This is a genomic window from Pyxidicoccus caerfyrddinensis (assembly GCF_010894405.1).
In the GTDB taxonomy this organism is placed as follows: Bacteria; Myxococcota; Myxococcia; order Myxococcales; family Myxococcaceae; genus Myxococcus; species Myxococcus caerfyrddinensis.
This window is the reverse complement of sequence record NZ_JAAIYA010000008.1, coordinates 1-115,343: the sequence shown is the minus strand read 5'-3', so window position 1 is coordinate 115,343 and position 115,343 is coordinate 1. Positions and strand designations below refer to the sequence as shown.

Below are 115,343 nucleotides of genomic sequence, written 5' to 3'. Positions count from 1 at the left end.
CTCCGCGTCGAGGGCCACCTGCGCATCGTCGGCACCCTGCTCGTGCTGGGGGATGCCGAAGTCACCGGGCTCGTCCGGGACTGTGACCCGGACTCCCGGGTCGCCATCGCCGGGGCGCTGCGGTGTGGAAGCCTCGTCACGGACGGGGCCTTCTTCGTCGGCGGGGACCTCGTCGCGAAGGACCTCATCCACGGCTTCCGCAATGACAAGTCATTGATGGTCTCCGGCGGCATCCGCGCGCGACTCTTCCTCGGCGAGGACCACGACATCCGCTTCGGCGGCGACCTGGAGACCGAGCTGGGCTCCGACGAGGACTTCTTCCGGAACGACGAACTCCTCGACCGCGTGCGGCTGTGGCTCGTGGACGAGGTCGTCGACGCAAACGGGCTCCGCCGCGACGCGCTCATCGCGTGCCTCCGCGAGGGCCGCTCCATCTTCCGGAGAAAGTAGCCGTCCGACGGCGCCGCGCAGGTGTGCAGCGAGCTGCCGCGGGAGCCAGCGTCTTCTACCCAGCCCACCCGGAGCTGACGCTTCTTTCCGGGCACATGCGGGCCGTGTTGGGGGCACTCCCAGCATGCCCCCTCCACGATGGAGGTGCGTCGGCCGCCGCCATGGGTTAGAGCAGGGCTCCCAATCCGGAGACCCTCCATGACGATTTCCATGTCCTCGGCCAGCGTGCCGATTTTCGTGACGATGCTCGGCAACCTCTCGAAGTGTCTGGGCAAGGCCCGGGCCCACGCGGACGCGAAGAAGTTCGACCCCAACGTGCTGGTGACGGTGCGGCTCGCGCCCGACATGTTGCCCTTCAAGACCCAGGTGCAGATTGCCTGTGACTCGGCGAAGTTCTGCGTGGCACGCCTGTCCGGGACGGACGCGCCGAGCTACGAGGACAACGAGGCCACGCTGACCGAGCTCGAGGAGCGCATCGCGAAGACCGTCGCCTACCTGGAGTCGGTGCCCCGCGAGAAGCTGGACGGCACCGAGGAGAAGCAGGTCAGCGTGCCGAGGCGCGGCCGCGACCCGCTGCTGTTCACCGGGGAGCAGTACCTGAAGAGCTACGCCCTGCCGAACTTCTTCTTCCACGTGACGACCGCCTACGCGCTGCTGCGCCACAACGGCGTGGATCTGGGCAAGGCGGACTTTCTCGGCGCGCGCTGAGCCTCGACACCGGGGACAATGCCGAGTCCAGGGAGTAGCGTGGCTCCGTGCTCAAACTGCACCACCTCGCGAACTCCCGCTCGCAGCGCATCCTCTGGCTCCTGGAGGAGCTGGGGCTCGACTACGAGCTCGTCATCTACCCGCGCGACCCGAAGACGAAGCTCGCGCCTCCCGAGCTCAAGGCCATCCATCCGCTCGGCAAGTCCCCGGTCCTCGAGGACGATGGCCGGGTGCTCGCCGAGTCCGGAGCCATCATCGACTCCGTCGTGCGCCGCCATGGCCAGGGGCGGCTCGCGCCCGCGCCGGACTCGCCCGAGTACGACACCTACGTGCACTGGCTGCACCATGCCGAGGGCTCGGCCATGCTGCCCTTCATGCTCAGCCTGTACGTGGGACGTCTGGGCGAGGCGGGTGCGCCGCTCATGCCTCGCATCTCCAGCGAGGTGAAGAACCACCTCGGCTACATCTCGGGTGCGCTCGGCGAGCGGGACTACCTGGTCGGCAACAGCTTCAGCGCCGCCGACATCCAGATGAGCTTCGTGCTGGAAGCGGCGCGGCCCACGGGGGCCCTGGAGTCCGGTCAATCCTTTTCCAACCTCGGCGCCTATCTCGAGCGGTTGCAAGCGCGCCCCGCCTACCAGCGCGCCACCCAGCGTGGCGGGCCCCTCGACATGAGCGGGATGCGCAAGCGGTGACGGCTCACGCGCGCCCCTGAAGACACACCCGAACCCGCTCAGCGCGTGAAGCCGTCGTCACGCCTTCGCGAGGCCTTCGAGCACCCTGGACCAGTGCTCGCGCATCGCCTCGCGGGCCTTCGCGTCCGGCAGCTTCTCCATGTGCACGTGGAAGGAGACGCCTCGCGTCTTCGGCACCAGCGTGAGCTGCAGCGTCGCGGGCTTCTTCCAGCCGTCCGGCTGCCAGGTCATGCGGATGCGCTGTCCGGGCTTCACCACCCGGACCTCACCGCGGACGCCGGGGGCTCCACGGCGCTTGGGAACCTCGTAGCCCGCTCCCGGCTCGAGCGTCAGCGTCGCGCCGGCGCCGAGCCATGTCTCCGCCTGGGTCGCAACCCGCTCCCACGCCTCGGGGGCACTCATCGGCAGCGTGCGCACCACGCCCACCTGGAAGCCGGTGGCCGCCGTCTCGCCGACGACGCGCTTGCCGCGGGCCTGCTCGTACGCCACGGCGATGGACTGCTGCCACCACCCGGACTCCACCTCCCGGGCCAGGTGCGCGACGAGCTGCTTGTGTTTCAGCGCGCCCGCCTCCGCCGCGTCCAGCACGCGCATCCACCCCTTCCAGTCCCGCCCGGTGGCCTCCTTCACGGCGCTGTCGGTGACGCGGTCGGTGATGAGCGCCTTCTTCGAGGCCGCCTTCTTCTTCGCGGCCGAGGGCTTCTTCCCGCTCGCGGCAATCTCCGCGAGCCGTGCCTGCACCAGCGTCTTCACCAGCTTCGCCGGAAGCGGCTTGTCGGGCGGGAAGGTGATGCCGCTCTTCGACGTGGTGTAGCCGTCCAGCTGCGCCTTCAGCGCCGGCACCACGCTGCCGCTGAAGGGGTAGTAGCCGCAGTGGGTCTTGAAGAAGGCGAAGCCGGCCACGGCGTTCCCGTCGACCTTGAAGGTGGGCATCCGGTAGCTGAGGGTCTCCACCGCCCCGGGAAGCAGCTTGCGGAGCTGCAGGCGCAGCGCCCCCAGCGTCTTCTTCGCCGCCGGGTCCTTCAGCCCCGCCAGGTATGCGTCGATGGGCTGCAGCCCTCTCGGATTCGTCGCCATGGTCTTCGGGCCCCCTATGGTTTTCTCGGAAACCGGAGCGCACCTGCACTCCGGCGCACGCGGACATTACCGGTCCTTGGGCCCCGCGGGGCCGCGCCGCGGAAGGGCCCTGTCCAGTGGGAGCGGACCGGACGCCCGGGTAGAGCGGGAGGGCAGGGTGGAGCGCCCGAAGTAGGAGGGGGCCGCACTCCCGCTCGCTTCCTCCGTCACTGCCCGGGGGGGCACCTCATCGCGGGCGTGGCCAAGGCGGTCTATTGTTGGATTACGCTGCCTGCCGACCTCTTCACCTCTACCGTCCGTCCTGCCGCGCGCGGGTTGTTCCTCGGCCCGGGCACCTCTGAATAGAACACACGCCATGACTGTCGCCCCCTTTCGCCTGGGCATGCTCATCCCAGAGTTCCCCACGCAGACCCACGCCTTCTTCTGGCGGGAAATCACCGCCCTGCGCGCCGCTGGCGTCGAGGTGCACGTCTTCTCCACGCGGCGCCCGGTGGAGGACTGCCCGCATGAATGGGCCGAGCGTGCGGCCTCGGAGACCACGTACCTCTACCCGCCTCGACTCTCGTCGGCGCTGCTTTCGCCGCGGGACTTCCCGGGCGTGGCACAGGCCCTCGCGTATGTCGCCAGGCTCTCGGTGGACGTGAAGCAGAAGGCGCGAGCCCTGGGCATGCTGGCGTGCGCGGTGGACCTCCTCCACTACGCGCGCGAGCGGAAGTTGGACCACATCCATGGCCATTCCGCCGCGGACGCCGCGCACGTGCTCGCGCTCTGCAGGATTCTCGGCGGCCCGCGCTATAGCTTCCACCTCCACGGCGACCTGCCGGTGTACGGCACGGACCACGCCGCCAAGGCCTGGGACGCCACGTTCGTGGCGGCCGCTGCACGCCCCATGCAGCGCCAGCTCATCGAGGACGCGGGACTGCCTCCGGAGCGCACCTACACCCTGTGGATGGGCGTGGACACCGACCGCTTCCACCCTCCGGCGCAGCGCGCGGAGGACCCCCGCGGCCTCCACCTCGTCTCCATTGGACGGCTGCACCTCTGCAAGGGGCACGTCCATACCTTCGCCGGGCTTCGCAAGGCGCTGGACCGGGGACTGAAGGCCCACATGACGGTGGGGGGCAGGGGTCCCCACGAGCAGGAAATCCGCGAGTCCATTGCCCGCTTCGGGCTGGAGTCGCACGTGGACATGGTGGGGCCGCTCGGAGAAGCGGCGGTGATGGAGCTGCTGCACCGGGCAGATGCCTTCGTGCTCTCCAGCGTGGGCCTCGGCGAGGCCTCTCCCGTCGCCGTCATGGAAGCCATGGCGTGTGGCGTCCCCCCGGTCTGCTCCATCATCGGTGGCACGCCGGACATGATTTCAGACGGGACGGATGGACTGCTGGTGGCCCAGGGGGATGAAGAGGGGTTGGCAAACGCCTTCCTCCGGCTCGGGCAGGACGCTGCGCTGCGCGAGCAGATGGCGCGCGCCGCACGCGAACGTGCCGTGCGCTCCTTCGACTACCGCGAGACGAGTCGTCGACTGCTGGATGCCATCCAGGAGTCTCGCGCGCCTCAGCGTCAGGCCGCCTGAAGTCGAAGTCGAATGGCCTGCTCAGCCGCGCTGAGCAGGCCACTCGCGGCGGACCCGGCACGCCATCAACTGAGTGGCCAGGGACGTGGCGTGCGCGGAAGGTCGGGCTGGCGGAGCTCGCCGGCCAGCGTCAATCCTGCGTCAGGGTCCGGAACACGGCTGGCAGCTCCTGGGTACCCAGTCCCGCGCTGACGGCTCGCTTGTAGTTGTCGAGCAGCTCCTTCGGGAAGCGCGCGCTGATGCGGGCGTCCTTGCTCAGCCGGACGATGTGTTCGATTGCCGCGACGTGGGTATTGAGGCTGCACTGGTCGCCAGTGAAGTCGTTGTTCTCAATCATGCCCTGCGCGGCGTCGGCGGTGACGGAGAGCAACCCGAGGAAGGAGTTCTTCTGCGCGAAGAAGGCCTTCGGGTCGAGACCTTCCGCCTTGCACATGGCCGCGGCATGGAGGAACGCCAGGGAGCCCCCGTAGTAGGCTTCGAGAATCGCGCAGTCGAGCGTCGCGGCGGAGCCAATCTTCTCGTCGACGTAGGTGGAATTCTTGGCAATCGCCCGGAGCGTTTCGAGGTGCCGGTCGAAGACCGCTCGCGACCCGGCGTAGAAGACCGTCGCGTAGTCGGTGGCGACGAAGCTCGGGTAGGCGAGTATCGCGGCGTCCAGGTAGTCCACGCCGTTTGCCATTGCCCACTCCAGCCCCGAGCGAGCGTCCGCGGGTGAGCCGCTGGTGAGCTGGACGAGCGTCTTTCCGGCAAGTGCCGCCGCGACGCCCTTCGCGGACAGCAGCTCGAAGGAGGCGACGTAGTTGGACACGGAGACGACGACGAGCTCCCGTCCCTGTACGGCCTCGAGCAGGTTCTCGAACGCGGTGGTGCCACCTCCAACGGCCTTTGCCTTGCCAGGAGTCCGATTCCAGACCGCGACGTCATGCCCCGCTGCCGCGAAGGCTCGCGCCAGTGCGCTGCCCATGAGACCAGCGCCAATCACCACCATCTTTGCAGGACTGCCGGGGGCCATCTTCATCTCCTGGAATGGATATCGCGCGGTGGTTGTAGCCCACGCCCGCTGCGCCGACAGCCCCCTCTTGCATCGCGGGCAGCCAGAAAGGGATCCTGCAGTCAAGCTCGGGGCCTACCCCTGGAGGGTGAGGGACAGACTTTCAGCTCGTGCCTATGGAATGGCCGAACGTCGGTATGGACTCACGGGGTGGTCTGCTCAGGGAGGACGGATGCTCGCGTCGATGAACCTCAGCTCGCATGAATGGGTACTCAGGGACAGGGTCATCGAGGCCCTCAACAGCCACTTGTCCCTCCCCAAGGCCCTCGAATCCGCCCGGGCGCCCCTCCTCGAACTGATGCCCGCAGACTACATGGGGCTGTGCCTCATCACCCTCGGACCGCTCGTGGAGTTCAAGTGGCTGGTGCCAGGCCACCGCCTCGCGTTGCTGGATGAGTATTCCAAGTGGGTTGATTCCGACTTCATCCGGGCCCCCATCTTCGCCCGGCCCAACGTGGCCCTCCGGGACTCGGAAATGCTTTCCCGGAAGGAGCTGGAGCGCAGCCCGCTGTACCAGCGCAGCCGGGAGCTGGACCTGAGCCTGGAGCACGTCATGGCGGTCCTCCTGCCCGTGCCGCCGGGGCTGTGCGGCGCCTTCACGCTGTATCGGGATCGCCGGCTCCCCTTCTCAGAGCAGGACGCCAGCCTCCTGACCAGCCTCACGCGCCACCTGGTGAACGCGGTGCGCAACTGCCGTGACGTGCAGGCCGCAACGACGGGCGCGCACCTCCTGGAAGAGCTCTACCGCCGGCCCGACTCCGCCTACCTCGTGGTGGCGCCCCCCTCGCACGAGGTGCTGCGCTCGCAACGTGCCGCCGCGCTGCTGGAGAAGTGGTTCGTCCCCTCCGACCTCCATGCCTCGGGAATCCCGCGCGTGCTGCAGGAGCGCCTGGAGGCGTTGACCCGCATGGATGCGGACGCGCGCCTCGACGCCAGCCTCTGGGTCTCGCTTCATGGCGACGCATACCGGGTCGTGAGGTTCATCGAGCTGCCCGAAACGGAGGGTCCCCGCTCGTGGGCCCTCGTCCTGAACGAGGTTCCCGTGTCGATTCCCCTCCCCGAGACAATGAGACGCGTGCTCACGCCGCGGCAGGCCGACATCGCCAGGGGCATGCTCCGGAACTGGTCCAACAAGGACATCGCCAGCGAGTTCGCCCTCTCCGAGGAGACGGTGAAGGTGCACGTGAAGGCCGTCTTCGAACGGCTGGGGGTCGACAGCCGGGCCGACTTCCTCTACCAGGCGGCCCACCTCAACAAGCCCATCTGAAGGGGCACGAGCGGGCTCGCCGCTTTGCTTGCTCCGAGCCCGCCCGTGTCACCGGACCCTCGCGCGCGCCTTCAGAATCGCGGCAGCTCGAGCAGGTTGTCCGTGAGGATGCCGTTCGCCTTCGCCCGCAGATAGGGCGAAGTGGCGTCGACGACCTCGACCTTCACATTCCCGGGCCGGGCCTCCACCCGCGCATCCCCGCCATTCCTGACCCACTGGACCATCTCCGCCCGGCTGGCCTCGCCTGTCAGGGCGTTCGCCTTCCAGCGAAGGCGGGTGATGTGCTCGTGAAGTGCCCCTCCCTCGAGATGGATGTGGGTGATGTAGCGCATGAAGACGCCTCCGGTCCGAATGCCACGGTTTGAACCGGAGAATCACCTTCGCGGCAGGAACTGTCTCTACCCCCGGCGGGGTATGACGGCCCTCAGGCCTCGCGGAAGATGCCGGGGTAGACCACTCGAGTGGTGCGTGCCGAGAGAATCACGGCCGCCTGCTCCTCCGGGTCCGTCAGCGTTCGCAGCACCGAGGCCATCTCCGCCACATGGCCCTCATCCAGGGCGCCGTGGCTGCGCAGGAACGTCACGGACTTGTGGATGTTCGGGATGGCGTCCAGCTGGAGCATGCGCTCCACCGCCCCGCTCGCGCGCGTCTGGGACAGGTACTCCAGCACGTACGCCGTGCCCAGGACCGCGGTGGGGACGCCCGACCTGGAGGTGAAGAAGTTCCAGCCCGTGTACGCGTCGACCGCCGGAGTCCGCGCCGCGGCTTCGACCTGCGCTTCCGAACACCCCAGGTTCTTCAGGTCCGAGAGCAACCACCGCTCGTGTCCCCGCTCCTCGCCCGCCTTCTGCAGCAGCAGGTCCGCCAGCGGGGGATGCCAGCCCAGCCGCTTCAGCCGCTTCCCCGCCTCCGCCAGCATGGGCGTGCTCCAGCGGGCGTAGTGATACGTCTGGATGAGATAGTGGATGTAGCCTTCCGCGTCGATGGTGCCGTCGAAGAGGCGCCTGGCGTCGGGATGCGCATCCAGCGCTCCCACGAGCGCATGCGCCTCCTGGTCCAGCATTGCCACCCAATCCGTCTTCACCTGGCGCTCTGTCTGCGTCTGCACGTGTGTCTCCCATCCGGGTGCGTGTCGTTCCCGGCGGCTGCGAGTTGGAAGCAGGTCCGGCGTTTCGCCGTCCTCGTCCTTCCTTTCGGTGCCAGGGAGCCGAGTGCGAGCGCCGCCATTCAGGAAGATACGAATGGCTGCGGCGCGGCACGGAGACAGGGCCACGTCTTCGGACCCGATGCTCATGCTTCGTTGCCGCCCGGGCGGTGTTGCCGCCCGGGCCGCGCTGGGGAAGGAGCGGCAGGTGGCTTCCTCCCCAGGTCAGTTACAGCTCAGGAGCCGTCGCCGTGGTGCCCGCCGAGCAGGTCTGCGGGAACACCTCGCAGGCGCTGGCGTAGCTGCAGCGCAGGACCTGGCGGTAGGTGCCGCAGTGGCCAAAGTCCGTCGTGCCCGCGGGTGCCGAGTGATAGCAGGTGTAGACGGCGGGGTCGCAGGGCGGGGTGGGCCAGACGTCGTACGCGTCCCCGTCGGTGAGCGCGAGCTCCGTCACGCGCGCGACCAGGCGGGCCGTCTTCTCCATCTCCACGCCGTTGTCGGCGCCAGCGGAGAAGTTGAGCGGGACGGTGTGCGGGTCGATGGCCTGATAGATGCCCGGGTAGCCCCAGTCGAGGCGGTAGTTGGGCCGGCCGTTGACGGAGGGGATGCCGTCGGGCGCGGTGACGGTGAGCCAGTCGGAGTTCGCGCTGGCGCGGCCGCGGTAGAGGAGGTTGGTGTTGCCCTGGACGACGTAGAGGGGATTGACCTCCTCCTGGATCCAGATGCCGGTGGAGCCGCGGAAGTCGAAGAACCGCGGGGCAATCACGATGCGCGCGGTGTACGAGCGAGGCGTTCCGGTGTTGGTGTGGACGGAGACGAAGAGGGGCAGGCCGGAGAGCACGGTGTTGAGCTCGTAGCCCTCCGCGAGGGCAATCTCGAACCGGCGCTCGCTGATGATGCTCGCGGTCCCGAAGATGTCGTCGGGAACGAAGCTGTAGACGTCCGACAGGTAGCGGTTGGCGGTGGCGCGGATGATGAGCGAGCGGACGCCGTTGCGCACCTCGAAGGTGCCGAGCGTCTCGAAGCTCAGCTCGTTGTCACCGACGGTGGCGTAGAGGCGGTTGGTCACCGCCTCGGACGTGACCTCTCCGGTCTCCTCCGTCGGCTCGGAAGGGGTGGGGGAACAGGCCGCCAGCGCCGCGAGGCAGGCGAATGCGAGGGTGCGAAGTTTCATGGGGAGTCTCCAGGTGGAGGCGTCTGGATACCACAGGAGCGTGACACCCCGATGATGCGGGCGGCCGGCGGGGCTTGCCGCGGCGCATGGTGAGCCGATGTCTCGAGGGCGACCTGTTTCCGGATTGTGACGTTCTCGTGTTTCAGACGAAGTGAAAACAGACGGAGCTCCGGCCTCCACACAGGGGGCGCACGTCACTTCTTGGAGGACTGTCCCCTGGCGGGCGCCTTCTGGGATTTGGCGGCGCAGCGCCCCGTCTTCGCCTTCGCGCCCGAGCTCCAGAAGTGGTCCAACGGCCGCGCCTTCGTGCCGATGACCCGCGACGAGTACCAGTAGTGGTTGCGGATGATTTGCGACACGTAGTCGCGCGTCTCCCTCACGGGGATGGACTCGACGAAGTCGATGAGGTCCGTCCCCAGCAGCCCCTGCTTCTTCCAGCCGTTCACCCGCCCCATCCCCGCGTTGTAGCTGGCGAGTGCGAGAGCGCGGTTGCCGCAGAAGTAGTCGAGGAGATAGCGCAGGTACTTCGCTCCGACGCGGATGTTGGGCTCCACCTGGAGGAGCTGCCCGCCCGCGCCCTTCTCCAGCCCCTCCGCGGTGCCAGGCAAGAGCTGCATCAGCCCGAGCGCGCCCTGCCCGGACTCGGCGTTGATGCGAAAGGAGGACTCCTGCTTCATCACGCTCAGCACCAGGGCGGGCTCCAGTCCGTGCTCGGCCGCGTACTTCTGGACCAGCTCCAGGTGCCTGGGCGGGAAGAGCAGCCGGAGGGCGAACGGCGTGAGCGCGTCGGGATGCTTCCTCCTCAGCAGCTCGCTGACCGCCTGGAACGCGGACGGGTCGTCCCCGGCCTCCGAGTGCAGCATCGCGACGTACAGCAGGAAGGGCGCGCCGAGCCGCGCGGGCTCTCGCGTCGCCAGCCCCTGGAGCTCCTCCGCCGCGAGCGGGGCCATGCCCTCCGCCAGGAAGTGCTCGGCCCGCGCCACGCGCTGCTGCTCGCACGGGACGAGCGCCGCGTCTCGCGCCGCCGCCTTCGCCGGGGTGCGAGAAATCCTCGCCTGGAGGTCCACCCCCGAAGCCCCCGCCGCGAGCAGGCCGTACCAGGTGAGGGGCGCGTCCTCCACGAGCGCCTTGAACACGGCCCTGGACTCCTTGAGCTTCTTGCCCTGGCCGAACGCACGTCCCCTCCAGTAGCGAGCACGGAGGACATGGGCCGACGTGGGGTACGTCTCCGCCAGGGCCTGGAACGCGGCGGCGGCGTCCCCGAACTTCCGCGCCCGGTAGAGTGCCATCGCGTCGGTGAATGCCTGGGTGTCCGGGGCCACGGTGAGCGCGGCGGGTGTCCGGGGCTCCGCGGGTGGGAAGGGGCCGAGCGACTCGAGGGGGACGTGCTTCGCGATGGCCAGTGTCTTGGGGGCGCCTCGCTCCTCCAACTGGACGAAGCGGCGGAGCCACTCCACGCAGGTGGGGGAGACCGACGGCTTCGCCTGCCGCGCGCAGGACTCCGCGTAGCGGCCGAGCGTCTCCGGCAGGAAGCTCGTCAGCAGCCCGGCGGTGGCGAAGTGCGCGAAGGCGCTCTCGTAGAGTTGCTGGGCCTCCGCCCACTTCTGCTGCCCGTGCCAGGCCTCGCCCGCCAGGGCCTCGGTCCGCCCGAGCTCCTCCGGCAGCTTCCTCTCCGCGACAGGCGACGGGCAGCTCTCCGCGACGCGCTGGTAGAGCGCGATGGCCTTCTTCGCCGCCTCCAGCGCCTCCGCGCGCTTGCCCCCGGCGAGAAGCTCCCTCGCCATGGTGCGTGAGCTCGCGGCCTCCAACTGGAGGCCGTAGGAGAGGAAGAGCGGGTCCTCCTGCAGGAGTGCCGCGACGCGCAGTGTCTCCGCGGGCTGGCGCGGGACGGCTTCGAGGGCGAGCCGCAGGTGCCGCGCGGCCGGTGAGCGGCGTGTCTGGACCGCGTCGCGCAATGGCTCGACGGCACGCTCGGTGGTGAGGGCGTCGACGCCACCGTCGCTGGCGGGCGGAAGTTGCCAGGCCCCGGCGGGCGGCGGCGCACCCCAGGGGCCCAAACCTCCGAGGAGGATGAGACATGCGACCCACCCCACGAGCTTCCCCCCGCGCATCCCGCCTCCGTTCAGAGCACCGCGAGTCACCAGCTTCGCATCCACCCGATTTTTCCTCCGAGGGCCCGGACAACATGCCGTAAACGCGGAATTGTGCGTTGAATTAGAAATTAGCGCCGATGTCCCCTTTAAACCTACATCACTGGGAGCACTAGTCTGTCCAGCAGGTGACAGCCCGTCACCCGGGAGTCACCTGCATGCGACCTGGCGTTCCGGCGATGGGGCTGGGACACGCTCACGGGTCTTGAGGTGGCGCCCTCCCGCCGTCGCAAACAGGGAGCTTCCCCACGTGAGAAGGTTGGTTGCCACGCTGTCTGGCCTGTCGCTGGTGTTGTCTGGAACCGGCGCCGCCGCCCGGACACTGCCGAACTACGATGCATTGCAGGACGCGAAGCCCGCGGCTCGAGTCTCCGCGGGTTTCAAGCCCGTGGACTTCAAGGGGCCCCGCGTCGCTCATCGTGATGAGCGCACCGGTTCTCCTACGTTCCTCTGGGCGCGGAAGGGCGCGGAGTCGTCGTCGAAGCTGCGCGCTTCCCCCTTCGCGAGCATGGCGCCCGAGCAGGCCGCGCTGGTGCAAATCGCGGACGCCGCCCCGCTCTACGGAGTGGGCTCCTTCGAGGCCGCGGGCGCGCGGGTCGTCAACATCAGCCAGAACGGCCAGGGCGTGAAGGTCGTCACGCTGGCCCAGGAGGCGGGCGGTATCGAGGTCTTCCGGCACTCGCTCAACCTCCTGCTCAACCGGAGCAACGAGCTGGTGGCCGTCTCCGGCAGCCTCTCCAGTCACGTCTCCAGCGCTCCGCCGCGCGTCCGGTTCCAGCTCACGGCGAGCGCCGCCGTGTCCGCGGCCTACCAGGACCTCACCGGCACCGCGCTGGACGCGAGCCTGCTCACGAGCGTGAAGACGCAGAAGGCCGACAAGTACACGCACTTCGACGTGGCCAGCTATTCCCGCCCGCTGGAGGAAGGGTTCATCATCCCGGCGCGCGCGAAGCAGGTGCTCTTCTCGCTGCCCACCTCACTGGTGCCCGCGTACTACGTGGAGCTCAACACCGGGCGCCGGGACAGCTCGGACTCGGATTACTACTCGTACGTCATCTCCGCGGTGGACGGCCGCATCCTGCTGCGCAACAACCTGACCGCGGACGCGGAGTTCAGCTACCGCGTGTTCGCGGACACCACGCCGCCCTACACCCCGCACGACGGTCCCGCCGGCACCAACGCCACCCCGCACCCCACCGGCACGACGCCCAGCGGCTTCCTGCCCGCGTACGTGGCGCCCTCGCTGGTCACCCTGCAGAACGTGCCCTTCAGCCAGAATGACCCCTGGCTGGCGGACAACGCCACGGTGACGAGCGGCAACAACGTGGACGCGTTCGCCAACCTCACCGCGCCGGACGGCTACAACGCAGGCGACCTGCGCCCCACCGTCACCGCGCCCGGTGTGTTCGACCGCACCATGCTGTTCAACCTCCAGCCGAACGCGAACGCGCAGCAGATTGCCGCGGCGACGACGAGCCTGTTCTTCGTGAACAACTGGCTCCACGACTGGTTCTACGACGCCGGCTTCGACGAGGCGTCCGGCAACGCCCAGGTCGACAACTACGGCCGCGGCGGCATTGGCAACGACGCCATCCGCGCCCAGGCCCAGGACTACAGCGGCACCAACAACGCCAACATGCAGGCGCCGGCGGACGGTGCGTCCCCGCGCATGCGCATGTACCTGTTCTCCGGCCCGCGCAACTCGCGCGTGACGGCGAACGCACCCGCGAGCGTCGCGGGTGACTACCAGACGGGCATCGCGGCGGGCTTCGGTCCCCAGCTGTTCAACGTCACCGGCGACGTGGTCATCGGCCAGGACGCGGCGGACGCCGCCGGTCCGTCCACCACCGACGGCTGCTCGGCGCTCACCAATGCGGCGGCGGTGGCGGGCAGGATTGCCTTCATGGACCGCGGCACGTGCACCTTCACCGTGAAGGTTGCCAACGCGCAGAGCGCGGGCGCCATCGGCGTCATCATCGCCGACAATGCGCCCGGCTTCGTCGCGGACCTTGGCGGCACGGCCACCGGCATCACCATCCCCTCGGTGCGCGTCACCCTGGCGGACGGCAACACGCTGCGCGCGGCCTCCGGCCTCAACGCGCGGCTGTTCCGCGGCCCTGTCACCAACCTCGACGGCACGGTGGACAACACCATCGTGGCCCACGAGTGGGGGCACTACATCAGCAACCGCCTCATCCAGAACTCCTCCGGTCTGACCAACAACCAGGGTCGGTCCATGGGCGAGGGCTGGGGTGACTTCACCGGCCTGCTCATGATTACGCGCCCCGAGGACATCAACGTCGCGAGCAACGCGAACTGGAATGGTGCCTACGGCGCGGCCGAGTACGCCACCCGCGGCACCTCTCCGGACTCCGCGTTCTTCGGCATCCGCCGTGTGACGTACTCGTCGGACATGGCGAAGAACGCGCTGACGTTCAAGCACATCACCGACGGTGAGGCGCTGCCCACCAGCGCCCCCATCGCCCCGAGCGGCAACAACGCGGAGGTCCACAACTCCGGCGAAATCTGGGCCACGATGCTGTGGGAGTGCTACACGGCCCTGCTGCGCGCGCATCCGTTCGCGGAGGCGCAGAACCGCATGAAGAGCTACCTGGTCAACGGGTACAAGCTCACGCCCGCGGCGCCGACCTTCCTGGAGGCGCGTGACGCCGTCATCGCGGCGGCCTACGCCAACGACCCGGCCGACGGCCGGCTCTTCTGGGCGGCCTTCGCCAGGCGCGGCGCTGGCGTGGGCGCTGTGGCTCCCGACCGCAACTCCCTCACCCACGAGGGCGTGGTGGAGAGCTACTCCACGGGCGTCGACGTGCAGGTGGTCGAGGCCTACTTCGAGGACGATGCCAGCTTCCCGGGTGACGGGGACGGCGTCCTCGACAACGGCGAGACCGGCCGGCTGACCTTCACCGTCTACAACGGGGGTGCCGAGCCTGCCAGCCACACCAGTGTCACCGTCGTGTCGAACACCGCGGGCGTGTCGGTGGGCAATCAGGGCACCGCCAACTTCCCCGTCATCATGGAAGGCGATGTCGGCACCGTGTCCGTGCCCGTCACGCTGAACGGCGCGGGGAACTCCCAGCGGATCGACTTCTCCTATTCCATCCGCGATGACCGCCAGATCTCCGTGGGAGACACGGTCGAAACGCTGTCGTTCAAGGCCAACTACGACCAGGTCCCCGAGTCCACCGCCACGGAGACCGTGGAGGGCACGCCCGCCAACCTCCCGTGGAGCACGCCGTACAACCCGGACCCGAACCTGTTCCCGGCCAACTTCACCGTCGTGCAGTTCAGCAGCAACCTCAACCGCGCCTTCTTCGGCGTGGACCTGGGCTCTCCGGCTGACTTCAGCCTGGTCTCCCCGCCGCTGAACGTCAGCGCCACGGCGCCGTTCATCGTGAGCTTCAATCACGCCTACGACTTCGAGGCCGATGTCAGCGGCAACTACGACGGCGCCGTCATCGAGCTGACCGAGAACGGAGGCCAGACGTGGGTGGACATCGCGGACTCGCTGTATACGGGCACGCTGATCCAGTACGCCGGCAACTTCAATCCCCTGGCGGGCCGCCGCGCCTTCGTCGGCACCACCGCGAACTTCCCGACGTTCAACACCGCCACGCTGAACCTGGGGACCACGTACGCGGGCAAGACGGTGCAGATCCGCTTCCGCATTGGCACCGACAACGGCGTCGGCAACACCGGCTGGGTGCTTGACGACATTGCCTTCTCCGGCATCACCCACCTGCCGTTCATCGGCATCGTCGCGGAGAGCAATGCGGCCCCGACGGTCTCCGCGGGTCCCGACGTGACGGTCAACGAGCGCACGCCCGTGTCCCTCCACGGCACCGCGGTCGACGCGGACAGCCAGGCGCTCAACCTCGCGTGGACCCGCGTGTCCGGCCCGGCGGTGACCCTCACCGGCGCCAACACGCTCACGCCGTCCTTCACGGCTCCCGACGTCACCGAGGACACCACCCTGGTGCTGCGGCTGACCGCGACGGACGGGCAGGTGACGTCCGCCGACACGGTGAATGTCCGCATCCAGCAGGTCAACCGCCTGCCCACGGTCAACGCGGGCCTCGACGCCACCGCGAACGAGCGCACCACCGTCACGCTCTCCGGCTCCGCCAGCGACGCGGACAACGAGAGCCTGCGCTACCTGTGGACGCAGACGGCCGGCACCCCGGTCGCGCTGCAGGGCTACGACACCGCGAGCGTGAGCTTCATGACGCCCGAGGTGACGACCGGCGAGACCCTGACCTTCCGCCTGATGGTCAGCGACGGCCACGCCAGCGTCAGCGACTCGGTGGACGTGGTCATCGGCAACGTGAACCGCGCGCCGATGGTGACGGCCTCCTCCGCCACGGTCGACGAGCGCAGCACGGCGACGCTCACGGCCTCTGCGTCCGACCCGGACGGTGATGCCCTGACGTACAGCTGGGTGCAGACGGGCGGGACTCCGGTGGTGCTCTCGGGCGCCAACACCGCGAGCATCTCCTTCGCCACCGGCAACGTGTCCTCCGATTCCGTCCTCACCTTCACGGTGACGGTGAGCGACGGCACTGCCACGGCCTCCCACAACGTGGTGGTGAACGTGCGTGAGGTGAACCTTGCTCCGACGGTGAACGCGGGCCTCGACGGCACCGCCAACGCGCACACCCTCGTCACGCTCTCCGGCTCGGCGAGCGACGTGGACGGCCAGGCGCTGACCTACCTCTGGACGCAGACGGCCGGTGCCCCGGTGGCGCTGCAGGGCTACAACACCGCCACGGCGACCTTCACCGCGCCGGACGTGGCCTCGGGCACGACGCTCACCTTCCGCCTGACGGTCAGCGACGGCATGCTCACCGCGAGCGACACGGTGAACGTGGTCATTGGCAACGTGAACCTCGCGCCGACGGTGACGGCCTCGTCCGCCACGGTGGACGAGCGCAGCACGGCGACGCTCACGGCCTCGGCGTCCGACCCGGACGGTGATGCCCTGACGTACAGCTGGGTGCAGACGGGTGGGGCTCCGGTGGTGCTCTCGGGTGCCAACACCGCGAGCATCTCCTTCGCCACCGGCGAGGTGTCCTCCGACTCCGTCTTCAGCTTCACGGTGACGGTGAGCGACGGCATTGCCACGGCTTCCCACAACGTGGTGGTGAACGTGCGTAACGTGAACCGCGCTCCGACGGCGAACGCGGGCCTCGATGCCACCGCCAACGAGCGCGCCACCGTCACGCTCTCCGGCTCCGCCAGCGACGTGGACGGCCAGGCGCTGACCTACCTCTGGACGCAGACGGCCGGTGCCCCGGTGGCGCTGCAGGGCTACAACACCGCCACGGCGACCTTCATCGCGCCGGAGGTTGCCACGGGCGAGACGCTGACCTTCCGCCTGACGGTGAGCGACGGCACGCTCACCGCGAGCGACACGGTGAACGTGGCCATCGGCAACGTGAACCGCGCGCCGACGGTGACGGCCTCGTCCGCCACGGTGAACGAGCGCAGCACGGCGACGCTCACGGCCTCGGCGTCCGACCCGGACGGTGATGCCCTGACGTACAGCTGGGTGCAGACGGGTGGGGCTCCGGTGGTGCTCTCGGGCGCCAACACCGCGAGCATCTCCTTCGCCACGGGTGACGTGTCCTCCGACTCCGTCTTCACCTTCACGGTGACGGTGAGCGACGGCACTGCCACGGCTTCCCAGAGCGTGGTGGTGAACGTGCGTGAGGTGAACCGCGCTCCGACGGTGAACGCGGGCCTCGACGCCACCGCCAACGAGCGCGCCACCGTCACGCTCTCCGGCTCGGCGAGCGATGTGGACGGCCAAGCGCTGACCTACCTCTGGACGCAGACGGCCGGTACTCCGGTGGCGCTGAGCGGTGCAAACAGCGCGACGGCGACCTTCACCGCGCCGGACGTGGCCGCGGTCGAGACGCTCACCTTCCGCCTGACGGTGAGCGACGGCATGCTCACCGTGAGCGACACGGTGAACGTGGTCATCGGCAACGTGAATCGCGCGCCGACGGTGACGGCCTCGCCCGTCACGGTGGACGAGCGCAGCACGGCGACGCTCACGGCCTCGGCGTCCGACCCGGACGGTGATGCCCTGACGTACAGCTGGGTGCAGACGGGCGGGGCTCCGGTGGTGCTCTCGGGTGCCAACACCGCGAGCATCTCCTTCGCCACGGGCGACGTGTCCTCCGACTCCGTCTTCACCTTCACGGTGACGGCGAGCGACGGCACTGCCACGGCTTCTCAGAGCGTGGTGGTGAACGTGCGTGAGGTGAACCGCGCTCCGACGGTGAACGCGGGCCTCGACGCCACCGCCAACGAGCGCGCCACCGTCACGCTCTCCGGCTCGGCGAGCGATGTGGACGGCCAGACGCTGACCTATGTCTGGACGCAGACGGCCGGTACCCCGGTGGCGCTGAGCGGCGCCCACGGCGCGACGGCGACCTTCACCGCGCCGGACGTGGCCGCGGTCGAGACGCTCACCTTCCGCCTGACGGTGAGCGACGGCACTCTCACCGTGAGCGACACGGTGGACGTGGTCATCGGCAACGTGAACCGCGCGCCGACGGTGACGGCCTCGTCCGCCACGGTGGACGAGCGCAGCACGGCGACGCTCACGGCCTCGGCGTCCGACCCGGACGGTGATGCCCTGACGTACAGCTGGGTGCAGACGGACGGGGCTCCGGTGGTGCTCTCGGGCGCCAACACCGCGAGCATCTCCTTCGCCACGGGTGATGTGTCCTCCGACTCCATCCTCACCTTCACGGTGACGACGAGCGACGGCACTGCCACGGCTTCCCAGAGCGTGGTGGTGAACGTGCGTGACGTGAACCGCGCTCCGACGGTGAACGCGGGTGTGGACGTGTCCGTGGACGAGCGTGGGACGGCGACGCTGAGCGGTTCCGCGAGCGATGCGGACGGCGACGCGCTGAGCTACCTCTGGGTGCAGGTGTCCGGCACCCCGGTGGCGCTGTCCAACGCCAACACGGCGGTGGCCAGCTTCACGGCGCCGGAGACGGTCGACGGGGAGACGCTCTCCTTCGTCCTGACGGCGAGCGACGGCAAGTTGGCGACCCGCGACACCATCGACGTGCACGTCGGCGAGGTCAACCGCGCCCCGGCCGTGACGGCCTCCGCCGTGGTGGTGGACGAGCGCAGCACCGCGACCCTGTCCGCCTCCGCCGCGGATCCGGACAGCGACAGCCTGACCTACGCCTGGACGCAGGTGTCCGGTACCGCGGTCACCCTCACGGGGGCTGACTCCGCGACGGCCACCTTCTCCACGGGCGAAGTGACGGCCAACACCGAGCTCACCTTCCGCGTGACGGTGAGCGACGGCCATGCCACGGCCAGCCACGACGTGGTGGTGACGGTGCGCCAGGTCAACCGCGCGCCCGTGGCCGACGCGGGCGAGGCGGCTTCCGCCAAGAGCAAGACCGCGGTCACCCTCGACGGCAGCGCCAGCGCTGACGCCGAGGGCTCCACGGTGACGTACCAGTGGACGCAGGTGGGTGGCCCGTGGGTGACGCTGACGGGGGCCAACACGGCCAGACCGTCCTTCACCGCGCCGGACGTGAAGGCGAACACGGAGCTGACCTTCCGCCTGGTGGTGAGCGACGGCTCGCTCACCAGCGATGCGGACACGGTGACGGTGACTGTCACTCAGGCCGACAACATCGTCCCGGTGGCGAAGGCGCGCATCCTCCTGTCTGGCGACCAGACGTCGATGACCCTCGACGGCTCGGCCTCCAGCGACCCGGATGGTGACGCCATCACCTACAAGTGGGAGCAGACGGGCGGCCCGGCCGTCACGCTGAGCAACCCCAACGAAGCGGTGCTCAGCGCCAACGTCCCCGAGCTCGACGGCGACAGCGCCACGTTCAGCTTCAAGCTGACCGTGACGGATGCTCGCGGCGGGACGCACACCGCCACCGTGGAGGCCACTGCCACGCCGGACACCGGTGGTGGCTGCTCCTCCACGGGCGCGGGCGCCCCGGCCGGCATGCTCGGCCTGGCGCTCCTCAGCCTGCTGCGCCGTCGGCGCAACACGCTGGCCTGAGTCGCGACGGTGCCGCCAGGCCCGGGCGGCTGAGAGGCCCGGGTCCGGCGGTTCTCCGCTGAAGCCTTGAAGTCATCATCCGGCGGCCGGTTCTCCTCTCGAGGAGGCCGGCCGCCGGTCTTTTCATGAGGGCCGCGTCACAGGCTGCACGTGCTCCGCACGTTCCGCGAGCCGTCCAGGACGCCCTCGGGGCGCGTGAGGCCCTCACGCCCACCAGCAGGCAGGCAGGCAGGCGCTCGACATGCTGACGCGGCGGCGACGGCACCACCGCCGCCCTCGCAACCTGCAACGCCCCCCATGGCGTTCCGCCGCGTCCGCGGCGCATCATGCGCGGGTCGGTAGAGTGGTCACGATGGCGGCACACGCTTCGCATCCAACACCTCCCGAACAGGGGAGGTCCGCATGTCACGCCACATCGCACTTGCGCTCATCGCCACGGGACTGACGCTCGTGGCGGTGCCCTTCGCCCTGGTCCGCGGCGTCGGCGCGAGAGCACTTTCGAAGCAGGTCTCGGGCCTGGGCGCGCTGTCCCTGGACCTCGTCCGAGGTGACTCCAAGCTGCCGCGGCACCTCGAATATGTGCGGCTCGACAGCCGCGCCCTCGACGGAAATCTGTTGGGCGATTCGCGGACGCGGGAGCTGGGCGTGCTGCTTCCGCCGTCGTATTTCAGCGCCCCCGAGCGCAGGTACCCCGTGGTGTACCTGCTCCATGGCCTGGGGCCGCGCAAGGACGGGCACCTGGGCGCCGTGGGCGTGCAGCGCGCCGCGTTTCGCCAGATGGAGGAGGGCGCGCTGCCCGAGCTCATCCTCGTCGCGGTGGATGGGACGACCTCCCTGGGCGGGAGCTACTACGCGCGCTCGCCGGCGATTGGGGACTTCGAGACCTACGTGGTGCGTGAAATCGTGGGTGCGGTGGATGCGCGGTACCGGACGCGCGCCGAGGCGACGTGGCGCGCGATTGCCGGCTTTTCGATGGGCGGGCACGGTGCCCTCAAGCTGGCCATGAAGTACCCGGGCGTGTTCTCCAGCGTCGGTACCTTGAGTGCGAGCCCGCTGGCCATGGACGAGCGCCGGTCGCTGTACCGGAACGCACTGGCGCACAAGCCCGTGGCGCGGAACGCCGGAGAGCTGGCGGAGCTGTACCCGTTCGAGGACGCCTGGACGGTGGCGTCCATCTACGCCAAGGCCGCTGCATTCTCGTCCAACCCGACGCGGCCCCCGCTCTTCCTCGAGCTGCCGTTCCAGAGCGGGCGCGACGACGACCCGGTGTGGCGGCGCTGGCTGGAAGAGGACCCGCTCACGCTGCTGTCCAGGCGCCATGCCGCGCTGGGTACACTCGACACGCTGTACATGGACCGGGGCAGCAAGGAGACCCTCCTCGGAGCGGAGGCGTTCGACCGCGCGCTCGAGACCTACGGGCTTCCCTTCCGGCACCAGGTGTTCGAAGGCGGGCACACGGACGACTTCCAGGAGCGGCACCTGCGCATGTTGCGCTTCCTGGCGATGCGCTGGACTCCGGGCGCGTAGCGCGGCGAGGGCCGCGCACGGAGCCCGCGTCAGCGCCCGTCCGGAAGCTGCGTGTAGTCGTGGAAGTTGCCGTACAGCCGCTCGTCCGGAGCGCCCTCCGTGACGGCCTGGACCAGCAGCGGCCCGCCCACGAAGCAGCCCTTCCACGAGCCGCCAATGCCGCCAAACACTTCTTCCCGGTCCCCGCGCGAGCGCTGCACGTTGTGCCCCACCTTGAAGGCCCGCAGCTCGCCGGCGATGCGGCGGCACGTCTCCGGCTCGTCGCAGGCGAGGGAGGACACCAGCGAGCCGTTGGACACGTTCATCTCGGCGACGAGCTCCTCCTCGCTGTCCACGACCACCAGCGTGTCCACGGGGCCGAAGGGCTCGCCATGGTAGAGCTTGCAGTTGCGCGGCACGTGCAGCAGCGCGTGCGGGGCCAGGTACGCGGACACGTCCTGCTCCGGCAGGAAGCGCTCCGGCTCCAGGCGCCCGGCGAAGAGGGGCACGGCGCCGTGCGCCTCCGCCTCGCTCATCATCCCGTGCAGCTCCTCCACCTTCTGACTGTTGATGAGCGGTCCGAAGTCGAGCGCGGGAGGCGCTCCATCGGGCGACTCCGCCAGCAGCGGATGGCCCACTTTCAGGGCGGAGACGACGGGCAGGTACGTCTCCAGGAAGCGCGGCATCAGGCTGCGCTCCACCACGAAGCGCGGGTAGGCCGTGCAGCGCTGCTTGCCGTACTCGAAGCCCTTCTTGAGCTGCTTCGCCAGGGCTTCCCAGTCGCTGAAGTGCCAGATGCCGTAGGCGTTCACCCCCTCCATCTCCAGCATGTAGCGCTTGTTCCGGTCATAGAGGCTGGCGGCGATGTCCCGCCCGTTCGCCTTGCCACCCACGAAGGACAGGCAGGCGATGTCCGGATTGCGCACCAGCGCGTCGCTGAGCTGCCCGCCGGAGCCGCTGATGAGCGAGACGGGCAGCCCGCAGCGGCGCGCGAGCGCCATGCAGAGCGTCAGCGAATAGAGGCCCCCATCCGTGGGCGTCTTCGCGATGGCGCTGTTGCCCGCGAGGACCTGGACCAGCACGGCATGGACCAGCACGGACAGCGGGTAGTTCCAGGAGGCGATGTTGGAGATGAGCCCCAGCGGCCGGCGGCCCTCCAGCATCGGCTCGATTTGGGAGACGTACCACTCCACGCCGCTGATACAGCGGTCCACGCTGACGCGCGCCTGTGGCACGGGCTTGCCTATCTCCCAGGCCAGGATGAGGGGCAGTAGCTCGCGCTGCTCACGCAGCAGGGCCAGGCACTGCGAGACGCGCTCCCGGCGGACGTCGAGGTCCTCCCGGGCCCAGGCCCGGGCCTCCGCGGCGGCGGCGCTCACGGCGGTCCGCGCGGTGTTGGCATCCACCATGGGCAGGCGCCCCAGCACCGTGCCGTCCACCGGAGACAGGTAGGGCTTGCCCTTGCCTGGATGTCCCCAGGTGCCTCCAACGAGGTTGAGCACCTGTCCCGAAGGGGAGAAGGCCTCGGGGACGAGCGCGCGAATCCGACGCTCCAGATTGAACCACTCCGCGTAGGCAGGCACCGCACTCGCCATGGTCACGCCCTCCCGCAAGAACGCCAGGCCGGCAGTCCACCTCCGCACCGGCTCATGGCGGCAACCTGGGTGCCAGCGCGGCGCGAGGCAACCGCCGCTTCCAGGTCAGACCCGGCGTCGCCTTTCATGCGGTGCGCTCGTCCCGGGGCGCCGTCCCGCTTCAGCCGCTCAGGGATACCAGCGCGGGCCGCCATACCAGCCGCCGGTGGAGGTGCCCACCGTCACTCCGCCCCAGGGCGCGGGCACCGCGACGCCGAAGCCCACGCCCACCTGGGCATTCGTACAGCCGGAGGTCATCAGGGCGCCGCCGAGCAGCACGAGCCACGCGGCGAGACGGAAGGACTTGCGCGGGGACATGGGACGTTCTCCTCGAAAGGCAATCATTTGGAGGCCGCCGGGGCCCCGGTGTCCTCGAACGGGAAGCGCTGCAGGGCGAGCACCGCCCCGCTCGGGTCGGCGATGAGCGCCAGCGAGCCTCCCCGCACGTCGGGCCGGGGCGCCATCACCACGCGGCCACCGAGCTCCTCCGCCCGCGCGGCGACCGACGCCGGGTCATCCACCCGGACGTAGGTGAGCCAGCTGGGCTTCACGCGCTCCACGGGCTTGCGCAGGATGCCGGCGCGGGGGTGCTCACCCTCCTTGAGGACGTAGTAGAGGCCGCCGCCCTGGTTCCGCTCCTCCACCGCGTAGCCGAGCAGTCCCTTGTAGAAGTCCACGGCCGCGACGGGGTCATCGGCCAGGTACTCCATCCACAGAATCTGCCCGGGATGGGGCAGGCCCGTGTCGGCCGGGTCCCCGGGCTCCGAGCGCACGAAGCCCACCGGAGCCCCCTGCGGGTCTGTCACCACCGCGGCCCGGCCGATGTTCTGCACGTCCTCCGGCCCCACCAGGGCCTTGCCGCCGCCCGCGCTGACCTGGCCCACCGCGCGGTCCACGTCGGGCACGGAGAGGTAGCCGAGCCACTGCGAGTACCCGCCCTTGCCGACGCCGGTGGGCTGGACGATGCCGCCGATGAAGCGCCCCTCCGCCTTGATGAGCCAGTAGGGACGCTTGCTGTTCTTCACGTCCTGGAACTCCCAGCCGAGCAGCTGGCTGTAGAAGCGTTTGACGGCGGCGGGGTTCTCCGTGACGAGGTCATGCCAGACGAACTTCCCGTAGAGCGGCTTCGGGGAGAGCACGAGGCCGCCCTCCCTGGAGGCAGGTGCGGAGGCGGGTGCGGCCGTGACGGTGGTGACACAGCCGGCCACGGCGGCGAGGACACCGCCCAGCGCGCACAGTCCCAGCACCAGCACCACTCCACCGTGAAGCCGGGCCTTGCCTGGCGATTCCATCATTGCTCCTCACTCCGCGGCCCGAGTCACTCGAGGCGGGCAGCCGGCGGGGCTCACGAGGTGGGGGGGCGGGATGCGGCCGGACAGTCCCCAAGGTATGGGGCGAGGGGGCTCGCGTGGCAAGTCACGCACCCTTCGGTACGAGCACCACGTCCGCGGCGGACGCCCGGGGCCCGCCGGGCGTCCGCTTCCCACCGCTCGCATGACTTCAGTAGCGGATGCCGAAGTTGACCGGGATGTACTGGCCGTCGGCATTGCGCGAGCTGCCGTCCGGCAGGGTGAAGCTCGGGCCGAAGATGTAGTGGTAGCGGCCCTCCAGGTAGAGGCGGAGGTCCCCATAGATTTTCAGGGTGACGCCGATGCCACCGCCGACACCGAAGTCCGTGCTGCTGCGCGAGCCCAGAATCTCCGTCACCGGCACCACGTCCGTGGCGCAGTAGTACAGCCACGGGTCGCAGTATGGGATTGCCGCGACGCCCGCCAGCTGGGTCAGCTCCACCTTGCGGTAGTACAGGCCCGGCCCGGCGATGAGGTAGAAGCCGAAGGGGCTGCGGGGCATCACATTCCAGACGGCGTTGAGGGAGCCGTACTGCATGTAGTGGTTGCCGTCGACGCCAGTCCCGGTGAGCACGTCGGCCTGGATGTCATGGGCGCTGAAGAAGTACTCGGCCATGACGCCGAGGTTCCTCTTGAACTGGAAGCCGGCGCCCACCTGGAAGCCGCCGCCCGTCTTGAAGCGGTCCCCCGCGTCGGAGATGGGGAAGGAGGCGCCGCCGCCCACGTTGAACATGAAGTGCCGCTCGGGGCCCTCACTCGCCTGCGTTTCGAAGCCCACCATGGCCGCGTCCGAGCCAGACGTCGTCTGGGCAGACGCACCCCGAGGCACGGTGAGCGCCAGCAGGGCGAGGGGAAGCAAAGTATGCAACCGCATGAAAACCTCCTTGTGACACCGGACTGCGTGGTGCCGGGAGCGTGGGGACGGGCCGCCTGTCCGCACACCGCCCCTCCAGGGAGGGCCGGGCAGGGGGGCGTGAGTCCATCCCCGGCCCGGCGTCTGTTGTCATGTCATTGCATCTGCATTTCCGTAGCGAAGGCGTCAGGAGCGCAACGCGCCCGCCGGCCACCGGGGAGGGGCGGGCGCGCGCTCACTTCTCGGCCTTGGGCGGGAAGCGCGACAGCATCTCGTCCACGGCCTCTCCGATGCGCTTCTGGGTGGTTGACGCGGACGGGTTCTCGTTCACCTCCGCCTGGGCCGTGCCTCGCCAGACGAGCTTGTTCGCCTTCGCGTCCACCATGTCGAGGATGATGGTGCCCTCCTCGTACTCGTACACGTGGGTGTACGGCATCCCGACGCCCCCGTAGTAGGGGTTCCAATACGGGTCCCAGCCGTAGCCGTAGTAGGAGTTCACCGTCGAGACGTCCACCTTCGAGTCGATGGCGCCCTGCCACCCGATGCGGAAGTCTGGATTGGCGTTCGCCTCCACCTGCTTGTAGCCGCGCCCCTGCAGCTCCTGGTCCACCGCCTGCCGGATGTAGGAGTCGATGATGTCGTTGTAGACGCGTGGGTCCTTGCCCTCCGGCTGCGGCAACCATGCGTAGGTGCGGAAGCTCTCGAGCTGCGGCACGGCCTTGGGGTCGTAGTGGGTGTTGACCTCGATGCCCGCGCAGGCGGCGAGCATCAGGCCCAGCAGGAACGGAGCGATACGAAGCGGCAGCCGCATGGGCGTCTCCTATGGGGTTGGCGCCGAGGCGCGCGCCGTCGGCCTCCTGACATTGCGCGCGGCACGGCAGGGGTGCCGAGTCCCGCCCGCCCGTCGGCCCCCGACGTAGGTCCGGGGGAAGGCAGCCTCCGTGCGTCCGCTTCACGCGCCCCGCGGGCCGGCTGGGGCGGCTCGAAAGAAGAAGAGGGCCCGGACCCCGCTGGCGCGGCGTCCGGGCCCTCGGTCCGCGCGGCCGTCACCCGGCCTCGGACGCGTGACTCGTCAGGCGAGCGGAGGCGTGGCGGAGCCGTTCTTCAGCTCCTTGCGCACCGCCTCGCTGACGCGCTCGCGGACCACGTCCGCCATGCGCTCGCGAATCTCCTCGCCCACGCGCTCGCGCACGGCGGCCACGATGCTCTCGGTGTCGACCTGCCCGGCGCCCTGCGCCTGGAAGCCGCCCAGGGACGGCTCACCGAACCCGCCGCGCGTGGTGCCCACCGCCTCGCGGATGGAGTCGGCCAGCCGCTCCCTCAGCACCTCCTGCAGGTTCTCCCGCAGGGTGTTGGACAGCCGCTCGTGGAGGGCGTCCACCAGGCGCCCGCGGATGGCGTCGGCGATGCGCTCGGGGTCGAACTGGCCGACGCCCTGCTGCTGGAAGCCCATGCCCATGCTCCGCTCGCCCAGCCGGATGCGAAGCTCGTCCCCCAGCCGCTCCTTCAGCGTCTCGCGCACGCGCTCCCGCAGGCCGGAGTGGACGCGCTCGCGGATGCCCTCCGCGACGCGCTCGCGGATGGCGTCGGCGATGCGCTCGGGGTCGAACTGGCCGAAGCCCTGCATCCTGCGCTCGGACAGCGCGGAGCGCAGCGCCTCCCCCAGCCGCTCCTTCAGCGCCTCGCGGGCGCGCTCGCGCACGACGGTGTTGAGCCGCTCGTACAGGTGGTCGGCGAGTCGGGTGCGGATGGCGTCCGCGAGCTGCTCGGGGTTGACCTGGCCGAAGCCCTCCATGCCCATCCTCCGCTCGGCCATCGCGGCGCGCAGCGCCTCTCCCAGCCGCTCCCGCAGCGCCTCGCGGACGCGCTCGCGCACCACGTAGCCGAGCCGGTCCCTGAGGGAGTCCTCGAGCCTGTTGCGCACCCGCTCCGCGATGCGCCCGGTGTCGAACTGACCGGGGCCCTGCTGGATGCTCATCCAGTTCTCGGCCAGGGCGGTGCGCAGCGTCTCCCCCAGCCGCTCCCGCAGCACCTCGCGCGCGCGCTCGTGCACCCCGGTGCTGACGCGCTCACGGATGACGTCCGTGAGACGGGTGTGGACGGCTTCGGCGAGGTGCTCCGCGTCGAGCGGCGCGACGTCGCCCTGCTGCATGCCCGTCCACCGCTCGCTCAATGCGGTGCGCACCGCCTCGCCGACACGCTCGCGAATCTCCGTGCCGAGCCGCTCCTCGATACCCGACACGACGCGCTCGCGCACCGCATCGGTGATGCGGGCCTTCAGGGCCTCGCCAAACATCGGGTGCCCCTGCATGGAGAACTGTTCCTGGCTCATTGAGCTGCCTCTCTCTGGTTCCACGGGTAGAACGGCAAGTCCGGAAGTCGCGTCTTGCCGCGCGGGCAGAGAAATAGAGCGTGGGCCCCGCACCGGATACGGCGCCCGGGTCGGAGGCTGCTGTCGGCGTGGGGACCGTGCGCGTGCACTTCCGAGGTGCGCTTGCAGGGCCGGCAGGGCATGTGTGAGCTTGAACCCGCGGACAGAGGTCCCCAGCTTTGGGGCATGCTCCCACCCCTCTCGCTTGCGGATGCCCACTGGAGCTCGGCGCTCGTGGCTCCGAAGGTCGTGCCGGTGCTCGACCCGCTGTTCCGTCCGTCCGCGCTCGCCTGGCGTGCCTGGCAGCAGCGTGCGAGAGAGACGGGGCACCCGGTGCGGGTGCGCTTCGCCCTCGAGCAGAAGGATGGCGCGGCTTCACACTTCACGGCGGACCTGCTCCCGGAGGGTGATGCCCTCGCCACCGCGAACTCCAGGATGCTCGAGCGACTGGTCAAGCTCACGCTCTGGGCGCGCGGCGGCTTTCGCCTCCACCTCGACGCGCCCGCCCCACTGGTCGCGGAACTTCGCGCGCACTTCCGCGAGAGCCCGACCGGCCGCTTCGACTCGCGCATCGTCGGCGAGAGCGTCTACGGCCATCCCATCGAAGTGGTGGCGGCGCGCGAGTTGCCGCCGGAGCGCTCGGGCAGCGCCTCGTTGGGAGGCCACCTCGACGGCTGCCGCATCGGCTTCGACCTGGGAGGCAGCGACCGCAAGGTGGCCGCCATCATCGACGGCGTCGTGGTCTGGAGCGAGGAGGTGGAGTGGGACCCGTACCACCAGCCGGACCCCCAGTACCATTGGGACGGCATCATGGACTCGCTGCGCCGCGCGGCGGAGCACCTTCCCCGGGTCGACGCCATCGGCGGCAGTGCCGCGGGCGTCTACGTCGACAACCAGGTGCGCTTCTCCTCGCTGTTCCGGGGCATCCCTCCCGAGCTCTTCGAGCAGCGGGTGAGGAACATCTTCCGCGACCTCCGGCACGCCTGGAACGACGTCCCGTTCGACGTCGTCAACGACGGGGACGTCGCCGCGCTGCTCGGCTCCATGTCCATCGACGACGGTGGCGGCGTGCTGGGAATCGCGCTCGGCACCAGCACCGCGGGCGGTTACGTCACGGGTGAGAAGTGCGTCACCCCCTGGCTCAACGAGATTGCCTTCGTCCCCATCGACTACCGCGCCGGCGCCCCGCGCGACGAGTGGTCCGGCGACGAGGGCTGCTGCGTGCAGTACCTCTCGCAGCAGGCCGTGGGAAGGCTGCTCGGTCCGGCCGGCATCACCGTCCCCGGCGAGCTGCCGCTTCCCGCGCGGCTGAGGCAGTTGCAGGAACTGATGCTGAAGGGCGACGAGCGGGCCGTGGACGTCTACCTCACGCTCGGCGCCTATCTCGGGTATGCGCTGGCCCACCTCGCGACTGTCTATGACTTCCGCCACGTGCTCGTCCTCGGGCGCGTCACGTCCGGGCAGGGCGGCGCCGTCATGCTCGACACGGCGCGCGAGGTGCTGCGCGTCGAGTTCCCGGAGCTCGCCGCCCGCGTGGACCTGCGGATGCCGGGCGAGAAGGACAAGCGCCACGGGCAGGCCATTGCCGCGGCCAGCCTGCCCGCGCGGCCGAAGCCGTAGGACGTCCCCACCGACTCGAGCGCGGGCAGGGAAGGGGAGCGGGAGCCCGGCGCAGGCTGTGCACGCCTGCCCGACCCGCCCGCGAACCGTGACGCGCGTGCGTGCGCGGGACCGCTCCGTCGCGGGCAGGCGCACGGCCGCGCCACCGTCCCCAGGGCTATTCAATCCCTTCACCCACATGCACAGCGTGTGGCGCATGACCTCCAAGACATCGGTACGCCCCGCAGGGACCCCCTATCCTCCCATCTCCGACTACGCCTTCCTGAGCGACTGCCACTCGCTGGGCATGGTTGCACGCGATGGGACGCTGGAATGGATGTGCTTCCATCGCTTCGACAACAACCCCGTCTTCGCCTGCATGCTGGACCGCGAGAAGGGCGGCTTCTTCCGCATTGCTCCCGTGGCCCCCTCCACCATCACCCGGCGCTACCTGCCGGATACGAATGTCCTGGAGACGCGCTTCACCACCGACACGGGCGTCATCACCGTCACCGACTGCCTGCCCTGCTGGGAGGACGAGCGCGAGTCCGGGAAGCTCGCCGTCACCCAGCCCCGGCACCTCTTCATCCGCCTGGTCCGGTGCGAGAAGGGCGAGGTCGAGGTGGCCGTCACCTTCTCCCCGCGCTTCGACTTCGGCCGCACCACGCCCTACCTCCATCCCGTCGCGGATGACCTCGCCGTCGTGTTCGGCGGCGCGGACTCGCTGCTCCTGCAGTGCAACCTCGGCCGCATCAGCTCCGACGCGAAGGGCGGCTGCGACGCCCGCGAGGTGCTACGGGCCGGTGACACGCGCGAGATTGCCCTCCAGTGGGAGCGCCCGCACCGCATGAAGCCGGAGCGGCTGGAGCCGGCGGACCTGCGCACGCGCGTGGAGCGCACGGAGTCCTGGTGGCGCTCCTGGGCCGGCCGGTGCACGTATGCGGGGCCCCACCGCGACCTGGTGGTGCGCAGCCTGCTCGTCCTCAAGGGGCTCACCTACGCGGACACGGGCGCCATCATCGCCGCGGCCACCACGTCCCTGCCCGAGGAGGTGGGCGGCGTGCGCAACTGGGACTACCGGTTCAGCTGGCTGCGGGACTCCTCGGTGCTCATCGCGGCGCTGGGCATGTTCGGCTACCGGCAGGAGGCGCGCCAGTTCGGCCGCTACCTCCTCGCCACCACGGCGGGCCGCACGGACGAGCTGCAGATTCTCTACGGCATCGGCGGCGAGCGCTTCCTCCAGGAGACGGACCTGAACTTCCTGGACGGGTACCGGGGCAGCCGGCCGGTGCGCACCGGCAACGGCGCGTTCGACCAGTTCCAGATGGACACCTACGGTGAGCTCATCGGGGTGATGTACGGCCTCATCCGCAACCTGGGCATCAACTACGAGGCGCAGATGGCGGACCCCCGCAGCCGCTTCTGGATGGACTTCATCCGGCAGGTGGCGGACACAGCGGCGAACCGGTGGAAGGAGCCCGATGACGGCATCTGGGAGACGCGCGGCGGCCGGCAGCACTTCGTGTTCTCCAAGCTGATGGCGTGGGTGGCGCTGGACCGCGCCATCACCCTCTTCGAGCCCCTCCCCGACCTGAAGCCGGATCTCGACGGCTGGCGGCGCGCGCGGGACGAGCTGCGGCAGGTCATCGAGACGCAGGGCGTGGACCCGGACACCGGCGCTTTCGTGCAGGCCTTCGGACAGAAGGCGCTGGACGCCACGGGCCTCCAAGTGCTGCTCAGCGGCTTCCTGCCCCCGGACGACCCGCGCGTGACGGCGACGGTGGAGCGCATCGACAAGGAGCTGACGCGCAATGGCCACGTCTACCGCTACATCGAGCGCAAGGACGGGCTCCCCGGCGAGGAGGGCACGTTCGCCTTCTGCACGCTCTGGCTGACCACGTGCTTCGCGGTCCGCGGCGACGTGGAGCGGGCCGAGGAGCGGCTCGGACAGGTGCTGGAGTACGTGAATGACCTGGGCCTGCTCGCCGAGGAGATAGACCCCGTGAAGCACGAGGCCCTGGGAAACGTGCCCCAGGCCTTCAGCCATGCGGGGCTCATCCAGGCCATCGTCAACATCGAGAACGCCCGGGCGGCCCGGAGAGAGGGCCGCGCCCCCGCGGTCATCGCGGGCCCCGCGCCCCGCGAGGCGAACGAGCGCGCCACCGTCCCGGCCTCGGAGCCGTCGTCTCCAACCTGAGCGGACCCGCCCGCTGCCCGCCTGCGCCTGGGGGCGCGGAGGGCAGCAGGCGTCGGGTGCGGCTTCCTCCGGGTGGTTGATTCTGGACGGACCGCACCTCAGGTTTCACACAGCCCGCGAGTCCGGAGCCCTGCCACCCAGGGCTCCGTGGACCGCGGCCGGAGGCAGAGATGGGAAAACCAATGCCATGCGGACGAAGCCTTTCAACCGTCACACGCTCGCGGCGGTGGGTGTGTTCCATTGCGGTGCTCGCCACACTTGCCGGCGGAATCGCCGGGGCCGCGCCTCCTGAGGCAGAGAAAGCCCAGAAGCCTGTCGTCGACCCCAAGGCTCGCGCGCTGGTGGAGAAGATGAGCGACTTCCTCGCCGGCCAGCAGCGGTTCAGCGTCCAGACGGATGGCTCGATGGAGTTCGTGCTCAAGACGGGAGAGAAGCAGGAGTACGACTTCTCGAGCACCGTCCGGCTCCAGCGGCCCGACAAGCTCCGGAGCGACCGGCGCGGAGAGGTGGCGGACCTCTCGTTCTTCTACGACGGGCGCACCTTCACCCTGTTCGGCAAGAAGACCCGTTACTACGCGACCGCCGACGCCCCGCCAAACATCGACGAGGCCATCGATGCGGCGCGCGAGAAGCTGGACATCGAGGCGCCAGGGGCGGACCTGCTCTACAGCAACCCCGCCAAGATTCTGATGGAGGACGTCGTCTCGGGGAGCAACCTGGGACCGAGCGTCGTCCGCGGCGTTCCCTGCCAACACCTGGCGTTTCGCGGAAACGAGACGGACTGGCAGTTGTGGATTGAAGACGGGCCCGTGCCCGTGCCGCGCAAGCTCGTGATTGTCTCGAAGAAGGTCGAGGGCCTGCCCGAGTTCGTCGTCGAGCTCTCGGAGTGGGACTTCTCGCCTCGCTTCGGCAACGACGTGTTCCGCTTCTCGCCGCCCGGCGACGCCGAACGCATCGACTTCCTCGAGGTGTCGTCCCGCAAGGGGACGCAAGGAGATACGAAATGAAACGCGCCCATTTCTCCGCTCTCACACTGACACTCGTGCTCGCCGCGGGCGAGGTCCTGGCCGTGGTGGGCAGGCCGCTGACGCCCGTGAGCGTCGCGGGTGTGGCCCGCCGCACCACGCGTCGGGCCGTCTATGGAGGAGCCGCCGTCGCCGGCGCGGCGGTCGTGGGGACCGCCGCCGTGGTCGGAACCGCCGCGGTCGGAACCGCCGCGGTGCTGTCCACGCTGCCCGCCAGCTGCGTCAACGTCGTCCAGGCGGGCGTCACCTACCACCAGTGCGGCAGCACGTATTACAGGCCTTCCTACCAGGGCACCAACCTCGTGTACGTCCCGACGTCCATGTGAGGTCCGGGCCTGCGGCGCGAGGCGCCCGGGCCCCGTCACACCCCGCTCACCTGCTGCCTGGAGCCCGCGGACCGGGCTCCAGGCTTGTTGCGCTCAGCACGCGCCGGGTGTGGTGGGCAATCATCGCCTCTTCATCCGTGGGAATCACCCAGCCGGAGACGCGGCTGCCAGGCCGGGTGATGCAGGGCCCGCCGCGAGCATTGGCCGCTTCATCCAGCTCCAGTCCGAGCCAGCCCGCGGCGCGACAGACGCGCTCGCGAATCGGCGCGGCGTGCTCGCCAATGCCGCCCGTGAAGACGACGGCGTCCAGGCCGTGCAGTGCCGCCGCGAGCGAGCCGAGCTCGCGATGGATGCGGTAGACGAACAACTCCAGCGCCTCGGCGGCGGCGGCACTGGTGCTGTCGAGCAGCTCCCGCATGTCGCTGGACTCGCCGGAGACGCCCAGCAGGCCGGATTGCTGGTAGAGGAGCCGCTCCAGCGCGCGCGAGTCCATGCCGTGCCGGTCCATCAGGTACAGCAGGGCCCCGGGGTCGATGGCACCACACCGGGTACCCATCATGAGCCCGTCCAGGGCGGTGAGGCCCATGGTGGTCGCCACACTGCGTCCCCGGAGCAGGGCGCACATGCTCGCGCCGTTCCCGAGGTGCGCGACCACCGTGCGTCCCTCGGCGGCCGCGGGCGCCGTGCGCGGCAGCGTGGAGGCGATGTACTCGTAGGAAAGCCCATGGAACCCGTAGCGGCGGATGCCCTCCTCGGCATAGCGACGGGGCAGGGCGAAGGCCTGGGCCACGGGCGGCTGGGTGCGGTGGAACGCGGTGTCGAAGCAGGCGACCTGCGGCACCGATGGCGCCGTCCGCATGACGGCGCGAATCGCTTCCACGCAGTGGGGCTGGTGCAACGGCGCCAGCGGAATCAGCGCTTCCAGCTCCGCCAGGGTCGCCGCGTCGATGAGGGCGGGCCCGGAAAAATGCATGCCGCCATGGACCACGCGATGTCCGACGGCCGCGATCCGGTGCCCGCCGAGGACGCCCCCTCGACCCCAGGTGAAGAGGAAGTCGGTGGCGCCCTCGTACCCGAGCCGCGTTCCGGCGGCCCAGTCCCTCTCACCGATGACGGCACCATCCGCGTGCGCGACGAACCGCGGATGGGTCGACAGCTCCTCGAACTCCCCTCGGAGGAGGAGCCGCAGGGGCTCCTCCTCGAGGAAGACGGAGAACTTCAGGCTCGAGGAACCGGCGTTGAGCACGAGCAGCGCGTCCGGCACGTCTCCCGTTTCGAACGGTCGCTGCTCCATGTGTGAGCCCCTCTCTCAGTCCGGCCAGGTCCAATCCGCGATTTCAGGCCGGTCCCTGCCGTGCTCGTGCGCGTAGGCCAGGTTGGAGATGATGGCGTTCTTCATCTCTTCCTTGAGGTGCCCTGCCTTCGCATGCATCCCCGGCACGCGGTCGATGACGTCGATGACCAGGTCGAAGCGAGACGTCTCGTTCAGGATGGCCAGCTCGAAAGGCGTGTTGATGTTGCCTTTCTCCTTGTAGCCATGCACGTGCAGGTCTTCGTGGTCGATGAAGCGATAGGCCAGCTTGTGGATGAGCGAGGCATAGCCATGGAAGCTGAAGATGATCGGCTTGCCCGGTGGGAACAGGCTCTCTATCTCGCGTCGGCTGGACCCGTGCGGATGGTCCGCCTCCGACTGCAGCTTGAACAGGTCGACGATGTTGACGAAGCGCAGCTTCAGGTTCGGTGCGCGCGCGCGCAGGATGGAGGCGGCGGCCAGGGCCTCCTGCGTCGCGACGTCGCCGCAGCTGGCCATGATGACATCCGGCTCCGCGTCCTGGTCCGTGCTGGCCCTCGCCCAGATGCCCATCCCCTTGGCGCAGTGGGCAATGGCCTCGTCGATGCTGGTGAACTGCAGGTGCTTCTGCTTGTCCGCGACGATGACGTTGACGCAGTCGGTGCTGCGCAGGCACTGGTCCGCCACCACCAGCAGCGTGTTGGCGTCCGGAGGCAGGTAGATGCGGGTGACGGAGCCGGACTTGTTGGTCACCAGGTCGATGAATCCGGGGTCCTGATGGGAGAACCCGTTGTGGTCCTGTCGCCACACCGTCGAGGACAGGAGGATGTTCTCCGAGGCGACGGGCGCCCGCCATTTCACGTAGTTCTTGCTGATGTCCAACCACTTGGCGTGCTGGTTGAACATGGAGTCGATGACGTGGGCGAACGCCTCATACGTGTGGAAGAAGCCGTGGCGCCCGGTGAGCAGATACCCCTCGAGCCAGCCGAGCAGCGTGTGCTCCGACAGCATCTCCATGACGCGGCCGTCGCGCGCGAGCTCGCCCCCGTCGGCGTCCTCCGGCAACAGGTCCGCCATCCAGGTCTTCTTGCTCACCTCGTAGATGGCCTGGAGCCGGTTCGAGGCGGTCTCGTCCGGGCCGAAGACGCGGAAGCTCGTCATGTTGTTACGCATGACGTCCCGCAGGAACTCGCCGAGCGGCTTCGTGTTCTCATGCAGCTTGGTGCCGCGCGTGCCGACCTTGACCGCATAGTCGCGGAAGTCGGGCAGGTTGAGCGCCTTGCGAAGCAGGCCGCCGTTGGCGTGCGGGTTCGCGCTCATCCGCCGGATGCCCTTGGGCGCAAGCGACCGGAGCTCCGGAACCAGCCGTCCCTGCTCGTCGAACAGCTCCTGGGGCCGGTAGCTGCGCATCCAGTCCTCGAGCGCCTTCAGGTGCGCCGGGTTGGCCCGCACGTCGCCGAAGGGGACCTGGTGTGAGCGCCAGTGGCCCTCCAGCTTGTGCCCCTCCAGCTCCTTCGGTCCGGTCCACCCCTTGGGCGAGCGCAGGACGATCATGGGCCAGCGAGGACGCGTCGGGGTGTCCGTCTGCCGTGCCGTCTTCTGCAGGGCCCGGATCTCCTCGACGGCGCGCTCCAGGGTCTCCGCCATCTTCTGGTGCATCTGGGCCGGGTCGCTGCCCTCGACGAAGTAGGGCTTGTAGCCGTAGCCGACGAACAGGGCCTCGAGCTCTTCCTGGCTGATGCGGGCGAGGATGGTCGGGTTGGCGATCTTGTACCCGTTGAGGTTCAGGATGGGCAGCACGGCGCCGTCCCGCACGGGGTTGAGGAACTTGTTCGAGTGCCAGGCCGTCGCGAGCGGCCCGGTCTCCGCTTCGCCGTCACCCACGACGCAGGCGACGATGACGTCGGGATTGTCGTAGGCCATGCCGTACGCGTGGGAGAGGCTGTAGCCGAGCTCGCCGCCTTCATGGATGGAGCCCGGCGTCTCCGGGGTGACGTGGCTGCCGATGTGACCGGGGAAGGAGAACTGCTTGAAGAACTTCCGCATCCCCTCCGCGTCCATGCTCTTGTCCGGATAGACTTCCGAGTAGGTGCCCTCGAGGTACGCCGGCCCGAGCACGCCCGGGGCGCCGTGGCCCGGTCCGGCCACGAAGATGACGTCGAGGTCCTGCTCGACGATGAGCCGGTTCAGATGGATCCAGGTGAACGAGAGCGCCGGGCTCGCGCCCCAGTGGCCGAGCAGCCGATGCTTCACGTCCTCCGGCACCAGGGGCCTCTGCAGCAGCGGGTTGTCCTGGAGGTAGATCATCCCCACCGAGAGGTAGTTGCACGCCCGCCAGTACGCGTTCATCAACTCCACTTCCCGGGCGGTCAGCGGTCCACCCCCCCGGGTCCGGTCCTTGCCGGGTGCGGAGGGCCCCTGGCCCTGCTCCCTCGCCGTCAGCGGCGGCGCGTACTCCGATTCTCCCGTCCCTACCGGGTGTGCCATGACATGCCTCCCATCCGTGTTGCGTGTGGAGCGTTGAGTCGGGTTGGCGCTAGATGGAGGGGGGCGCCTCTGCCCCGGCGAAGCCCGCTTCGCCCTCCATGTCGCTGCTGTACCTGCCCTGGGCCGCCGCGCTGTCGCACCGGGCGCGGTGCTGGAACGCCTGCTGGCCGGCAGGCACGTTCTCCCGCCGGCCCTGCCAGGCCGCGAGCGCCTCGTCCTGCAGCGCGCGTCCGTAGGAGAAGGTCAGCTTCCAGGGCTTCGGACTGTCCAGTTCATTGATGGCGTTGAGGTGCTCGGTGGCCAGGACAGAATCCTGTCCACCGGACAGGAAGACGATGCCGGGGACCGCGGGCGGCACATGGCGCGTCAGGGTGCGCAACGTCGCCTCCGCCACCTGCTTCACCGTGGCCTGCCGGGCGAAACCCTGGCCCGCGGTGATCATGTTCGGCTTGAGCAACATCCCTTCCAGGGACACCTGCGCGTCGAAGAGCTCGTCGAAGACCGCTTGCAGCACGCGCCCCGTCACGTCCTCACACCGCTCGAGCCCGTGCGCCCCCTCCATCAGGACTTCAGGCTCCACGATGGGCACCAGGCCCTGCTCCTGGCAGAGGGCGGCGTAACGCGCGAGCGCGTGCGCATTCGCGTGGATGCACTTGGGGGTCGGCAGTCCGTCGCGGATGATGAAGACCGCGCGCCACTTGGCGAAGCGCGCACCCAGCTCGCGGTACTCCTCGAACCGCTCGCGGAGCCCGTCGAGTCCTTCCGTGACGAACTCTCCCGGCGCGCCAGCCAGGGGGTGGACGCCGGCGTCCACCTTGATGCCGGGGATGATGCCGCGGCCGGCCAGCAGCTCCACCAGCGGGATGCTCGTCGAGCTGTCCTGCCGGATGGTCTCGTCCTGCAGGATGACACCGCCGATGAACGGGGCGATGTCGGGCGTACTGAAGAGCATCTCGCGGTAGTTACGGCGGCTCTCCGCGGTCGACTCGATTTCGCGCGCGGTCAGGCGCTTCGTAATCGTGGAGACCGTCTCGTCCGCGGCCAGGATGCCCTTTCCGTCAGCAACGATTGCTCGCGCGGTTTCACCAAGCCCTGGCCTCGTCGGCATGTGTACCTCCCATTCGTCGGAAGAGAACCTGTGTGCCTGCTGAAACGCCGGCAACCAGCGGAGGGGCGGTCGACAACGAGCCTGCCCCGGAGGAATGGGCAGGATGGTGTTGCCTGGGTTGCGATGCCATCTTGGTTCTGGACCCAGTCTTGACTGGCAACGCCCGGCGCGCGGTGGCAGCAGCGAACGGGCGGGTGCTGGAGACAGCCATGACCATCAAGTTGCTCATCGCGGACGTCGACGGGACCATGGTGACGCGGGACAAGGTCCTCACCGCACGGACCTGCGAGGCAGTCGACCGGCTGCGTGCCAGCGGCGTCATGTTCACCATCACGAGCGGGCGGCCGCCGCGCGGGATGGCAGGGCTGGTGGCAGCGCTGAAGCTCACCGCCCCCCTGGCCGCTTTCAACGGCGGCGTGTACGTCAAACCCGACCTCACGACGGTGCTGGAGCAGCGGACGATTCCTCCCGACATTGCCAGGCAGGCCGTCGACTACATGCTCCAGGCGGGCCTGGACGTCTGGGTATACCAGGGGGCCGACTGGTTCCTCCGTGACCCCGAGGCGTTCCGCGCGCCGCGCGAGCGGAACAACGTCGGGTTCGACCCGGTCGTCATCGCGGACCTGCACCGCGTGCTCGACGCCCCCATCAAGCTCGTCGGCGTGAGCGAGGACACGGCGCTGGTCGCGCGCTGCGAGGCCGAGCTCTCCATGCGACTGGGCACCGAAGCGTCGGCGGCACGTTCGACGCCCTACTATCTCGACGTCACCCACCCCGAAGCGAACAAGGGAATGGTCGTGCGTGAAGCCTCGCGCCTGCTCCGGCTTCCGCTCGAGCAGATCGCCGCCATCGGGGACATGTCCAACGACCTGCCCATGCTGACCACCGCCGGCCTGGGCATCGCCATGGGCAACGCCAGTCCCGAAGTCCAACGGTTCGCGCGCCACGTCACGCGCTCCAACGACGAGGACGGGTTCGCCTACGCGGTCGACTCCTTCATCCTGGGCCAGCCGCCCCTCGTACGGACGCGGCTGGGGCTTCCGCCCCGCACGCGCGCCTGCCTCTTCGGCCTCGATGGCGTCCTCACCCAGACCTCCAGCTTCCACGCCCGGGCCTGGAAGCAGTTGTGCGACTACTACCTGCGGCAGCGTGCGAGAGCCTCGGGGCAGCCCTTCATTCCCTTCGACCTGGTGCGCGACTACAGCCGCTACTTCGACGGCAAGCCGCCCCTGGAGGACCTCCGCGCGTTCCTCGACTCCCGCGACATCATGCTGCCGGAGAGCACGCTTCGCGCGCTGAACGACCGCAAGGCGGCGGTCCTGGCGGAGCTGCTCCGGCAGGAGCGGGCGGAGACGTATGAGGGAGCGATCCGCTACGTCCAGGCGGCGCGCGCGGCCGGCCTTCGGACCGCGGTCGTCTCCCCGAGCAGGCACTGCGGCGAGATGCTCCGGTCGGCCGGCATCGCGGACCTCTTCGACGCACGGCTCGACGCCACGCCGCCCCCCGAGCTCTACCTCGCGGCCGCCCGGGCCCTCGACGTCGGCTCCGAGGAAGCGGTCGTCTTCGAGGACACGCCCGCCGGCGTCGCGGCCGCACGGGCGGCCCACTTCGCCTATGTCATCGGCGTCGACCGGCCAGGCCGGCCCGCCGAGCTGCACCGCCACGGCGCGGACATCGTGGTGACCGACCCGGCCGCCCTCCTCGAGCAGGAAGCCACCCCGCACCTCGCGCTGGAGGAAGCGCACTGAGGACGCACCGCGTCCCGTCGCGGGCGGACGCTCAGAACCTGTCGGGGACGAAGTTCTTCCCCTCGAGCGGGGCGGCGTCGTCGTAGGCGCCACGCATGGAACGACGGGGCAGCTTCACCTTGGGACGCTTCACCCGCTTGTGGGGAATCTTGTCCAGCAGGAAGTGGATGCAGTTGAGCCGCGCCTTCTTCTTGTCGTCGGAACGCAGGATGTACCAAGGCGCATGCGGCGTGTCCGTCGCGGCCAGCATCTGGTCCCGCGCCTGGGAGTAGTCGTACCAGCGCGTCCAGGACTTGATGTCCATCGGGCTCAGCTTCCACTGCCGGAGGGGGTCGCCAATCCGCGCTTCGAACCGCCGCTGCTGCTCCTCCTTGCCGACCTCGAGCCAGATCTTCAGCAGGAGGATTCCGCTATCGACCATGTACTTCTCGAAGACGGGACAGCCTACGAGGAAGCGCTCATGCTCTTCGGGAGTACAGAAGCCCATCACCGGTTCGACCCCGGCCCGGTTGTACCAACTGCGGTCGAAAATCACGATTTCGCCCGCCGCGGGAAAATGCGGCACGTACCGCTGCAGGTACATCTGGGACTTCTCCCGGCTCGAAGGCGCCGGGAGGGCCACCACTCGAAACACCCGGGGACTCACCCGCTCGGTGATGGCGCGAATCGTGCCACCCTTTCCCGCGGCGTCCCGACCTTCGAAGACCACGACGACGCGCATTCCCTCCTGCTTGACCCAATCCTGGAGCAGGCAGAGCCGGGCCTGGAGCTTGCGAAGCTCCTTTTCATAGGTCTTGCGCGTCAGGGGCTCTGCGGGAGTGACGTGTGCCATGACCTGATGGTGATGCGGTCCCACGATGCGCGCAATCCGTGCCTCCGAGGACGAGCCAGACCGTCGGGAAAGCCAGACGCGAGACGCAAACGCCGTCCGAACGAAGACACCCATGTCGCCCCCCGGTCGGTGTCAGTCCTGGGGAACGGACATCCAATACTGCCCCGCGGGGCAGTCGGGCAACTCGTACTTCCGCGTGCTCCCCGAAGTGCAGATCATCCCCACCTACCGAGGTGTCGCGAATGCGGGGGATGGACAGCACCAGGCAGGGGAGGCATCCAGGGCTTGCACCCTTCGTCGGCGCATTGCCGTTGCTCGGCGTGCTCTCGACGCTCTCCGGGTGCATGGTAGGTCCCAACTTCACGAAGCCCGAGGCCGCGGTTCCCCAGGAGTGGCGCACCCATGGCGACCCGCGACTCTCGAAGCAGGGCGAGGTCGACACCCAATGGTGGAAGTCATTCGGCGATCCGACGCTCGACCGCCTCGTCGAGCTCTCCTACCGGCAGAACCTGCCGCTGCAGATAGCAGGTCTGAGAATCGTGGAGGCACGCGCCCAGTTGGGCATCCTCACCGGCCAGCAGTATCCGCAGGTCCAGGTGGCCACCGCCAGCGCGACCGCGGTGGGACTCAGTGAGAACTCAGCCAACGTGGCCGATCTCGGCGTGCTCGACCGCGACTATCTGGATTACCAACTGGGTTTCGACGCGGTCTGGGAATTGGATTTCTGGGGCAAGTACCGGCGAGGAGTGGAGGCGGGAACCGCCGGCCTGCTCGGGACCGTGGCGGACTACCAGTCCGCGCTCGTATCGCTCAATGCGGAGGTGGCGCGCACCTACGTCGTGGTCAGGACGTTCGAGGTGCTCATCGCGCAGGCCCAGGAGAACGTCAGGATTCAGGAGGAAGGCTTCCGGATCGCCGACTCACGCTTCCGCAACGGTGCCACCTCCGAGCTCGACGTGACGCAGGCGTCGACCCTGCTGGAGAGCACCCGGGCCACCATCCCCCAACTGGAGAGCGGGCTGGAGATGGCTCGCAACGCCCTGAGCACGCTCCTGGGCCAGCCCGTGGGAGACGTGGAGGCCCTGCTGGCGGGCCCCAAGCAGATTCCGATGGCGCCCGCGGCGGTGGCCGTCGGCATGCCGGCCGAGATACTGCGGCGGCGCCCGGACGTCCGCAGCGCCGAGCTGTATGCCGCCGCGCAGTGTGCCCGCATCGGCATCGCCGAGGCGGAGCTCTACCCGAGCTTCTCCCTCTTCGGGACCATCGGGCTCGAGGCGAGCACCGCCGGCGCCTCCTCCGGCAATCTCTTCTCCATCGGCAGCCTGGTCTATTCCTTCGGCCCTCGGATTGTCTGGCCCTTCCTGAGCTACGGCCGCCTGAAGAATGGGGTGCGTGTCGAAGACGCGCGGTTCCAGCAATTGCTCGTCAACTACCGCAACACGGTGCTCAAGGCCGCCCAGGAGGTGTCGGACGCCGTGGTGAGCTTCGTCAATGCCCAGAAGGCCATGGCGTTCGAGCAGGCCGCCGTGAAGTCCGCGCAGCGGTCGGTGGAGCTCGCCGTGGTGCAGTACCGCGAAGGCGCCGTGGATTTCCAGCGCGTGCTGGACGCGCAACGCTCGCTCCTGGAGCAGCAGAACAACCTGGCCCGGACGAGCTCGTCCATCGCGACGAGTCTGGTCGCCCTGTACAAGGCGCTGGGTGGGGGCTGGGAGGTGCGTCAGAACCAGCCTGTCGTGCCGGAGCCCATGCAACGCGAGATGGAGAAGCGGACCGACTGGGGCGACATGGTGTCCGAGCCGCGGTCGCAGGAAACCAAGCAGAGCTCGCCCTCGGGAAAGGAATAGAGGATCTGTCATGCCCAAGAGCCCGAAAGGGAAGATCAAGTGGGTCATTGGGTTGATCGCCGTCGCGGTCGCCGTGTTCATTGGCTTCCGGTACTGGAAGGGGAAGCAATCCGCGCTGCCGGAGGGAATCATCTCGGGCAACGGACGCATCGAGGCGAAGCTGGTGGATGTCGCCGCCAAGGAACCCCTGCGGGTGAAACAAATCCTTGTCAACGAAGGCGACCTCGTCAAACCAGACCAGGTGCTGGTGCAACTGGACACCGTCACGCTGGAGGCCAACCTGGCGGAGGCCAACGCGAGCGTCGCGGCCGCGCAGGAGCGTCTGGCGGGGGCCGAGGCGTCCATCGTCAAGCAGAAGAGTGAAATCGACCTCGCCAACATCGAGGTCGAGCGCGCCAAGAAGCTGGTTGCGCAGGGCGCCGGCTCGCAGCGGGACCTGGACATTCGAACGAGCCAGCTCGCGACCACCCAGGCCACCCTGGCGGAAGCGGAAGCGATGCTGAAGACCTCCAAGGGGCAGGTTGAAGTCGCACGAGCCAATGCGGCGACGATTCAAACGCGCATCGCCGACGCGACGCTCAAGTCTCCCGTGACGGGAAGAGTTCTCTATCGCCTCGCCGAGCCCGGCGAGGTGCTCTCGCCCGGCGGGCCGGCGCTGACACTCGTGAACCTTGAAGACGTCTACATGGAGATATTCCTTCCAGCCAGCGAGGCCGCCAGACTGAAGATCGGCTCCGAAGCGCGCCTCACCGTCGACTTCGAACCTGAACGCTCCATCCCCGGGTATGTCTCCTTCGTGTCCCCGGAAGCGCAGTTCACTCCCAAGCAGGTGGAGACGAAGAGCGAGCGGGAGAAGCTGATGTTCCGGGTGAAGCTCCAGGTCCCCAAGGAGCTGGCCAGCCGCTACGTCGAGCGCATCAAGACAGGCATCCGCGGCGTCGGCTACGTCAAGGTGGACCCCTCCGCCGCCTGGCCTGTCCGATTGCAGAACGTCATCTCGGCTGAAGCCGGACCTCCGTAGCCCGGCGCCCCGGGAGGGCTCAGCCATGGTCTCATCCGCGTCTCCAGCATCGCCGGGCGGCTCCGCCAGCAAGCCCGTGGTCTCCATCCAGAAGGTGACCCACCGCTACGGCAGCGTCGTCGCGCTCGACGGCTTCTCGCTCGACATTCCCACCGGTATCATGGTGGGCATCGTGGGGCCTGATGGCGTCGGCAAGTCGACGCTGATGGCCCTGGTCGCCGGCTCCAAGAAGATGCAGGAGGGACGGGTGACCGTCCTGGACGGGGACATCGCCGACGCCCGGCACCGGCGCGCGGTGGGCCCGCGCGTCGCATACATGCCTCAGGGGCTGGGCAAGAATCTCTACCTGGAGCTCAGCGTCTACGACAACGTCGACTTCATGGCCCAGCTCTTCGGGCTGTCACCCGAGGAGCGCAAGGTCCGCGTCCCGGAGCTGCTCGCGGCCACGGGGCTCGGCAAGTTCGCGGAGCGCCCCGCCGGCAAGCTCTCGGGCGGAATGAAGCAGAAGGTGGGGTTGTGCGGCGCGCTGGTGCATGACCCGGACCTGCTCATCCTCGACGAGCCCACCACCGGCGTCGACCCGCTCTCCCGGCGGCAGTTCTGGACGCTCATCGACGACATTCGCGCGGGGCGCCCGGGAATGAGCGTCATCATCTCCACGGCCTACATGGACGAAGCGCAGCAGTGGGACTGGATTGTCGCCATGGACGCGGGGCGCGTGCTGGCGACGGGGTCTCCCGCGGAGCTGATGGAGCGCACGGGGACGAAGGACCTGGAGCGGTGCTTCATCGCGCTGCTCCCCGAGGAGAAGCGCAGCGGCCACAAGGAAATCACCATCCCGCCCCGTCCCCCGGGCAAGGGGGAGCTGGCCATCGAGGCCCACGGACTGACCGCCCGCTTCGGGACCTTCACCGCCGTCGACCACGTCACCTTGTCGATTGAGCGCGGGGAGATCTTCGGCTTCCTGGGCTCCAACGGCTGCGGCAAGTCCACGACCATGAAGATGCTAACCGGCCTGCTGCCCCCCTCGGAAGGGTCGGCGAAGCTCTTCGGCAGCTCCGTCGAGGCCGGAAGCATGGAGGTGCGCAAGAACCTGGGGTACATGACGCAGGCGTTCTCGCTCTACGGCGAGCTGACCGTCCAACAGAACCTGGTCCTGCATGCCCGGCTCTACCACCTGCCGCCAGACCAGGCGAAGGCGCGCATCGAGGAGCTGGTCGAGCGCTTCGGACTGGGTGCGCATCTGGATGCGCTGGCCGAGTCGCTGCCGATGGGTCTGCGCCAGCGGCTCTCGCTGGCCGTCGCCGTGCTGCACGGGCCGCAGATCCTCATCCTCGACGAGCCCACGTCGGGAGTCGACCCGGTCGCCCGGGACAGCTTCTGGGAGCTGCTGATCGACCTGTCGCGCAATCAGGGCGTCACCATCTTCGTGACGACGCACTTCATGAACGAGGGGATGCGCTGCGACCGCATCTCCCTCATGAATGCGGGAAGGGTGCTGGCGGCGGATGCGCCCCAGAAGCTGATCGAGGCACGGAACGCCGACAGCCTGGAGACCGCCTTCATCGCCTACATGGAAGACGCCATTGCCGAGGCGGCTCGCGCCGAAGGCAAGAAGGACACCCCTCCCGCCCCGGCGCCCGCGGTCGAAGCGCCCGTCGTTCCCCCCCCATCCAAGGCCGAGCGACCGGAGCGGGCCGGCCTCCGGCTGGGGGTCGGCCGGATGCTCGCGTACGCCCACAATGAGACCATCCAGATCCTCCGCGACAAGGTCCGGCTGGCGTTTGCCTTCGCTGGCTCGGCGATGCTGATGCTCGTCTTCGGCTTCGGAATCACGACCGACGTCGAAAACATCCGCTATGCCTCGCTGGACCTCGACCAGTCGCCCGAGAGTCGCGCGTATCTCGAGCAGTTCGGCGCGGCCAGACGTTATTTCGCCCTGACTCCGCCGGCCCAATCCGCGGACGAGGCGCTTCGCCGGCTCCAGTCAGACGATGTCTCGGTGGTGCTGGAGATTCCGCCCCGCTTCGGTCTGGATTTCCGCCGGGGCGCCGGACCCGAGGTACTGGCGCAGGTGGATGGCGCCATGACCTTCCGTGGCGACACCGTCGCGCAATATGTCCAGGGGGTCCACAACCGGTTGCTGCAGGACCCCGCGAGCGGCTTCCAGTCGGCGAGTGCCCAGAAGTACACGGCCAATATCGAAGAGCGCTACCTGTACAATCCGACGTTCGAGAGCGTCTATTCCATCGTGCCGAGCGTCCCGGCGCTGCTGCTGCTGCTGATACCCGCGATTCTCATGACGGTCAGCATCGTGCGCGAGAAGGAGCTGGGGTCGATCATCAACTTCTATGTCACGCCCACGGGGAGGCTGGAGTACCTGCTCGGAAAGCAATTGCCGTACGTCGCCATCGGCATGATCAACTTCTTCATCCTGGCCGCCCTGACACTGATTGTCTTCCGTGTTCCCATCAAGGGCAGCTTCCTGACGTTGATTCTCTGCACGCTGTTCTACGTCATGGCGACGACGGGCCTCGGGATGGTGACCTCGACCTTTACCGGCAGCCAGGTCGCGGCCGTCTTCGTCACGGCCATCCTGACCATCACGCCGACCATCCAGTTCTCCGGCTTGTTGCAGCCTGTCTCCACGCTGCAGGGGGGCGCCGGTGTCATCGGCTCCATCTGGCCGGCCACCTATTACATGCACGCCAGTCTGGGCGCGTTCACGAAGGGACTGGGGGCAGACCTCATCATGCGAGATGTCGCCTTCCTGGCCGTGTGCGTCCCCCTCCTCCTGGCGGTCAGTGTCGCTGGCCTGAAGAAGCAGGAGAAATAGGGGTGAACTCGCTGCTGAACATTCTGTGGCTCGGGCTCAAGGAGCTTCGCAGCCTGCTGAGCGACGTGGTGATGGTCGTGTTCGTCATCTATGCGTTCACCCTGGCAATCTATGTTCAGGCCACGGGGACCTCGAGCGAGGTGAACAACGCCTCGATTGCCTTCGTCGACGAGGACGGGTCCGCGTTGTCCAAGGAATTGCTCAACGCCTTCTATCCGCCCCGTTTCAAGCTGCCTGAGATCATCTCCCCCGATGCGGTCCAGGCGGACATGGACAGAGGTCGGTTCATGTTCGTCGTCGTGATTCCGCCCCGCTTCGAGCACGACCTTCGCGCGGGGCGCAACCCGGACATCCAGGTGAACATCGACGCGACCGCCATGCAGCAGGCGGGCATCGGCTCCGGCTACATCAAGAACATCGTCCACGACCGGATTGCGTCCTTTCTCAAGCGCACGGAGGAGACGGGGCCGAAGCCCGTCAACGTGGTCATTCGCAAGCTCTTCAACCCCAACGGGGTGTCGTCCTGGTTCAAGAGCGTGGTGGCCATCATCAATCAGATAACCCTGCTCACAGTCGTCCTGACGGGCGCCGCGGTCATCCGCGAGCGCGAACACGGAACGCTGGAGCACCTGCTCGTGATGCCGCTGACCTCGTTCGAAATCGCGATGGCGAAGGTCTGGGCCAACAGCCTCGTGATTCTCGTCGCGACCGGGGCTTCGCTCCTCCTGGTCGTGGACATGGTGCTGGAGGTGCCGTTCGCCGGCTCGGTGGTGCTGTGGTTCGTCGGCGTCGTGCTCTACCTGTTCTTCGCCACGGCGCTCGGCATCTTCCTGGGGACGATTTCACGTTCGATGGCCCAGTTCGCGCTGCTGATCATCCTCGTGATCCTCGTGCTGATGCTGCTTTCGGGCGGGAGCACGCCCGTCGAGAGCCAGCCGAAGTGGCTGCAGTACGTCACGTACCTCCTGCCTTCCCGGCACTTCGTCAGCTTCTCGCAGATCATCATCTACCGCGGCGGGGGGCTGTGGGCCGTCTGGCGCCAGTTCCTGATGGTGAGCGCGGTGGGCGTGGGATTCTTCGTCTACAGCCTGGCGCTCTTCCGGAAGTCCATCGCGGCGAGCAAGTAGGGCTCGCTCGGAGCCCGGGTGCCTCCGGGCTGATGACTGGGTCCGGACCGTCACATCCGTCAGCGCCACCCTCCCTCCTGAGTGACAGTCACCGCGCTCACAGCGGTGCTCAGGGGGGAATCCAAGATGGCTGGCGACGCCAGAATCACCAATACGAGTTTGAAGTTCGCGGGTCTCAGCTACTTCCGTGCGAATGCGCCGAGCGTGGTGATTGGCTCGTTCGGCGACAAGAAGACGCCGCTGACGAAGCAGAACTACATCGAAGTGCTCGGCCGCATCCCGGTGGCCCGGCTGAAGGTGCACCGGGCCACCACGGCGAGGATTGACTTCACCGGCACCAGCTCGGTCGATCTCGCCGTGGATGTGTCGGTGCCGGTCTCGGGCACGGACACTGGAATGGGCACGGACACTGGAATGGGCACAGGCATGGGTACGGGGACGGGTGCGGACACAGGCACGGTCACGCTCTCGCCATCCGTGGCCTACGAGCAACTGCGCCGCGACCAGCTCTGCCTCGTGAAGCTGGACATCTACCCAAGCGACATCATCAAGGCGGCCAACGACTCGCCAGCCGTGCTCGCCCACCTCAAGGAGTGCGGCGACAGCGGTCGTCTGGTGCACCAGATCTTCATGATCCTGAAGGCGAAGACGGCCAAGGTCTTCAGCTCCAGCGCTTCGCTGGCGCTGTCGGCGACCAACGGCGAGGTGATGGTCACCGCGCAAGGCACCGAGGGCTCCACGGGTGACCTGACGCTCAGGCTCTCGCCCGGTACGACCTTCGCCTACCTCTTGCTCAAGCTGAAGTGGGACGCCAACCAGAAGAAGAACTGGAAGCGCATCCAAGGCTCGGAAGATGACCAGCAGAGCCTGGACTGACGTCACTGCGAAAAAGGCATGTCGAATTCGCGAGCCCCGCTCCGACCTTGGTGTGAAAGGCGGCTCGAGGCCCAGCGTGGGCCTGTTCCGCCTCCCGACCCCAAGGAGGAAGAACATGTGGAGCGATGAAGGTCTTCGAGGTGGAGCCCTCTCCGGAAGCGCAGTGGCTGTCACGGCGAACGCGGGCGCGGTGGGGTGCGCGGCGCGGCCTTCCCGTCGCGTGCTGCGTGGCGTGGGCGCGGTGTTCGCGGGCCTGCTGGTGAATGCCGTGCTCTCCTCGGCCACGGACGAGGTCCTGCGCGCCGCGGGAGTCTTCCCTCCCATGGAGCAGACCATGTCGGACGCGCTCTTCGCGCTGGCGACGGCGTATCGCACCGTGTTCGGTATCGCCGGCTGCTACGTCGCGGCACGGCTGGCGCCCCACAGACCGATGCTGCATGCCCTGTGGCTCGGTGGCGTGGGCCTGGCCCTGTGCCTCGTGGGCGTCGCGGTGGCATGGAGCCAGGGCCCCGGGTTCGGGCCGCTCTGGTATCCGCTGCTCCTCTGCGTCACCGTGCTGCCCTGCGCCTGGGTGGGCGGAAGGCTCGTCGAGCACTCCCGCGTCAGGTGAAGCTCCTGTCGCTGGGAGGGTGGTTCAAGACGAGGCGTCAGCCGAGCAGGGTCCGCACCACCTCTTCGGCGAGCCGCGTGCCACGTCCACGCCGCATCAGCAGCCGGTAGGTCACCGGGGGCAGGCCGCGCACGGCAAGGCGTGCGAGGCCCGGGGTGGCCACCACGTCGTTGATGACGCCCACCCCCACGCCCAGGGCCGCGAGCCGGCAGACCGCCTCCCAGCCGGTCACCTCCGCGGCGACCTCGAGTGCCCGTCCACGGGCCGCGGCGGCGTCCTCCAGCGTGGCGCGCAGGGCGCGGCCGAGCGGAGGCACCAGGAGTCGGTGCTCGAGCAGTGCCCCCACCTCCACCTCTCGCCCCGCCCGCGCCAGCGGATGCTGCCGTGCGGCCACGGCCAGCAGCGCGGCGGTGACGAGCGGTTGCGAGCGCAGGCCCGGGGGACTGGAAGCGGGGCCGGCCACCACCGCCAGGTGCGCCGAGCCGCGCTCCACCGCGGCGACCGCGGCGGGGCCATCCACCACGAGGAAGGAGAGCACGCCGGCCCGCTCGCGCAGGAGCGGAGCGATGCGCTCGGCCACCACATGCACCAGCGCTCCCTCTCCACAGGCGAGCACCACCCGTTCCTCCGCGTGTCCCTGACGCAGCTCCACGCGCAGGGCGCGCTCACGCTCGAGCACGTCACGCGCCCAGGCGAGCACGCGCGCTCCATCCGGGGTGAGCTGGAGGCGCCGGCCCCGGCGTTCATAGAGGTCGGTCTCCAGTGCCCGCGCCACCCCTTGCAGCCGTGCATGCATCGCCGGCTGGGACAGCCCGATGGTGCGCCCCGCGAGCGTCAGGTTGCAGCCAGCCTCCGCGAACGCCACCAGGGCGCGAAGCCCATCCGTGTCCATGAGTGGAACTATCCGCCTTTTCGATAGCTGGAGAGAAGTCCCGATTCGTGCTCGGGGAAGGGGCCGGCTAGTGTTCCTGCATCAGAAGAAAGGAAGAACGCTCATGGCCAGCGCACACCGCCCGGAGAAGCAATTCCAGGCACTCGCCCAGAAGTCGAAGAAGCTGTCGTGGTTGTTGCGTCATGGTGCCCGGGAGACGGGCCTCGCCATGGACTCAGCGGGCTTTGCCCCCATCGTCGACGTGCTGCGGATGACGGGGCTCTCGCACAGGGCGTTCGACGAGGTGGTCGCGGAGAACAACAAGTCCCGCTTCGAGGTACGGGGCGAGCAGGTGCGCGCTGTGCAGGGTCACTCCCTGGAGGGCACCCCCGTGACGCTCGACGGGCTGGAGCGCAGCTGGGACGAGGTGTCCGGAGACGCGCTCCTCTATCACGGCACGTCCGTGGTCGCCGCGCGCGCCATCCTCTCCGGGGAGGGAGTGCATTCCGCGGCGCGCACCCACGTCCACCTGGCTGCCGCGGTGGACTCGAAGGTGGGCAAGCGGGCCGGCGTGGATGTGCTGCTGGTCATCTCCCCTGTGCGCCTGCGGGCCTCGGGGCTGCGCATCTTCCGTGCACCCAACGGGGTATTGCTCGCGCGCGCCATCCCCGCCGCCGTCATCGTGGACGTGCTCGCTTGCAATGGCCCGGGAGGCTCCGCGCTCGCGGAGCTGAAGGGACGGGTGGGGAAGGGGGCCGCCCCGTCCGCGGCCGGAGCATAGAGGCGATGAAGCGGCCGGGCGTGCTCAGGGACGCAGGAGGCCTGTCGTGGCCTCCGCCCCGGTGACGACGAGGCGCTCCATGGCCCGCGTCATGGCCACATAAAGCAACCGGGCTTCCTCCTTGGGGCTCTCCGCCCTGGCATGCGGACGTCCAAGGCCCGGAATGGCGACGACGGGGAACTCCAGTCCCTTGCTGGCGTGGAAGGTGAGCACCTTCACGGAGTCTTCCCCGGCATCGAGGGGCGACTGGCGCGTGTGCTTTCCCACCCATTGGAAGGGGACGCCCGCGTGCGCGAGGCGCTGGGTGGCGGCCTCGCCCACCTCGAAGCTCCGGTACAGCAGCGCCATGTCGCTCCAGCGAAAGCCCTCCGTTTGCAGTTGCCGGAGGTGTCCGGCCACGTAGTCGGCCTCCTCCCGGAGACTCGGAAGGGCCACCAGCCGGGGTGGAGGGCCGTGCCTCCCGGCGGTTTGAGGGAGGACGAGGGGAACGCCGTCCTCGTCCGCCTCCTCCGGCTTGAGGACGTCCTTGGCGAACGCCGCGGCGAAGCGAAGAATCTCGGCCGTGTTGCGATAGTTGAGCCGCAGGATGGTGGTGCGCCCCTGGGCCTGGATGCCGACGCTCCGGAAGCTGAACCGCTCGCGGCGGTAGATGGACTGGGCGTCGTCGTACAGCATCAGGAGGGAGTTGGTTTCCGGGCTCACCATCTGCGCCACCAGCTTCAACCACTCCGGCTTGAAGTCGTGTCCTTCGTCCACCAGCACCGCGCCATACTGTCCCCGCGGGATGAGTCCCTGGTCGGTGGCACGGATGACCCGCTGGGCGAGCTGTTCGGCGTAGTCACCGGGCGCGAGCCCGTCGGGAGGCAGGCCCGCCTGGAAGTGCACCAACTGGTCCCGGCACCAGGCATGGAAGTTCCGGACCCTCACCTGGTGCGCGAGCCCACGCGCGGCCATCGTCTGCTCGAGCCACGCGGCCAGGGGGCGATTGAAGCAGAGCACGAGCACCGGACGCCGCAGCACCCTGGCCAGCTGGAGGCAGCGGAAGCCCAGAATCATCGTCTTGCCCGAGCCCGCGACACCGTGAATCACCCGGTGCCCCTCGCCCAGGCTGCGCGCGAGCTGCTCCTGTTGCAGGTCCATGATGTGGAGGAGGTCCGGCAGGGCCGCCTCGGCATCCGGCTCCGCGAAGAAGTCCAGCTGAGTGCCTCCCAGCCGCAGCTCGGGGAAGATGTGCCATCGGATGCGGTCGATTTGAGGCAGGGTGAGCGGCCGCTCCCGCTGCCAGGGAAACATGCTCCAGAGCCGCTGCTGGAAGGCCTCGGGAGCAATGTCCTCCGTCATCTCGTCCTTGCAGAGGACCCGGTGGGAGGGAAGGACCTCGCCCAGCTCCCCTTCGTCGAACTGGCGACGGGTGATGTTGGAGAGGACGACGCCGTAGCTCCAGGGAAGGCTCAGCTTGCCCTGGAAGCCGCCGCCCACGTCCGTGAGCGCCGGGTCCCGCTCCAGCAGGGTCTTGATGTGCTGCGCGTGGACGCGCGCCTGCTCGAAGGGGTTGGTCACCCGCTTGGGCCCGCTGCTGGTCAGGAGCGTGGTACCGGCCTTGTCGATGGACTGGATGGCCTCCCGTCGCCAGTCCTTCACTTCGAGGACGAGGATGCCCCGCCGCGGGTGGAGCACGATGAAGTCGGGGTGATGGCCCGTCGCCCCGACCGGCACGTCGTACCAGAGGAGGTAGTCGTCCTCGAGCTTCTCCTCGAGGCGGCGCGCAAGGCGCTTCTCCCCCGCCTGCATGCGGCCAAGGCACTGGTTGAGGGCTGGAATCAACGTGGCCATGGCCTCAGTCCTCTCCTCTGCGCGGACGTGTGTGGGAAGGATACCCGAAGCCGGGCTCTCTTCGCGGAGCCGTCCTCCGCTCGCGACAGGCGCTCCAGTCCCTGCCTGTCGTTGGCGTGAAGGTGCGTGCTGGCGTGCAGGGAGAAGCCCTCCTGCAAGGCGCATCCGGGCTGCTGTCGGGGAGGAGGCCGCACTTCCACCTCGGGCCAGCGCGGACAGCGGTTCTTCTCAGCCCCGCTACACCCGCCCGCCGCCCTCAAGAGGGCCCCCCGCCGCCCATACTTGTGGCGAAGGTGGGCTGACGGTCGGACTTTCGGCGGCGGCTTCGATTCCCGCCGCCACCATCTCGAGAAGCCCAGCAATCTCAACAGGTTGCTGGGTTTTTCTTTGTCCTTGTTTTCATCATGTGCCCCTGTGTCCCTCTGGCGTCTCTAGCCCAGCGCGGCACGCGGCTCGGGGATGCGACGAGCCAACTCCAGCACCGCACCCTCCCGTGCCTCGTGGTCATTTCGATGGCCGCGTACCCCATCAACTCCTGAAATGGTAACATCCCAACCAATTCGGCTACCCACCCATTGAAGAAGAGGGGCGCATGAAGATGAAAGGCGCGGACGTCTACAACGTTCTAGCGAACACCGGCGTTGATACGCGCCATCACGCGAACGGCGTAGTGACCGGTTGCACGTTCCAACATCTGAAAGGGCTGGCTTCTCGCGCATCCGCTGAGGAGAAGTGCTCGTGGATGTTCCTGGAATCGAGAGGCTCCTGACCGCCAGGACGACGCTCAGATGGCAGAAGCCCACCGTGCTGGAGTGGCTGAGTCAGGCCCCGGGGGCTTACCGACGGGGTCTGCCTGCCCCTTCGCTGCTTCCTGTTTGAGAAGAAGCTCAGGAGCCTGCATGAGCCGGTGAACAACCACCCGACAATCACCCAAAACGGGCTGTAGATTCACAAAACCACATTCAACGAAAGGACGTCTTGTGCGTTTCAACATCAAAATCCCAACAAGCCTTCGCGAATTCCTGCTGCTGGCCATTCTCTCGCTATCTACCAATAGCGCGATTGCAGGCCTCACCGCCCCTGTCTACGACCCCGGATTCTGGAACGCCAGCAATCGCGTCTCCTACAACAATTGCTACAACTACGCGACAAACGAAGCAACAAATACGTTTGCGCAGCCCGGCAGAGCGTACTTCGGCTACAACCCCATCAACGCAAACACCTTGAGTTGCGCCGAAGTGAGGACCTACGCGGCCCTCGACGGCACGCTTCAGCAGTATAACGGCAAGGACACATTTCTTTTTGCCGGAGCTACAAATGCCTCGCAGTGCGACTCCGACCGGCCGGCGAGACTGGCGCTCGTTGTTGCACCGGGATACGACTATCACTGGTACCGGATAGACAGGGACACCGGAGACCGTTGGTCGCACAAGCGTGGCGGGACCAATGCAAAAAACGTGGATGAGAGCGGACAGGCAATCTATAGCATCGAGTCCGCCAATCGGGGGCCGTACACCCAGGTTTGCGGCTACTTCTGCAGTTACTCGAGTAGCACCACTCAGGATACCGGCGCAGTGACAATCAATTGACCTGGTCCTGGCGACCAACAGGAAGCCTGTCATGAAAAATAAATTTGCTCAGCTGTCACTCCTCGCGCTTGGCCTATCCTTCAACGTGAGCTACGCCGCGGACAGAGACGGCGATAGCGCGACAGTAGTGATTGAAGCGTTCTCCGGCCGACCAAACCCTGTTCTGGTCGTGGACATGAATGATGCATCCAAGCTTGCCGAGGCGATTCGGGTTCTTGCTTACGAGGCAAGGACGAACGCACTGACTCCGGAAGGTGATGCCGTCAAGCTCTCCAAGGCAATTCACGAGTACGGCGGCATCGTGATAACCGATCCCTCTGGCAAGCTGATGGACGCCGATGCTTCCATCGTCATCAAGGACGACACAATCATCACGGCGCGAAACGAAACAAGAACCGTGTACGCAAATACGCATCCCCAGCTCTCCAAGCTCATCATCAAGTACGCCTATAAACAAGGCGCAATTGATCGACGTGCGGCACTCCACTTGTCTGGCGAGCAGTCACAAAACCAGTAACAAAACCTCGTGTGCATCGGCACAGCGATGCACACGAGCCAGCCGTGCCCTCAGAGGTGTAGGCGGCCAGGCGTTTCGATCAGTGCGCATGTCCCATCAACGTTGATTCAAGCCAGCGCTAGCGGCATGTCGACAAAACTCAAGGATTTGATTTTCATCGCTTTGATGGGGCTTTGTTATGGAGCTTTGTCGACGCTTGCCTTCGCACCATTCAATTACCCCTTATTGGCCTGGGTTGCGCTGTGCCCCCTGTTCGTGGGGGCCGTAAAGTACAGAGACAACATCAGGGCACTTGTTCTTTTCGGTTTGACCAGCACGGCATTTCTCTCGTTGACGGCCTTTCACTGGATTATTCCATCTGCTGGAAAGCTCGTCGGCGAAAACGGCTGGATCAGCGGCGGAATATTTTTGCTTTTCGCGTTGACCTCATCAGTAAGGGAAATCAGTCTCGTCTTGTTGATTGGTTTCCTCGCAAGAGAAGCATGGCAGAAGTATCTGTCGCTGAGTTGGTTGAGCGTCGCTTGCGTCGGCGTACTGGTAGACGGCTTGGTCCCCAAAGTCATACCGGTGTCCTGGGGAAATCTGATCACAGGCAATGTGTATCTCGTTCAGGTCGTCGAGTACACTGGCGTGCTTGGGCTGGCCTTCCTGTTGTTCTCCGTCAACTTCTTCATTTATCAATACGCAGCCACGATATGCCGGTCGTATCGTTTGAAGCATCCGCTCGTTCTTTCTTCAAATACCTTCGACAGCCTGGCGCTGGTGATTCTATTCGGCAGCCTGGTGTTTGGGGTTACGCGGTTGAGCGACGTGCGCGCCCAGCAAGCTGAATTGCCTACTGTTCGAATTGCGGCCATCCAGCCTGATTCGCTGCTGGTGGAGAACAGTAGTCTGGCGACCGCTCGCGATGCGGTATACAAGTTGGTTGGCGACACAATCCCGAGGCTGATACGTGCCTCCAGTAAAGCCGCCGGATACAGACTGGATATGATCGTACTGCCAGAGGCGGCCGTACCCTACTCGTCGACCAACGCGAACGAGCTGACGCGAAAGTGGAGACTCTACGCGCCGCCCCTGGTGGACATGATCACCGCAATGGCAGGAGAGCAGGGAGTCAGCATCTTTTTCAACGAACCGGCCATCGTGCAAGGAACCGGCAAGCCGTGGCAATCCAACGGTGTGGCCGTCAACTCGACTGTGTTGTTTTCTCCAGACGGACACAGAGGCGACTCCTACGAAAAAAACATCCTGTTCCCGGTTGGAGAGATCATCCCATTCGCAGGCATCTTGGAAGCACTCCATTTGCTCGAGCGCGTCCCGCAGGACGTATTGGCAAGGCAGTATCTGCCGGGCACAAAGCAGAACGTGATCTCATATGGCCTTCCAAAGAATCCCCTTGCACACAGCCGGTTCCTTCCACTCGTCTGTTATGAAGGCGTCTTTGCTGGCCATGCCCGTTCCTTCTTCAGCTCAGGAGATTTCAATCCGGAATATATAGTCAACCTCACGCAGGACGGATGGTTTACCAACACGATTGCGATACACCAGCATTTTGAGTTGGTGAGAATACGCGCCGTTGAGACACGACGCGCACTGATTCGCGCCGCGAATACTGGAATCAGCGCTCTGATTGGACTGGACGGGCAGGTCGTCCTGCCCATTTCCGGCCCGGCAATCGCCAAAGGCCATCCAGAAGGATTTCAGGTCTGGGATGTCCCTGTTCAGCAAACCGAAGCGACTTTCTATGTCAGGCACGGTGATGGTTCGATGCTTCTGCTCACTGTGTCTTTGTTGATGCTGAGCGCGGCAATACGCACTTTCCGTGCATCGCGAAAACGTCATGGAAAGCTGATGCCCAGCTAGCCGGGTGGCTGCATGCGTAATGTTATCTTTTTGATTTTGATTCTCGGCATCTGCATTTTCGGAGTGGCGGAGCGTTTTCAAAACAAGCTTGACGACCAGGTGGCAGCAATGGACACGGCGCCCGTTCAGGCAGTTCCTGAGGAAGGCGACCGGAAAAATCATCAAGCGAAAGGAATGCCGGAGCCCGCGGAGGATGTTGGACTCAGCCATGCGCTCGATTCGGGTGTCGCAAGCGCCCAGCCGTTGCCGAGGCAATCACTGAGTCAGGACACTATGCCTGATGTGCCGTCTGTCCAATGGGATGAGGCGGATGCCTTCCTCCGGCACATGGAAAAGAACATCCATGATCTCGAGGCAGAAGATGTGGATAGATTCAACGCACTCATTCGGGAAGCCGGGCGAATCGCCCAGGGACTGCCTCCAGACTTGAGACAGCAGTTCAAGGACGAGCTGTTTGTCATCATTGATGAGGCCTACGAGCCGCCGCCCCTACCCGAAGGCGTTATTTACGAATTTGAGAAAGAGTAAGGGGGCGTGCATAAGGCTGGAGAAGTATAGGTTACTGGTTGCCGGCGGCCGTCACCTTGCGGAGGTGGATGGCGCCTCCGTAGGAGAGCACCTTGCCGGTCTGGATGTTGCCAACCGGATCGAAGAACGAGACGTCGACGCGATCGATGACGAGGTCGGCCAGGTCCGTCTGGCAGGTGCGCGTCCATGGCAGGACGTGCGACGCGCGGAAGTCGCGCAGCAGCAGCGACATGAACGAGGTCTCCGCAGGGACGCCGCCGCTGATCGTGTTGATCTCGACGCAGTCCTTGTAGCCGAAGCCGCCGTTGACCGAGGCGTAGGCCCGGTTCTGCTTCGCCAGGAAGGGAGAGGCGATGCTCTGCACGGGGCCACAGGGCATCGGCTGATTCGGCAGTGCGATGGGGTCATAGACGGGGGCCAGGCCCTGCGCCCAGGGGGCGATGGGCGTGTGGTTCTCGAACAGGTAGCCGAGCAGGAGCGTGCCGTCGTCCCCGTGGGGAGTGCCGCCGCGCACCACGTGCATGTCGGAGTTCTTGGCGAGGACGGTCAGGTTGCCCTGAAACCCGGTCGCGTTCAGGTCGCCGTACTGGAGGGTCAACGGGAGCGGATAGGTCGGAACAATCAGGTTGCTCGAGCCCGCGAGCGTCACCCTCCCCGAGGCGCCGTCGGGCCCACCGTCATTCGACAGGTCGTACCCCAGCACGCTCTCGTGCTCGACACCCTGCTCGACGAGGATGGCGTTGCGCTCGGTGCGCAGCACGCTGCGCCAGGTGAGTCCGGCGCTGCCTCCGTTGAGCCGCACGCCGGCCTGGCTCGGAGGAGCCGTCGGCGAGCCGCGAACCAGCACGCCGATGTTCGCCGCGCCGAAGGCGCCCTTGTCGGAGCGCACGAGGTTGGCGTCGAGGCCATCCACCATCAGGCTGCGGCTGAAGGTGTCGGCCAGCACGCCGTTGCTCAGCGCCTTGTCCGCATTGCTCGCCGAGACGAGCGTCTGACGGAGGTAGGTCTGGTCACCGACGCTGTCGAAGCTGTTGATGACGAACGCGCGCACCTGCGGCCTCGCCGGGTCGGCGGTCCCCGCGGAAGCTGAGCCCGCGGTCTGGATGAGCAGATCTCGGACCGTCGCCCGCGCCGGAGCCAGCAGCTTGAAGAGCGGGAACGTCGAGCCGGGCGGAAGGTCGAGATACGTCGTGCCCGGCACCCCCGCGTAGCTCTGGAAGTCGGGCAGGATCTGGGTGCCCACGCCGTCGCCCGCGAGGATGCCGTCGAAGCCGGCGGGCACCACGATGGTCGAGTCGAGGTAGTAGACGCCGGACTGGAAGTGGAACATCGGCCGCGTCGGCAGTGCCATCGCGTTGATGAGCGCATGGTTGATGTCCGACACCGTCATCAAGGGGGTGATCTCGACGACCGGACGGCCGTGATAGGTCGGGGCGACCGGCGGAGCGGGAACCGTGGGCGGCCCGAGCCACGTCGCGTTTCCAAACTGCACGAGGTGCATCGGTGGAGGACCACTCCACTGGCCCGCTTGCAGCGAGCCCCTCCACCAGGTGTTGGAGACGAGCGATGCGGCGGTGGTATCGGTGCCGCTGAACGCATTGCCAATGATTGTCAGGTTGTTGGGCGAGTACGTGCCCGCCGACTGGTAGCCGGGCCCGATGGTGAACTGGATCGGCGCGTGGACGGAGCCGTCCGGGAACGTCGCGCTCTGCAGGGTGTTGTCGATGATCAACGCCGCCTGGGTCCGCAGGTCGAGCGCCGCCCAGCGGGGCGCCAGCACGGCGTTGTTGGCGAGGATGATGGGCTTGTACCAGCCGGCGCCCTGGTTGCTCTGACTCTGGGGGTTCACCAGGGGGACGAAGTGGCCGTTCTCGTCGCTCCCGTCGGTGAGCACGAAGCGCCACGAGCCCTGCGAGGTGTTGTCGCGCGCCTCGAACCGGCCCCCCGAGCCGCCGAGGTACAAATCACTGACCCGCGAGCCGGTGAAGACATTGTGCCAGGCGTTGAAGCCGCCGACCGCCGCCACGATGCCCGCGTCGCAGTCCTCGAACGACGAGTCCTGGATGTCCCAGTTGTAGGTCTGCTGCGCGCTCAACAGCACGCCGGCCTGCGCCGCGCCCGGGGGCAACCCGACGTCCACCGAGTGCGCCTTGCCAATCCGCAGGAAACGGGTGCGGAGGATGTAGCCCTCGTCGTCGTTCGCCGAGTTCCCGAGGACCGGATCGAAGTAGCCGACCCAGATGCCTCGGGCGGAGTCGGCGATGATCAGGTCGGTGAAGCGGAATCCGCTCGCATTGCTCCCGTGCAACCGGCCGCTGGCGTCCACCCAGCTGCTGTTCGGCCGGAGGCCGCGGTTGTTCGCGATGCGGATCGCCGCTTCCGCGCGTCCGGCGCCGTCGAGCGTCAGCCGCTTGATCTCACCCCCGCCCGCGCCATTGAGCAGGAACATCCACGACTTGGGGCGGGTGGGTTGAGGGTAGGGCGGGGCGAGCGACTCGACCACGTCCGGGTAGTTGCTGGAGTCGAACCCCCACAGCGAGTCCCGGTCGGGTCCATGGAAGACGCCAACGTTGCCCAGGCTGATCTCCGTGGCGTTGACATACGGCTGTCCCCTCCAGTGGATGCGAGTGCTCGAGGGGTCGGCACCGATGATGCGGATGCCTCGGGTCGCCATGTAGAGGGTCCCCGAGATGTTGTAGTCGCCGCGAGGAAGGAAGAGCGTGTTGCGGCAGGGCGGCGCGCCGCAGCCCGGGGGATCGAGGGCATCGAGCGCCTGTTGCAGGGCATGGGTATCGTCGGTCGTGCCGGGGACCTGCGTGAAGACGACCCAGCCCTGGGGGAAGTTCGGGTTCGAGGGGTCGTCGGGGAACTCCTCGTCGACAGGTGGCGGGGTGCACACGGCCTTCGAGGCCGTCTGCGCCTCGGGCGCGGGTGAAGCGACCCCCGCCACGGAATCGCATCCCGTGTGGAGCCCCAGGACTCCTATCAAGCTGATGACGGCACGGCGCATCCTGGCTCCTCGGGTTCGCGAGGAGTGCTGCGAAGAATGGGGCATGGGAAAGGGAACGACGGGTCGCCCGGATCTTCCCGGGGCCCGACTCCGCGGACGGGCCGGTGCGGCTTCAGTGCCGCGCCAGGGCGGAGCGCAACCAGCGCCATCCTGTCCCCAGGCCCGGCGAGATGCGCAGGAGCGTCCAGTTCACCTTCGCGCGCTTCGGCCCCGGCGGCTCGCGGGTCAGCGGCTCGAGCAACGCCAGTGCCTCGGCGCGCTGCCCCTCGCTGGCCAGCAGCAAGGCCAGGTCCAGCTTCACCTCCAGGAGGGAGGAATCGAGCGCCAGCACCTCCTTCAGGAGGAGTATGGCGTCGCGCCGCTCGTTCCGGTGGCGGAGGTGGAATCGTCCGCGAAGCAGGGCTCTCACCGCGTCGACGCGGTGTCCCTTGGAGAGGCTGAGCTGCGCCAGCTGCTGCCAGAGGTCCACCCGGTGGGGGAACGTATCCGCCGCCTGCGTGTAGACAGCGATGGCCTTGTCCGCGAACCCCTTGTCCAGGTACCCCTTCGCCGCCGCATGGAAGCTCTGGAGCGCGGCTTCGGGCTGCTTCACTCGGGCCAGGAGCGGTGCCAGCTTGCCGTGGATGACCGGGTCTCCCGGCTCGAGCTCCAGCGCCTTGCGATAGGCCTCGACGGCCTTCTTGATGCGGCCCTTGGCGCGAGCACGCTCCGCCTCGGCGATGAGCTCGGAGCGCGTCCGGGGCGCTTTCCCACGGAAGATCATGGCGTCACAGTCTACCGCGTCAGCCGGGCCCGGTCCGATGGCCCGAAGAGACTCACCGTTGGGGACCCTTGAACGCGCGACCCACGAACCACGCCGCTGCGCCAATGGGCACCACGGTGACCAGCCCGAAGACCCGCTGAAACAAGCCCGCGGGCATGAATGCGTCGCCCAGGACACCTCTGGCGGCCAGGAGCCCATAGGTGAGCACGACGTTCAGGAGCATGTACGTCTTGAAGGCGCGAGCCTCGGGCGAGCGCCAGATTGCCGCAAGAAGGCTCAGTGGCCAGAACACATAGCCCAGCAGGAAGACGCCTTCATGGCGATCATCGGGCAGGGGGAACAGTCCCGCGCCGAGGTCGTTGAAGGCAATCGAGACCATCGACAACGTGGTCAGCCAGGTGCTGAAGGGGCCGACGTCCATCCGCTTCAAGGCACCCAGGAATCCGACTGCGGCCACCAGCATGACCGCGCCACGCAACATCGTGCCGAAGTTGAACACCTGCGGCGCGGTCGAAACCGTGGCCATGCCAAGCTCGCTCGCCGTTTGCTTCAACACGCTGTAGCCCGGTGCGAAGGGCATGGCCGTGAGCTGGACCCCGAAATAGAGAAGGGGGATCAGCAGGCCGGCGGAGCACGCGTAGTACGTCAGGTTCTCGCGGAGCTTGGGCATCATTGTCCCTGTGACGTAGCACCTCTCGCCGGAGCTTCAGCCTTCCTGGGCCGTCTTGAAGATGAAGGGGTAGGTGACAACGACGACACCGCCACCCGTGGGCGGGAACCGGAAAGTGCCCACGCGGGCGGCGATGCAGCCCTCCAGCTCCGCATCTCCGACCGTGGACTCGTGGACCTTGGACTCCAGTACCTGGCCAGTTCCTCCGATGACGAACCGGATGGCCACCTTGCCGCGAAGGTTCGGGGTGGACTCGAGGCGCGTCTCGTAGCAACCGCGGACCTGCGCACGGTTCGCCCGGATGACCTCGCGAATCTGGTCCTTGTCGAGATGGCCCAGGGGCCGGGCACTGGCGGCGGAAGCGGGCGCGGCGGGCTCGAGGACCTCGATGTCGACCCGCTTGACGCAGGCGCCCAGGCAGATGGCAAGCGGGAGAAGCAGTCGCGGGAGGCTCATTCGCTCCCGAGTCTCGCGTGAGTGGGCAGGCCGCGTAAATGCCCGCGAGCGGAAGCCCTCGGCGTCATGACCCTTCCGTGTTCATGGCGCGGAACGGCGGAGCCACTCTTCGAACCGCATCGTCCCGACACGCGGAGTGCTGCCCGGCATGAGCGACTGGTCGTCCAGCACCACTCCGAAGTAGCGCGCCTGGGCGTCGGCGACGACCTTGCGCACGTCCTGCTTCGCGTTCATGAAACGCTGGACCACGTCGACGAGGCGCACGCGCTCCGGCCCGGCCACCTCGACGATGCCATGGACCGGCGCGCCCAGCGCCGCTTCGGCCACCGCGTCCGCCACGTCTTCCGACGCGATGGGCTGCATGAGTGCCGTGGACAGGCGCACCGTGTCCCCTTCCGTACCCGCCTGCGCGATGCCGCCCATGAACTCGAAGAACTGCGTCGAGCGCACGAGCGTGTACGGAATCCTGCCGGCCTTGATGAGGTCTTCCTGCGCCATCTTGCCGCGGAAGTAGCCGCTGCCCAGCAGCCGCTCGGTGCCGACCACCGACAGCGCGACGTGGTGCTTCACGCCGACCTTCTCTTCCGCCGCGAGGAGGTTGCGCCCCGACTTCTCGAAGAACTCCAGCACGGCCTTGTCCTCGAACGACGGTGAGTTCGCCACGTCGACGACCACCTGCGCGCCCGTGAGTGCCTCCACCAGGCCCTCGCCCGTGAGGGTGTTGACGCCCGAGCTGGGCGCCGCCGCCACCACTTCGTGGCCCTGCCCGCGAAGCCGCTTCACCAGCTTCGTTCCGATGAGTCCCGTGCCCCCGATGACTACGATTTTCATGTTCGCCTCTCCGTTGACGAGGGGAACGTACGGAGGGAAGGATGTGGCAGCCATGACAGATAACCCGGATTTTCTGCCAGCGTCCGGCAAGCCGCGCACCGTGCTCTTCGTCGCCTTTCCCGACATGGGGTTGCTGGACCTGTCGGGGCCCCAGACGGTGTTCTGGGCGGCGTCCAAGGCCCTGGCGGAGCAGGGCTTGCCGGGGTACCTCCGCCACACGGTGAGCCTGGACGGCGGGCTGGTGCAGACGGCGGAGGGCGTCGCGTTGCAGACGTCGCCGCTCGCCGCCTTCACGCGCGTCCGGGTCGACACCGTCATCGTTCCGGGCTCGCCGAACATCGAAGACGTGCTGGCCCGCTCGGAGCGGCTGGTCGACTGGCTGCGGCGGAAGGCGAAGGCGACCCGCCGTACCGCATCGGTCTGCAGCGGCACCTTCCTGCTGGCACAGGCCGGACTGCTCCACGGCAAGCGCGCGGCAACGCATTGGGCCATGTGCGACCGGCTGCGCGAGCGCTTCCCTTCCATCGAGGTCGACCGCGACGCGCTCTTCGTCCGTGAAGGCTCCGTGTGGACCTCGGCCGGCGTCAGCGCGGGAATCGACCTCGCCCTGGCACTGGTGGACGCGGACCATGGGCATGACGTCGCCATGAAGGTGGCCAGGGAGCTGGTCGTCTTCCTGAAGCGACCTGGCGGGCAGTCACAGTTCAGCGAGCTGCTGCGCTCACAGACGAAGGACACCGCCGCCTTCGATGAGCTGCACCTGTGGATTGCGGGCAACCTGGGCCGTGACGACCTCACGGTCGAAGCGATGGCCAGGAGAGCCAGCATGAGCCCGCGCAACTTCGCGCGCGTCTACAAGCAGAAGACCGGCCGCACCCCGGCGAAGGCCATTGAAGTCCTGCGGCTGGAGGCGGCCCGGCGGTTGCTGGAGGAGTCGAAGCGCAACGTCGACCAGATTGCCCGGATGTGCGGCTTCGGGAACGAGGAGCGGATGCGGGTGACCTTCCAGCGCAACCTCTCCACCTCACCCAGGGACTACCGGAAGCGGTTCGCGACGTAGCCCCACCCGGACCATCGAGTTCTCCTCTGCGTCCTGCGGCGCGCCCCAGAAGTCCGCCAGCATGGGCCCGTCCTCCACGCGGCGGTCGCGCAGGAAGAAGTTCTTCACCTCGAACGCGAACACGCGGCGGCCCATCTCCGTGTACCAGCGCATGGACTGGCGCAGCCGTGCGTCGCGCTGGAGGAAGGTCCGCCACAGCGCCTTGGGCCGCAGCTGCACGGCCGCCTCGATGAACTTCACCCAGAGCAGCACCCGCCACGGCGGCATGTGGCGCGTCGCCAGCACCTGGTGCTTGTAATCCCAGCGGCTCCGGTCCAGCTGAATCACCGTCCGGTCCTTCGCGAGCCGGAAGTAGGGCGTCCAGCGGTGCGGCGTCACGTAGAGCGCCTGAAGCTGGTCTGGGTCGTACGAGAGGAGCTGGCGCAGGCCACGCCAGTAGTCGCGGTCCGTCTCCTCCTCGAAGCCGGCCACCCAGGTGGCCATCGACAGGATGCCGTGCTCGCGCAGCAGGCGGATGGCCTCCCGGTCCTCGGTGGTCGTCCCGCCCTTCTTGATGAGGCTCAGCGTCGCCTCGTCCGTGTTCTCCATTCCCAGCAGGAAGCGCGTCCAGCCCGCCTTCCGGTACAGGTGCAGGATGTCCGCGTCTCGCACGATGTCGTCCGCGCGCGTCGAGCCGACCAGAATCAGCTTCACGTTCTCGGCGATGAGCGCCTCCAGGAACTCCCGCCAGACCTTCTTCGAGGAGGTGGGGTTCTCGTCCGCGAAGTTGATGACCTCCACGCCGTGCTCCCGGTGCAGCCACGCCAGCTCCGCGGCGAACTTCTTAGGGTCCCGGTGGCGCCACTTCGTCCAGAAGCCTCGCTGGCCGCAGTAGTTGCACAGGTGCGGACACCCCCGGGAGAACTGGACCACCACCGCGCGCTTGCCACCCCAGTAGCTGTAGCGGCGGAAGTCGATGAGCTCCCACCCGATGCGGTACGCGTCCAAATCCTTGATGACCGCCGCCGGCACGGTGGCCGCTGGCGCGCCGTGCTCCCGGTAGGCGAGCCCGGGCACGGTCCGCAGGGGCTCTCCCGCTTCGAGCGCGGCGAGGAGCCGCACCGCCGTCTCCTCGCCCTCGCCCCGGACGATGACGTCGATGTGCGGCTCCTCCTGGAGGATGTCGCGCCAGTGGTAGGTCGGGAAGACGCCGCCGTAGAGGACCCACGCCTCCGGCAGCGCGCCCGCCGCGGCCCGGCTCAGCCTCGAGATGATGGGGTGCGCGGAGGTGGAGCCGGAGTGGCCATACAGGATGGCGTCCGGCCCATACGCGACGGTCCGCGCCAGAATCTCCTCCTCGCTCAGGGGACCGAACTCCGCGTCCAGCAGCTGCACCTGGTGCCCGGCGTCCAGGAGCGGGCCGCCCACCGCGAGCAGCCCCAGGGGCGGAAGGTGGTCGTCCGGAATCCGGCTGCCAATGGCCGGGTGGGGCGCGTTGACGAGGAGGATTTTCATGCCGCTCAGCATAGGGCCGCGCGCCGCCACCGCCGTGAGGGCCTGGATGGCCTGTCGCGGCCTCGCGGTGGACGGTCGCAAAGCGCTGCCCGGCGGCCCGCTCGCTGGGTGAGCGGGCTGGCATGGAGACGTGCGGAGGACGCTGGTGGTAGAAGGACTGGGGATGAGCGCTTCCGACGCGCTGGTGCGCACCGGCGCACTCGTGCGCACCCAGACTGATGCCGAAGAAGCCGTCGCCGAGTCCGAGCGGCGGCTCCGCGCATTGCTCGAGACGATTTCCACCCTCGACCTGGAGGTGGAGACCCTCGCCTCGGAGCTGGCCGCCTTCTCCGCGCGCTACGAGCGCGAGCTGTCGGTCGCCTTCGCCCAGCTCGAGCGCCGCGAGCGCCTGGTCCGGCGGCTCCAGGCGCTCCAGGACGAGCTGGTGCGGCTCGACGCGGAGCTGCGTGCGCCGCAACCGAAGGTGTCCGGCCGCAAGTCGAGAAAGAAGTCCGCGCGGTCGCATCAGGCCGACAGGGAAGAGGTGGAAGGCGAGCGCCCCTGGACGCCCGGAGCCACGCTCGACGACGACGTGCCCGAGCCGCTCTCGCCCCCTCCCGACCTCGCGTCCGAGGCGCAGACCCTCAAGCGGCTCTATCGCAAGCTCGCGCGAATGCTCCACCCGGACCTCGCCCGGACGGAGGAGGAGCGGCACCGGCTCCACCAGTTGATGGTTCAGGTCAACCTCGCCTTCGAGCGGACGGACCGGACCGCGCTGGAGCTCTTCCTCGTCCGCGTGGACCGGGGCGAGCTGCTCGACATGTCCGTGTCCGTGGACGAGCGGCTCGCGCACGTGGAGCAGCGCATCGCCGCCCTGACACCCGTTCGCCGCTCGCTGCTCGCGGACCTCGACCGCTTGCGAGCGACGTCCACCTTCCGGCTCCATGCCGAATGGACGGGGCTCCAGGAACTGGGCCGCGACTCCTTCCAGGAGACCCTCACCGAGCTCGCCGAGGACGCCGAGCGCACGATGCGCGACGCCCTGGCGCGCATGGGCCGACTCGACCGAGCGGCCCGGGAGCTGACCGCCTTGAAGCCCTCGCTCACCGAAGCGAAGCCGGAAGGGGCGCTGCGCACCTTCGACCCCATCCTCGAGAGTCCCCTCGTGCGCAAGGGCGCTGAGCGGCTCGAACGCCGAAGGGCCTCGTCCGAGGCCCGCACGCTCGCGCAGACGCTGGAGGATGCGGTGGAGCAGGCCCCATGGGAGGCCACGCTGGTGTTGATGGCCTTCTTCGCCGAGCGCGCGGGGCGTCCACCCGATGCGCTCTCGAACCGGGAGGGCTGGGCCGAGCGCTACGCCGCCATGACCGCGGCGTGGCCGGAGGCTCCGGCCTTCGAGGAGCTGCTCACCCGGTTGCCACCTCCCCTCGAGCTCGGGCTGCGCCTCCAGGGTGGGAAGGTGCGCTTCGGGCTCCAGCTCAAGTCGGTCGAGTTGCTCGCCGGAGTGCCCATCGCGCTCGAGCGCCGCACCGTCGCGATGCTGGCGCAGCGGGTGCTCGCGCACCTCGGCCCGCGCGAGCAGTGCAAGGGCTGTGGTGCGGACGTCTTTCTCGTCCACCTGCTGCGCACCCGGGGCCTGGATGAGCTCAATGGCCTGGTGTGCCCGGCCTGCGGCCACGTCGCCAAGAGCTACTTCCTCTTCAACTGGTCCGAGGGCCAGGAGGCGCTCCTACCCTTCGCGCTGAAGGCCGGCCTCGTCGACGAGGTGGTGGTGAAGCTCGCGGGCAAGGGCATTGCCTTCCAGCTCGTGCCCGTGTCGCGCGAGGCGCTGACAGTGGGAGCGCTCAAGCAGCTCTTCACGGACCTGTACCTCAAGCCGTACGGCATCGCGGCGGAGCCCGCGGACCTGGTGGTAAAGGCGGGGGCACGCGCGCTGAAGGACGAGGCCCGGGTCGAGGCGCCCGTGCTGACGCTCGGCATCCGCAAGGCGGACCGGGACTCGCTCGCGCCCGCGCTGGCCGGGGACGCGCAGGAATTGGTGGCGCTGCTGCGCTCGCGCATCGAGCGCCGCTTCCGGCCGGGCTAGCTCCGGCGTGGGCGACGCAGCGCCGGAGGGTCCCGTTCTCATTTTACCGTTTAGTCAGAAATGACCCGCTTTGCGGGTAGGGGGTTCGAATAAAGTCTGTCTTCCGCCCAGACGCTCCCGTGTCGGGAGCGTGGGAAGAACCGCTTCAGAACTGGAGGGAGACCCGCATGTTCAAGAGAACGGCAGTCCTCGTGGTGAGCTGTGGTGCGTTGCTGACCGCCTGCGGTACCGACGCCGACGCGCAGCTCGAGAACGAGGAGATCATCTCCAACCTCATCGAGGCCGGGTATCCGGCCGACACCATCATGGTTGCCGAGGGGGCCGTGTACGTGGGGCGCGACGCTCACGTGTCGCTCGAGGCGTCCCGGGAGCTGCTCCAGCGCGGCGAAGGGAGCGCGGAGCAATACAGGACGAACAACCTGGTCGACACCTCCGTCGTGAAGAAGATCTGCATCAACCCCACCTCCACGTTCAACAGCTACATCCGGCTCAGCCAGGGGCTCGACCTGGCCATCCAGAACTACAACGTCCTGGGGCTCAGCTTCACCATGGCGCGAGGACCGACCACCGGCTGCGACGCGAACATCACCGCGCAGGTTACGAGCGGTGCCGGCGGCTCTTCGGGATTCCCCTCGGGTGGCCGTCCCTACGGAGTCATCAACATTGGCACCGGGCTGATGAGCTACAGCCTTGACGTGAACGAGCACCTCATCACCCACGAACTGGGCCATACGCTCGGTTTCCGCCACACGGACTTCTTCAACGCAGCCAGCTGCGGCGGCAACGAAGGCTCCTCGGGCGTGGGTGCCATCCTCATCCCCGGGACGCCGACCTCGGACCCGTCGTCGCTCATGAACTCCTGCTTCAGGTCGACCTCGACCGGCGAGTTCTCCCAATACGACATCGTTGCGCTGAACTACCTCTACTGAGAGTTGGCGCTCCTGTGTTGGGCGCGTGAACAAAGCCAGGCCAGAAGTACGGGAGCCAGACCTTCTTCGTGCCGCTGTTCGTCTGACCTCTGGACGCCCCGGGTTATCCGGACGCCGGAAGAAAGGTCTGACGAATGAACCCCACACCTGGTGCCATCCTTACCTTCGATGACGGCCCGCTCGACGACAAGGGCAGGGATTGGGCCCTGAAGACCACGCTGGACATCCTGGATGCCCAGCGCATCCAGGGTGTCTTCTACGTGCTCGGCGAAGAGGTGCAGAAGCAGCCGGCGCTGATCAAGCTCATCGCCGAGCGCGGCCACATCCTCCAGAGTCATGCCTGGAGCCACGTGGCGCTTCCCAAGCTGCCGGAGGCGCAGCTCTGCCAGTCGCTCCAGCGGACGCAGGACCTCATCTTCCAGACCGCGGGCGTGCGCCCCAACCGGCTGCGGCCGCCGTACGGCGCCGGGTGGGTGGGCCCGAAGTGCCCGGTGCTGCTGAAGGTGGCGGCCGAGCTGGGCCTGCAGCTCACCGGGTGGGACGTGGACACCAACGACTGGAAGGCCCCCCGCGGCCTGGCCGACACGCAGAAGTGTTATCCGTCCCGCAAGCGCTGGAAGGGGCTCTACGGCAGGCAGGGCCAGCCGCTGGACATGCTCATGCACGTGAATCAGGCCACGGCCAGGGACCTGAAGAACTTCATCCTCGGCCTCCAGGCGGAGGGGTGGGAGTTCCGCTCCTACGGGGATGCGCCGCAGCGGCCTTCCGTGGCGGTCGCCTGACGGCGCTGGCCTTCGCCCCCGGGTTGTTTCCGCGCTTCACCACGCACGAGGAATCCCATGTCCACGACTCCCGCTGATTCCACCACCCTCCGCAATGGCCGCTTCGCCGCCGAGCCCGAGCTGACACAGGTGCTCACCGGCCGGGCGACGCTCGGCCGCAACGCCAGGGGCATGGGCGCGCAGTCCGTGCAGCAGGCCCTGCTCGACATGGGCTTCAGCCTGCACGGCGGCGCGGATGGCGCCTTCGGTCCGCAGTCGCTCAAGGCGGTCCGCAACTTCCAGGTGCACGCCCAATCTGCCTTCTCCGACGTCCAGCCCACAGGCGTGGTGGATGCGGCCACCCTGCGTGCCCTCGACACGCTTGCTCCGCTTCCGAATCAGCGCGGCCAGCTGCACAACGTTCCGGTGCCACGCTACGACGGCACCCCGCTGCGCGTGCTGGTGGTGAAGAACGAGCACCGGACCTTCCTCTTCGACGCGCAGGGCGGGCTGCAGGGCATCTTCGGCAACGCCGTGGGGGCGAGGGCCACCCCGACAGACAGGGGCCTGAAGAAGGTCAGCGCGAAGCTGGGAGCGGCGGCCGCACGGGCCCTGGGCCTGAAGCTGTGGGGCGGTCTCGTCTACGGCCCATGCATCATCGACCTGTCATGGGCGGATGGCTCCCGCTCGGGCGAGGAGCTCCACGGCACCAACGCGCCGACACGGCTGGGCGAGGACGTCTCGCACGGGTGCATCCGCCACGACAACGCCGCCATCCTCGTCCTCTTCGAGGCCGTCAAGGTGGGGGACTGGGTGGCCGTCGTCGACAGCGTGCGAGATGCCCGCCTGGGCGCTCCGGCCTCCTCCTCCCGGGAGCCTCTTCCCGGCGTCGCCTGATAGAGGCGACGTTCAGTCCATTCGGGTTGCGGACGCGCGCGCTTGATTTCTTTTGCATTGAATCTTCGCGTCGCACGCGAGCTCCTCTGGGCGGACATCCTTTGCCTCGAAAACATTGGCCCGGTAATGTCCGTGGATGCACTGGCACCTGCACTTGAATCGCGCGGCCGTGCTGACCGTGCTGTTCGTGGCTTCCGGCCTCATCGGAGCCGACGCGCACGCCCAGCAATGCACTCCCGAGCCGCCTCCGGTGGTCGAGCCTCTCCATGACGAGCTGAGCGGAACGCGGCTCCTGCGGCGCATCGTGCTCGGGCTCACGGGGACGACGCCGACCGTCGAGCAGTACGAAGCGATGGCGGCCGCGGCCACGCCTGAAGCGCGCGAAGCGCTCCTGCGCTCGGCGCTCGATGACGTGCTTGCCTCGCCGAAGTTCTACGAGCGGATGCTGCGCTTCGGACACGAGTGGCTCGCGGTGGGCGCGTACACCACCGGCGCTTCTGGCGACGCGTATCAGGGCGACATGTCCGGGCACCTCTTCAAGTGTCCCGCCAACAGCCAGCACCCGGGCGCGTACTACCACGTGAACGAGTTCGGCTCGGGGGACCCGGGCAAGCAGTGCACGGACCAGGATGCAGCCGGCAATCCCGCCGTGCCCGAGGTGCACCCGGTCGAACCGTGGTGGGCGCCGGGAACGACGGTCGAGGTGCTCGGCAAGGCCGGCTCCGCCGTCACCCAGGTCCTCGACGTCAATGGGAAGGCGCTCGACTGCGGCGTCGCGAACGGCGGCTACTACGACCCCATGCTGCCCACCGGGTGCGGCTGCGGACCCAATCTGGTCTGGTGCTCGCCGCTCGCGGGCCTGGGCAGCGCGAGCAACCACGACCTCGGTGTGCAACGGCGCCATCCGTACGAGGAACCCGCGCGCCTGCTCGCACACCTCGCGTGGCACGACCGGCCGCTCTCGGACCTCGTCCTCGGCAACTACTCGGTCGGAACCAACTGGCTGCGCGCGCTGTACGTGCGCTTCGGCCGGCAGATGGGCAGCAACGCGCTGGACGCGAACACCACGTGGTGGCGCCCGGACGCGGACACCGCACCTCGAGACCCGCTGCACCCGGCGCCGAATGACCCGCAGGCGTGGCGCGAGTTCGTGGTCGAGGACCTGGAGCCCTTCCACCTCGCGCTCACCAGCGACGGGGCCCGCTCCGGCAGCCTCGAGCGCACCTACCGCTTCGACCCCCGCACCACGACGGAAGCGCCGAAGGGCCTGCCCACCGCCGGGGTGCTCACCATGATTGGCGCGCTGTCCTCATTCCCTCGCGAGCGCGTCCGGGCCGCGCGCTTCCTCGAGATGTTCGCCTGCCAGACCTTCTCGCCGCCTCCCTCGGACGTGCACTTCCCTCCGTATGAGGTCGACCCGGCGACTGGCGGCACGTGCCTGCACTGCCACAAGACGCTCGACCCCGCGGCCATCTCCTTCAAGCGGTGGGACTTCACCCCGTTCCCCAGCTACTACGTCCCGTGGCCCTTCCTCCCGGGCGTGGGAAAGAATCGCATCACGAAGGAGTGGCTGTCCGGGCAGTACCCGCACATCGGCACCTCGCCGGGATATCGCTGGAGGAACGCGTTCCTTCCCAACACCCTGCTGACTCCCATCACCCCCGAGCAGCTCAAGGCCAATCCGGAAGCAGTGCTGCTCGACACGATGCCCGAGTCGTACACGCTGCTCGGTGAGCACGGTGACGGCACGATGGGCCCGCTCGGGTTCGGAAAGCTCGTGGTCCGCTCCGGCGAGTTCGACCGCTGCGCCGCGCGCAGGCTCTACGCGATGTTCATCGGCCGGGAGTTGAACCCGGCGACGGAGAAGGGCTTCATCGACAAGCTCGCCAGGGAGTTCGTCGCACGCGACCGCAAGCTCCGGCCCTTCCTCCGCTACCTCTTCGAACAACCCGAGCTGCGGAGGGGCCTGTGATGAGCCCGTTGCGACAGTGGCAGGGAGCCGTCGTGCTGGCCTCCCTCGCGCTCACCCTGACGGCCTGCTTCGGGGAGAGCACGGCCCGCTCGAATGACACGCGGGACGGCCAGGACGCGGAGCCGGACGGTGGCGTGAGCTGCGCGGCAGCCGGAAAGAATGACGAGATACGGCTCGCGCTCGCGCCCGCGTGCGAGGGCTGCCACCTCACCGGCAACAAGCCGTTCTTCGCCTCGCTCGCCGCGTTCGAGAGCGGGCTCGTCTACAACGAGAAGTACGTGAAGCGCGGGGACCCCGGCAACAGCATGCTGGTGCAGCTGCTCGAGGGCGCCGCGCCTGGAAGCTATCCCCAGATGCCGCCGGGGCAGCCCTACAGCGAGCTCGTCGCCAGCGGCCGCGTCACGCTGACCATCGAGCAGGTGGAGGCCTGGATTCGAGACCTGCCCGCGCCGCCAGGGCAGCTGGAGACTCCGTCGCCGGAAGAGTTCACCGTCCGCCGGCTGTCCGCCGAGGAGATGGTCGTGAGCCTGATGGACCAGCTCCGGCTCACGCTCGAGGACTTCGTCAGCACCAGCGACCCCAACTGGCGCAACAAGGCGTACGTGGTGAATGGCGGCAAGCTCTTCGTGTGGCCCGGGGACAGGGCACCCGGCATCTCGAACGAGTACGTCTCCGACTCGCGCAGCATCGAGCGATTCGAAGCGCTCGGCGGCGGCAACTCGCTCCTGTACCGCAAGCGGGACGTGGGCTTCGGCCCCTCCGCGGCGCAGACGCTGGTCCAGATGTCGCAGGCCTGGTGCGCCCGCGCGGTGGACAAGAAGAACAACCCGGCGGTGCTGCGCCACGTGACGCTCGCCGACACCTCCACCCGCAACCCGGACGCGGTGCAGAAGAACCTGGGCGCGCTCTACCTGCGCATGCTCGGACAGCCGCCTTCGGAAGCGGAAGCGAAGGCGCTGTACGAGCAGGTCTACCTCCCGCTCGAAGCGCAGAACACGCGCCTCGCCTGGATTGGCGTCTGCGCGGCGCTCATCCGTCACCCGCTGTGGATTACCTACTGAGCCGAGGACACCATGACGAACACCTCTCGTCGGACGCTGCTCAAGTGGGCCCTTGGCGCGGGACAGTTCGCGCTCCTCGAGCGCGCGGGGCTCCTCGGCTCGGGCACCGCGCACGCCGCGGACCTCGACGTGCCCTCACGGCTCGCGGTGCTCTACATCCCGGGTGGCTACCGGCCGGCGTACTACTTCACGCCCATGGAAGACGCGGAGATTCCGCTCTGCGTCCCGGCGCCCTCCAACTACAACGGCGAGCCCGTCTTCTTCGACGCGGGCAAGGTGGTGAACCTCGCGCCGTCGAATGGCCCCTACAAGCCGCTGCGGACCTGGCAGTCGTGGAACCCCCAGGACCCCGCCGCGCGCGGCGCCTTCAGCCCGCTGATGTACGGCTTCTCGCACTACGCGCTGCATGAGCAGTTGAGCGTGCTGCACGGCATCGACCAGGGCACCAACGACCACTCGAGCGCGTTCATCTCCGCGATGTGCGGCGTCGCCGGGGCGGACTTCCGGGCGCCCGCCGTCCATTCGGTCATCGCGAATCACCTGTTCGAGAAGCATCGCGAGAGCAGGCCGCTGCCATTCGTGGTCGTCAGCGGCGAGCGCGGCACGCCGCTCGGGATGGGGCTGCCCTCGCACGCTTCGCCCGTTCGCGTTCCGTCCATCGAGGCGCTCAAGCCGATGCTCTCCGCGAAGCCCGCGGACAACCCCTGGTGGACGGGGCTCGATGCGCGCACCGAAGGCCCGGAGCTGGACGCGCGCGGTCGGCCCACCGGGGGCACCCTGAAGACGACCACGGTGGAGCGCTTCTCGCTCTCGCGCGCCCAGCAGTTGATGGGCAGCTCGACGGCGAAGGTGGACAACTACCTCGAGGGCCTGCATGGCTCGCTGTCATCCGTCTCGCGCGTGCTCGCGACGGATGTCGTGTCCGTGCTGGAGGGGACGAAGGGCATCGACGCGCTGAAGACGAACCGTCCCGCGTACCTGGCGAGCTACCTGTCGAACCAGTCATTCACCTACACCTTCGGCGGCGCGAACTTCCACCTCACCGGGCTCGACCCTCGGATGGACCTCGCGCTGCGCCTGCTCAAGTCGGACCTCTGCACCTCGGTGCACGTCTCGCTGCAGCTCGACTTCGATACCCACAACGGCCTGGGGCATGGCTACAGCTGCGCGCACGGCCGCGGCCTGATGGACTGCGTCGCGCGCTTCATGGGCGAGCTCAAGGCCACGCCTGCTCCGGGCAAGCCGGGCAAGACGCTGCTGGATGACACGCTCGTGCTGGTGATGAGCGAGTTCGGCCGCAGCTGGGCCTCGCGCGGAGGCGACGGCACCTACGCCCTGCCGGATGACCACCACCCCTTCACCTCGGTGTGCTTCGCGGGCGGAAACGTGGCCGGCAATCGGCAGGTGGGCTCGTATACCCCGCGCGGGCTCGGCGTCCCGGTGGACCTCATCGAGGAGAACGGTCAGCCCTCGAAGCGCGTGCCCAGGTCCGCGGACGCGGTGACCACCGCGCTGCGCATCATGGGCATGGAGATGCACGACTTCTTCATCCCCGGCGGCTACGGAGAGGTCGTGGGGATTCGCAAGGCGTAGGAGGCTTCGGACCAGGTCGTTCGCGTTGCCGGCAGCCTGTTCAAGCCCCGGCCGACCAGCTGGGCGTCCACCCCCTGGTGCCACCGTTGAAACCTGAGGCCGCCGCGCCCCAGCTTGCCAGGGGTCAGGGGATTCCCCTCCCCGGAAAGAGCTGGACGACATGAGAACTCGAAAGACGGTGGTGCTCCTCGGTGCGCTGGGCGCACTGGGTTTCGGCATCGGTTGCGCAGGTACCAAGGAAGCGGGCAAGGACGTCGGCGCCGCCTTGCCCGGCGTCAGCCAGCACCGGGACGGCCTCGTCACGAAAGTGCAGGGCGAGAACATCGCCGTGGCCGACGCCAACAATCCCAACGAGCCTGTCGCCTGGTTCAAGGTCGGCGCCGATACCAAGATTGAGCGCAATGGTCAGCGGATGGAGCTGAGCCAGCTCTCCGAGGGAACCCCGGTGCGGGTCTCCTTCGAGCCGGCCACCGGCGCCGAGAAGACCTCCAAGATTGAAGTCCTCACTGGCGACAAGGCCCAGGAGGTGGAGCAGAAGTCTCAGGGCGAGCACCCGACCACGCCGCCGAGCCCGTAGCACGGACACCCGCAGTGGGGCGCGACACCCTCACCCCAGCCTTCTCCCGGAGGAGGCGGGGTGTGGGTGGCCTGCCTGGCCGGACGGATGAAGCCCGGTCCCGTGGGGCGAGGCACGCTCGGCGTCAGGCCTGGGGTGACTCGCCCGGCTGCTGCCCCACCTCGCGCTCCACGAGCTGCTTGCGCACCTCGTTCAGTGCAGGACCTGCCTGACGGCCCGGAGCCGCTCCAGCGTGGCGCGCTGTGCCGGGAGCAGGCGCTCCTCGACGAAGCGGCGATCCTCGGCGTCGAGCTCGTTCAGGTAGCGCTCGTAGTCCTGGAGCTCGAACTGCTCCCCCTCCTCCAGGATGTCCACCACGCTGCGGTCTGGGATGGCCTCCGTCATTCCCGGGATGCGTCCGAAGCCCTTGCGGCTGGGGACCTCCCTGGGCGTGACGCCATGCGCTTCGATGAAGGATTTGAGTTCCTCCACGCGGCCCTGATGGTCCCGGTAGCAGGCGTCGAGTCCTTCCCTGGCCTTCGGGCTCTTCACCACGCTCAACACGCGCTTGTAGGCCTCGACGGCGGTGCTCTCCTCCCTCAGGAAGGAATTGAGCCTATCGACCGACTGCTCCATGGCAGTCCTCCTCGGGTGGTTTCAAATCTGGCAACGCAACGGACTGGCGCAGTTCTCGGCGGTGCGGTCCCCATCCCGGCCCCACGCCCGGCTGGGGGCGGTCTTGGGCGTGACGTGGAACTGGCGCGCCGCTTCCTGGCGCAGGCGGCCCACTCCGGAGTCGCGGAGGCGCGGGCCGAGCTGGAGCGGCTCCCCGTCAGCTGACACCCCGCAGAGGCTGTCCGGGGCGACGGGCAAAAAGCAGCGATTATTCTTTTTTCAAGATGACGGGCGGGTGCGGGCCCTCTCTTGCGCGGGAGAAGACCTCCCTTCGACAGGCGTTGCCACCCCCTTGGGCACGCCTGCGCTGCCAGAGGAGACAATAATGATAAAGAATTCCGTGCCCGGCGTGCTGCTGGGTGTGTTCGTGGCCATCGGCCTCGTGGTTCCCACCCTCGCGCATGCTTTCGCCGCGCCCCTCGTGCGAGTCCCCTTCGTGGGCCGTGCCTGGCAGACCGGCGCGAGCATCTGGGTGGGCACCGCTGATTCCTACGGGGACGCGACCAGTGAGAAGCTGACCCTGCGCGCCCGCGAGGCGTCCGCCTGTGAGACCTGCTGGGTGTCCACGGTGGAGATGACGGAGACGGGAACCGGCGGCGGCTTCCGCGCCTGGAAGGGCGTGGTCGAGGGCCTGAAGCCAAACACGAAGTATCACTATGGAATCTTCGCCGCGGGCAGCACCACCGAGCGCGGTGGCTTCTATTTCATCACCGAGCCGGATGGGCCGGCGCGCTTCAAGGTCGGCGTCGCGTCCTGCATGAACGGCGAGAAGAATCCGAGCCAGCCCTCGTGGGACATCATGCACGAGCAGCTCAACACGGGAGAGGCCAACTTCCAGATTCTCTCGGGGGACAACATGTACACGACGCAGAGCCCCCCTACGAAGGACCACTACTGGTTCAAGTACTTCCAGCAGCGCGCGGTGCCGCAGTTCACGAACGTCTTCCGCGCCTTCCCGACGTTCGCCACCTGGGATGACCATGACTACGGCCCGAACGACGAGGATGGCACCTTCGCCCAGAAGGACTTGTCCCGCTCGGTGTACGCGGCCCTCTATCCCCACCCCGAGTTCGCCGGAGACGGCATCAACTACAAGTTCACCTGGGCCGGGGATGCGAACGCGGTCGGCGGCGTGGAGTTCTTCATGATGGATGACCGCTGGGGACGCGACTGCCCCAGGTCCATGCCCGCGGGGTACTCGCCGAAGATGTACGGCGCGACGCAGTTCGGCTGGCTGAAGACCTCGCTGCTGGCCTCGAAGGCGACCTTCAAGGTGATTGTGAATGGCTCCACCCTGGGCAGTGAGTGCTGGGGAACCCAGAAGCAGGCGCTCTTCGACCACATCGTCGAGAACAAGATTGGCGGAGTGCTCTTCGTGACGGGTGACATCCACCGGAGCCTGGTCACCCAGCGCACGCCCTCGGGGGGCTACCCGCTGTGGGAGATCACCTCGTCTGGCATTGGCGTCTCCGCCGACCCGGCGGAGTACAGCTTCGGCATCATGGAGTTCAACACGACGCTGGCGGACCCCACCGTCACGCTCAAGGTCATCAACAACCCCCAGCAGCGCTCGACCATCACCGGCGCGGGCGTCACCGTCTCTACGACGGTGGTGAAGCGCTCGCAGCTGTCGAACTGAGGACGGCTTCGACGCGTGAGCTCCTCCCGGGGCTTTTCCTGGGAGGAGCTCGACTCAATCCCCCGCGCCCGAGCCCTCCATCATCACCTCCACATTCGTCGCGGGCACCACCACCTCCACGTCTCGCGGCGGATGGCCGAGCTTCTCCACCCGCAGTCGCAGTCGTCCCGGAACCAGGCCCGACAGGGTGAAGCGACCCTGGGCATCCGTGAGGACGCCGCCCACGCTCGTTCCCTCCTCCAGGACGCCCACCTCCGCCTCACCGATGGGCAGTCCCCGCTCATCCCGGACGCGGCCGGACAGCGTGAGGCCCTCGCGCAGCACCAGCGTGACGGGCACGGCCTCCTCGTCCCACGCCTCCACCGGGACGGGCTCGGACGTGAGATAGCCCGGGGCCCGCACCTTCGCGATGTAGCTGCCCGGAACGAGCCCCCCGAAGTGGACGCCGCCCCGGGCGTCCGTGCCTTCCTCCCGCACCGTCTCCCCGCGCCCCTCGCCCACCAGCGAGAGCGAGACAGACGCTTCCTCCACGGGCGCCCCGCGCGCGCCGTACACCTTCACGGCCACCGCCGCCGCGGGCGACAGGGACAGCTGCAGCGGCTCGCTCTGGGGCAGCCGGACCTCCCGTGCCACGGGGAGATACCCCGAGCGCTCGACGCGCAAGTCATAGGTGTCCCCCGTGAGCTCACGCACCTCGAAGCGCCCATCCGCGCCCGTGCGCACCTCCGCCGCCCCGCCGCGCCCGGGCCCCATGAGCTCGATTCGCGCGCCCTCCAATCCGAGCCCCTCGGGTCCGAGCACGCGGCCCGCCAGCACGGCCTCCAGCGGCAGCGCGACCTCGACTTCCGTCACGGTGCCTATGTCCACCGTGACGGTCCGTTGCACGGCCCCATGGCCCGGCGCCCGGACGATGAGGACCTGGGGGGCCGGCAGCAGCGGCGCGGCCCGGAAGTGGCCCACGCCCTCCTCGCGCCAGCGGGCCTCCGGCGCGGTGGGAGACTGGACGCTCGCGCCTGCGAGCTCCCGGTCCGAGCCGGCCTCCACCACCCGCACGTGGAGCCCGCCCGCCGCCTCCAACTCCACGTCGATTCCCGAGGTGTCCTTGCTCAGCGGCTCCAGCACCCGCTGGCCCACGCCCGTGGCGCTCTCGGCGCGCAATTCGGCGCGTCCGCAGTCGAGCCCCTCCAGCACGAAGCGTCCCGCGCCGTCGGCCCGCGCCTCCGGGCCTCCTGCTTGCGACGTCACCCTCGCCCCTGGTGCTGCAACGCCACGCTCGAGCACCCGTCCCTCCACGCGCAGCGCGCAGGGCAGCGACACGGTGGCGGGCCTGGACGCGGGAACGAGCAGCACCCGCTCGCCATGGGCCGCCGCGCGGGCCCACACGGCATAGCGCGCCTGGAGGAGCAGCCCGTCCACCTCGAAGGCGCCCGTCTCGTCGCTCTCCACCTCCCGCAGGAGCCGCACGGGCGCGAGGCTCATCACGGTGATGCGGGCCCGGGCCACCCCACCCACCGCGTCCACCACCTGGCCTTTCAGACGCTCACCGTCCGTCACCACCAGGCGCACCCAGGAAGGGCCTGGCTGCACCTCCATCGCGAGCGCCGCGGGGCGTCCGCCCACCTCGGCCAGCAGGTGGTAGCGGCCCTCGGGCACCCGCAGCGCGAAGGCCCCGTCCGGGCCCGTGGGGGTGGTGGCCCGTGCGGGTGTCTCCAGCGCCCCCGAAGCCACGCGTCGCTCCAGGTCCTCCTGTGTCTCCGTCGGCCCGGCCTCGAAGGCAAGCACCTGGGCGGCCACGGGTCTGCCAAGGGCATCCTGGACCTGGCCGCTCAGCACGGCGCTCTCACTGTCCGTCAGGTCTGTCGCCGAGGAGCCCGGGCCCGTAGCGGTGCCAGGCACCCGCGCCTCCGCGGACGTCCTTCGTCCAGCGGAGCCGCCGGACATGAAGGCGACCCCGAGGAGCGCCAGCAGCAGGAGCAAGGCACCTCCGGCGACGAGCCCGTACCGCATCGGAAGCCCTCCCTTTTCGGTGCGCGCCCGCATGCTCCTCGGAGGGCGCGGACTCGCAAGAATCTCAAAAATTCGGCGTGTTCATTTTGAGTGAGATTCCGGGGAGGGACTTCCCTCCAGGAAGGCGAAGACCCCTCTGGAGGCTCCCATGAAGCGATGCTCCGCCGCTGTCCGTTCCCTCTGCCGGCTGGTGATGGCCAGCACCCCCACCGCAGCCGTCGTCCTCGCCGCCTCCCTGGGGAGTGCCATCCCCGCCTGGGCCGCGCCGCCGCTGCCGGTCTACGCACCCACCAACGGGTTCCCCGACCCCTCCGTGACGAGCGAGAGCGGCCAGTTCTACGGCATGGCGACCGGCAGCAACGTCCCCTCGGCGTTGGGCGACATCGCCTCCGGGCCCTGGACGTCCCAGGGGCCGGCCCTCAGTGCGAAGCCCTCCTGGGCCACCAGCAGCGGCATGTGGGCCCCGGACCTCGAGCGCATCGGCGCGAACGAGTGGGTGCTCTACTTCGCCGCCCCGGTCGACGGGCTGGACAGTGGCCAGCGTTGCATCGGAGCGGCCACCGCCAGCACGCCCCTGGGGCCATTCACCCCGGTCTCCGGCGGGCCGCTGGTCTGCCCGGGGCTGGCCAGCACCCCCACGGCGGACGACACCGTCCCGGGCCGCCCCATCTCCACCGCCGGTGTCATCGACCCGTCCGGCTTCAAGGACAGCGATGGCACGCGCTACCTGCTCTACAAGACGCAGCAGCTGCCGTCGTCGCTGCGCGTCGTCCGGCTCAACGCGGCCGGCACCCACGTGTTCAGCGGCGCCACCAGCCGCCAGTTGCTCCGCTCCGACCGCATCGTGGAGAACCCCGTCGTCGTGAAGCGGGCCGGCTCCTACATCCTGTTCGCCTCGCGCGGCCCGTATAACAAGTGCAGCTACGAGAGCATCTGGATGCGGGCCTCCAGCCTGGCCGCCAATGCCTTCAACACCGTCACCCAGCACACGCTGCTCACGCCCGGAAGCACGGATGGGGTGTGCGGTCCCGGCGGCGCGGACATCGCGGCGGCGCTCGACGGCGGACAGCGCATCTTCTTCCACGGCTGGCTGTGCGGCAGCAGCCCGTGCCCGACGGGCTTCGACGCGCAGACCGATACCGGGGGCCGCAGGGGAATGTACGTCGGCGTGCTGGGCTGGAACTCCAGCAATGACCCCGTGGTCAACCTGTTCCTCAATCCGGGGGACTGAGGCTGGAGCTGGTTCGCGCCCTGCGTTGGGCAGCGAAGCCCCCGTGGCGCCGACAAGGTGCCACGGGGGGCTTGCTTTCGAAGACGCGCTCCAGTTGCTATTCGATGGAGCAGGTGAACTCGCTGACGAGCTTCTGGTAGTTCGTGACGATGCCGCTGTCGATTCGCGGCTGCCAGCACCGGCACTGGATGTAACCGACGACGTTGATGAGCTCGGGCTCGGCGTAGAAGTTGACCCGCCAGTTCTTGTCGCTGCACCAGATCACCGCATCCTCGCGGGACTCGAGGTTGGACGCGTCTTCCACCGCGTCCATGTCCGCCTCGGCGCCGCCACAGCCGGCCGCGAGGAGTCCTGCCGCCAGCAGCACACCGCGGATGAGCTTCTTTGCCTGCATGGGTCGCTCCTGCTTGGGGTGAACAGCCCCGCCAGCTTAACACTGGAATAGCAGGCTATGACGTAGAGTCCTGGAAGTCGGGCCCGGGCATGAGTGGGCGAGGCCGGCGCGCGTCAGGCTCTGCGGACCGTGGACGAGCGGATGAGTCTGAGCACCAGTAGCAACACCACCGCTCCGATGAAGGCCACGAAGATGGTTCCCGCGAGCCCACCGAAGGGCGCCCCCGTGCCGAGCGCCCGGAAGATGAACCCGCCGAGGAACGCGCCCACCACGCCCACCACGATGTCGCCAATGACGCCGTAGCCCCCGCCCACCACGGCCGACGCGAGCCATCCCGCGATGAGGCCAATGACCGCCCACAACAGAATCGTTTCCAAAGACATCTCATCCCTCCTGAAGTCCGTTGGAGGGAACATGGGCACGGTTCGTCGCCTAGGCACTGCCGCTCTCCCGATGAGCAGGCGAGCGGACAGGCGAGCCTTCGGCCTCTGGCCTGCCCGGAGGGTCAGGACGCCGGTCCGGCTGCGCGACGAGGTGCGTCGGACGACTGGCGCCGTCCTTCCGCGCGAGGGGAGGCGAGACGAGCGACGCCCTGGGGGGCGGCTCCTCCGAGCCGGTGGTATGTCGTGGCGCATGGCCCCCGTCGCCCCGCTTGGCAGGAATCACGTGCTCGCGCTGCTTCGCGCGGGAAAGCTGCCGTTCTCCTTCGGCTCACCGCACCCGTTCGTCGCCGTCCTCGCGCAGGACGGCGTCTTCCGGGTGCGGGAGCTGGTCGTCGATACCGGTGAAGCCGAGGCGGCCGCCAGGGTCGCCATGGCCGAGAGGGGCATGTGGATGCCGGAGCAGCACTACGCGCTCGGCAAGCCGACGGGCCGCGTGTTCATCGAGGCGCCTACGCGCGACGCGCTCGCCGAGAAGATAGAGGCGTACCCGTGGCCGCGGGAGTGGTGACGCCCGCGCGGAGTCGCCGAGGGCCGTTGGACAACCACCCCGTTTGAAGCTCAGCTCGCCTCTGCGACGAAGAAAGGAGTGCGCCATGCACAAAGGATCCTGCCTTTGCGGGGCCGTTACTTTCGAGGTCTCCGGTCACCTGCATCCGCCCGATGCCTGCCATTGCTCGCAATGCCGCAAGCAGTCAGGTCATTTCTGGGCGTCCACCGACGTTGCCCGTGCCGCCCTGACGCTTCACGGTGCCGACAAGCTCACCTGGTTCCGCTCTTCCGAAAAGGTGCGACGAGGGTTCTGCTCCACCTGCGGCTCTTCACTCTTCTGGGACCCGATTCACAAGGACACGATTTCCATCGCCATGGGCGCATTCGACCTGCCCACCGACACCCGGCTGGCGATGCACATCCACGTGGCAGACAAGGGCGACTACTACGAGATTGCGGACGGCGTGCCGCAGAACCCGCATTAGGTCGCTACTTCGCGCGCTCGGCCTTCAGCTCCGTCTTCTCGTCAACGACTTCACCGACCTTGACCACCTCGTATTGAGGGAAGGGGTCGGGGAACGGCGGCGTCTCGCCGTACCGTCCCTCGAGCCAGAGCGCGCAGCGCCTCGCCTCCCGGCCGCACTTCTGCGCGATTCGCTCGCTCAGCGGGACGCCCAACGCGAGGTCCGTCACCCGCAGCTCGACATCTCCGACGCGCACTCGCTCGAAGCGGTGGCCCGGCGCTCCGAGCTCGATGACGATGGGCAGCCGAAGACGCTTTCCCCGGTGGGCCTCGAGCCAGGCCGTGAGGCCCGCCGTGTCGGTGACGGGCGGCCCCGGTTCGAACTCGTAGACGGGCTCCGGGTCGCCCTTGCGCATCGGGCGACGCTCCTTGTCGGTCACGTCGTCTCCCATCTCGGGCCCTCCCTTGGATGTCACGCAGCCGCAGAGCAGCATGATGAGCACGGCGCATCGGGTCATGGACCGCCTCCGGCCCGCATCCTCGCACCGCTCTCACGGCGTTTGAACCCCGGCCGCGCGCTTCTGGAGGCCGTGCCGTTCCTCTACATTGCGTGCTCTCGATGAACACGGCGCCTTCGCCGCCCCCACGGAGGAGCAGCACTTCATGGACGTCACCCGGAAGCTCGCAGCGGGTTTGAAGAAGCGGAAGGCGGCGACGGAGCGCGCCCCACGGCGCGGCGCCCAGGGTCGCGTGCTGGTGCTCGTCGCGACGCGCAAGGGCGCGTGGCTGTATCACGGCGATGCCAGACGGCGGACGTGGCGCGTGGACGGGCCTCACTTCCTTGGCCACATCATCAGCCACGTCGTGCTCGACCCGCGCGATGGCCGCACGCTCCTGGCGGCGGCGAAGACGGGGCACCTCGGGCCCACCGTCTTCCGCTCCATGGACTTCGGGCGCACGTGGAAGGAGGCGGCGCGTCCGCCGGCCTTCGCGAAGGCACCGGAGGGCGAGAAGGGCCGCGTCGTCGACCACACCTTCTGGCTCACGCCCGGCCACGCGAGCGAGCCGAAGGCCTGGTACGCGGGGACCTCGCCGCAGGGGCTGTTCCGCTCCGAGGACGGAGGCGTCAACTGGGAGCCCGTGTCCGGGCTCAACGACCACCCGCGGTACCGGGCATGGATGGGCGGCGAGCAGGACGGCACGCCGGACGGGCCGAAGCTGCACTCGGTCATCGTGGACCCTCGCGACGCCGCGCACCTCTACATGGCCATGTCGAGCGGCGGCGTGCACGAGTCGACGGACGCGGGCAGGAGCTGGGCGCCGCTCGTGCGCGGCATGGAGGTCGTCGAAGGCTTCGACCCGGCGAACGTGGGCTTTCACGACCCGCACTGCGTGCGCCTGTGTCCGAGCAACCCCGACCGGCTCTACCAGCAGAACCACTGCGGCATCTATCGCCTCGACCGGCCGTCGAGTGAGTGGACGCGCATCGGGCGGAACATGCCCCGGCGCGTCGGGGACATCGGCTTCCCGATGGCGGTGCACCCGCGTGACGAGGACACGGCATGGGTCTTCCCCATGGACGGCACGACGGTGTGGCCGCGCACCAGCCCGGGCGGAATGCCCTCCGTGTACGTCACGCGCAACGGAGGCAAGCGCTGGCAGCGCCTGGCCTCGGGGTTCCCGGAGAGCCAGGCCTGGTGGACGGTGAAGCGCCAGGCGATGTGCGTGGACACGTTGGACCCGGTGGGCCTGTACTTCGGCACCACGAGCGGTGAGCTGTGGGGCAGCCGCGACGAAGGCGAGCGGTGGACGTGCCTCGCGCGGAACCTCCCTGAAATCTACGCGGTGGAAGCCGTCGAGCTGGCCTGAGCCGAAGGGGAGAGCGTCATGAAGGTGCTGATTCCCAGTCCGCTCCTCTCGTACACGCGCAGGAGCGAGGTCGAAGCCGAAGGCGGCACGCTCTCGGAAGTGCTCGCCGACCTCGACCGTCGCTACCCGGGCCTGCGCTTCCGCGTCGTCAACGAGCAGGACCAGATGCGCCCGCACATGCGCTTCTTCGTGAACGGCGAGCAGGTGTTCGACCTGGAGCGCGCGCTGCGCCCGACGGATGCCGTGCAGCTCGTCCAGGCGCTCAGTGGTGGGTGAGGAACCACTCATCGGGCAAGTGAGGCCGTGCGAGCCATCCACTTGCCTGGCCCGCGCGTGAGCAGGTGGAACGGGCACCGCCAGCGGGAGGGGAGTCCTCTTTGACGGCCTCGCCCCGCGGGGCCCCCTGTTCCTGGTTTGCCGCGCGTCCTGTCTATAGTTCCGGACCTGGATGCCTCCCACGCGCCCTCCCATGCCCATTGCCGCCCCGGTGCCACCCTTCGGAGGCGCCCCTCGACTCGACTGCCAGGGCCCTCCCGTGGTGGCACTCGATGCGCCGGATGGATGTTTTCTCGGCACCGAGGAGGGCGAGTGGCTCCCGGTGGGCGCGGACGGGCGCCCGCGCTCCGTGCCCGCGCGGCTCCAGCCGCACTCCGCCGCGCTGGTGACGGTGGAGGGTGAGCTGTTCGTGGCCACCTACGCGGGGGAGCGGGCGCGCCTGCGCGATGGGCACTGGACGCACCTGCCGGGCGAGCCGGTGGTGCTGGCGCTGGTGGAGACGGCGGCGGGCACGGTGATGGGGGACGCCGCGGGGAACCTCACGTGCCTGGAGCCGGGAGGCCACACTCGCGTCCTCGCGGTGGGTGAGCCGGTGACGGCGCTGGCCACGGCCGGGCATGGGCTCGCGGTGCTGGGCTCGCACGGCTCCCTCGGAATGACCTCCTGGCCGGTCGAGCCCGGCGGCGTGCTGCGCGAGGTGGCTACCTCACCGGTGGACGGACCCTGGGCGCTCTTCCGTGCCGGGGGCGAGCGCATCGGCGTGCTGGGCCTCACCCGCGCGGCCCTGGTGTACCCCTACGAGCAGAAGGTGGTGGCCCCTTCCATGGCCTTCCCCGAGGGCATCCGGGACATCGTGATGCTCCAGGGCGGTGCCACCGGCTATTGCCTCCTCACCGACCCGGGCGAGCTGTGGCTGCTGGATGGGGAGCTCGGCTCGCCTTCCCGCGTGGGACTGCCGCGGGGCGCCGGGGCCATCGCGGGCCTGCGGGCCACCGGGCACGGCGGCGTTCTGGTGTGGACGGTAACCGGCGAGCTGTATGCCGTGCAGCCCTCGCGGCGGGTGCGTCAGGTGCTCGCCGGTGGCGTGGTGCTCGCCTATCCGGCCCCCGCTCCCGAGCGCGCGGTGGCGGTGAAATGGAGCGCCACCGAAGGCGCGTGTCTCGAACAGGTGGACCTCTCATGAATCCGGCCCACGTCAACTGGCAGGCGGCGCTGGCGGCGCTGGGCAGTGCGGCCCCGGGAACGGGGACTCCCCGGGAGCTGGTGGCCGAGGTGCTGGCGCTGGCGGCACGCGGCTCCGGTGACTACGCCGACGCGGCGGGCTGGCTCGCCGGGGCGGTGAAGCTGGAGCCGCTCAACCCCCTGCACCGGATGCGGGTGGTGCTGCACCACCTGCGGTTTGGCGCCCATGCCGAGGCGCTCTCCGTGCTGGAGCGCCTCCCGGCCTCCGTGCGGGAACTCCCGCTCCCCGGCTACCTGAAGGCCCTGGCCGAGCTGCGCGGCGGCGAGGCCCGGCGTGCCGCCAACATCGCGGGCTCGGTGCTGTCGCTCCATGCCGGCCACTCGCTCGCGCGCTTCCTCGAGGCCGAGGCGCAGCTCATCAGCCAGCCCAAGCGCATCGAGAAGGCCTTCTCGTCGCTCCCGCGCGAGCCTTCCCTCGCGAGCCTCTGGGCGGACCTGCTCGTGAAGGCGCTGGTGTCGCGCCCGGCCGAGCTGCTCAGGTCCGTGGAGCAGCAGCTCGAGGTGCGCAAGGTGCTGCCGAAGGGCTCACCGGAAGAGGCGCTGGTGCGGCGCGCGCTCGCCTGGAGCTCGGCGCCGCTGGAGTCCTTCGAGGCGGAGCTGGAGGCGCTGCCGCCCGGCTCGCGCGCGGAGGAGCTGGCGCTGCTCGTCTTCAACCAGCGCGCGGCCACCGTCGACAAGGACGGCTCCCGGCTGAAGCTGCTGCGCGGGCTCCACGCGCACGCGCCGGAGCGCAAGGCGGTGCGCAGGCTGTACGTGGCCGCGCTCACCGGGCGCGCAGTGGAGGAGGCGGCCGCCGAGCGCTACCCGGCCGCGCTGCGTCTGGTGGAGGCCTGCCTCCGGATGGAGCCGCATGAGCCGCTCCACCGACAGAACCGGGCGGCGCTCTTCACGCTGATGGGCGACGCCGAGGCGTACCACGACGCCTGGGAGGACCTGGAGCGCCACCACTACCGGTTGGCCCTGCTGGGACAGCTCACCCCCGCGAGCGCGCTCGCCATGGCCCGCCCGCACCGCATGTTCGCCCGCCAGGCCCGGCTCACGCCCGAGGCCGCGGGCGGTGCGCCCCTCCGGCTCGGCGTCTTCCGTCCCAGCGACGCGAAGGCGGGGGAGGAGCCCGGCCTGGAGGTCAACCAGCAGCGGCTCGACACGGACCCAGAGCAGCTCCGCCAGTGGCTGCACCACCGGCGCGCCGAGCTGACGTTCGAGCACCTGGCGCTCGGGCCCGAGCCGGAGCGCTTCCTGCTGGGGCCCGAGGACCCGAGGATGGCGCTCGCGCGCCTGGAGGGACTGGCCCTGGGCGCCGAGTCACTGGCGGTGCTCGTCGACGGAGAGGGGCGGCTCCTGGCGGACATGCTCACCGGGAGCTGGCGCGAGCTCGCGAAGGACCTGCGCACGCGCTACACGCGCGAGGGGGCCGGCCCGGAGGTGCAGGCGCTCCGGGCGCGCCACCTGGAGTCGTTCGCGGACCTCGCGCTGCTGTGCCGCGCCTGGGAGCCGGACGCGGCGCGCCCGGACCTGGTGGAGGAGCTGCTGGAGTTCCTCCGCGCCGAGGCGCCCTTCTTCGATGAGGCCACCTTCGCACCGGTGCTCGCGGACCACGAGTCGCCGCCGTCCTGGACGGTGAAGGTGCTCCAGGCCTACGTGCGGCACACCTTCGCCCAGCCCGAGCGCGAGCTGCGCCTGTCCGAGGCGCAGCGCCGGGAGCTGTCCGAGGGGCTCGCGGCGGAGGTGCTGCTCAACCTGGCGGTGAAGCGCTTCGAGGCGGCCGCCACGCAGGAGCAGCTGGAGCAGGTGCTGGAGGGCGTGGACCGCGCCCGCAAGGCGAACCCCCAGAGCCTGCGGGTGGAGTTCTGGGCGGCGCGCATCGCGCTCCGGGGCGACTACCTCGAGGAGGCCAAGGCGGCGCTGTCCCGCTTCCACGCGCTGTCGCACGGCACGGAGAACCCGTACCAGCGCCACGTGGAGGAGCTGCAGAACCACCTCGCCGAGCGGCAGAAGGCGGCGGGGAAGGGCGCGCGGCGGGCCGGTGGGCAGGGGACGCGGGCGGGGGCGCCCGCCGAGCGCCGTGCCGAGGAGCTGGAGGCGGAGATTGAACGGCTGCCCACCTCGGTCCAGCTCTACGAGGAGCTGGCACACGCGCTCGCCGCCAGCGGGCACTTCGACGCCGCGCTGGAGTGGTCCGAGCGCGCCATTGCCCGGTGTCTCTCGCGGCAGGGCCAGCTCCGGGCGCGGGCGCTGAACCTGGAGCTGCTCGGCCTGCGCGCGCTCTGGGGCCCGGCGCCCACCGCGGTGCAGCTGTACCTGTCCGGCTCCCGGGGCGGCGCGCTGGACGCCATGAAGGGCGTGCCCGGGCAGGACGCGCCATACCCGCTCGACTACGTGCGCGGCATGTGCCTGCTCGCCGCGAGGCAGCCCGAGGCGGCGCAGGCGAGCTTCGGCCAGGCGCTCGCGCGCTGCGAGCGGCACCTCCACCTCGCCGTGCTGCGGCCCCTCGCGCAGTGCGTGGAGGAGGCGCTGCTGGAGCAGCTCCGCCGCGCGGTGGAGGACGCGCTCCAGGGCGGCGCCCACGCGGACGCGCTGCGCGAGGTGGCCCAGACGCTGCCGGAGCTGAAGCAGCCCGAGGCCTGCCTGCTCGAGCTGGTGCGCATCCAGCTCTCCGAGGCGGCGAGCACGCTGGGCAGCGAGGGCGCGACGGCCCCGCTTCCGGCTCTCGGCGTCGTGGCCCCCTGGGCGGCGCGGCTCCGGGATGCGGCCGCCCTGCCAACGCCGCTCGCCCGCGCGCGCCGGCTGGCGGAGCTGGCGGCGGAGCTGCACGCGCCTTCCGGGCGTGACGCGCAGGTGATGCTCCGGAAGCTGGAGCTGCTGGAGCAGAAGGCGAAGAGCGCGGCGGCGCTGGCCGAGTCGGGCCGGCTGCTGCGGCAGGGGAAGCTGGAGGCGGCGCTGGCGGCGCTGGACGCGGCGGGCGAGGGCGCGGAGGGCGAGGCGGCCATCCTGTGGCAGCGCGCGCTCCTCTCGCTGCGGCTGGAGCGCTTCGCCGAGGCGGACCACGCCGTGGCGCGCCTCGAACACTCGAGGGAGGGGGCCGCCCGGGAGTGGCTGCTGCGCTACCCGGAGCTGGCCTTCCGCCAGCGGCTGTCCGTCATCAACCGGCTGCTGCGCCAGGACGACAGGGACGCCGCCGCCGAGCTGATTGCCAGCACGCGCGCTCCGGGCCGGGAGCAGGAGCTGGAGCTGGCCTACTGCCGCGCGTTCTGCCTCGCGTTGAAGGCCTACAAGCACCGGAGTGAGGGCGAGCGCAAGGAGGCGGTGGCCGCGCTCACCGAGGCGCTGGACGTCGTCGAGCCGCTGCTCACCGCCGCGCGCGCGGCCGGGATGACCCGGCTCGCCGAGCTGCAATCCAGGCTGGACCAGGACCTGGCCGCGCTTCAGGAGGAGGCCCGATGAGCGACGTATCCGGACGCAAGCGCCCACGCCCTCGCGCGCGGGTAGTGATTGACCCTGACAATGCGTACGCCCAGCTTGGCGTGTCGCCGCTCTCCTCCACCGAGGACATCAAGGCGCTGCTCAATGACAGGCGCGCCAGTGCCATTGCCCGGCGCCGCTCGCGAGGGCAGCAGCAGTTCGGTGCCGAGGAGGCGGAGATGGCCCGGCTGCAGAAGCTGGAAGCGGAGATTGGCACCCCCAGGGCCCGGGTCGCGTATGACCGGGAACACCCGCAGAACGAGCTGCTCACCGTGCAGCGGGGGCCAGGCGACCGCCGGCTGGAGCCACGTCACGCACTCGGCGTGGTGACGGCGTGGCTGCAGGACGAGCTCGGCTCCACCGTGGCGCTGCCTTCGCCAGACAGCCTCCCGCTCTGGGCGCCCGGCGGAATCTCCCCGGAGCTCGCGGGCGCGCTGGCTCCCTTCGAGGCGGACGCGCCGGATGAAGGCGGGCGCACCGGCGTGGGAATCGCGCCTGGGGCCGGGCCAACCCTCCAGGGCGAGGAGCTAGGCAAGCTCTCGGGAAAATGAGAGTCTTTGCGCTCTCCAATTCGCTTCGAGGGGGGCTCATTGGGAAGCTATCACCGCGTCATCGGTATCGATCTGGGCACGACGTACTCGGTCGTCGCGGCGTACAGCTACGACAAGCGAGACGTGAAGGTCCTTCCCAATCGCCAGAATGAGCCCACCACGCCCTCGGTCGTCTACATTGGCGGCGACGGCAAGGTGACTGTCGGCAAGGCCGCCAAGGCCCGGCTGGAGCGGGACCCCAACAGCGTCATCTTCGAGGTGAAGCGGATGATGGGGCACTCCTCCGAGGGCGGCCGCAAGCAGATGGCCCGCGCCGCCGGCCAGGAGTTCGAGCCCGAGCTCATCTCCGCCCACATCCTCAAGGAGCTGAAGGCCAACGCCGAGCGGCTGATTGGCGAGCCCATCCACGACGCGGTCATCACCGTGCCGGCCTACTTCAAGGAGTCGCAGAAGAACGCGACCCGCGAGGCGGCGAAGATTGCCCGGCTGAACCCGCGGCTCATCATCAACGAGCCCACCGCCGCGGCCGTGGCCTACGGGTTGGAGTCGGGCGAGCCGCAGACCTTCGTCGTCTATGACCTGGGCGGCGGCACCTTCGACGTCTCGGTGGTCCGCATCGAGGACGAGAAGAGCGCCGAGGTGCTCGGCACCGGCGGCAACGCCCGCCTGGGCGGCGGTGACATCGACCAGATGCTCGTCGATTGGGCGCTGCGCAAGCTGCGCGAGCAGCACGGCAGGGACTGCTCCGGCGACGCCAAGGCCGTGGGCCGCATTCGCGTCAAGGCCGAGGCGCTGAAGATCAACCTCTGCAACGAGGGCTCACCGCAGGATCTCGTCCTCGACAACCCGCTGCCCGGCGTGGACGAGGCGTCCTACACGCTGTCGCCCGACGAGTTCGACGCGATGACCCGCCCGCTGCTGGAGAAGACGCTCGCGGAGGTGGACGTGGCGCTGCAGAGCGCCGCGGGCAAGCACGGCCTGTCGCTGGATGACGTGGACGCGTTCATCCTCGTGGGTGGATCGAGCAAGATTCCCGCGGTGGGGCGGCTGCTGCGCGAGCGGTACCGCAAGCCCGTCAAGTCCGACCTGAACCCGGATGAAATCGTCGCCATGGGCGCCGCGCGGATGGCGCTCAACTACGACCCCAGCCTCGCGCCGGAGCTCAGCGACACGGCCGAGCTGAAGATAGACAGGTCCTCGCCGGTGCCCGAGGGCATCGCCAACGTCAACATCAAGGATGTGGTGAGCCACACCCTGGGCGTGGGCCTGGTGGATGACGTCTACGACGCACTCATCCCCAAGGACCACGTCATCCCGCACCGGGTGGTGAAGGGCGGCTACGCCACCGCGAAGGACAACCAGACCAGCATCCTGGTGCCGGTGTTCCAGGGCGACAACGCGAAGTCGTCGCTCAACACCATGCTGGGCCAGGTGGTCATCGACGGCCTGACGCCCGAGCCCAAGGGCGCCCACCAGTTCGAGATTACCTTCGCGCTCAACGCGGACGGCATCTTCGAGGGGGAGATCCGCCACCTTCAGAAGAACACGGTGAAGCAGATCAAGCTGGACCGGGGCCTGGACACGCTGACCGAGAAGCGGCTCCTCAAGCTGTCCGAGCAGGTGGCCTCGGGCACGGTGCCCACGGCGGCGGCCCCGTCCGCGCCCGGCGGCGGCGGGGCGATGGAGGCGGACCCGGTGGCGCAGCTGGTGGCCCAGGCCCAGCAGATGCTCCCGCTGCTGTCGGCCGAGCGTCAGCGCGAACTTCGCGACCTCCTCAAGCGTGTGGCCGAGGCCCAGCAGTCGAAGAACAAGGAAGCCCAGGCGGCGGCGGTGGCGCAGCTCACGATGGCGTTGATGCGCGTGCAGAACTGAGTCACCGGAGTCGCGCTTGGACACCCAGACTCCAGCTGGAGCCGCCGGGGGGCGGCCCTCCACCGGCATCCGCTTCACACGGGGCGAGGCGGAGACTGGCGGTCGGCTCCGCGTCTCGGTGCCCGCCGCTCCCTCCACGGGGCGCGCCGTCGAGCGGCTGCGCGCGCTGCCTCCGGACCTCTTCCTGGTGCCGGGCGCGGTGGAGGAGCATGCCAGCCACCTGGAGCTGGGCTTCCCCGCGGAGCCCGAGGGGACGGTGCCGCTCGCGCTCGCGCTGCCCGGACTGCGCGGCTCGCCCGAGAGCGTGGTGGTGGCGCTGTCGCTGGCGCGCTTCCTCCTGGAGGCCTCCCAGGCGGCGCAGGAGGCCGTGCTTCCCTTCGTCGTGTGCGGGCCCACGCTGGTGCGGTACACGCCCAGGGCCGCGAAGCCGTGGCGGCTGGCGGCAGTGCCGGGGCGCGGGCTCACCCTGGGGGACTGGGCGCGCTCCGAGCAGGAGCTGCTCGGGTGGATGGCGCCCGAGGTGCTGCTCTCCGGGGAGGTGCGCGACGCCGCGTACCTGGCCGGAGCGGCACTGCTCCACTGGTTCTCCGGCGACGGCCTGCCCGCGGGCGTCACCGGCCGCGAGCGGCTCCACCGCGCCGTGCGAGGCCGGGTGGAAGGCACGGGACGGCTGGCGGAGGGAATCGTGGCGGCGCTGCCCACGAGTCTCTCCGAGGAGGCCGGCCAGCTGGAGCGCCTCATTCGCGAAGTGCTTCCCCCGGCCCCCTCGCGCCGCAACACCGCGGCGGTGATGGAGGCGCGGCTCACGCAGCTGGAGCAGGCGCTGCCAGCGCGGCGGCTGGCGACGCGCTGGGAGTACGAGGGCCGGCGCGACCTGGCCCTGGCGCTGCTGGAGCGGCTCTCCGGCTTCGGCCCGGCGGGCACGGCCTTCGACCTGGAGGCGCGGCTGCGCGAGGAGGGCGGCGACCTGCGCGGGGCGCTCGCGGCCTGGCGCCGCTCGTTCGAGGCGGGCGAGGAGGAGGCGTTGCGCGGGCTCGTGGGCGTGCTGCGGCGCGCGGCGTTCCAGCCGCTGCCCGAGCGCGCCCTGGTGGCGGAGGGGCTCGCCGTACTCGACGCGCGGAGGGGAGAGGAGGCCGCTGAGGCGCTGCGGCTGTCGCTGGCGGACATCGAGGCCCGCGCGCTGGGCGAGAAGGACAGGGCCGCCGCGCGGTTGCAGGCGCCGCACCAGCGCCCCTGGAACGAGGCGCGGCGGCTGTTGCTCCTGGCGCGGCTGCTCGCCGAGCGGGGCGACTGCGTGGGCGCGAGCAAGCGGGTCCAGGCCGGCCTGCGCATCCTCGAGTCCGGCCCGGACGGCCAGCACCCGCTGGGGCGCTACGTGCGCGCGTATCTGCTGCTGGTGGACGGCGTCGCCAACTTTGGCGCCATCGGCACGCTCAACGAGCCGCGGTACCTGGCCGAGTGCTACCCGCTCTTCGCCGGAGCGCTCACCGAGGCGCTGGAGATTGGCGCGAAGGCGCTGGCCGAGGCGGCGGTGCACTGGCTGGGCTTCATCGTCCGGTACGCCCAGCAGCTCGCCCTGCCAGTCACCGGCACGGTGAAGCTGGGGGTGGAGGCCTTCCTGCAGTCTCGCGACCTGCTGGAGTACGCGCGCTCGCCGCGCTTCGCCGGCATGCCGCCACTGCCCTGGTACGACGGGGACGCGCTCTTCCCGGAGCCGTCGTCTCCAGAGCTGAGGGGTCAATGAGTCTGCTCACCACGATACTGATGTGGCTGTTCGTGGCGCTCTGCGCGGTGCAGCTCGTCGTGGCCCTGCGGGCCGCGCGGGCGGAGCGGCACGGCGGCCTGGTGCCCTCGTATGCCCGCGTCGGCGCGGTGGCGCTCGTGCTCGCCGCCGTGCTGGGGCTGGCCCTGGGGGGCTCGCTCCCCTCCGCCGCCACGCCGTCCCCCGCGCGGCCTTCGCACGAGGAGTGGCTGGCGGAGCTGCGCGCCGAGCACCTCCGGCTCCAGGAGGAGGCGAAGGCCGCCGAGGTGCGGCTGCTCGCGGCCACGCGCGGCGAGGGCGCTCCGCCCGAGGCGGGCCTCGCCGGACAGCCCGAGCCGCTCCCCGCCTGGTACCTTCCCGTGATGTCGCTGCTCACGCTGGGCGGCTTCGTCCTGCTGCTCGTGCTGGGCGACCTGGAAACGCTCCTTCCGCGCGGATGGCTGCGCCGCAAGCGTGGCGAGCGCGAAGGGGGAGCCGGCGTGGCGCCGCCCACCCTCCGCGCGCTGGATGAGCTGGCCGCGGCGGCTTCCGTGGGGCGCTTCCAGGAGGGACTCACGGCGGCGCGGCGCGTGGCCGAGGAGGAGCTGGACAAGCTGGAGCGGCTGGACCTGCTCTTCCTCCGCGCGTACTGCGCCATCCACCATGTGGTGGACGTGGGCCGCGAGGCGCCGCTTCCCCACCAGGAGCGCAAGCGGCTGCTGGATGGCGCCCGGGCGGATCTGGACAAGCTGCTGGAGCTGGCCCCGCGCATGGCCGAGGCGAGGTACCTCCTGGCCTATCTCCAGGGCTACCAGCGCGAGCACGCGGCGGCGCTGGAGGGCTTCACGCAGACGGCGGGGAAGCTCGCGGACGTGGAGCTGCCCACCGAGCACAACCGGAGCGTCTGTCTGCTCGGCCTGGCGGAAGAGAAGCTGGGCAGGGGCGACCTGACCGGAGCCAACCAGCACTTCGACGAGGTGACGCGGCTGGGCGTGCTGAAGGCCCAGGTGCCGGTGGCACTCGTCACCAGCCGGCTGCTCCAGGTCCGTGGGAACCTGCGGTCGGGGAAGTTCGCCGAGGCCCGCGAGGGCCTGGGACTGGTGCGCCAGGTGGAGGGACTCTCCGAGGAGCAGAAGGCGGCGGCGGCCGTCGTCTTCGACGCGTACGGCGTGCTCATCGTCTACCGCGAGGGGCAGTACGCGCAGACGCTGGAAGCAATCACCGCCTTCCACCAGCGCTGGCTGCCGCCCGGGTTGCCCGACGTGGACGAGGCCACCGCGGACGAGTACCTCTTCCCCGCGGTGGAGCGCGACAAGCTGCCGGTGCCTCCAGAGCTGTACCGCGGCTTCTTCTTCCTCCAGGCCGTGGCCATGGCGCACCTCGCCGTGCCGAGAGGCCGGCCGCTCACGCCCGACGAGGCCGCCTCCATTGCCCGGCCGCTGCTGCGCGCGCTCCAGTTCGAGCCGCGCCAGCGCGAGGTGCTGGCCTGCCTGGGCGCGCTCTACCTGTGGTTCATGCCCGGCAAGGAGGCCCGGGGCCTGGGGTGGGTCGACGCGGCGCTCGCGATGGGCGTGCGCAGCCCGCTGGTGCGCCGCCTGCGCGAGGAGGAGCGCCGGCACGAGCAGGAGCGGCGGGAGCTGCTCGACAGCTTCCTCGGGGTGTCCTCGCGCTTCCTCACCGACGCCATGGTGCAGCCCCGCGTGCGCAAGGCCCTGGTGGAGGAGCTGGGCCGCTTCCAGGACTTCCAGCCGCTGCTGGCCGAGCTGGGCGCCGCCACCGACGTGGAGCCGAGGAGCCCGACGCTCCAGGCCCTGCGCGAGCGCGCCCGCTACCTGCAGGACGTGGCGGTGCGCTTCGCCACACGCAACGGACCGGAGGCCCTCCACCTGAAGGAGGCCGGGCGCGAGTACGCGGCGCTGCTCGACGGGCTGGAGCGCTCCACCGGGCGGCTGGAGGAGCTGGAGCAGCGGGTGATGGAGTCGATGGGCAAGGTGGTTCTCAAGTGAGGTCGTGTCATGGCGGATGCTGAGCGTGCAAAGACTCCCATGGCAGGCTCCGAGGCGGGCTCGATGACGGGCTCGATGACGGGCTCGGAGGCGGGCCCGCCGGACGCCCTGGCCGGAGCGCCTGCCGAGGCCCCGGCCTCCACCGCGCCCCAGGTGGAGCGCGGGCCGAAGCTGCGCCGTGCCCTGCTGGCGAAGCTGCCCCGGCTCGGCTACCACGCCAACATCGCGGACGCGGTGAAGGTGGACTCGGACGCGGAACTGCGTTCGCTGGTGGAGCTGGAAGCGGATGCCCTGCTCGAGCCCTTGCAGCGGGTGGCCCCGCGCCGGAGCCGCGAGTGAGCACGGCGCCGTGCCCCAACTGCCAGTCCCTCCTCGAGCCCGAGGTGCGGGTGTGCCCCTACTGCCGCCAGGCGCGGCCGGACCCCACGCTCGTGGAGGGCATGCTGGCGCGCGACTTCTCCTCCGGGGGGATGGATGGGCTGGCGCTTCTGGCCTCCGCGCCGCTGCTGGCGCGCAACGAGTCCATCGACGCGCTCACCCGCGAGCTGGAGCAGGAGTCCGCGGGCCCGCTGATGCTGGCCGAGCTCCAGTCCGTCTCGGACCGGCTGGCCGGGGATGCGGCGCCGGGGCTCAACGAGCTGGAGGGGCTGCTGGCGAAGGAGGCCGCTCCGGTCAGCTTCGACGGAATCCAGCTCTCCAGCCTCCTGGAGCGGGGCTCGCAGGACCAGGCGGTGCTGCGCAAGGGGCTGGTGCTCCTCAGGCACCGCCGCTACGCCGAGGCGCTGGAGTGGTGGACGCTCAACCGGGAGGCGCTGGAGCCCTCGCGGGAGCGGCTGGAGTTGCTCCTGCTGATGATGGAGGCCTTCACGCACGGGCTCGCGGGGAACCGCGCTCGGGAGCGGGCCGTCCGCCAGCAGGTGCTCGCACATCCGCTGTACCAGCAGCTCCGGGGGCGCAAGCGATGACGAAGTCCCGCATGCAGAAGAGGGGATGCATGTCCTTCACCGGTAGGAGCGTGCTCCTCGCGCGCGCGGTGGCGCTGGCGGTGCTGGTGGCGGCGCCCGCTGCCCGGGCCGATGGGTTCACCCGGCTCTCCGATACGAGCGCGGAGACCATCAGCGACCAGCTGAAGGGCCAGATGCTGGCGGAAGGGGTGCCCGAGGAGCTGCTGGGACAGCTGGTCAAGGTGGAGGTGGCGGACCATTCCCGGTGCTGGTTCACCGCCTACAACCCGCACGGGCATGACCTGTGGAACGTCGGGGTCACCTTCCAGCCGACGGGCATGGACAAGCGGACGCAGCACCTGATGCTGCTGCCCGCCCAGAGCACCGTCGATGTCTTCTTCAACTGCATGGGGGCCCGGGGCGGCAGCTTCGATGGGATTGCCATCGGCATGCGGGCCATCAACGACAGGCTCCTCGGCGACATGCTGAATGCCGAGGCGGACACCAACTTCCACGGGAACGGCTACACCGAGTCGCGGCCCGGCCACGTCCCGGCCCGGGGCGCGCTGCCGCTGCTGAAGTTCGCCAGGGAGGGGAAGCTCTTTGTCCAGAGGCTGATGGCGAAGAAGGCCGGACCGGGCCTCCTGGCCGGATTCCTCGCCCAGGAGCCTCCCGAGGGCGTGGTGGAGCTCGTCGGCGACGCCCTGACGAGCAGGACGGATTCCACGCAGGTGGTGGCGCTGATTGCCGCGTTGCTCGACGCCTCCGGCGAGCGCACTTCCGCGGTGGCCTCCCTGGTGGACTCGCAGCTCGGCAGGGTGTGCGCACCCAGGGCCGGACCGGGCAGTGGTGGCCAGGACCTGCTCTGGCTGAAGGCGCTGAAGGCCTCCGGGCAGCCGGCGCTCCAGGCCTCCGTCTTCAAGCGCTGCCAGCCAGGCGGCGAGAGCCTGCGGCGCACGGTCCAGGTGCTCACCGGGTCCGCGGAGCTCGCCGGCCAGGTGCTGGAGCACAGTGGCCTCAAGGTGTTCCGCGAGCTGACCGCGGCGCTGGCCCGTTCGAAGGCGGGCCACGCCGCCCTCCACCACTTCCTGCGCACCACCGCGGATGCAGGCCGGTTCGACACCGTCCGGGCCCTGCTCCAGGACGATGAGCTGCGCGAAGCCGTGCTGGCGGTGGCCCGGAGCGAGCAGTCGTCCCTTGCCGAGTACAAGTCGCTCTTCGTGATGGCGTCGCTGGACAAGCTCCGGATTCAGCAGCCCGAGGCGGCGCGTGCGCTGCTCCTGGAGCTGGTGAAACTCCAGGCCTCGAACGAGATACCCCTGGACGAGATGCGCGCGGTGCTCGCCCGGCGATGGAGCTGGGCACCGGAGGAGGCCGGACTGCTGCTCACGGAGGAGGTGGCCCGGAGGCCCACGCCGTTCCAGCTCGAGGGAGGCAAGCTGCCCGCGGGAGTCGAGCCGCGGGACTACCTGTTCCAGGTGCAGCCCCGGCTGGAGGGCTGTGACGCGTCCCTGACGCGGCTGTCGGAGTGCGCGGAGGTCATCGCGGCGCACCAGGTGCTGGTGGGGAGCGGGCTCAAGCCGGAGTTCCTGTCGGTCGTGTCCGCCGTGCTGCTGGGGGCGGACCCCACGGGCCCGTCCTTCAGGCGGGTGGCGCGGGAGTACTCCCGCTGGGGCCTCGCGCTGGACCCGGTGGTGGAATACGTGTGCGGCGAGGCCGCGCGGGAGGGGCACCGGCGCGAGGGCGGCGAGGACGCGCTGCTCTCCGTCGTGGCCGAGCTGAAGCCGGAGGCGGACTGCATCGCCGCGACGCGCTCCGAGCTCAGGTGGGCCGCCGTGGAGGAGAATGCCACCCTGACGCTGAAGGGGCTGTCGCTGCTGCTGCCTGTCGCGGGCCTGGTCTTCCTGGCCCGGTGGCAGCTGAAGCCCGTGCAGGAGCTGCGCCGGAAGAGCCTGCCGGACAGGTCGGTGTTGAAGGGCCCCGGCACGGTGAAGAGCCGGCTCGCCGGGCCCGGCTGGCAGCGCGGGCTGGAGGACGCGCTGGCGGAAGCCCGCAAGGCCTTCGAGGAAGACGGAAGCCCGCCGGGGCGCGCGGCGGCGCAGGCCCTGGCGGGCCTGCGGGAGGCCGTCCCCGTGCTCGCGGCCCAGGCGCGGGCGGCGGCGAGCGAGGCGGTGACTCGCGGGCACCTGCGGTCGGTCCTCCTCCAGCGTGAGGGCGTGGTGGTGTACCTGGTGGCCGTGCCCGCGCGGTACGAGCAGCCACAGACGCTGCGCCGCTTCCCGGGCTTCACCGACGGCTGGACGCGTCACGTGGAGCGCGTGGCGCGCGCGCTGCCGCCGGACTCGGCCGGACAGCCGCTGCTGGGCCTGGTGCTGTTCGTGGAGCCCGACGCCAGCCAGGTGGTGGTGGTGGCGGGGCTGGAGGCGCGGGGCCAGCGGCTGCTGCCCGGGGCCCTGCTCGATGAGCGTGAAGCGAAGGTGGCCGACGGGCGCGTGCACCCGCACCGTGGGTCGTTCGCGCTGGAGGCCGCGCCCCTGGCGGCCTCGGCGGGTGACGAAGAGGACTCGGAGTAAGCGGAGCTCGTGATGCGAACGACCCTCGACTACGGCATCGACCTGGGCACCACCAACTCGGCCATCGCCCGGCAGGACGGGAGCAGTACCCGCCTGCTCCAGGGGCCGCACGGTGGGGTGCTCCTGCCCTCCGCCCTCTACGTCCCCGCGGAAGGCACGCTCCGCGTGGGCGCGGCGGCACATGACGCCGCGCAGGCAGACCCCCAGAACGCGGCCATCGAGTTCAAGCGGCTGATGGGCACCGAGGAGACGCGCACCTTCCCCGCGTCCGGCAGGCGCCTGTCCCCGGAGGAGATGTCCGCCGAGGTGCTGCGCGAGCTCATCGGCTGGGCCGCCCGCGAGGAGGAGGCCCCCCGCGCCGCCGTCATCACCATCCCCGCCATGTTCCAGCTCCCGCAGTCGGAGGCCACCCGCCGGGCGGCCCAGCTCGCGGGCATCCAGCACGCGCCCCTGCTGCAGGAGCCCATCGCCGCGGCCATTGCCCACTCCGGCGCGGGCGAGGTGCGTGAGGGGTACTGGCTCGTCTACGACCTGGGAGGCGGCACCTTCGACGTGTCCCTGGTCCGCTCGCGCGGCGGGCGGCTGCAGGTGCTGGACCATGACGGCGACAACCACCTCGGTGGCCGCGACTTCGACCGCGTGGTGGCCCGCCGGGCCGCGGACCGCGTGCGCGAGGAGGGGCGGCTGGGCGGGTTCAAGCGCTCGGACGAGGCCCTCTCGGGAGCCTTCTCCCGCCTGAAGGCCGAGGCCGAGCGGGTGCGCATCCTCCTGTCGAAGCAGGACCAGGCCGAGTTCCGCGTGGACCAGCTCGCCCAGGTGGGCGGAGCCTGGGCGGGCGTGTCCTTCCCGCTGGACCGCGGCGAGCTGGAGTCGCTAATTGGTTCCACCGTCCGGCGCACCACCGCGCTGTGCAAGCGGCTGCTGGCGCGCAACCGGCTCGGCGCGAAGGAGCTGAAGGGCCTGGTGCTGGTGGGCGGCCCCACGCTCACGCCGTGCGTGCCGAAGCTCATCCAGGAGGAGCTGCAGTTGGAGGCGAGGCACGCCGGCGACCCGATGACGATGGTGGCCACCGGTGCCGCCATCTTCGCCTCCACGCAGAAGCTGCCGGCGAACCTGCGCTCGGCCCGGGCGGGGAGCGTGCCCGCGGTGGAGCTGCAGCTCGAGTTCGAGCCGATGACGACGGACCCGGAGCCGCTGGTGGTGGGCCGGGTGGACCCCGCGAGGCTGCCCGCGGGCGTCGCGGTGACGGCCGTCCGTGAGGGCGGCGGCTTCACCTCCGCGCCCGCCCGGGTGGACGCGCAGGGCCGCTTCGCGCTGGAGCTCGCGCTCAACCCCAACAGCCTCAACGTCTTCGCGCTGGAGCTGCGCAGCGCGGGAGGAGAGGTGCTGGCCGCCGAGCCGTCCCGCCTCACGCTCCTGCACGGCTTCTCCGTGGCGAAGCCGCCGCTGTCGCAGTCGGTGGGGGTGATGCTCGCGGGCAACGCGGTGTCCTGGTACCTGCGCAAGGGCGCCACGCTGCCGGCGCGCAACACGGTGACGCACGCGACCACCATCGCCCTGCGCCGTGGCCAGTCGGGCGAGGCCGTCAACATCCCGCTCCTCCAGGGGGAGAGCGGCCAGGCCGACCGCAACAAGGTGATTGGCATCCTGCGCATCGTCGCCGACAAGATTGGCAGGGACCTGCCGGCGGGCACCGAGGTGGAGGTGACGCTCTCCATCGACGAGTCCTCGCAGACGACCGGCCGCGCCTATGTGCCGCTGCTCGACCAGTGGTTCGACGACGTGGTGATGTTCCGGATGGAGACCAAGCAGGCCACCGAGGTGAGCAAGGGGCTGGGGGCGCAGAAGGAGCGGCTCGCCCGGCTGGAGCAGCTCGCCGCCGAGCTGGAGGGCGGGGATTCCGCGCCGGCGGACCAGCGGGTCCAGGAGGTGGAGGCGCTCATCGAGGAGGGAGACCGTGACTCCATCGACCTCGCCGACTCGATGGTGCGCCTCATGTCCGAGGAGCTCGACCAGACCGAGACGGTGACGCGTGGCAGGGCCCTGGAGGGCCGCTTCCAGCAGCTCCTGGCCGCGGTCTCCGAGCTGATTGCCAAGGAGGGTGACAAGGCGGACAAGGCGCAGGTGCGCGCGCTCGGGGACGAGTTCGCCCGGGCGATGCAGCAGGGCGACATGGAGCTGGCCGAGGCGAAGGTGGAGGACCTCCGGGCGCTCTACTTCCGCGTGGCGCAGCGCACGCCGGACTTCTGGATTGGCCTGTTCAACCACCTGGCCGGGCGGATGCAGGAGCTGGACCTGCTGTCGCGCGCGAGGGATGCGCTCGTGCGCGGGTCGACGGCCATCAAGAAACAGGACTACGACATACTCGCGGCGGTGTGCCGGGAGCTCATGGCCATGTTGCCCGAGCAGGAGCAGGTGGGCTCCTCCATCATCTCCCACGTGAAGTGAGCCAGCCATGACCCAGAGCCCGGCCGCAGCAGCGCTGCCCTCTTCCGATGCTGGCGATTCCCGCGCGCTCGCGCGCTCGGTGGGAGTCAACCAGTTCCGGCTCAACCCCTTCCGCGTGCTCGGCGTGCCCGTGGACGTGGAGGCCAGCAAGGCCCTGTGGCGCGCGGAGAAGCTCCTCACCCGCGCCCGTGCTGGCCTGCCCCCCGCCGAGGCCTCGGCCCTGCCGTGGCTCTCTGGCGCCGACGAGCTGGAAGTCCAGCAGGCCGCCCAGAAGATGGAGGAGCCGCTGCGCCGGCTCTCCGAGCAGCTCCTCTGGTTCGACTTCGGCCTCGACCCCAGGGGCGAGGAGCTGAAGCGCGCCCTCACCGGGCCGGACCCGGTCGCGCTCGCAGCCTACCGCTCGCTGCGCGACGAGGACCTGCAGGCCCTGGTGCCCGAGGTGCCCGACGAGGGTGCAGCGGACATGAAGGCGGTGACGGAGCGGCTCGTGAAGCTGCTGGCCCACCGCGCCAACCAGGCGAACCTGCGGCTCGTGCTGGCCTTCTCCGCCATGTACGGGCTGGGGCCCTCCTCCGAGGACGGCGGTGCACGTGCCGGCGGGGGCCCGGTGCTCTCCTGGGAGCAGCGCGAGGGGCTCCGGGTGGTGGTGGATCCGCACGCGCTGTTCGGCGCGGACGGCAAGGGGGCCGCGTGGCAGGCCGAGCTCACCGAGGCGCTCGCCCGCTGGTCGGCGTTGCTGCAGGACTCGTGGTTCCCCACGTTCCTCGGGTATCAGATCACCCGGCTTGGGGACGACCTGGTGAGCGCGGATGACTGCGAGCCGCTCATCGCCGCGCTGCGCACCCGGCTGGCGGACCTGGTGGTGGGGGAGATGAAGCAGCGGCTGATGGGCGGCTTCGCCGACGAGGCGCGCGCGCTGTCCCGCATCGCCTCCGGGAGCGGGTTGGAGCCGCAGGTGTGGACGCTGGCATTCCGGCCGCTGCGCTCGCTGTTCCGCGCGGAGCTGGCGCAGCTCGACACGCTGGTGGACGAGTCCCATCCGGTGCACCTGAACGACGTCTCGCTCTACCTGGACCGCCTGGACGCGCTCAACGCGAGCTGGCGGGAGATCGACTCGAAGCAGCTGCTCGGGCTGGCGGTGCTCATCGACGAGGCGGTGCTGCGTGCCTTCGACCGGGTGCGGACGCTGGACTTCCCGCTGACGGGGATTGGCGCGGTGAACGCGGTCCTCGCGGAGGCACGGCGGGTGGCCAACTCCGAGTCAGTGAAGGAGCGCATCGCCGCCTTCCGCTCACGGCTGGAGGGGCGCAAGGACGAGCTCTGCCACTACTGCCGGAAGCGCGAGCAGGACTTCGAGTACGCCGCCATGCTCTCCGGGCGCGTGGAGACGGGGCGCTCGCACGGCTTCAACAGCACCACCGTCCATTACCGGATCCGCAGCCTTCCCATCCTGCGGTGCGCCTCTTGCGCGAAGCTGCACGACTACCTGGCGTCGATGGGCAATTGGGCCGTGGGGGCGGCGGCCGTGACCTTCGCCCTGGCCGTCGTCCTCTTCGCGGGGAGTGGGGGGTTGCTCTGGGGCGTGCTGCTGGCCGGTCTGGTGGGCCTGGGCTTCCGCATGCTGCTGGGCACCGTCGTCACGCCCAGGCGCGAGCACTCGTACTCGGACTACAGTGGCTCGAAGGCGCACCAGTTGCTGTCGGAAGAGGGTTACGGCCAGCTGCAGTACGACTACAGCCTGCACGCCTGGAAGGTGGCGGCGGGGAGGCAACAGTAGTCAGGACTCGCCGCGCTGTACGCGCCGCCGGGACACGAATGACCAGGTGAGCGGTTCCAGGTGCTCCAGCTCCGGCCGGACGGTGTCTCCCGCGCCCCAGCGGAAGCAGGGTGCACTTCTCCGCCGATGACAGAAGCCGCCGTGCATGTGACGCCTCGCGGCGGGCGATTTCCCTTCCTTGCGACGCAGGGCCGGGCGCTACGGTGCGTGTCCCGGTCGCGACTCCCTCTGCCCGAGCTTCCTCCCTGAATGCGGGGGCCGTGCCCGGTTTGCCGCGCCGCGCGTCCCTTGGATGCGTGGCCGAAGCAGGAGAGGGGACCCGATGAAGCTGAAGCCGTCTGCACGGCGGGGCGCGTTCTTTGCGCTCGCGCTGTCGATGCTGGGGAACAGTGCCTGGGCGCAGGAGCGGGAAGAAGAGGAGCGGGAGGAGTCGCGCCGCGGTCCCCGGGACGAGACGCGGGAGATTGAAGAGCGCAAGCGCTGGTTCATGGAGTCGCGCGGCCTGGACAAGGTGCGCGCCAACCCGCGGTCCGAGCGCGCCAGGGCCGTCAACGACCTGCGCCAGCAGCGGCGCACGCGAGAGAACCAGCTCACCCTCGCCGGTGAGGTGTGGACGTCCATGGGCCCGTCGGCCATGAGCATGGGCTCGTGGACCATGGGCCGCGTCTCGGGCCGGGTGAATGCCGTCGTCCCGCACCCGACGGACGAGAACACCGTCTACTTCGGGAGCGCCGCGGGCGGCGTGTGGAAGACCACGAACGCGGGCACCAGCTGGACGCCGCTGTTCGACTCCGTGGGCACGCTGCCCATCGGCGCCATCCACGTGGAGCCGGCCACGCCCAACAACGTGTGGGTGGGTACGGGTGACAAGAACGGCGGCGGGTGCGCGGGCTACTTCGGCCAGGGCGTCTTCCTGAGCACGGACGGCGGCACGACGTGGACCGCGAAGAACGGCTCCGGCGCCACCGCGATGCCGCTGTCCATCGTCAACGCCGTGGCCGTGCAGCCGACGAATACCAACGTGGTGCTCGCGGGCGGCGCCGGCAGCTGCACCGGGTCCACCTCTCCGACGGGGCCCGGGATGTTCCGGTCCGCGGACCGCGGCGCCACGTGGACGCGCGTGCTCAGCTTCAACGTGGAGGACATCGTCTTCGCCCCGGGCAGCGCGACGGCGTACGCGAGCGTCCCCGGCCAGGGCGTGTACAAGTCCACCGACGGCGGTGCCACGTGGACGAACTCCAGCAGCGGCATGACGCCCTCGGGCAGCCGCATGCGTCTGTCCATGGCGCCGAGCGACGCGCAGGTGCTCTACGTGCTGCAGGGCGGACAGGTCTACCGCTCCATGGACGGGGCGGCGAGCTGGACGCTGCGCACCAGCGGCGCGTGCGAGGGCCAGTGCACCTACAACCAGGCCATCTCCGTGCACCCCACGGACGTGAATCAGGTGCTGGTCGGCGCCATCCGCCCGGCGCGCTCGACCGACGGCGGCACGACGTTCACCTACCTCACCACGACGTGGGGCTCCGGCCAGACGGTGCACCAGGACATCCACGTGGTCCTGTACTCGCGCACCAACGGCAGCCGCTTCTGGATTGGCAGCGACGGCGGCCTGTGGCGCACGGACAACGGTGGCACGAGCTTCGTCAACATGAACTCGAACCTGAACGTGACGCAGTTCTACGACCTGGCGGTGCACCCCTCCAACGCGGACACCGTCTTCGGCGGTGCGCAGGACAACTCGTCCTCGCGGCGCACCACGAGCCCCGTGTGGGACCTGACCTTCGTCAGCGGCGACGGCTTCATGAACGCCGTGGACCCCACCAACACGAACAACGTGTTCCAGACGAGCTACCCCTCCAGCAACCTGCCCAGCGTCTACCGCTCCACCACGGGCGGGACTCCCAACAGCTTCAGCAAGCTGGCGACGACGGGCATCACCGCCTCCGCGAACTTCCCCTGGGTCACCCCGCTGGCGGTGGCCAGCAACCGCATCTTCGTGGCCAGTGACATCGTGTATCGCGGCACCACCTCCACGAACCCCATGACGTGGACGGCCATCTCCGCGAACCTGGGTGCCCGCGCGGCGGTCATCACACCGATGCTGACGGGCACCACCATCCCCACGTACGTCGGCACGTCCAGCGGCACCATCCATTCCACCGTGGACGCGGCGGCCGCGAGCGTGACGTGGACCAACGTCACCGGAAACTACCCGGGCGGCACCGTGTCCGACGTGGCGATGACGCCGAACAACCGGCTGCGCGTGTTCGTCACCCGCGCGGCCTTCGGCGGCAACAAGCTGTTCCGCTCGACCACCGGCGGCACGACGTGGTCCGCCGTGGGCGCGGGTCTGCCCAACGTGCCGGCCAACAGCGTGGCCATCGACCCGGTGGACACCAACCGCGTCTTCGTGGCCACCGACGTCGGCGTGTACGAGAGCACCGACGGCGGCGACAACTTCGTGCCGTTCTCCGCCGGCCTGCCGCTGGGCCTGGTCGTCACCGACCTGGAAGTGGATGACGTGCCGCACGTCCTCGTGGCCGGCACCTACGGCCGTGGCGCGTGGAAGGTGGACCTGACGGGCGGCGCGGCCAACCAGTCTCCGGTGGCCAACTTCAACTTCACCACGAGCGCCCTGACGGCCACCTTCAGCGACACGTCGACGGACGCGGATGGCACCATCGCCTCGCGCAGCTGGGCCTTCGGTGACGGCACGACGTCGAGCGCGACCAGCCCGAGCAAGACGTACACCGCCGCGGGCACGTACGCGGTGCAGCTGACGGTGACGGACAACGCGGGCGCCACCGGCACCGCGACGCAGAACGTGACGGTGAGCACCGGCTCCACCTGCCCCGGCACGCGCTACACGGGCACGTTCAGCGGTGCGAACGGGCAGACGCAGATCCACCCCGGCGGCACCTACTACCAGAGCACCGTGAGCGGCACGCACGCCGCCTGCCTCACGGGCCCGAGCGGCACGGACTTCGACCTGTACCTGGACCGCTGGGACGGCGCCGCCTGGGTGCAGGTGGCCGCGAGCGAGAGCTCCACCGCGGTGGAGAACATCTCCTACCCGGGCACGGCCGCGTACTACCGCTTCCGCGTGGTGAACTACTCGGGCGTCGGCGCGTACGACCTCTACATCAGCAAGCCGTAGTTCCGGAGGCACGGGCGGCGGGGTCATCCCCACCCGCCGCCCATGTCCCTGATTTTGCTCGGGATTATCCAGCCCGAACCCATGAAATCGGGTGAATTCCAAGAGCTTGGGAAATTCGGGCGCAACTCCGGGAGGGACGTGGCGACAATCGCTCCAGGAGATTCCATGTCCACCTACCGCATCCGCTCCGGCGACACCCTCTCGGCCCTCGCCACCCGCTTCAAGACCAGCGTCTCGGCCCTGGCGAAGGCCAACAACATTTCCAACCCGAACCTCATCATCGCGGGGAAGACCCTGCGCATTCCCGGCCACACCGGGAAGGACAGCTTCGAGGGCACCAAGGGCGGCACGAAGAGCTCCGGTGGCACGAAGAGCTCCGGCGGCACGAAGGGCGGCGGGAAGACCGAGGGCAGCAGCGGCGCCTCGGCTCCGGGCAAGGCGACGCCCGCGATGCGCAAGCTCGCGGAGGCGGGCCGCGCGGCGGCGATGAGCATTGGCGGCTACAACAGCCAGGGCCTGTGCGCCACGGGCGTGAGCAAGGCCATCCAGAACGCCTTCGGCTTCAAGGTGTGGGGCAACGGCAACCAGATTGACAACAACCTGCCGCGCGACAAGTTCAAGCAGGTCAACATGTCGCTCGAGGAGGCGCTGAAGATTCCGGGCCTCGTCCTCACGTGGGAGAAGACCTCCACGGCGGCGGGCAGCAAGTACGGCCACACCGCCATCACCACCGGCGACGGCCGCTCGTCCGTGAGCGACTTCATCGAGCGCAACACGCTGGGCGCCGGTGGCCGCACCGGGCTGAAGATCTTCATGCCGACGATGTAGCTCCCGCCGCACGGCGGAGCACCGTCGCAAGCTGCGCCCCCGGGGCTGTCGACCGGGGGCGTTGTCGTGTCCGCACCTGGGCGCAGCGACACTCCTCAGAAGTCCTCTGCCCGCGCGAGCTGCTCGAACATGATGGTCTCCTTCACCGCGCCGGGCGGTGGCTCCGCCTGGGAGATGAGCTCACGTGCCTTGAGCATCTCCTGGATGGCTTCGTCCTCGTAGATGGCCTCGAAGGCGGCGAGCGCGGAGCAGTCGTAGCGGACCTTCAGGTACTGGCCCCGGTAGTTCTTGTACCAGAGCCGCGGTTTGCGCTCGATGGGCTGACCGGGCTTTACCCTCGTGGTGAACCGGAGGTAGCGCTCGCCGGTGCCGCGGTTCGTCGCCGGGCCCAGTTCCTCCTCCTCGCAGCTCACCTTGAGTCCCTTGTAGAAGGACTGGGTCGCCGGGTCCGACTGCGAGACCCACTGCAGCTTGCCGGTCTTCACGTCGCTGGCGGCCTGGTTGAGCAGCTCCAGTCCCTTGCCTTCCTGCCGGAAGGCAGGGGCCACGCAGATGAGCTCCAGTGTGGAGATGCTGCGCTCGTTCAGGAGGGCATAGAGCCCTACGACCTGGCCCTCTTGCTTGCAGATCTTCCGGAGCATCTTCACGGGCACGGCCGTGTCACCCCGCGGTTCCTCTCCTGCGTAGAGCCACCACGACTTCGAGTCCTGCAATCCCTCGCACACCGATGCGACCAGGTCGAGACGCTGGGAGCCTTTGTCGATATTGACGAGCTCGCACTCGAGCGCGAGCGCGGAGAGGGGACACAGCAGCAACACGCCGAGCGTGATACCGGCACGGCGGAACATGGACGGACACCGCATGGGACAGCCTCCCTGGTACGGGCCGGCCACGAGACAGTCGGGCCGGCGCCTCGGGAGGACGTCCCAGTCGGCCGCTTCGTGAATACCGTCCCTACGGCGCGTCTAGCGCGTGCTGCCGGAAGAAGTCCCACATGAAGGTGGTGGCGTCCGGCCCCGAGGGGTCCGCGAAGGGGTAGCGCGCATCACCCCCGGGCCATGCGTGGCCCATGCCCCGGACTTCGAAGTGCCGCGCCAGCAGCTCGCCGCCGTAGACGTAGTCCTTCACGGTATAGGTCCGGCCTCCGGGCACGGTGGCGCTCCCCGTCCACGTCGGCACGTAGCGCACGCTGTCGTTGCTCACGCCGTCGTCGCCTTGGTCGCTGGTCTGCAGGAACTGCCGCACCGCCTGCTCGCCATTGATGGGGTTGACGACGTCGTCCTCGGTGCCGTGCATGACGAGCACCGGCACCGTCCGGCGCGGCCGTCCCGAGCACACCCACGCGTCGCGGCCCCGGTCATCCGGGTGGTAGATGCTGCCGAACGACATGGCCCAGGCCGTGCCTGAAATCGTCGTGGCCGCCTTGTACATCGCCCCCGCGCTCACCATGCCGGCGGCGAAGACGTCCGAGTAGCAGGCCAGCAGCGTTCCCGCCATGACGGCCCCCGCGGACACACCGCCGATGTACACGCGGCGCGCGTCCACCGCGTAGTGCTGCTTCACCAGGTCCACCATGCCGACAATCAGCGCGGGCTCGCCCGTGCCGCGCTCCTGGTTGCTCCCGAGCATGAAGTTCCAGCACTGCGTGGGATTGGCGAAGACCGCCTGGTTTGGATAGAGCACCAGGAACTTCTCCGCGTCCGCCTTCACGTTCAGCCGCGTCAGGCCGGCGAACTGGTCCGGGTTCTGGAGGCAGCCGTGCAGCGCCACCACCAGCGGCAGCTGCGCGCCCGGTTGATAGCCGTCGGGAACCCAGAGCTGGAAGCTCCGGCCGCCATGGGCACCGTATACCCAGGCACCGGCCTCGGCCGGCGCCCCCGTGAAGATTGCGAGAGACACGAGCAGCATCCGCGCGAGCGCGCCAACACTCCGACTCATCGACATGGGCCTGCCTCCTTCGGGGAAGTTCGGACCGCTCAGCCCAGGCCGCGCGTGGCCACAGCCGCGCCCTCGACTTCGCGGAGGAAGGTCTCCACCGCCTCGGCGAGCTGCTCGGGCTGGTCCAGCGGCGCCGCATGCCCGGAGTCGCTCATCACCTGGAGGCGTGCGTCCCGGAGCAGGTCGACGTAGGCCTGCTTCTCGGACAGCGGCGTGTAGTCACGCTCGGAGTGGAGCACCAGCACGGGACAGGTGATGTCCTTCACGCGCTCCAGCACGCTCCACCCGAGCAGCCCGCGCGTCGCGCGCAGGTACGCACCCGGGTCATTGTGCCCGAGGGTGTCCAGCACGCGCTGCCGCAAGTCCGCCTGCTCCGGCTTGGGGAAGAGCCGGGGCGCGAGAATCCTCGCCATGCGCATGGGCCCCAGCAGCCGCAGCACCACCAGCCGCAACGCGAAGTCGAACTTCCGCCGCAGCGTCCGCGCCTTCAACTCCGGCCCGCTGTTGACGATGACCAGGCTGCGCACCAGGTCCGGCCGGTCCACCGCGAGCTGGAAGCCCATCATCCCGCCCATGGACAGCCCCACCACGTGCACCCGGCCCAGGCCCAGCGCGTCGCACAGCGCGGCGATGTCTCGCGTGAAGAGCGGCACGCCATACGGCCCCGCGGGCGTCTCGCTCCGGCCATGTCCCCGCGCGTCCGGGACGAGGACCCGGTGGCGCTTCGCGAGCCGGGGCGTGACGAGCTCCCAGTCCCGCCCGGAGGAGCCCAGGCCATGCAGGAGCAGCACCGGCGTCCCGTCGCCCGCCGTGTCGCAGTGGAGGGAGACCCCGTCGAGCGGAAGCATCGGCATGCCGGTCTCCTGGCTTCGGCCGCCTGAACGAACGGCCATTCACGGGTTCGGGTAGAAATGCTCCCAGTCGCCTCACCAAGCTATCTGAACGAACGTTCGTTTTTCAAGGTCCTTCATGAGCCTCCCTCCCCGCACGCGGCTGCGAGCCCAGCCCTCGAGCCTTCCGCCCTCCGCGGCCCCCGAGGGCACGCGTCGGCGCATCCTGGAGACGGCCCTGCAGCTCTTCGCGAGCAAGGGGTTCCACGACACGTCGATTCGGGACCTGGCCGCGGTCCTGGAGCTGCGGCCCAGCGCGCTGTACGCGCACTTCCCCTCCAAGGACCACGTGCTCGCGGAGCTGGTGCGCATCGGCCATGAGGCGCACCACGAGGCGCTGCGGTCCGCGCTGCTGGACGCGGGCTCCGAGCCGGCCGAGCAGGTGCGCGCGCTCGTCCGCGCTCACACCCGCGCTCACGCGGAGCACCCGCAGCTCGCCCTGGTGGTGAACGAGGAGTTCTATGCGCTGACCCCGGAGCTGGCGGCTCCGGCGGTGGCACTCCGCGAGCAGTCCGCCGCGCTGCTGATGGATGTCATCGAGCGCGGCGTGTCGAAGGGACGCTTCGCTCCTCCCCATTCCCTCGTCACCGCGCGCGCGATTGCCGCGATGGGCGTGCGCCTGCCGTACTGGTACGAGCCGGGCGGCGCGCTCGACGTCGACACCCTCGCGGACGCTCACGCCGAGCTGGCGCTGCGCATGCTGGGCGCTTCCTCCAGGAAGCGGTGAGCCGCACGCGCCGGTTTCTCGAAGGACGTAAGTCGTTGCTGACCCAATCATGAAACATGACGAACCGTGGGCTCATGCCCCCACTTCGATGGGGAGCGAGGCCCACAGTCAGGCGTGATTTCACGCAGGCCGCGCGTCGTCCTCCTCTGAGCGAGCCACGCTTCATCCGTGGCCCGGGGCTTGCCTGAGCGCGCGCCACCATTCACCTCCGCGACACGTGGCCGTGAAGCACACGGCACCGCGTGGGTGGTGTTTCTCGTCTTCAAAGAGCTCGTTGTTCATTGATTGGAGCAGTGCGTGTCACCACGAAATCAGCTACGCGCGTTACTCGCCGGCGGACTGTTGCTGGCAGGGGGAGTGCCTGCCCTGGCGCAGTCGTCCCATGAGCCCGGCGCCACCGGCTTGAAGCCCCTGACGGCCCGAGAACTCGAGCGGCTTCGCTCGGAGGGCCGCGAGGTCCGTCAGGTCCTGCCGAACCGCATCGCGCTGGAGCGCATGAACGAGCTCCGGCGCGCGAAGGGCGAGCGGACGTTGTCGCTGTCCGCCGCCGCGGCGGTGGGCGAGGAGGTCATCGGTCCGGGCCTGCGCGCGCCGTCCGGGGTCGCCTCGTTCGCCGTGCTGCCGTCGCATGTCGACAACAGCGTCCTGGACTTCTTCCCGCCCATTCGCAGCCAGGGGTCGATTGGCTCGTGCACCGCGTGGGCCACGACGTATTACCAGTTCAGCCACAACGTCGCGCTCATGTATGGCTGGGACGCGAAGCACAGCACCGACAACACGCGCCTGTTCTCTCCGAAGTGGACCTACAACTTCATCAACAACGGCGTGGACCAGGGCAGCTACATCTTCGGCGCCTATGACCTGCTCGCGCGCCAGGGCGCGACGACCTGGGCCAACATCCCCTACGACTCCAACTACACGTCCTGGCCGGTGGACCCGGCGGTGTGGCGCGGCGCGCTCACGTTCCGGGCGAACCCCGTGCAGTACGTCACCCAGGCGAGCACGCCGGACGGCCTGCAGCGGATGAAGGAGCTGCTGGCCAATGGCTACGTCCTCGTCTACGGGACGTACGTCAATTCGTGGCGGAGCACGTCCATCAAGAACGACCCGTCCACGCCGGACGATGACGCGTTCGCGGGCAAGTACATCACCTACTGGCAGAACGGCTACGCCGGCTCCCACGCGATGACCATCGTCGGGTACGACGACACGGTCTGGGCCGACATCAACAACAACAATGTGGTGGACCCGGGCGAGAAGGGCGCGCTGCGCATCGCCAACTCCTGGGGCACGGGCTGGAATGAAGGGGGCTTCACCTGGGTGGCCTACGACGCGCTGCGGGCGGTGTCGGCCGTCACCGGCGGTCCGAGCACCGGCCGCGTCCCCCTCTTCCAGGGCGACCTCGTCTACCACGTCACCGTGCGTCCCAACTACACGCCGAAGCTCGTGGCGGAAGTGAAGGTCAACCACCTGCGCCGCAACCAGCTCGTGCTCTCGCTGGGCTTCACCGAGGTGGGGTTCGGCATGCCGGCGGCGACGTTCCAGGACGCGGTGGCCTGGGCCGGCGAGGGAAGCGGACTCCTGCTGGGAGATGGCGAGGTGGACGCGGGCCAGCCCGGGGGCGGTGGCTCGACGGGCGAGCAGGACGCGGGGCAGGGTGGAGGACGTGACTCGGGGCAGGGCGGAGAGCGTGATGCGGGGCCGGTGGACCCGACGGTGTGGAGCTCCACGACGGTCTGGTACACGGGTGGGCCGAGGGCCTTCAACGGCTCCACGACGGCGGCCGTGGATGGCACGTTCGTGTTCGACTTCACGGACCTGCTCCCCGCCACGCTCTCGCAGAAGCGCTTCCTCGTGCGGATGACGGACTCCACCGTGGGAGACCCCGCCGTGCTGAAGTCCTTCCGCATCGTGGATGTCGCGAACGGGGACCTCGCGGTCGCCAGCCTGGATGCGCCGCTCACCGTCGATGCAGCGACGGGCTACGCCCATGTCGACTACACCCGGGTGAACCGGCCCCCCGTCATCACCAGCGCGCTTCCGGCGGGCCGGGTCAAGCTGGGGCCGGCGGGCTCGGTGGCGCTGTCCGTCCTCGCGGAGGATGCCGACGGTCAGTCGCTGTCCTACGCGTGGAGCGTGGATGGTGCTGCCGTCGGGAGCAACACCGCCGCGTTCACCTATGCGCCGACGGTGGTGGGGACGCACTCGGTCCGGGTCGCGGTGTCGGACGGCGTCGGAGGCGTGACGCTCCAGCACTGGAGCGTGGCACTCAACTCGCGGCCGCTCGCCAACAGCCCGAGCGCCACGCTGACCGAGGACTCCTCCAAGGCCTTCGCCCTCACGGCCTTCGACGCCGATGGGGACCTGGTGACGTGGACGGTGGTGGACCCGCCCGCGCACGGCACGCTCTCGGGCTCGCTGCCGAGCCCGCTCTACCGGCCGGAGGTGAACTACGCGGGGCCCGACAGCTTCACGTTCCAGGCGCATGACGGCATGGAGAGCTCTCCGCTCGCCGTCGCCACGGTGACGGTGACTCCGGTGAACGATGCGCCGACGGTGCGCATCGCCTCCCCGGCCCATGGCTCGTACTTCGCCGCCCCCGCCACGGTGAACTTCGAGGTGACGGCCTCCGACGTGGAGGGCCCCGTCTCTCGCGTCGAGCTGTACCAGGGCTCCACGAAGCTGGGGGAGGACAGCGAGGCGCCCTTCACCTTCCAGCTCGACGGGCTGGTGGCCGCGACCTACGTCCTCTCCGCGAAGGCGTACGACGCCAGCGGTGCCGTCACCACGTCCTCGTCCATCTACGTCTATGTCGTGTCGCCCACGGTGAGTGTCTCGGTCTCGGATGCGACGGGCGCTGAGCCGGGGACGGACACCGGCCGCTTCACCCTCTCCCGCTCGGGTGGTGTCTCCGGTCAGGTGCTGACGGTGGGGTATGTCCTCACGGGGACGGCCACCTCCGGCGCCGACTTCACCGCCCTCTCGGGCTCGGTGACGATGCCCGCGGGTGTGAATTCCGTGAGCGTCGACGTGCTGCCCGTGGACGACGTGGACGTGGAGGGCAAGGAGACGGTGGTGCTGACCGTCGTCCCGGGCCCGACCTACAAGCTGGGGAGCGTGGCGAGCGGGACGGTGACGCTGCTGGACAACGAGCAGCCGGTGGTGACGGTGAGTGCGACGGATTCCCTGGGCGCGGAGCCGGGCACCGACACGGCTCGGTTCTCGGTGACCCGGACCGGGCCGACCACCTCTGCGCTCACGGTCCGCTACGCCCTGTCCGGAACGGCGACGGAGACGGACTACGTCGCCCTGCCGGGCACGGTGACGATTCCGGCCGGCGCGGCCTCGGCGAACGTGGTGCTCACGGCGGCGGATGACGCCCTCGTCGAGGGCAAGGAGACGGTCGTCCTGACGCTGCTGGAGGACGCTGCGTATCAGGTCCACACCAGCGCGTCCGCGACCGTGTCGCTGCTGGATGACGAGCAGCCCGTCGTCACCGTGACGGCGACGGACGCGGAGGCCGCGGAGCCCTCGAACCCGGGGGCGTTCACGGTGACCCGCACCGGGCCGACGCAGGCGCCGCTCACGGTGTTGCTGGTGGCGAGCGGGAATGCGTCCAGCACGAGCGACTACCAGGTCCTCGCGACGTCGGTGGTCATCCCGGAAGGCGCGGCCTCGGCGGTGCTGGTAGTGCAGCCCGTGGATGACGTGCTCGTGGAAGGCAAGGAGGGCGTCACCGTCACGCTGGCGGCGGATGCGACGTACCAGCTCGCCACCAGCACCGCGGCAACGGTGAACCTCTTCGACGACGAGAAGCCGGAGCTGCGCATCACCGCGACGGACTCCGCCGCGGGCGAGGCGAACGCGAATGGCGGCCTGTTCTCGGTGACTGCCGTCCCGGCGCCCAAGGCGGACCTCCCCATCTCCTTCACGGTGACGGGGACCGCCACCCAGGGCACGGACTACGCGGCGCTCACCTCGCCGCTGACCCTTCCGGCTGGGGCTACGTCGGTGGGGCTGTCCGTCGCTCCCATCGATGATGCGGTGAAGGAGGGGAGCGAGACAGTCGTCGTGACGCTCTCGGCCACCGCCGGCTACACCGTGGGCACGTCGGGCGCGACCGTGTCTGTCTCGGACAACGACTGACGCACCCTGACGAGGTGCTCCTGCCTCGGAGCTGAAGTGCCGGGGCAGGAGCGCTCGCGGTCGCCGTGCCCGCATCACCCGCACGCCACCTACAACAGCATCCTGGTTGTCTCATGGGGCCATTGCGGTTGCGTCCTGCTGAAACGCAGATGCGTCCCGCCCAGACGCGGCTCTCCGGGGACTCGGACCCATAGCGACTCATACCGGGGGTATGTGCGTGGTGGAGAAAAGTGGCGCGCTGCTTGCTCAGGCGGCTGCGCGGTGGCCAACCCTGGCCACGGCAGCAGTGCACAGCAAGAAAGGTCGCGATGAGGAACACTCGTCCTGATGTCATCGGTGTATCGAGATTTCTCGCTGTATCAACGGCGCTCGTCACAGGCCTGCTTTGGGGGCCCGCCTACGGGCAGACGCCGCAGACCCAGACGTACAACTACACGGGCGGCCTGCAGACCTTCACGGTGCCGGCGAACGTGAGCGCGGTGACCGTCAAGGCGGTGGGCGCGCGTGGCGGCAATGCCTTCAACAACTCGGGAGCAGGAGGTGGCGCTTCGCTGCAGGGCACCTTCAGCGTGACGGCGGGTGAGCAGCTGACGCTCCTGGTGGGAGGCCGGGGCGCGGACGGCACCAACGGCGGCGGTGGCGGTGGCACCTTCGTGTGGCGTGGCACCGGGGCCGCGTCCGTCTCGTCGCTGCTGGTGGCGGCGGGCGGCGGTGGCGGAGCCGGCTGCAATGGCTTCAACGGCTCGGGCGCCGCGCTGAACGCCTCAGGCAACGGGGGGAATGGCAGCCCTGGCGCGAGCGGCGGCTCCAGCGCGGGCGGTGGCTCCGGAGGCGCGGCTGGCTTCCACGGTGGTGGCGGTGGTGGCGCGGGCCTGACGCAGTCGGGCGGTACGGGTGCCAATGGCGCTGGCTCGGGTGGCGGCGGCGGTGGCGCGGCCATCAGCGCGGGCGGTGGCGGTGGTGGTGGCACCCTCAACGGCAATGGCGGCTACGGCGGCGGTGGTGGCGCGGCCGGCGCGGCCGGCGGAGCAGGTGGCTACAGCGGCGGTGGCGCGGGTGGTGCCGCGAACAACTGCGGCGGCGGCGGTGGCGGCGGCTCGTATAACGCGGGCAGCAATCCCTACAACCAGCCCGACCTCGGCGGTGGCAACGGGCAGGTCGTCCTCTCCTGGATTCCGGCCGTCCCCGTCACCGTGACGTACAACTACACGGGCGGCCTGCAGACCTTCACGGTGCCGGCGAACGTGAGCGCTGTGACTGTCAGGGCGGTGGGCGCGCGTGGCGGCAATGCCTTCAACAACTCGGGAGCGGGAGGTGGCGCTTCGCTGCGAGGCACCTTCAGCGTGACGGCGGGTGAGCAGCTGACGCTCCTGGTGGGAGGCCGGGGCGCGGACGGCACCAACGGCGGCGGTGGCGGTGGCACCTTCGTGTGGCGTGGCACCGGGGCCGCGTCCGTCT

The 115,343-nt window shown here is 69.1% G+C and carries 85 protein-coding genes and 1 pseudogene (1 of these 86 running past the window's edge); 54 read left to right on the top strand and 32 right to left on the bottom strand.

Features of this window, described 5'->3' with window-relative positions; translation table 11 throughout:
• From G4D86_RS20240 to G4D86_RS20230, 3 genes are all read left to right on the top strand, one after another.
• Window positions 1-450, top strand: partial view of a hypothetical protein gene (locus G4D86_RS20240; protein WP_163995634.1) — the 3' end only. Its footprint begins 1,137 nt before the window's first position; only the last 450 of its 1,587 coding nucleotides appear in the window; the start codon falls outside the window, past its left edge; the stop codon is at window positions 448-450.
• A 198-nt stretch (window positions 451-648) separates the two neighbouring features.
• Complete coding sequence (locus G4D86_RS20235) at window positions 649-1,158, top strand: DUF1993 domain-containing protein (RefSeq protein ID WP_163995633.1); 510 nt, start codon at window positions 649-651, stop codon at window positions 1,156-1,158.
• A 47-nt stretch (window positions 1,159-1,205) separates the two neighbouring features.
• Window positions 1,206-1,853 (top strand): glutathione S-transferase family protein, encoded by a 648-nt coding sequence (locus G4D86_RS20230; protein ID WP_163995632.1) that lies wholly within the window; start codon window positions 1,206-1,208, stop codon window positions 1,851-1,853.
• 57 nt (window positions 1,854-1,910) lie between these two features.
• Here the strand turns inward: G4D86_RS20230 and G4D86_RS20225 are convergent, their stop codons facing one another.
• Window positions 1,911-2,930, bottom strand: coding sequence for an SRPBCC domain-containing protein (locus G4D86_RS20225; RefSeq protein ID WP_205519655.1), 1,020 nt, complete (start codon window positions 2,928-2,930; stop codon window positions 1,911-1,913).
• Between the two features lie 355 nt (window positions 2,931-3,285).
• Between G4D86_RS20225 and G4D86_RS20220 the strand changes: the two genes are divergently transcribed.
• Complete coding sequence (locus tag G4D86_RS20220) at window positions 3,286-4,503, top strand: glycosyltransferase family 4 protein (RefSeq protein ID WP_163995631.1); 1,218 nt, start codon at window positions 3,286-3,288, stop codon at window positions 4,501-4,503.
• 130 nt (window positions 4,504-4,633) lie between these two features.
• On the opposite strand, the gene G4D86_RS20215 is transcribed toward G4D86_RS20220, so the two are convergent.
• Window positions 4,634-5,515: an NAD(P)-dependent oxidoreductase gene (locus G4D86_RS20215; protein ID WP_163995630.1), complete on the bottom strand. Its 882-nt coding sequence runs from the start codon at window positions 5,513-5,515 to the stop codon at window positions 4,634-4,636.
• 211 nt (window positions 5,516-5,726) lie between these two features.
• Between G4D86_RS20215 and G4D86_RS20210 the strand changes: the two genes are divergently transcribed.
• Window positions 5,727-6,821 (top strand): helix-turn-helix transcriptional regulator, encoded by a 1,095-nt coding sequence (locus tag G4D86_RS20210; RefSeq protein WP_240360365.1) that lies wholly within the window; start codon window positions 5,727-5,729, stop codon window positions 6,819-6,821.
• A gap of 71 nt (window positions 6,822-6,892) precedes the next feature.
• Here the strand turns inward: G4D86_RS20210 and G4D86_RS20205 are convergent, their stop codons facing one another.
• The 4 genes from G4D86_RS20205 to G4D86_RS20190 all read right to left on the bottom strand — a co-directional run bounded on the left by G4D86_RS20205 (window position 6,893) and on the right by G4D86_RS20190 (window position 11,250).
• Complete coding sequence (locus G4D86_RS20205; protein WP_163995629.1) at window positions 6,893-7,153, bottom strand: DUF3892 domain-containing protein; 261 nt, start codon at window positions 7,151-7,153, stop codon at window positions 6,893-6,895.
• Window positions 7,154-7,245: 92 nt separating this feature from the next.
• The gene (locus G4D86_RS20200; RefSeq protein WP_275899130.1) at window positions 7,246-7,929 is read right to left on the bottom strand and encodes an iron-containing redox enzyme family protein; all 684 of its coding nucleotides are present in this window, start codon (window positions 7,927-7,929) and stop codon (window positions 7,246-7,248) included.
• A 265-nt stretch (window positions 7,930-8,194) separates the two neighbouring features.
• Window positions 8,195-9,139: a hypothetical protein gene (locus tag G4D86_RS20195; RefSeq protein WP_163995628.1), complete on the bottom strand. Its 945-nt coding sequence runs from the start codon at window positions 9,137-9,139 to the stop codon at window positions 8,195-8,197.
• A 194-nt stretch (window positions 9,140-9,333) separates the two neighbouring features.
• Window positions 9,334-11,250, bottom strand: coding sequence for a lytic transglycosylase domain-containing protein (locus G4D86_RS20190; RefSeq protein WP_163995627.1), 1,917 nt, complete (start codon window positions 11,248-11,250; stop codon window positions 9,334-9,336).
• Window positions 11,251-11,539: 289 nt separating this feature from the next.
• Here G4D86_RS20190 and G4D86_RS53830 point away from each other — a divergent pair, with 289 nt between their 5' ends.
• Window positions 11,540-19,357, top strand: coding sequence for a myxosortase-dependent M36 family metallopeptidase (locus G4D86_RS53830; RefSeq protein WP_275899129.1), 7,818 nt, complete (start codon window positions 11,540-11,542; stop codon window positions 19,355-19,357).
• A 402-nt stretch (window positions 19,358-19,759) separates the two neighbouring features.
• Window positions 19,760-20,884, top strand: coding sequence for an alpha/beta hydrolase (locus tag G4D86_RS20180; RefSeq protein ID WP_163995625.1), 1,125 nt, complete (start codon window positions 19,760-19,762; stop codon window positions 20,882-20,884).
• 29 nt (window positions 20,885-20,913) lie between these two features.
• Here the strand turns inward: G4D86_RS20180 and G4D86_RS20175 are convergent, their stop codons facing one another.
• The 6 genes from G4D86_RS20175 to G4D86_RS20150 all read right to left on the bottom strand — a co-directional run bounded on the left by G4D86_RS20175 (window position 20,914) and on the right by G4D86_RS20150 (window position 27,031).
• On the bottom strand, window positions 20,914-22,458 hold the full coding sequence (locus G4D86_RS20175) for an aldehyde dehydrogenase family protein (RefSeq protein ID WP_163995624.1): 1,545 nt from the start codon (window positions 22,456-22,458) through the stop codon (window positions 20,914-20,916).
• 168 nt (window positions 22,459-22,626) lie between these two features.
• Window positions 22,627-22,815, bottom strand: coding sequence for a hypothetical protein (locus G4D86_RS20170; RefSeq protein ID WP_163995623.1), 189 nt, complete (start codon window positions 22,813-22,815; stop codon window positions 22,627-22,629).
• A gap of 23 nt (window positions 22,816-22,838) precedes the next feature.
• Window positions 22,839-23,792 (bottom strand): VOC family protein, encoded by a 954-nt coding sequence (locus tag G4D86_RS53825; RefSeq protein WP_275899128.1) that lies wholly within the window; start codon window positions 23,790-23,792, stop codon window positions 22,839-22,841.
• Between the two features lie 205 nt (window positions 23,793-23,997).
• Entirely contained in the window at window positions 23,998-24,720 is a 723-nt protein-coding gene (locus G4D86_RS20160) for an outer membrane beta-barrel protein (RefSeq protein WP_163995622.1), read from the bottom strand.
• Window positions 24,721-24,934: 214 nt separating this feature from the next.
• Complete coding sequence (locus G4D86_RS20155; protein ID WP_163995621.1) at window positions 24,935-25,510, bottom strand: DUF4136 domain-containing protein; 576 nt, start codon at window positions 25,508-25,510, stop codon at window positions 24,935-24,937.
• Window positions 25,511-25,771: 261 nt separating this feature from the next.
• Entirely contained in the window at window positions 25,772-27,031 is a 1,260-nt protein-coding gene (locus G4D86_RS20150; protein ID WP_163995620.1) for a DUF445 domain-containing protein, read from the bottom strand.
• A gap of 273 nt (window positions 27,032-27,304) precedes the next feature.
• On the opposite strand from G4D86_RS20150, the gene G4D86_RS20145 reads away from it, so the two are divergent.
• The 4 genes from G4D86_RS20145 (at window position 27,305) to G4D86_RS20130 (ending at window position 32,217) form a co-directional block, all read left to right on the top strand.
• A complete protein-coding gene (locus G4D86_RS20145) occupies window positions 27,305-28,690 on the top strand; it encodes an ROK family protein (protein ID WP_205519654.1) in 1,386 nt (461 codons plus the stop codon).
• Between the two features lie 196 nt (window positions 28,691-28,886).
• Complete coding sequence (locus G4D86_RS20140; RefSeq protein WP_163995618.1) at window positions 28,887-30,866, top strand: glycoside hydrolase family 15 protein; 1,980 nt, start codon at window positions 28,887-28,889, stop codon at window positions 30,864-30,866.
• A gap of 170 nt (window positions 30,867-31,036) precedes the next feature.
• Window positions 31,037-31,873, top strand: coding sequence for a DUF2092 domain-containing protein (locus G4D86_RS20135; RefSeq protein ID WP_338050612.1), 837 nt, complete (start codon window positions 31,037-31,039; stop codon window positions 31,871-31,873).
• Window positions 31,870-32,217: a hypothetical protein gene (locus G4D86_RS20130; RefSeq protein ID WP_163995563.1), complete on the top strand. Its 348-nt coding sequence runs from the start codon at window positions 31,870-31,872 to the stop codon at window positions 32,215-32,217. Before G4D86_RS20135 ends, G4D86_RS20130 begins: the two co-directional genes overlap by 4 nt.
• A gap of 46 nt (window positions 32,218-32,263) precedes the next feature.
• Here the strand turns inward: G4D86_RS20130 and G4D86_RS20125 are convergent, their stop codons facing one another.
• Genes G4D86_RS20125 through G4D86_RS20115 form a run of 3 tightly spaced genes read right to left on the bottom strand, consistent with a single transcriptional unit; the run spans window position 32,264 to window position 37,103 of the window.
• Window positions 32,264-33,511 carry an acetate/propionate family kinase gene (locus G4D86_RS20125; RefSeq protein ID WP_205519653.1) on the bottom strand — a complete coding sequence of 416 codons (1,248 nt, stop codon included), beginning with the start codon at window positions 33,509-33,511 and terminating at the stop codon, window positions 32,264-32,266.
• Between the two features lie 15 nt (window positions 33,512-33,526).
• Window positions 33,527-35,995 (bottom strand): phosphoketolase family protein, encoded by a 2,469-nt coding sequence (locus G4D86_RS20120; protein WP_205519652.1) that lies wholly within the window; start codon window positions 35,993-35,995, stop codon window positions 33,527-33,529.
• Between the two features lie 49 nt (window positions 35,996-36,044).
• Window positions 36,045-37,103 (bottom strand): class I fructose-bisphosphate aldolase, encoded by a 1,059-nt coding sequence (locus G4D86_RS20115; protein ID WP_163995616.1) that lies wholly within the window; start codon window positions 37,101-37,103, stop codon window positions 36,045-36,047.
• 209 nt (window positions 37,104-37,312) lie between these two features.
• On the opposite strand from G4D86_RS20115, the gene G4D86_RS52170 reads away from it, so the two are divergent.
• Window positions 37,313-38,851 (top strand): Cof-type HAD-IIB family hydrolase, encoded by a 1,539-nt coding sequence (locus tag G4D86_RS52170; protein WP_240360364.1) that lies wholly within the window; start codon window positions 37,313-37,315, stop codon window positions 38,849-38,851.
• 31 nt (window positions 38,852-38,882) lie between these two features.
• Here the strand turns inward: G4D86_RS52170 and ppk2 are convergent, their stop codons facing one another.
• Entirely contained in the window at window positions 38,883-39,683 is an 801-nt protein-coding gene (gene ppk2 / locus G4D86_RS20105) for a polyphosphate kinase 2 (RefSeq protein ID WP_163995615.1), read from the bottom strand.
• 242 nt (window positions 39,684-39,925) lie between these two features.
• Here ppk2 and G4D86_RS20100 point away from each other — a divergent pair, with 242 nt between their 5' ends.
• The 6 genes from G4D86_RS20100 to G4D86_RS20075 all read left to right on the top strand — a co-directional run bounded on the left by G4D86_RS20100 (window position 39,926) and on the right by G4D86_RS20075 (window position 47,997).
• A complete protein-coding gene (locus G4D86_RS20100; protein WP_163995614.1) occupies window positions 39,926-41,527 on the top strand; it encodes an efflux transporter outer membrane subunit in 1,602 nt (533 codons plus the stop codon).
• Window positions 41,528-41,537: 10 nt separating this feature from the next.
• The gene (locus tag G4D86_RS20095; protein WP_163995613.1) at window positions 41,538-42,548 is read left to right on the top strand and encodes an HlyD family secretion protein; all 1,011 of its coding nucleotides are present in this window, start codon (window positions 41,538-41,540) and stop codon (window positions 42,546-42,548) included.
• Between the two features lie 25 nt (window positions 42,549-42,573).
• The gene (rbbA, locus tag G4D86_RS20090) at window positions 42,574-45,384 is read left to right on the top strand and encodes a ribosome-associated ATPase/putative transporter RbbA (RefSeq protein ID WP_163995612.1); all 2,811 of its coding nucleotides are present in this window, start codon (window positions 42,574-42,576) and stop codon (window positions 45,382-45,384) included.
• A 2-nt stretch (window positions 45,385-45,386) separates the two neighbouring features.
• On the top strand, window positions 45,387-46,511 hold the full coding sequence (locus G4D86_RS20085) for an ABC transporter permease (protein ID WP_163995611.1): 1,125 nt from the start codon (window positions 45,387-45,389) through the stop codon (window positions 46,509-46,511).
• Between the two features lie 126 nt (window positions 46,512-46,637).
• The gene (locus tag G4D86_RS20080) at window positions 46,638-47,387 is read left to right on the top strand and encodes a hypothetical protein (RefSeq protein ID WP_163995610.1); all 750 of its coding nucleotides are present in this window, start codon (window positions 46,638-46,640) and stop codon (window positions 47,385-47,387) included.
• A 163-nt stretch (window positions 47,388-47,550) separates the two neighbouring features.
• On the top strand, window positions 47,551-47,997 hold the full coding sequence (locus tag G4D86_RS20075; RefSeq protein WP_205519650.1) for a hypothetical protein: 447 nt from the start codon (window positions 47,551-47,553) through the stop codon (window positions 47,995-47,997).
• A 37-nt stretch (window positions 47,998-48,034) separates the two neighbouring features.
• Here the strand turns inward: G4D86_RS20075 and G4D86_RS20070 are convergent, their stop codons facing one another.
• Window positions 48,035-48,889, bottom strand: coding sequence for a LysR family transcriptional regulator (locus tag G4D86_RS20070; protein WP_163995609.1), 855 nt, complete (start codon window positions 48,887-48,889; stop codon window positions 48,035-48,037).
• Window positions 48,890-48,992: 103 nt separating this feature from the next.
• Here G4D86_RS20070 and G4D86_RS20065 point away from each other — a divergent pair, with 103 nt between their 5' ends.
• Window positions 48,993-49,649, top strand: coding sequence for an RNA 2'-phosphotransferase (locus G4D86_RS20065; protein ID WP_163995608.1), 657 nt, complete (start codon window positions 48,993-48,995; stop codon window positions 49,647-49,649).
• Between the two features lie 24 nt (window positions 49,650-49,673).
• Here the strand turns inward: G4D86_RS20065 and G4D86_RS20060 are convergent, their stop codons facing one another.
• Window positions 49,674-51,482, bottom strand: a complete 1,809-nt coding sequence (locus G4D86_RS20060; RefSeq protein WP_205519649.1) for a 3'-5' exonuclease — start codon at window positions 51,480-51,482, stop codon at window positions 49,674-49,676.
• Between the two features lie 980 nt (window positions 51,483-52,462).
• On the opposite strand from G4D86_RS20060, the gene G4D86_RS20055 reads away from it, so the two are divergent.
• From G4D86_RS20055 to G4D86_RS20040, 4 genes are all read left to right on the top strand, one after another.
• Complete coding sequence (locus G4D86_RS20055; RefSeq protein ID WP_163995607.1) at window positions 52,463-53,071, top strand: hypothetical protein; 609 nt, start codon at window positions 52,463-52,465, stop codon at window positions 53,069-53,071.
• Window positions 53,072-53,102: 31 nt separating this feature from the next.
• A complete protein-coding gene (locus tag G4D86_RS20050; protein WP_163995606.1) occupies window positions 53,103-53,588 on the top strand; it encodes a hypothetical protein in 486 nt (161 codons plus the stop codon).
• Window positions 53,589-53,714: 126 nt separating this feature from the next.
• A complete protein-coding gene (gene lnt / locus G4D86_RS20045) occupies window positions 53,715-55,451 on the top strand; it encodes an apolipoprotein N-acyltransferase (protein WP_163995605.1) in 1,737 nt (578 codons plus the stop codon).
• A 12-nt stretch (window positions 55,452-55,463) separates the two neighbouring features.
• Complete coding sequence (locus G4D86_RS20040) at window positions 55,464-55,979, top strand: hypothetical protein (protein WP_163995604.1); 516 nt, start codon at window positions 55,464-55,466, stop codon at window positions 55,977-55,979.
• A 31-nt stretch (window positions 55,980-56,010) separates the two neighbouring features.
• Here G4D86_RS20040 and G4D86_RS20035 read toward each other — a convergent pair whose 3' ends face one another.
• The 5 genes from G4D86_RS20035 to G4D86_RS20015 form a co-directional block, all read right to left on the bottom strand.
• Window positions 56,011-58,929 carry a hypothetical protein gene (locus G4D86_RS20035; protein ID WP_163995603.1) on the bottom strand — a complete coding sequence of 973 codons (2,919 nt, stop codon included), beginning with the start codon at window positions 58,927-58,929 and terminating at the stop codon, window positions 56,011-56,013.
• Between the two features lie 172 nt (window positions 58,930-59,101).
• Window positions 59,102-59,752, bottom strand: coding sequence for a tetratricopeptide repeat protein (locus G4D86_RS20030; protein WP_205519648.1), 651 nt, complete (start codon window positions 59,750-59,752; stop codon window positions 59,102-59,104).
• Window positions 59,753-59,804: 52 nt separating this feature from the next.
• Window positions 59,805-60,425 carry a DUF998 domain-containing protein gene (locus G4D86_RS20025; protein ID WP_163995602.1) on the bottom strand — a complete coding sequence of 207 codons (621 nt, stop codon included), beginning with the start codon at window positions 60,423-60,425 and terminating at the stop codon, window positions 59,805-59,807.
• 33 nt (window positions 60,426-60,458) lie between these two features.
• Window positions 60,459-60,878: an AgmX/PglI C-terminal domain-containing protein gene (locus G4D86_RS20020; protein ID WP_163995601.1), complete on the bottom strand. Its 420-nt coding sequence runs from the start codon at window positions 60,876-60,878 to the stop codon at window positions 60,459-60,461.
• 81 nt (window positions 60,879-60,959) lie between these two features.
• Window positions 60,960-61,709 carry an SDR family oxidoreductase gene (locus G4D86_RS20015; protein WP_163995600.1) on the bottom strand — a complete coding sequence of 250 codons (750 nt, stop codon included), beginning with the start codon at window positions 61,707-61,709 and terminating at the stop codon, window positions 60,960-60,962.
• A gap of 52 nt (window positions 61,710-61,761) precedes the next feature.
• Between G4D86_RS20015 and G4D86_RS20010 the strand changes: the two genes are divergently transcribed.
• On the top strand, window positions 61,762-62,769 hold the full coding sequence (locus tag G4D86_RS20010; protein ID WP_163995599.1) for a GlxA family transcriptional regulator: 1,008 nt from the start codon (window positions 61,762-61,764) through the stop codon (window positions 62,767-62,769).
• Here G4D86_RS20010 and bchE read toward each other — a convergent pair.
• Window positions 62,734-64,263 carry a magnesium-protoporphyrin IX monomethyl ester anaerobic oxidative cyclase gene (gene bchE / locus G4D86_RS20005; RefSeq protein WP_163995598.1) on the bottom strand — a complete coding sequence of 510 codons (1,530 nt, stop codon included), beginning with the start codon at window positions 64,261-64,263 and terminating at the stop codon, window positions 62,734-62,736. The genes G4D86_RS20010 and bchE overlap by 36 nt on opposite strands.
• A 163-nt stretch (window positions 64,264-64,426) precedes the next feature.
• Here bchE and G4D86_RS20000 point away from each other — a divergent pair, with 163 nt between their 5' ends.
• The 8 genes from G4D86_RS20000 to G4D86_RS19965 all read left to right on the top strand — a co-directional run bounded on the left by G4D86_RS20000 (window position 64,427) and on the right by G4D86_RS19965 (window position 74,118).
• The gene (locus G4D86_RS20000; protein WP_163995597.1) at window positions 64,427-66,328 is read left to right on the top strand and encodes a J domain-containing protein; all 1,902 of its coding nucleotides are present in this window, start codon (window positions 64,427-64,429) and stop codon (window positions 66,326-66,328) included.
• A 167-nt stretch (window positions 66,329-66,495) separates the two neighbouring features.
• The gene (locus tag G4D86_RS19995) at window positions 66,496-67,257 is read left to right on the top strand and encodes a M57 family metalloprotease (protein ID WP_163995596.1); all 762 of its coding nucleotides are present in this window, start codon (window positions 66,496-66,498) and stop codon (window positions 67,255-67,257) included.
• Between the two features lie 134 nt (window positions 67,258-67,391).
• A complete protein-coding gene (locus G4D86_RS19990) occupies window positions 67,392-68,039 on the top strand; it encodes a polysaccharide deacetylase family protein (protein WP_163995595.1) in 648 nt (215 codons plus the stop codon).
• Between the two features lie 57 nt (window positions 68,040-68,096).
• The gene (locus G4D86_RS19985; protein WP_163995594.1) at window positions 68,097-68,915 is read left to right on the top strand and encodes a L,D-transpeptidase family protein; all 819 of its coding nucleotides are present in this window, start codon (window positions 68,097-68,099) and stop codon (window positions 68,913-68,915) included.
• 169 nt (window positions 68,916-69,084) lie between these two features.
• Entirely contained in the window at window positions 69,085-70,887 is a 1,803-nt protein-coding gene (locus G4D86_RS19980; RefSeq protein WP_240360362.1) for a DUF1549 domain-containing protein, read from the top strand.
• Entirely contained in the window at window positions 70,887-71,948 is a 1,062-nt protein-coding gene (locus tag G4D86_RS19975; RefSeq protein ID WP_240360361.1) for a hypothetical protein, read from the top strand. The genes G4D86_RS19980 and G4D86_RS19975 overlap by 1 nt, the downstream gene beginning before the upstream one ends.
• Window positions 71,949-71,960: 12 nt before the next feature.
• Window positions 71,961-73,541, top strand: coding sequence for a DUF1501 domain-containing protein (locus tag G4D86_RS52165; RefSeq protein ID WP_205519647.1), 1,581 nt, complete (start codon window positions 71,961-71,963; stop codon window positions 73,539-73,541).
• Between the two features lie 160 nt (window positions 73,542-73,701).
• Complete coding sequence (locus G4D86_RS19965) at window positions 73,702-74,118, top strand: hypothetical protein (RefSeq protein WP_163995591.1); 417 nt, start codon at window positions 73,702-73,704, stop codon at window positions 74,116-74,118.
• A 192-nt stretch (window positions 74,119-74,310) separates the two neighbouring features.
• Here the strand turns inward: G4D86_RS19965 and G4D86_RS19960 are convergent, their stop codons facing one another.
• Complete coding sequence (locus G4D86_RS19960; protein WP_163995590.1) at window positions 74,311-74,733, bottom strand: ferritin family protein; 423 nt, start codon at window positions 74,731-74,733, stop codon at window positions 74,311-74,313.
• Window positions 74,734-75,097: 364 nt separating this feature from the next.
• On the opposite strand from G4D86_RS19960, the gene G4D86_RS19955 reads away from it, so the two are divergent.
• On the top strand, window positions 75,098-76,411 hold the full coding sequence (locus tag G4D86_RS19955) for an alkaline phosphatase D family protein (protein WP_163995589.1): 1,314 nt from the start codon (window positions 75,098-75,100) through the stop codon (window positions 76,409-76,411).
• Window positions 76,412-76,465: 54 nt separating this feature from the next.
• On the opposite strand, the gene G4D86_RS19950 is transcribed toward G4D86_RS19955, so the two are convergent.
• A complete protein-coding gene (locus tag G4D86_RS19950) occupies window positions 76,466-78,418 on the bottom strand; it encodes a carboxypeptidase-like regulatory domain-containing protein (protein WP_163995588.1) in 1,953 nt (650 codons plus the stop codon).
• 148 nt (window positions 78,419-78,566) lie between these two features.
• Here G4D86_RS19950 and G4D86_RS19945 point away from each other — a divergent pair, with 148 nt between their 5' ends.
• Window positions 78,567-79,649 (top strand): glycoside hydrolase family 43 protein, encoded by a 1,083-nt coding sequence (locus G4D86_RS19945; RefSeq protein WP_163995587.1) that lies wholly within the window; start codon window positions 78,567-78,569, stop codon window positions 79,647-79,649.
• A gap of 97 nt (window positions 79,650-79,746) precedes the next feature.
• Here the strand turns inward: G4D86_RS19945 and G4D86_RS19940 are convergent, their stop codons facing one another.
• Window positions 79,747-80,043: a hypothetical protein gene (locus G4D86_RS19940; protein ID WP_163995586.1), complete on the bottom strand. Its 297-nt coding sequence runs from the start codon at window positions 80,041-80,043 to the stop codon at window positions 79,747-79,749.
• 113 nt (window positions 80,044-80,156) lie between these two features.
• On the bottom strand, window positions 80,157-80,426 hold the full coding sequence (locus G4D86_RS19935; protein ID WP_163995585.1) for a GlsB/YeaQ/YmgE family stress response membrane protein: 270 nt from the start codon (window positions 80,424-80,426) through the stop codon (window positions 80,157-80,159).
• 283 nt (window positions 80,427-80,709) lie between these two features.
• On the opposite strand from G4D86_RS19935, the gene G4D86_RS19930 reads away from it, so the two are divergent.
• Window positions 80,710-80,994, top strand: coding sequence for a hypothetical protein (locus tag G4D86_RS19930; RefSeq protein ID WP_163995584.1), 285 nt, complete (start codon window positions 80,710-80,712; stop codon window positions 80,992-80,994).
• Window positions 80,995-81,079: 85 nt separating this feature from the next.
• Window positions 81,080-81,460 (top strand): GFA family protein, encoded by a 381-nt coding sequence (locus tag G4D86_RS19925; protein ID WP_163995583.1) that lies wholly within the window; start codon window positions 81,080-81,082, stop codon window positions 81,458-81,460.
• 4 nt (window positions 81,461-81,464) lie between these two features.
• Here G4D86_RS19925 and G4D86_RS19920 read toward each other — a convergent pair whose 3' ends face one another.
• Complete coding sequence (locus G4D86_RS19920; RefSeq protein ID WP_163995582.1) at window positions 81,465-81,956, bottom strand: hypothetical protein; 492 nt, start codon at window positions 81,954-81,956, stop codon at window positions 81,465-81,467.
• 145 nt (window positions 81,957-82,101) lie between these two features.
• Here G4D86_RS19920 and G4D86_RS19915 point away from each other — a divergent pair, with 145 nt between their 5' ends.
• From G4D86_RS19915 to G4D86_RS19845, 15 genes are all read left to right on the top strand, one after another.
• A complete protein-coding gene (locus G4D86_RS19915; RefSeq protein WP_205519646.1) occupies window positions 82,102-83,307 on the top strand; it encodes a beta propeller repeat protein in 1,206 nt (401 codons plus the stop codon).
• An 18-nt stretch (window positions 83,308-83,325) separates the two neighbouring features.
• Window positions 83,326-83,583: a MoaD/ThiS family protein gene (locus G4D86_RS19910; protein ID WP_163995581.1), complete on the top strand. Its 258-nt coding sequence runs from the start codon at window positions 83,326-83,328 to the stop codon at window positions 83,581-83,583.
• Window positions 83,584-83,776: 193 nt separating this feature from the next.
• Entirely contained in the window at window positions 83,777-84,766 is a 990-nt protein-coding gene (locus G4D86_RS19905; protein WP_163995580.1) for a hypothetical protein, read from the top strand.
• The gene (locus G4D86_RS19900; RefSeq protein ID WP_163995579.1) at window positions 84,763-88,269 is read left to right on the top strand and encodes a hypothetical protein; all 3,507 of its coding nucleotides are present in this window, start codon (window positions 84,763-84,765) and stop codon (window positions 88,267-88,269) included. Before G4D86_RS19905 ends, G4D86_RS19900 begins: the two co-directional genes overlap by 4 nt.
• Window positions 88,266-88,838, top strand: coding sequence for a hypothetical protein (locus G4D86_RS19895; RefSeq protein WP_163995578.1), 573 nt, complete (start codon window positions 88,266-88,268; stop codon window positions 88,836-88,838). The genes G4D86_RS19900 and G4D86_RS19895 overlap by 4 nt, the downstream gene beginning before the upstream one ends.
• A 39-nt stretch (window positions 88,839-88,877) precedes the next feature.
• Window positions 88,878-90,710, top strand: a complete 1,833-nt coding sequence (locus tag G4D86_RS19890) for an Hsp70 family protein (RefSeq protein WP_163995577.1) — start codon at window positions 88,878-88,880, stop codon at window positions 90,708-90,710.
• Window positions 90,711-90,726: 16 nt separating this feature from the next.
• Window positions 90,727-92,454 carry a hypothetical protein gene (locus tag G4D86_RS19885; RefSeq protein WP_163995576.1) on the top strand — a complete coding sequence of 576 codons (1,728 nt, stop codon included), beginning with the start codon at window positions 90,727-90,729 and terminating at the stop codon, window positions 92,452-92,454.
• Window positions 92,451-94,457 (top strand): tetratricopeptide repeat protein, encoded by a 2,007-nt coding sequence (locus tag G4D86_RS19880; RefSeq protein ID WP_163995575.1) that lies wholly within the window; start codon window positions 92,451-92,453, stop codon window positions 94,455-94,457. The genes G4D86_RS19885 and G4D86_RS19880 overlap by 4 nt, the downstream gene beginning before the upstream one ends.
• A 39-nt stretch (window positions 94,458-94,496) precedes the next feature.
• Window positions 94,497-94,796 carry a hypothetical protein gene (locus G4D86_RS19875; protein WP_163995574.1) on the top strand — a complete coding sequence of 100 codons (300 nt, stop codon included), beginning with the start codon at window positions 94,497-94,499 and terminating at the stop codon, window positions 94,794-94,796.
• Window positions 94,793-95,422 carry a zinc ribbon domain-containing protein gene (locus G4D86_RS19870; RefSeq protein ID WP_163995573.1) on the top strand — a complete coding sequence of 210 codons (630 nt, stop codon included), beginning with the start codon at window positions 94,793-94,795 and terminating at the stop codon, window positions 95,420-95,422. The genes G4D86_RS19875 and G4D86_RS19870 overlap by 4 nt, the downstream gene beginning before the upstream one ends.
• Before the next feature lie 29 nt (window positions 95,423-95,451).
• Window positions 95,452-97,974, top strand: coding sequence for a hypothetical protein (locus G4D86_RS19865; RefSeq protein ID WP_163995572.1), 2,523 nt, complete (start codon window positions 95,452-95,454; stop codon window positions 97,972-97,974).
• A 12-nt stretch (window positions 97,975-97,986) separates the two neighbouring features.
• Entirely contained in the window at window positions 97,987-100,422 is a 2,436-nt protein-coding gene (locus G4D86_RS19860; RefSeq protein ID WP_163995571.1) for an Hsp70 family protein, read from the top strand.
• 7 nt (window positions 100,423-100,429) lie between these two features.
• Window positions 100,430-102,199 carry a hypothetical protein gene (locus tag G4D86_RS19855; RefSeq protein WP_163995570.1) on the top strand — a complete coding sequence of 590 codons (1,770 nt, stop codon included), beginning with the start codon at window positions 100,430-100,432 and terminating at the stop codon, window positions 102,197-102,199.
• Window positions 102,200-102,521: 322 nt separating this feature from the next.
• Window positions 102,522-105,356 carry a PKD domain-containing protein gene (locus G4D86_RS54300; RefSeq protein WP_163995569.1) on the top strand — a complete coding sequence of 945 codons (2,835 nt, stop codon included), beginning with the start codon at window positions 102,522-102,524 and terminating at the stop codon, window positions 105,354-105,356.
• A gap of 165 nt (window positions 105,357-105,521) precedes the next feature.
• A complete protein-coding gene (locus G4D86_RS19845; RefSeq protein WP_163995568.1) occupies window positions 105,522-106,184 on the top strand; it encodes a LysM peptidoglycan-binding domain-containing protein in 663 nt (220 codons plus the stop codon).
• A 95-nt stretch (window positions 106,185-106,279) separates the two neighbouring features.
• Here G4D86_RS19845 and G4D86_RS19840 read toward each other — a convergent pair whose 3' ends face one another.
• From G4D86_RS19840 to G4D86_RS19830, 3 genes are all read right to left on the bottom strand, one after another.
• Window positions 106,280-107,047 carry a GNAT family N-acetyltransferase gene (locus G4D86_RS19840; protein ID WP_163995567.1) on the bottom strand — a complete coding sequence of 256 codons (768 nt, stop codon included), beginning with the start codon at window positions 107,045-107,047 and terminating at the stop codon, window positions 106,280-106,282.
• A 91-nt stretch (window positions 107,048-107,138) separates the two neighbouring features.
• Window positions 107,139-108,128, bottom strand: coding sequence for an extracellular catalytic domain type 1 short-chain-length polyhydroxyalkanoate depolymerase (locus tag G4D86_RS19835; RefSeq protein ID WP_240360360.1), 990 nt, complete (start codon window positions 108,126-108,128; stop codon window positions 107,139-107,141).
• A gap of 32 nt (window positions 108,129-108,160) precedes the next feature.
• On the bottom strand, window positions 108,161-108,976 hold the full coding sequence (locus tag G4D86_RS19830; RefSeq protein ID WP_163995566.1) for an alpha/beta fold hydrolase: 816 nt from the start codon (window positions 108,974-108,976) through the stop codon (window positions 108,161-108,163).
• A 115-nt stretch (window positions 108,977-109,091) separates the two neighbouring features.
• On the opposite strand from G4D86_RS19830, the gene G4D86_RS19825 reads away from it, so the two are divergent.
• From G4D86_RS19825 to G4D86_RS19815, 3 genes and pseudogenes are all read left to right on the top strand, one after another.
• Window positions 109,092-109,739: a TetR/AcrR family transcriptional regulator gene (locus G4D86_RS19825; RefSeq protein ID WP_163995565.1), complete on the top strand. Its 648-nt coding sequence runs from the start codon at window positions 109,092-109,094 to the stop codon at window positions 109,737-109,739.
• Window positions 109,740-110,141: 402 nt separating this feature from the next.
• Entirely contained in the window at window positions 110,142-113,885 is a 3,744-nt protein-coding gene (locus G4D86_RS19820; protein WP_163995564.1) for a Calx-beta domain-containing protein, read from the top strand.
• A 308-nt stretch (window positions 113,886-114,193) separates the two neighbouring features.
• Window positions 114,194-115,343 (top strand): annotated as a pseudogene (locus G4D86_RS19815) (hypothetical protein); the annotation flags it as partial.

Bases quoted from the DNA above. Each gene is read 5' to 3' on its own strand.
- G4D86_RS20235 (WP_163995633.1), top strand. From the start codon at position 649: ATGACGATTTCCATGTCCTCGGCCAGCGTGCCGATTTTCGTGACGATG.
- G4D86_RS20225 (WP_205519655.1), bottom strand. From the start codon at position 2,930: ATGGCGACGAATCCGAGAGGGCTGCAGCCCATCGACGCATACCTGGCG.
- G4D86_RS20220 (WP_163995631.1), top strand. From the start codon at position 3,286: ATGACTGTCGCCCCCTTTCGCCTGGGCATGCTCATCCCAGAGTTCCCC.
- G4D86_RS20215 (WP_163995630.1), bottom strand. From the start codon at position 5,515: ATGGCCCCCGGCAGTCCTGCAAAGATGGTGGTGATTGGCGCTGGTCTC.
- G4D86_RS20210 (WP_240360365.1), top strand. From the start codon at position 5,727: ATGCTCGCGTCGATGAACCTCAGCTCGCATGAATGGGTACTCAGGGAC.
- G4D86_RS20205 (WP_163995629.1), bottom strand. From the start codon at position 7,153: ATGCGCTACATCACCCACATCCATCTCGAGGGAGGGGCACTTCACGAG.
- G4D86_RS20195 (WP_163995628.1), bottom strand. From the start codon at position 9,139: ATGAAACTTCGCACCCTCGCATTCGCCTGCCTCGCGGCGCTGGCGGCC.
- G4D86_RS20190 (WP_163995627.1), bottom strand. From the start codon at position 11,250: ATGCGCGGGGGGAAGCTCGTGGGGTGGGTCGCATGTCTCATCCTCCTC.
- G4D86_RS20180 (WP_163995625.1), top strand. From the start codon at position 19,760: ATGTCACGCCACATCGCACTTGCGCTCATCGCCACGGGACTGACGCTC.
- G4D86_RS20175 (WP_163995624.1), bottom strand. From the start codon at position 22,458: ATGGCGAGTGCGGTGCCTGCCTACGCGGAGTGGTTCAATCTGGAGCGT.
- G4D86_RS20170 (WP_163995623.1), bottom strand. From the start codon at position 22,815: ATGTCCCCGCGCAAGTCCTTCCGTCTCGCCGCGTGGCTCGTGCTGCTC.
- G4D86_RS53825 (WP_275899128.1), bottom strand. From the start codon at position 23,792: ATGATGGAATCGCCAGGCAAGGCCCGGCTTCACGGTGGAGTGGTGCTG.
- G4D86_RS20160 (WP_163995622.1), bottom strand. From the start codon at position 24,720: ATGCGGTTGCATACTTTGCTTCCCCTCGCCCTGCTGGCGCTCACCGTG.
- G4D86_RS20155 (WP_163995621.1), bottom strand. From the start codon at position 25,510: ATGCGGCTGCCGCTTCGTATCGCTCCGTTCCTGCTGGGCCTGATGCTC.
- G4D86_RS20150 (WP_163995620.1), bottom strand. From the start codon at position 27,031: ATGAGCCAGGAACAGTTCTCCATGCAGGGGCACCCGATGTTTGGCGAG.
- G4D86_RS20140 (WP_163995618.1), top strand. From the start codon at position 28,887: ATGACCTCCAAGACATCGGTACGCCCCGCAGGGACCCCCTATCCTCCC.
- G4D86_RS20135 (WP_338050612.1), top strand. From the start codon at position 31,037: ATGGGAAAACCAATGCCATGCGGACGAAGCCTTTCAACCGTCACACGC.
- G4D86_RS20130 (WP_163995563.1), top strand. From the start codon at position 31,870: ATGAAACGCGCCCATTTCTCCGCTCTCACACTGACACTCGTGCTCGCC.
- G4D86_RS20125 (WP_205519653.1), bottom strand. From the start codon at position 33,511: ATGGAGCAGCGACCGTTCGAAACGGGAGACGTGCCGGACGCGCTGCTC.
- G4D86_RS20120 (WP_205519652.1), bottom strand. From the start codon at position 35,995: ATGGCACACCCGGTAGGGACGGGAGAATCGGAGTACGCGCCGCCGCTG.
- G4D86_RS20115 (WP_163995616.1), bottom strand. From the start codon at position 37,103: ATGCCGACGAGGCCAGGGCTTGGTGAAACCGCGCGAGCAATCGTTGCT.
- G4D86_RS52170 (WP_240360364.1), top strand. From the start codon at position 37,313: ATGACCATCAAGTTGCTCATCGCGGACGTCGACGGGACCATGGTGACG.
- ppk2 (WP_163995615.1), bottom strand. From the start codon at position 39,683: ATGGCACACGTCACTCCCGCAGAGCCCCTGACGCGCAAGACCTATGAA.
- G4D86_RS20100 (WP_163995614.1), top strand. From the start codon at position 39,926: ATGCGGGGGATGGACAGCACCAGGCAGGGGAGGCATCCAGGGCTTGCA.
- G4D86_RS20095 (WP_163995613.1), top strand. From the start codon at position 41,538: ATGCCCAAGAGCCCGAAAGGGAAGATCAAGTGGGTCATTGGGTTGATC.
- rbbA (WP_163995612.1), top strand. From the start codon at position 42,574: ATGGTCTCATCCGCGTCTCCAGCATCGCCGGGCGGCTCCGCCAGCAAG.
- G4D86_RS20080 (WP_163995610.1), top strand. From the start codon at position 46,638: ATGGCTGGCGACGCCAGAATCACCAATACGAGTTTGAAGTTCGCGGGT.
- G4D86_RS20070 (WP_163995609.1), bottom strand. From the start codon at position 48,889: ATGGACACGGATGGGCTTCGCGCCCTGGTGGCGTTCGCGGAGGCTGGC.
- G4D86_RS20065 (WP_163995608.1), top strand. From the start codon at position 48,993: ATGGCCAGCGCACACCGCCCGGAGAAGCAATTCCAGGCACTCGCCCAG.
- G4D86_RS20060 (WP_205519649.1), bottom strand. From the start codon at position 51,482: ATGGCCACGTTGATTCCAGCCCTCAACCAGTGCCTTGGCCGCATGCAG.
- G4D86_RS20050 (WP_163995606.1), top strand. From the start codon at position 53,103: ATGAAAAATAAATTTGCTCAGCTGTCACTCCTCGCGCTTGGCCTATCC.
- lnt (WP_163995605.1), top strand. From the start codon at position 53,715: ATGTCGACAAAACTCAAGGATTTGATTTTCATCGCTTTGATGGGGCTT.
- G4D86_RS20040 (WP_163995604.1), top strand. From the start codon at position 55,464: ATGCGTAATGTTATCTTTTTGATTTTGATTCTCGGCATCTGCATTTTC.
- G4D86_RS20030 (WP_205519648.1), bottom strand. From the start codon at position 59,752: ATGATCTTCCGTGGGAAAGCGCCCCGGACGCGCTCCGAGCTCATCGCC.
- G4D86_RS20025 (WP_163995602.1), bottom strand. From the start codon at position 60,425: ATGATGCCCAAGCTCCGCGAGAACCTGACGTACTACGCGTGCTCCGCC.
- G4D86_RS20020 (WP_163995601.1), bottom strand. From the start codon at position 60,878: ATGAGCCTCCCGCGACTGCTTCTCCCGCTTGCCATCTGCCTGGGCGCC.
- G4D86_RS20015 (WP_163995600.1), bottom strand. From the start codon at position 61,709: ATGAAAATCGTAGTCATCGGGGGCACGGGACTCATCGGAACGAAGCTG.
- G4D86_RS20010 (WP_163995599.1), top strand. From the start codon at position 61,762: ATGACAGATAACCCGGATTTTCTGCCAGCGTCCGGCAAGCCGCGCACC.
- bchE (WP_163995598.1), bottom strand. From the start codon at position 64,263: ATGAAAATCCTCCTCGTCAACGCGCCCCACCCGGCCATTGGCAGCCGG.
- G4D86_RS20000 (WP_163995597.1), top strand. From the start codon at position 64,427: ATGAGCGCTTCCGACGCGCTGGTGCGCACCGGCGCACTCGTGCGCACC.
- G4D86_RS19995 (WP_163995596.1), top strand. From the start codon at position 66,496: ATGTTCAAGAGAACGGCAGTCCTCGTGGTGAGCTGTGGTGCGTTGCTG.
- G4D86_RS19990 (WP_163995595.1), top strand. From the start codon at position 67,392: ATGAACCCCACACCTGGTGCCATCCTTACCTTCGATGACGGCCCGCTC.
- G4D86_RS19985 (WP_163995594.1), top strand. From the start codon at position 68,097: ATGTCCACGACTCCCGCTGATTCCACCACCCTCCGCAATGGCCGCTTC.
- G4D86_RS19975 (WP_240360361.1), top strand. From the start codon at position 70,887: ATGAGCCCGTTGCGACAGTGGCAGGGAGCCGTCGTGCTGGCCTCCCTC.
- G4D86_RS52165 (WP_205519647.1), top strand. From the start codon at position 71,961: ATGACGAACACCTCTCGTCGGACGCTGCTCAAGTGGGCCCTTGGCGCG.
- G4D86_RS19965 (WP_163995591.1), top strand. From the start codon at position 73,702: ATGAGAACTCGAAAGACGGTGGTGCTCCTCGGTGCGCTGGGCGCACTG.
- G4D86_RS19960 (WP_163995590.1), bottom strand. From the start codon at position 74,733: ATGGAGCAGTCGGTCGATAGGCTCAATTCCTTCCTGAGGGAGGAGAGC.
- G4D86_RS19955 (WP_163995589.1), top strand. From the start codon at position 75,098: ATGATAAAGAATTCCGTGCCCGGCGTGCTGCTGGGTGTGTTCGTGGCC.
- G4D86_RS19950 (WP_163995588.1), bottom strand. From the start codon at position 78,418: ATGCGGTACGGGCTCGTCGCCGGAGGTGCCTTGCTCCTGCTGCTGGCG.
- G4D86_RS19945 (WP_163995587.1), top strand. From the start codon at position 78,567: ATGAAGCGATGCTCCGCCGCTGTCCGTTCCCTCTGCCGGCTGGTGATG.
- G4D86_RS19940 (WP_163995586.1), bottom strand. From the start codon at position 80,043: ATGCAGGCAAAGAAGCTCATCCGCGGTGTGCTGCTGGCGGCAGGACTC.
- G4D86_RS19935 (WP_163995585.1), bottom strand. From the start codon at position 80,426: ATGTCTTTGGAAACGATTCTGTTGTGGGCGGTCATTGGCCTCATCGCG.
- G4D86_RS19925 (WP_163995583.1), top strand. From the start codon at position 81,080: ATGCACAAAGGATCCTGCCTTTGCGGGGCCGTTACTTTCGAGGTCTCC.
- G4D86_RS19920 (WP_163995582.1), bottom strand. From the start codon at position 81,956: ATGACCCGATGCGCCGTGCTCATCATGCTGCTCTGCGGCTGCGTGACA.
- G4D86_RS19915 (WP_205519646.1), top strand. From the start codon at position 82,102: ATGGACGTCACCCGGAAGCTCGCAGCGGGTTTGAAGAAGCGGAAGGCG.
- G4D86_RS19910 (WP_163995581.1), top strand. From the start codon at position 83,326: ATGAAGGTGCTGATTCCCAGTCCGCTCCTCTCGTACACGCGCAGGAGC.
- G4D86_RS19905 (WP_163995580.1), top strand. From the start codon at position 83,777: ATGCCCATTGCCGCCCCGGTGCCACCCTTCGGAGGCGCCCCTCGACTC.
- G4D86_RS19900 (WP_163995579.1), top strand. From the start codon at position 84,763: ATGAATCCGGCCCACGTCAACTGGCAGGCGGCGCTGGCGGCGCTGGGC.
- G4D86_RS19895 (WP_163995578.1), top strand. From the start codon at position 88,266: ATGAGCGACGTATCCGGACGCAAGCGCCCACGCCCTCGCGCGCGGGTA.
- G4D86_RS19880 (WP_163995575.1), top strand. From the start codon at position 92,451: ATGAGTCTGCTCACCACGATACTGATGTGGCTGTTCGTGGCGCTCTGC.
- G4D86_RS19875 (WP_163995574.1), top strand. From the start codon at position 94,497: ATGGCAGGCTCCGAGGCGGGCTCGATGACGGGCTCGATGACGGGCTCG.
- G4D86_RS19865 (WP_163995572.1), top strand. From the start codon at position 95,452: ATGTCCTTCACCGGTAGGAGCGTGCTCCTCGCGCGCGCGGTGGCGCTG.
- G4D86_RS19860 (WP_163995571.1), top strand. From the start codon at position 97,987: ATGCGAACGACCCTCGACTACGGCATCGACCTGGGCACCACCAACTCG.
- G4D86_RS19855 (WP_163995570.1), top strand. From the start codon at position 100,430: ATGACCCAGAGCCCGGCCGCAGCAGCGCTGCCCTCTTCCGATGCTGGC.
- G4D86_RS54300 (WP_163995569.1), top strand. From the start codon at position 102,522: ATGAAGCTGAAGCCGTCTGCACGGCGGGGCGCGTTCTTTGCGCTCGCG.
- G4D86_RS19845 (WP_163995568.1), top strand. From the start codon at position 105,522: ATGTCCACCTACCGCATCCGCTCCGGCGACACCCTCTCGGCCCTCGCC.
- G4D86_RS19840 (WP_163995567.1), bottom strand. From the start codon at position 107,047: ATGCGGTGTCCGTCCATGTTCCGCCGTGCCGGTATCACGCTCGGCGTG.
- G4D86_RS19835 (WP_240360360.1), bottom strand. From the start codon at position 108,128: ATGTCGATGAGTCGGAGTGTTGGCGCGCTCGCGCGGATGCTGCTCGTG.
- G4D86_RS19830 (WP_163995566.1), bottom strand. From the start codon at position 108,976: ATGCCGATGCTTCCGCTCGACGGGGTCTCCCTCCACTGCGACACGGCG.
- G4D86_RS19825 (WP_163995565.1), top strand. From the start codon at position 109,092: ATGAGCCTCCCTCCCCGCACGCGGCTGCGAGCCCAGCCCTCGAGCCTT.